Raw genomic sequence first — 98,134 nt, 5'->3', positions numbered from 1 at the left:
GCCAGCCCGTCCCCGGCCAGGTACAACTCCCCCACAACCCCCACCGGGGCCGGCCGCAACCGCCCGTCGAGCACCAGGGAGGTCACTCCGCGCACGGCCGATCCGATCGTCACCGCCCGTCCCGGCGCCAGCGGTCCCGCCGACGCCCAGATCGTCGCCTCCGTCGGCCCGTACAGATTCAGCATCGTCCGGCCCCCGGCGAACCGCTCGACCAGCTCCGCACCGACCGCCTCACCGGCCACCGCGAGCGTCCGTACCGACGCCGATCCCGACGGATCCAGCGTCGAGAGCACCGACGGCGTGAGGACCATGTGCGTCACCTGCTCGGCATCGAGCAGCGTGGCGAGTTCCGCGCCGCCGACGACGCCGGCCGGAACCGACACCAGGCAGCCCCCGGAGCCGAAGGCGGCCAGTTGTTCGAAGATCGCCGCGTCGAAGCTCGGCGAGGCGAAGCCGAGGACCCGTGCGTCCGGTCCGACCGCCAGCGAATCATCCTGGGCGCGAACGATGTTCGCCAACCCGCGGTGGGTGACCGTGACGGCCTTCGGGGTGCCGGTCGAGCCGGAGGTGTAGATCAGGTAGGCGGCGTGGTCGGGATGCAGCGGCCGGGTCCGGTCCGCTTCGGTCAACGGCGCGGCCGATTCGGCGGCGTATGCCGCCCGCAGCGCCGGGTCGTCGAGCTCGAGCCAGGTGAGCGCGCCGGGCAGCGCGGACCGGTGCGCGGTCGTGGTCAGCCCGAGCGTGGCACCACAGTCGCCGAGCATGTGCGCGATGCGCTCGGCCGGATACGCCGGGTCGACGGGCACGAAGGCGCCGCCGGCCTTGGCGACCGCCCACACGGCGAGCACCGACTCCGCCGAGCGGGGCAGCGCGAGGGCCACGCGCACGTCCGGGCCCACCCCGGCGGCGACGAGCAGGCGGGCGAGCCGGCCGGCGGCGGCGTCGAGTTCCCGGTAGGTCCAGGTGGTGCCGTCGGCACGCACGGCCGGGCGCTGGGGGTGCGCCGCGGCGGCGGCCCCGAGCAGCGTGGGCAGCAGCCACGGCCCGACACCGGCCGGACCCGCCGTCGCGTGCAGGGCGGCGGACTCGGCGGCGTCGAGCAGATCCACGTCCCCGACGGGAACGGCCGGGTCGGTGGTGACGGCGGTGAGGAGCCGCACAAACCGCGCGGCGATCGTGCGCGCGGTGGCGTCGTCGAACAGGTCGGTGGCGTAGGTGAGGGTGGCGTCCAGTCCGGCGGGCCGGCCGTCGTCGCCGGTGTGTTCGCGCAGCTCGAGCCCGAGGTCGAACTGCGAGGAGCCACGCTCGACGTCCTCGACGGCGATCTCGAGCCCGTCGATCTCGAGGGTCGGTGCCGCGAAGTCGGCGAGCGCGAGCGAGACCTGGAACAGCGGGTGGTGCGCGGCGGACCGGGCGGGGCGCACCGCCTCGACCACCTGGTCGAACGGCAGGTCGGCGTGGGCGAAGGCGGCCAGGTCGGCCTCGCGCACCTGCGCCACCAGGTCGGCGAACGTGGCCTCGGGCCGCACCGCGGTGCGCAGCACCACGGTGTTGACGAACATCCCGACCAGGTCGTCGAGTTCGGCGGCGCCGCGGCCGGCCACCGCGCTGCCCACCGCGATGTCGTCGCCGGCGCCGAGGCGGGACAGCAGCGCGACGAGCCCGGCGTGCAGGGCCATGAACACGGTGGCGTTCTCGGCGCGGGCGAGGCGACGCAGCGCAGCGTGGACGCCGGCGTCGACGGTGAAGGCGACGTCGGCGCTCGCGCCGGACTGCACCGCGGGTCCGGGCCGGTCGGTGGGCAGGACGATCCGATCCGGCAGGCCGGCCAGGGTGCGGGTCCAGAAGTCCAGTTGCCGGGCGGTGGTCGAGTCGGGGTCGCCGGGCTCGCCGAGCGCCTCGCGCTGCCACAGCGTGTAGTCGGCGTACTGCACCGGCAACGGCGCCCACGCCGGGGCCGCACCCGCGGTGCGGGCGGCGTACGCGGCGATCAGGTCCCGGGCCAGCGGCGCCACCGACACCCCGTCCGCGGCGATGTGGTGCAACACCAGCACCAGCACGTGCTCCTCCGCACCCAGACGCAGCACCCGGGCCCGCACCGGCAGGTCCACGGTCAGGTCGAAGCCGGCCCCGGCGAAGTCCGCCACGGCGGCATGCACGGCGTCCGCGGGGACGTCGACGACGTCCGGACCGGTGGGCGCCGCGTCGACGATCACCTGGCGGGGACCTTCCGCGTCGGCGGGGAACACGGTGCGCAGGCTCTCGTGCCGGGCGATCAGGTCGCCGAACGCGGCGGCGAGCGGGGCGACGTCGAGCCGGCCCCGCAGGCGCAGCGCCACCGGGATGTTGTAGACGCCGGACGCGGGGTCGAGCTGGTTGAGCACCCACATCCGGTGCTGCGCCGGGCCGAGGGGCAGGCGGGCCGGCCGCTCCCGTCGCCCGAGCGCGACGGCGGCACCGGTGCGGCCCGCGGCGCGGGCGGCCAGCGCCGCGGGGGTGGGCGCCTCGAACAGGTCGCGCACCGCCAGGGCGGTGCCGGCGGTAGCGTTGATGCGGGCGATCACCCGGGTCGCGTCGAGGGAGTTGCCGCCCAGGTCGAAGAACGAGTCGGCGGCGCCGAGCCCGTCCAGGCCGAGGACGTCGGCGAAGGCGGCGGCGGCGGCGGTCTCGACGGGTCCGCGCGGCGCGCGGGCCGGGCGCCGGCTGCGGCCGAAGTCCGGCTCCGGCAGCGCCGTCCGGTCCAGCTTGCCGACCGGGGTCAGCGGCACCTCGTCGAGGACGACGACCGCGGCGGGCACGAGATGGGCGGGCAGCTGTTCGCCGAGCCGGTCCCGCAGCCGGTCCGGGTCCAGCCCGCGGCCCGGCACGGGCCGCACGTAGGAGACGAGGACGGCCGAGCCGGTGGGACCGGGACGGCCGAGCGTGGCCGCGAAGTCCACGTCGGCGACGGCGGCGAGGGCGGCGTCGACCTCCCCGAGCTCGACGCGGATGCCGCGCACCTTGACCTGGAAGTCGGTGCGGCCCAGGTATTCCAGCACCGGGCCGCCGTCGGCGTCGCGGGTCCAGCGCACGAGGTCGCCGGTGCGGTACATGCGCTCCCCGGGCCGTCCGGGATGCGCGACGAACCGGCTCGCGGTCAGCTGCGGACGGCCGTGGTAGCCGCGCGCCAGCCCGGGACCGGCCAGGTACAGCTCACCGGCCGTGCCGAGCGGCACCGGCCGCAGCCAGCCGTCGAGGACTTCGGTTTCGGTGCCGGGCACACCGGCGCCGAGGGTGACGGACGCGTCGGCGGTGAGGGGGGCGACGGTGGCCCAGATGGTGGCCTCGGTGGGACCGTAGAGATTGAACATCGTGCGGCCGGGCGCCCAGCGGCGCACCAGGTCGGTGGGGACGGCCTCACCGCAGACACCGACCACCCGCACGGTGTGCGCCGCGGCCGGGTCGAGGGTGGCCAGCACCGCGGGGGTGAGGACGAGGTGGGTGACGCCCGCGTCGGCGAGCCGGTCGGTCAGTTCGTCGCCGCCGACGACCGTCGGGGGCACGACGACGAGCCGGGCGCCGGCGGCGAACGCGGCGAGCTGTTCGAACAAGGACGCGTCGAAGCTCGGCGACGCCACGTGCGCGACCCGCGCCGACGGGGTCGGCTCCAGCACGGCGAGCAGCGCGTCGACCAGGTTGCCGAGGCCCCGGTGGGTGACCGTGACAGCCTTCGGCGTCCCGGTCGAGCCGGAGGTGTAGATCAGGTAGGCCGGGTCGTCGAGCCGGGCCGGCGACGGCACCGCGGGGCCGGCCGGGGTGTGGCGGGCGGTCCCGGGATCGTCGAGCACCAGCCACGCCGTCGCGGAGCCGGGCAGCCGGTCGCGGTGGGCGGTGACGGTGACGCCGAGCCGGGCGCCGGAATCGGTGAGCATGTGCTCGATCCGGTCCAGCGGGTGGCGCGGGTCGACGGGGACGAACGCGGCGCCGGTCTTCGCGACCGCCCACACGGCGAGGACCGATTCGAGCGAGCGGGTCAACGCGAGCGCGACCAGCGTGCCGGGTCCGGCGCCGTGCGCGGCAAGCAGCCCCGCCAGGGCGGTGGCCCGGTCGTCGAGTTCGCGGTAGGTGAGCTCGGCGGTGCCGGCGACGACGGCGACCGCATCCGGGTGACGGGTGGCGGTGCCGGCGAGGATGTCGGCGAGGGTGACGGCCCGGTCGCGGGCCGGTACGAACGGGGCGTCGACGCCGGGGGCGCCGAGCGCGGCGATGCGGCGGTCCGGGGTCCGGGCGAGCGCACCGAGCAGCTCCGCGCACCGTTCGAGGATGCGGCGCGCGACGGCGTCGCCGACCGAGGCGGGGCGGTAGCGCACGCTCAGCTCCGGCCGGGCGCCCGGTACGACGATCAGGCTCACCGGGTACGGGGTGGCTTCGGCGCCGGTGACGCCGAGGACCCGCATTCCGGCGCCGTCGGCGGTCGCGGACAGGGCGTCGCGGTCGAGCGGGTAGGACTCGACGACGGCGAGGGTGTCGAACAGTTCGGTGACGCCGGCCGCCCGGTGGATCTCGGCGAGGCCGAGGTGCTGGTGCTCGAGCAGCGCCGCCTGTTCGGCCTGGAGGCGGCGCAGCAGGTCGGCGCCGGTGTCGGTGGGCTGCAGGCGCACCCGCACCGGCACGGTGTTGACGAACAGGCCGAGCACGGCGTCCACGCCGGGCAGCTCGGGAGGGCGGCCGGAGACGGTGGAGCCGAACACCACGTCGGTGCGGCCGGTGAGCTCGGCCAGCGTCAGCGCCCACGCCGCCTGCACGACGGTGGCGAGGGTGACGTCGTGGGCGCGGGTGGCAGCGTCGAGGGCGGCGGCGGTCTCGGCGCTCAGCGCGAGGGTGTGGGCGGCGCCGCCAGTGTCGGCGGGGTCGTCGTGCGGGGCGACGAGGGTGGGGGCGTCGATGCCGTCCAGGGCGTGGGCCCACGCGGTCCGCGCGGCGACGGCGTCCCGGCCGGCGAGCCAGGCCAGGTGGTCCCGGAACGACGGCGCCGGTCCGGGCACCGCCGCGCCCGCCGCGTAGGCGGTGAGCAGTTCGGCGACGAGCAGCGGGGTGGACCAGCCGTCGAGGACGAGGTGGTGGTTGGTCAGCAGCAGCCGGTACCGGTCGGCGGCGGTGCGGACCAGGTGGACGCGCAGCAGCGGCGCGGCGGCGAGGTCGAACCGGTCCGCGCGGTCCGCGTCGAGGATGCGCGCCAGCTCGCCGTCGGTGTCGGCGCGGCCGCGCAGATCGGTTTCCCGCCAGGTCACGTCGGCCGTGCGGAGCACCACCTGGAGCGGGCCGGCGGCCGTGTCGCGGAAGGCGGCCCGCAGGCTGTCGTGCCGGTCGACCACGGACTGCGCCGCGGCGCGCAGCCGGGCGGCGTCCACGGTGCCGGCGAGTTCGAGCACGGTCTGCACGGTGTAGTCGTCGGGGGCGTCGGTGGCGGCGTACCCGGTGTGGAACAGCAGCCCGGCCTGCAGCGGGGACAGCGGCCACACGTCGGCCAGGCCTCCGCGTTCGCGCTCCCACGCGTCGATCCGGTCCTGGCCGACGGCGACCAGCGGGAAGTCGGAGGGGCTGTGACCGCCGGCGGCCGGGTCGCCGACGTGCCAGGCGAGCGCGGCGAGCGCGGCCACCCACAGCTGCGCGAACTCGTCGACGGCGTCCTCGTCGAGCAGGCCGGTCGCGTAGGTGAAGGTGGCGGCGAGGCCGTCGGCCTCGACGGCGGCGTCGATGTCGAGCACCGCGGGCAGCGGCATCTGCGGTTCGTGGGTGGCGGCGGTGCCGACCGGCAGCCACGGTCCCTCGACCGTGGTGTCGATGCGGCCGAGGAAGTTGAACGCGATCTGCGGCGCCGGATGTGCGGGCAGGGCCCCGGCGACGTACCGGAGCAGGCCGTAGCCGATGCCGTGGTCGGGAACGGCGGCGAGCCGTTCCTTGACCGACCGGATCGCCGCGCCCGCCGCGGCACCGCCACCGAAGGCGTCGTCGACGTCGATCCCGGTGAGGTCCACGTCGAGTGGGTACACGGTGGTGAACCATCCGACGGTGCGGGACAGGTCGGCGCCGGGGACCGCCGCCTCCTCGCGGCCGTGGCCCTCGACGCCGACGAGCGTCGCGGGGGCGGTGCGGCCGCGGTTGCGGCGCCACCGCTCGGCCGCCAGGCCGAGCGCGGCGAGCAACGCCTCGGCGGTGCCGCAGTGGAAGCGCTGGGGCACGGCGGTCAGCACGGCGTCGGTGACCTCGGCAGGCACGTGCACGCGCAGCCGGGCGGAGGTGGCGACGGTGTCGCGCGCCGGATCGAACGGCCGCTCCCCCAGCGCCGGGTCGGGCGTCGCGAGAATCCGCTCCCACAACGGCAGTTCGTCGCTGCGATCGGCCTCGGTCAGGCCGTGCGCCCACCGGCGCAGCGACGTGCCGACCGGGGCGAGGGCGGGCGCGGCACCGCCGGCGATGTTGATGTAGGCGGCGGCGAGGTCGGGCAGCAGGATGCGCCAGGACACCGCGTCCACGGCGAGGTGGTGGACGACGGCCACGAGCAGGTCGTCGCGGCCGTCGGGCGAGGCCAGCCACTCGAACTGCGCGACGATCCCGGCGGCCGGATCGAGCCGGTCCGCCGCGGCCTCCAGCGCGGCCGCGGCGGCGCCGCGTGGCTCGTCGACGGCGGCGCGGCGCAGCACCTCGTCGGCGGCGACCGCGCCGACGGGGAGCACCTCGAGCGTGCGGGGCGCGGTCAGCCGCATCCGCAGCGCGTCGTGCCGATCGAGCAGCGACTGCACGGCCCCGGCCAGGTGCGCCGGGTCGGGATGCTCGGGCAGCCGGATCAGCACGGCCTGCCCGTACCGGTCGACGGGCCCGCCGCCGGCCAGCAGTTCGGCGACGATCGGGGTGGTGTCGACCGGACCGGTGCCGCCGCCGGGGAGTTCGGCAAGAACGGCGCCGGCCCCGATGTCCGCCACCGCGACGGCGGCCAGAGCGGCGACGGTGCGGCGTTCGAAGACGTCACGCGCGGTGAACCGCAGTCCGGCGGCCCGGGCGCGGGAGACGAGGGTGATCGCGACGATGCTGTCGCCGCCGAGGGCGAAGAAGCTGTCGTCGGCGCCGACTCGTTCCACGCCGAGCACCTGGGTGAACAGGGCGGCGATCAGTTCCTCGCGCGCCCCCTCGGGGGCGCGGCCGGCGGCGGGAGTGCCGAAGTCCGGGGTGGGCAACGCGGCGCGGTCGATCTTGCCGACGGGGGTGAGCGGCAGTTCGAGCAGCACGGTGATCGCCGCGGGCACGAGGTAGGCGGGCAGGGTGTCGGCGAGTTCGCCGTGCAGGGCGTCGACGTCGACGGCGGCACCGGGGTGCGCGACGACGTAGGCGGCGAGGACGGTCGCGCCGGCGGGCGTGGTGGCGCCGACGGTGACGGCCCGGGCAACGGTGTGGTGCCGGAGCAGCGCGGCGTCGACCTCGCCGAGTTCGACACGGAACCCGCGGATCTTGACCTGATGGTCGGTGCGGCCGGCGAACTCGAGCGCGGCGGCTGCGCCGCCGGTGTGTCCTTCGGGTCCCTCCGGCAGCCCAAAGGACGCACCGCGCCAGCGGACCAGGTCACCGGTGCGGTACATGCGTTCTCCGGGCGCGTACGGGTCGGCCACGAAGCGGGCGGCGGTCAGGTCGGGGCGGCCGAGGTAGCCGCGGGCGATCCCGGCGCCGGCCAGGTACAACTCGCCGGTCACCCCTGCCGGCACGGGCTGCAGCCGGCGGTCCAGGACGAGGGCGCGCATGCCGCGGATCGGGGTGCCGACCCCGACCCGGTCGCCGCGGTGGTGCGGGGCCGCGAAGGTGGCGGTGACGGTGGCCTCGGTGGGGCCGTACGCGTTGAGGAACGCCCGGCCCACCGACCACCGATCGGCCAGGTCGGGCGGGCAGGCGTCGCCGCCGACGACGACCGTGCCGATCTCGGGGTGGTCGTCGGGGTCGAGGGTGGCGAGCACGGCCGGGGTCGCGTCGAGGTGGGTGACTCGTCCGGCGCGGAGCACCTCGGCGAGCTCGGTGCCGCCGTAGGCCTGCGGCGGTACCACCACCAGGGTGGCGCCGGCGGTGAAGGTCACCAGCAGCTCCTCGATCGAGGAGTCGAAGGCCGGCGAGTACAGGTGGGTGGCGCGCGAGCCGGCGGCGACGGCCAGACGCGCGCGGGCGTCGTCGGCGAGGTTCGCCAGGCCGGCATGGGTGACGACGACCCCCTTGGGGGTGCCGGTGGAACCGGAGGTGTAGACGACGTAGGCGGCGTGCTCGGGCCGCAGCGGGGTTTCCCGGTCCGCGTCGGTGACCGGGCCGGCGTCCGCCGCCGTGACCGCGGCGACGGTCGCGGGGTCGTCCATGGCGATCCAGTCGGTGTCGTCGGGCAGGCCGTCCCGGTGCGCGGCGACGGTCAGGCCGATGCGGGCGCCGCTGTCGCGCAGGACGTGCTCGAGCCGGGCCCGGGGATGGCCGGGGTCGACGGGCACGAACGCGGCTCCCGTCTTGGCGACGGCCCACACGGCCTGCACCGATTCGACGGACCGCGACAGCGCCAGCGCCACCGTGGTCTCCGGGCCGGCGCCGCGGGCGAGCAGCAGCCGGGCGAGCCGGTCGGTGGCGGCGTCCAGGTCGGAGTAGGTCACGGTGCGCGGACCGTCGATCACCGCGACGGTGCCGGGGTCGAGGGCCGCCCCGGCGGTGAGCAGGTCGGCGAGGGTGCGGGCCGGCACCGGATCGGCGCCGCGGGCCGGGACGAGGGCGGCGCGCTCGTCGTCGCCGAGCAGGTCCAGGTCGGCGAGGCGCCGGTCGGGTGCGGCGGTGGCGAAACCGTGCAGGAACGCGAGGAATCGCCGGTGGTGCGCGGCGAGCTCGTCCCGGTCGTACAGGTTGGGGTTGGCCTGGAAGTCGAGGTGCGTGCTGTGGCCGCCCGGATAGAGGTTGACGAACAGGTCCTCGATGAGCCCGGAGGTGAGCACGTGGACCCGCCCGGTGAGCGCGCCGAGCCGGACCCGGTGGTCGAACAGCATGAGGTTGACCGACGGGCCGAACCCGGCGGCGTGGTCGCCGGTGAGACCGAGGTCGCGGGCGATGTCCTCCTGCCGGTACCGCTGGCGCCGCAGTGCCCCGGTCAGCTCGAGTTCCGCCGCGGCGATCACGGAGGCGACGGTGGCGGCGTCGGTGCGCAACCGCAGCGGCACCACGTTGGCGAGCATGCCCCCGGAGCGGCGCAGCGTGGCGGTGGTGCGGGCCGAGACGGGCAGGCTGAGCATCACCTCGTCGTGGCCGGTCATCCGGGCGAGGTAGGTGCCGAACGCGGCGACCACCAGCGGTGCGAGGCTCGACCCGCGCCGGGCCGCGGCGTCGCGCAGGGCCTGCTCGGTGTCGGCGGGCAGTTCCGCGCCGACCAGCAGCGGGTGCGCGTCGGCGGGGGCGGCCCGGCCGGCCAGCGACACGGGATCGCTCAGCCCGGCCAGGTGCTCGGTCCAGTACGCACGGTCGGCCTCGAACCGCGGGGAGCGGCGGTAGGTCTCGTCCGCGGCGACGATGTCGGGCAGCGCCGCGGTGCGCGGCGTGTGCACCGGGGTCCCGGTGACGGTCGCGGTGTAGAGCTCGGCGGTGCGCGCGACGAGGGTCATCGCGCCGACGCCGTCGAGGGCGATGTGGTGGATCCGGGCGTACCAGAACCAGCGGTCCTCGGCGATGCGGAGCACGGCGGTGACGGCGAGCCTGTCGGTGCACATATCGACCGGGGCGGTGTAGTCGCGCTCCATCCATTCGCGGGCCGCGGCCACGGGATCGGCCTCGCCCCGCAGATCGACCACCGTCAGCCGCTCGCCGGTGTGCACGACGGTCTGGAACGGGTGGCCGTCCTCCTCGACGATGCGCAGGAAGCCGGTGCCGAACTCGCGTCCGACGGTACGGGCGGCACCTTCGAGGGCGTCGAGGTCGAGGTCCCCGGCGATGTCGACGTACTGGGCGATGTTGACGGGCGTGGCGCCGGCCAGGTGCTGTGCGAACCAGATCCCGCGCTGGGCCGCCGAGAGCGGGAACGCGCCGGCGGGCTGCGGGGCAGCGAAATGGTGTTGGGCGACCGGGCTTTCGTGCAACACGGGGGTACTCCTGACGACCGGTGGACTGTGCTGCTTCCACGGTCGTCCGCAGACCCCGGTGCCGATACCGACCCCAGCGGTGGGCGCGGCACCCGCAGGGGTGGTCGAGAATCACCCTCGGGTGCGAGAACTCCTCAGCCGGTCCAGCCCGCGGTGGGATCGCGCCGCCACAACAGGTCGTGGATGGCTTCGACGGCATCCCCGGCGGAGGTCACGGCGAGCACCCCGGCGGCGGGCAGCGGCCACCCCCCGATCGAGATCACCGGGACCCCGGTGCGGACGGCGAGCGCGATCTCGCTGAGCGTGCCCCAGCTGCCGCCGACCGCGATCAGCGCCTCGCAGGTGCGTACCAGCAGGGCGTTGCGCATCTCGCCGAGACCGGTCGGGATCGACACGGTCAGGTACGGGTTGGCCTCCGCGCGGTCGTCGCCGGGCAGCAGGCCGAGGGTGGTGCCGCCGGCCTCCGCCGCTCCGCGCGATGCCGCGGCCATCACCCCGCCCAGTCCCCCGGTCACGACGACGGCGCGTCGCGCCGCGAGCAGCCCGCCGACCTGACGGGCGATCCGGCGTTGTTCGGCCGTGGCCTCCGCGGGCCCGACCACGCCGACATACCGCTGCGCATCCATGACGCGATTGTCCACCACCCAGGGTGCAGAAGTGGCCCCCTGAGGTGAAATCCACCACCACCGGGGCTGCTCGCCCGGCACCGGCACCCGGCGGATCCTTGTCCGCATGTCCACCCTCCGCACCGAGCGTCTCGTACGCCGCCACACGGTGATCGCCGACGACGGCGTGCCGCTCGCGGTCCACGAGATCGGCGCGGCCGGCGCACCGCTCACCGCCGTGTTCGTCCACGGCCACTGCGGCCGCACGGAAACCTGGGCGCCTCTTCGGGATTCGCTGCTCCGACACCGCGGAGCGACGCTGCGGATGGTGTTCTTCGACCACCGTGGTCACGGCGCGTCCGGCACCGCCGGGCCGGAGACGTACACCGTCGAGCAGCTCGGGCGCGATCTCGCGGCGGTGCTGCGCGCGGTCTCCGCCGGGCCGGTGGTGCTGGTCGGCCACTCGATGGGCGGCATGACGATCCTGTCCTACGCCCGTCAACATCCGCACGAGATCGGCACCCGCGTCGCCGGGATCTGCCTGATCGGCACCGCCGCCGGTGATCTCGGCCGGTCGGGGCTCGGGCGGTACCTCGACAGTCCCGCGGTCGAGTTGTTCCACCGCGCGGTGCAGCACGCGCCCGGCGCCGTGCAGCACGCGCTGCACCTCGGTGGACGGGCGGTGCGGCCGCTGAGACGGGCGGCGCAGCGACGCGCCCCCGGCTCCCGGTGGGCGGCCCTGCTGGCGGTGCTCGCGAACGAGACGCCGGTGGTGACGATGGCGGCGTTCCTGCGATCGTTCGCCCTGCTCGACGAGTCCGCCGCGTTGGCGGTGCTCGCCGCGGTCCCCGCGCTCGTGCTGTGCGGGTCGGCGGACGAGTGGACCCCGTTCGAGCTGTCCGCCGGTCTCGCGGCGCGGCTGCCGCGCGCCGAACTGGTGCGGGTCGACGGAGCCGGACACTCGGTGATCGCAGACCGCCCCGCGGAGGTCGCGCGGGCACTCGCCAGGTTGCTGCAGCGAGTGGGGTGAGCCGCAGTTCAGAGGTCGCGTTCGGTGATGACGCCGCTGTGCAATGCGAGCTCGGCGAGCCGGACCCGCTTCTGGTTCTGCGGCAGATCCTCGACACCGAACTTCGCGAACAGCGCCCGCAGATGCGTCTTGACCGCGTCGACGCTGAGGAACAGCTCGGTGGCGATGTCCTGGTTGGAGGCAGGGGTGGCGAACGCGGCGCCGTGCTTGTAGGGCCGGCACAGCGCGAGCAGGATTCCGCGTTGCGTCTCCGTGAGCGAACGCACCGTCGGCAGCTCCGACGCGACGCGGGTCGCCTCGTCCGGTCCGGCACCGATCTCCTGGAAGGTCAGGCGGATCGAGCCGACCCGGATGCTGTCGCCCTCCCGCAGGCGCCGGCGGCCGGTGATGCGTTCCCCGTTGAGGAAGGTGCCGTTGCGGGAGAGCCCGTCGTCGAGGATGGTCCAGTGGGTGCCGATCCACTCCACGACGGCGTGCAGGCGGGAGACCTCGTTGTCGCCGGTGAACGCCACGTCCGAGCTCGGAGCACGGCCGATGGTGACGCGCGGCGACTCCGGCGACAGCTCGAACCGATGCTGCCGCCCCTGCTTGTCGACATACGACAGACGCGATTCGGTGACGACGCTCATCACAACCTCCAGGGCGCGGACTCAATCCTGCCCGTAGGTTGCAGCGTCGGCAAGGGGGGCGCGTCCCAACCGCAGCAGCGTCGTCGCCAGCGCCGAACCGTCCCGCCCCAGTGCCGCGGTGAACCGCGCGAGCACCGCCATCTCGCGACGCGTGTGCACCGGCACCGTTCCGTGACCGGCGCGGCGCAGCCGGCCGGCGCGGTGCGCGAGACCGGTCCGGTGCCGGATCGCGGCGACGATCTCGGCGTCGACCCGGTCGATCTCGTCGAACACGTGATCCAGTTCGGCCGCGCCGGTGAGAGCGGTGGGGTTCGGGGTGAACGTCTCCGACGTTACGGTCACGGGGCCTCCACGGGGTTGGCGGTCGGTCGCCCCATCGTGGCTCGGGAACGCCTTGTCCCCCAAGGAACCCTGGGGTGGGGATCACCCCACCCCTCAGCCGAGCAGGAGCGTCACCGCCACGAAGTAGATGACGATGGAGAGCAGGTCCTGGATCACCGTGGCGAGCGGGCCGGACCCGAACGCCGGGTCCTGGCCCAGCCGCTGCAGCGCCCACGGCAGGACCATCGCGACGGTCGTCGCGATGGTGCTGGCGGCCAGCACAGCCGACGCCACGGCGACCGCGAGCTCCCGGTTCCCCGTCATGAGCAGCACCGCCGGCAGCATGGTCGCACCCAGCAGCGCCCCCACCGACAGGCCGGTCAGCACCTCGCGGCGCACGATCCGCCGGATCCCCACACCCACCGAGAACCCGCGAATGACCAGCGTCTCGGTCTGCGTACCGACCGCATCCGCCAGGTACACGATGCCCGGCACGAAGTAGGCGACGGCGAGGTCGGCGTCGAGTTCGGTCTCGAACACCTGCATCAGGCCGGCCGAGACCATGGCCCCGATCAGACCGACGACGAGCCACGGCAGCCGGTGCCACAGGCGGCGACGGACCCCCTCGACGCTCGAGGCCCGTGCCGCGTCCGCCGAGTGCACGAAGCCGCCGAGCCGGGCCATGTCCTGGTCGTGCTCGTGCAGCAGCACGGCGAGCAACTGCTGGGGCGCGATGAGACCGCGGAACCGGCCGCGTTCGTCCACGACGGCGAGGCCGGGTTCGCCGTGCTGAACCGCCTTCCACGCGGCCCGTTCCTGCGCGGTGTCCGGGCGCACCACCGGCGGATCCGGGTCCAGCACGTCGCTCATCCGGGTGGTGCCGGGGGCCGCCAGCAGCCGTTCGATCGTGACGAGACCGGCGAGCGACTCACCGGCGAGCACGGCGACGACGGCGGCGCTGTCGAAGCTGTGCTCCCGCATCCGGTCGAGCACCTCGGCGACCGTGTCGTCCGGCCCGGCGACCGGGACGGCCGCGAAGCTGTGCCGCAGCGCGGTGCCGGGACTGCCCTGCTCCCGTGTATGTGTGTCGGCAGATTCGACCATGCTCCACCGTTCCTCCGGCCGCGCTCGTCCCGAGGTTCGATCGTGCCACGACCGGTACGACCGCCCGATCCCGCCCGTGGCGATAATGTGCCGGTGAGTCCACGCGAGCGCACACCCCGCCCCGGTCCCACCGCACCCTGCCCGTGCGGCCGAGGCCTTCCGTACGGCGAATGCTGCGGTCCGTTCCTCACCGGCGGGGACGCGCCCACGGCCGAACAGTTGATGCGTTCGCGGTACACCGCGTTCGCGGTGGGCGACGAGGCGCATCTGCGCCGCACGTGGCACCCCGGCACCCGCCCGGTGCGGCTGGACCTCGATCCGGCGCAGCGGTGGACCGGACTCGAGGTGCTGCGCACGAGTGGCGGCGGGTTCCTGCACACGGAGGGCACGGTCGAGTTCCGCGCCCACTACACGTTCGGCGGCCACCCGGACGTGCTGCACGAACACAGCCGGTTCGTCCGCGAGGACGGCCGCTGGGTCTACGTCGACGCTCTCGGCTGACCCTGCCGGGCGCGGCCGGGGTTCGGTCGTTCGGCGTCCTCAGTCGAAGAGGGCGAACGCGCGCGCCACGAAGAACGCCGCCACTCCGAGCACGATCAACGCGATGAGCAGGATCGCGAAGACGGGCATCACCCGGCTCGGGTTGGGTTGGGGATGCGACAGGCCGGAGGTCTGTCCGGCGTCGGGCGGCGTGTCCCCGGGTTGTACTCCCCCGCCGGCGTCGAGGCCGGGGGCGTCTTCCGGCTGAGGTCCGGGGTTCTGGGTGCTCACGTGCGCTCCTGGTGTCGGCGGTGCGGGAACGGTGCCGAGAGCAGCGCCTCGACCCCGACGACATACCCGGTTTCCGGCCGCGTAATCCTCGGGCGCGAGCGTCAGCCGAACGGTCCGGGCAGATGACGCGAGAACCAGACGGCCTCGCCGAGCGGCTCCGTCGCCGCGTCGAGGTGCCCGCTCACGTCGGTGAGAGCGTCGACGAGCCCGGTCACGGCGATCTCGTCGGCGAGCGGCAGGGACTCCCGGTCGAGTGCCTCGGCGGCCTCCACGATCGCGGCGATCTCGCGGGCCAGGTCGAACAGCTTGTCGCGAGCGGCACCGACCCGGGACGCGAAACTGGCGTGACTCATGTGGTCCTCTCGGGCAACGTCGTGGGTTCGCCGCCCCCCTCGCCGTCGAGGCGACGTGTGTCACCGTCCGCCCCCCAACGGGGTGCGGACGGCGAGGCCCTGTCTCAGCTCAACCAGCCGAACAGGTCGCGGAACAGATGCATGAACCAGTTGAACTCAGGTCGGAAGTTCCACATGACCGATTTCCTCCTTCACCGCCTCGACGTCCCGACCCACTGTCTCGGATATCCGGCGGAATGTGATCCGAAACACACTCGAGCGCCCCATCGCCGGGAACCCTCACGATTCCGCCGGCCCGGTGGCCTCGGGGTCGTGCAGGGGCCGGCCGTGGCCGCTCGCGACGACCCGGGGCGCGAGCCGCGCGATCCGGGTCATCGATTCGCGCGCCAGGGCCCGGTTCCACGTGGTGAGGCGGGGCGGACCGAACATCCCGCGCCTGCGGCGCAGCAGGTCGGGCAGCGAGTTCACGTTGACCGTCAGCACGGCGTCGCCGGTGAGCGCCACCCGGTCGGACCTGCGGAACAACGCGAGGTGCCCCGGAGTGTGCCCCGGCGTGGGGACACACTCCCAGTCGGGCAGGCCCGGCACCCCGGCGGCCGGATCGAACGCGACCGCCGCGCCTTCGAGAGAATCCCGCTCCTGCAGGGCCCGCAGGGTGCGCCGAGGCACCAACCTCAGCAGCGGGGCGACCACCCACCGGTCGAGCGGATGAGCGAACGCCGGGTCGTAACCGCCCCGCGCGAACGGCAGCTCGTCGGGATGCACGTGGACCGGTAACCGCCACAGGCGAGCCAGCTCACGTGCCGAACCCGAATGGTCGGGGTGGAAGTGCGTGAGAAGGATCGCGGCCGGCCGTGTGTCCGCGCCGAACAACTCCTCGGCCGCCGCCCGGATCATCGCCGCCCGCTTCGGCCAGGCGGTGTCCACGAGGACCCACGCCGCCCCCGACCGCACGAGGTAGACGTTGGCCTCGGTCAGGCCGCGGCCGGTCTCGAGCCGGTACACGCCCGCTGCGACCTCTTCCGGATGCGGCCCGTTCCGCACGGTCGGCTCCTTCCCCGAGCCCCTGCCCGCCGTGATGCGCCCGCGCCGGGAGGGTACCCCCGTCTTCGGTGCAGTTTTCGGGCGTGAGAATTCGCGAGGACCTGGTTCGGTAAATTTTTGTTCCGTAGGCCGTGGATTCCACAGACCCCGGCGTGCCGGTGCCGGTCCCCGCGGCGCGCGCTGCGGTGCCACCCCGGCTGCCACAGCGCGGCCTCACCCGCCGGCCCGGTCCCGCTCGGCCGGGGCGAAGTGCTCCGAGAGGTGCCTCGCGACCTCGTCGGGCTGTTCCAGCGCCACGGAGTGCCCCGCGGCGTCGACCGTGACGTGCCGGCCTCCCGCGGCCTCGGCGATGTTCACCGACGAGATCGGCGGCGGGTAGGCATGGTCCTCGCGGCCGGCGACGGCGAGGACCGGCACGCGGCAGCCGGCCAGCTCCTCGACGATCCGTCCGCGGTGGATGACGCCGTGGGCAGCGTCCCCGATGCGCGGCCCGAGCCGGGCGATCGCCGCGCGCCAGGTGCTCGTCATCGAGCTCTCCTGAGCGAGGCTCGAATCACCGAACATGATGTACATGACCGTGTCGACGACGTCGGCCGTGCCGTGCTCGGTGAGGTGGCCGACCAGCGGGGCGAAGTCGTCGAGCTTGTACTCCTCCTCCGCCGACGAGCCGAGGGCGGCGGCCGTGCGGAGCAGTTCGGGCCGTCGCGCGGCGAGCCGCAGCGCGACGAACCCGCCGAGGGAGTTCCCGACGACGTGGCAGGGTGCGAGATCGAGGTGCTCGATCAGGGCCGCGGCGTCCTCGGCGAGGATGTCGACCGCCAGTTCGTCCCGCGCCGCCGGGGCGCTCTCCCCCTGCCCGCGATGGTCGTAGGCGACCACCCGGTACCCGTCGTCCGCGAACTTCTGCACGAGCGCGTCGAACATCGTGTGATCGAAGAAGAGCGAATGGCTGAACACGATCGGCACCCCGTCGCGCGGACCGACGTCGACGAAGGCGAGTTCCGTCCCGTTGACCGATGCTCGCTGCATGAGAAACCTCCTGGATCCGGGCCACCGCACCGCGCTGTGGCGTTCGTCACTACACTGCCGACGAGCGTAGGGAGCGGTCCGGTCGCAGCACTCGTCGATCCGCGCAGAGCACTGCCCGTCCCGCGCACGGCCGGCGAGGAGGTCACGGTGACAGCGGACTACCAGGTGCAGTTCACGACGACCCGCCGCGTGCCGCAACGCGACCGCGCCGAGTTCTGGACCGACCACGTGCGGTTCAACCACGGCGCCCTGGACTACTCCTTCCCGGCTCCGGGCGAACGGTCGCCGGCCGACTTCGCCGGCGCCACGCACGTGCAGCGCTGCGGCGGTCACCAGCTCGTCGAGTTCTGGTCCGATCGGATCACCTACGCGCGGACCGCCCGGCACGTCCGGGCGGACGACGACCGGAGCATGCGCCTGTTCGTGCCGAAGTCCGGCACCCTCACCGTCGCGCACGACGGGGTCTCGCTGCCGGTGCCGGTCGGCCGCGCGGCCCTCGTGTCGATGGCCCACCCCTTCGAGCTCCTCCATCGCGCGCAGGCCCGGGCGTGGGTGCTCACCGTGCCCGAAGGGTGCCTGCCCGACCGTGCCGTCGCCGACGGGCCGAGCGTGCTCGACTTGCGCCGCGGCGTCGCGTCGGTGGCGGAGACGATGACGCGCGCGCTGGCCCGCGAACGGAAGTCGTTGTCCGGTCCCGCATTCGTCGCGATCAGCGCGCGGGTGATCGAGCTCGTGGCCGTCGCGCTGGCCGACCTGCGCGACGGCATCCGCCCGGGCGGCCTGGCGGCGGTGGCCGAGGCCGCCCGGTCCTACGTCGACGAACGTTCGGACGACCCGGACCTGACACCGGCGTCGATGGCGCGCGACCTGGGCTGGTCGCTGCGGCAGCTCCAGCTCGCGCTGCGGACGGCCGGCACCACGCCCGCCGAACTGCTCCGCAACCGGCGGCTGGACCGCGCCCGCAGCCGCCTCGAGGACCCGCGCTGGAGCGCGGTCGCTGTGGGCGACATCGCGTTCGCCTCCGGCTTCGGATCGCTCAGCGCGTTCGGGACGGCGTTCCGTGCCCGCTTCGGGACCACCCCGCGGGCCGTGCGCGTCCCGGGCCCGGCGGCCTGGCCGTGAGGAGGCGGCACTGGCTCAGCGCAGCAGCGTCGCCCGCAGTGTCGCCGTGAGCCACGCCCGGTACTCGTCCACGTCCCAGCCGCAGTCGCGGCGCAGCAGCGCATGCACCTGCGGGGAACCCAGCGTGTAGAGCACGTGCGCCGCGTGATCGACGCTCACGTCGTCGCGCAGCAGTCCGTGCCGGTGCAGCCCGACCGCGATCGTGCGCGCGTTGTCCGCGGTGGCACGAGCGTCCTCGTCGGCGAACCGGCGCATGTCCGGGTCCGCGCCCGACGACTCGACCGAGGTCATCAGCAGCCCACCGGCCCGCTCGAGCAGATCCGCACCGTAACGGACCACCTGCTCGACGATGCGTTCGGCGTCCGAGCCCGCCGTGCCGGAGGCGACCCGCCCCGGACGCGAACGCTCGGCCGGAGCGGGACCGTCGCCGGCCGAGTCCGCGGACCCGCCCGCGACCGCGGCGTCGAGCGCCTCCCGAAACAGTTCGGACTTGCCGCCGGGGAACGCCGTGAAGACGGTACGCACGGCAACCCCGGCCGTCTCCGCGATCTGCCTGACCGTGGTGCTGACGTACCCGCGATCGACGAAGAGCCGGGCGGCAGCGTCGACGACGGTCGCCCGGGTACGGCGCGCGGCCTCCTCGCGCAGCGGCGAACTGTAGGTCCTCTTGGCATGCTGGGACATCGATCTCAGCGTATCAGCATCGGTTGCATCGAAACTGCAACAGATTTCGGAGGCCTGCAGGCGCGACGGCGACCGGGCATGCTGGTCGGGTGCATACCTTCGAGGTCTGGGCTCCGACCCCGCAATCCGTCCGGCTCCGCGTCGACGGCACGGACCACCCCATGCGCCGGGACGACGGCGGCTGGTGGCGCGCCGAGGTCGACGCCTCCCCCGGCGCCCGCTACGGGTACGTCCTCGACGACGACGAGACCGTGCTGCCCGACCCGCGCTCGCCGCGGCAACCCGACGGCGTGCACGGCCTGTCCCAGCTGCACTCGCTCGACGAGAGCGCCTGGACCGACGCGTCCTGGACCGGCCGGCAACTCGCGGGCGGAGTGATCTACGAGCTGCACGTGGGCACCTTCACCGACGAGGGCACGTTCGACGCGGCCGTCGACCGCCTCGACGACCTCGTCGAGCTCGGGGTGGACCTCGTCGAGCTGATGCCGGTCAACGCCTACAACGGCACCCGCGGCTGGGGCTACGACGGGGTGCTCTGGTATGCGGTGCACGAGCCGTACGGCGGCCCGGACGGCCTGCAGCGCTTCGTGGACGCCGCCCACGCCCGCGGCCTCGGGGTGATCCTGGACGTGGTGTACAACCATCTCGGACCGTCCGGCAACTACCTGGACCGCTACGGCCCGTACCTGTCCGGCGGGCAGGGCACGTGGGGCGCGTCGGTCAACCTCGACGGGCCGGACTCCGGCGAGGTGCGCCGCTACATCCTCGACAACGCCCTGCGGTGGATGCGGGACTTCCATATCGACGGGCTGCGCCTGGACGCGGTGCACGCGCTCGTCGACCACACCGCCGTGCACCTGCTCGAGGAACTGGCCGTCGCGACGTACCGGATGTCCGCGCACCTCGGCCGGCCGCTGAGCCTGATCGCCGAGAGCGACCTGAACGATCCGAAGACGATCTCGCCCCGCGCCGCGGGCGGCTACGGCTTGCAGGCGCAGTGGGACGACGACATCCACCACGCCGTGCACGCCGCCGTCTCCGGCGAACGACAGGGCTACTACGGCGATTTCGGTTCGCTCGACTGCCTCGCCCGCACCCTGCGGCACGGGTTCTTCCACGCCGGCACCTATTCGAGCTTCCGCGGGCGCACGCACGGGCGGCCGCTCGACGTCGGGCGCATCCCGGCGAGCTCCCTGCTCGCCTACACGTGCACCCACGACCAGGTGGGCAACCGGGCGATCGGCGACCGGCCCGGTCACTACCTCGACCACGGTCAGCTCGCCGTCAAGGCCGCGCTGGTGCTCACCTCCCCCTTCACGCCGATGTTGTTCATGGGCGAGGAGTGGGACGCGAGTTCACCGTTCCAGTACTTCACCTCCCACCCGGAACCCGAGCTGGCCCGGGCCACCGCCGAGGGACGCCGGCGCGAGTTCTCCGAGCACGGGTGGGACGCCGAGGACGTGCCCGACCCTCAGGATCCGGAGACGTTCCGGCGGTCGACGCTGAACTGGGCCGAGCGCACCGAGCCCGGGCACGCGCGGGTGCTCGACTGCTACCGGCAGCTGCTGGCGCTGCGCCGCGAACGCGCCGAGCTGACCGATCCGTGGCTCGAACACCTGCACGTCGACTACGACGAGGACGAGCGCTGGATCGTGATGCACCGCGGCAGTCTTCGCGTGGCGTGCAACCTCGGGCCCGACCCGGTGACCGTGCCCTTCGGTGGTGCTCCCCTGGTGTGGTGGGAGCCGGTTGTGGTCAACCGGACCGGGTCCGCGACGCTCGTGCCGGGGCACTCGTTCGTCGTGCTCGACTCTGCCGTCGCACCGCAGGCCTAGGCCGCGCAGTGTCACCGCAGGCCGGAGGCCGCGCAGTGTCACCGCAGGCCGGAGGCCGCGCAGTGTCACCGCAGGCCTAGGCCGCGCAGTGTCACCGCCGACGGAGCATGCGCAGGGTCAGCGCGGCCGTGGCCGCCAGGATCACCGCCGTGGCGGCCGCGGCCCCGTGCGTGCCGGCGACGAACGCGTCCCGCGCCGACGCGAGCAGGGCCTCGGCCTCCGCCGCCGGGAGCCGTCCGGCCGCGGCCACCGCGCCGCCGAGGGTGTCGAACTCGTGGCCGGAGCCCGGAACCCCGAGCCGGGAACGGTAGACGGCCGTGACGACACTGCCGAGCACCGCCACCCCCAGCGCGACACCGAGTTCGTACGCCGTCTCCGACACCGCCGACGCGGCGCCGGCCCGGTCGGCCGGGGCGGCCCCGACCACCAGGTCGGTGGTGAGGGTCAGCGCGACGCCGACCCCCACGCCGATGAGGGTGAAGCCGACGACGAACAGCCCCGCGCCGTGGGTGGTGCCGAGAGCCAGCAACATCGCCGCACCCACGGCCGCGATGGCCAGAGCACCCGACAGGACGGTCCCGACCGGCAGGCGCCGCACGAGCCATGCCGCTCCGAGCGAGGACAGAGCGCTGGTCGCGGTCCCGGGGAGCATCAGCAGACCCGCCTGTAGAGGTCCGATCCCGAGCACCAGCTGTAGATACTGCGAACCGAAGAACAGCACCCCGGCGAGGGCGAAGATCGCCAGCAGATTCGTCAGGACGGCCGCGGAGAACTCGCGCCGCCGGAACAGAGTGAGATCGAGCAGCGGGTTCTTCGCGACCCGCTGACGGTGCACGAACGCCGCGGCGGCCGTCAGACCGCCACCCAGCGCGACCAGGGCGGCGGCATGCGGGCCGTGCAGCGCCGTTTCCTTGACCGCGTAGACGATCGGAACCACGGCCAGCAGCGACAGCGCGGCCCCCGGCAGGTCGAAGCGGCCCGGGTGCGGATCCCGCGATTCCGGGACGAGGAACGGCCCGGCGAGGACGAGCACCGCCATGATCGGCAGGTTGATCAGGAACACCGACCCCCACCAGAAGTGTTCGAGCAGCCAGCCGCCCACGAGCGGGCCGAGCGCAGCGCCGCCGCCGGCCATCGCGCCCCACACGCCGATGGCGACGGTCCGCTCCCGCGGATCGGTGAACATGTGCCGGATGAGCCCCAGGGTCGCGGGCATGAGGGTGGCGCCGGAGATTCCCTGCAGTGCACGCGCCAGGATCAGCATCTCCGGGCTCGCCGCCCACGCCGCGACGGCCGAGGCCGCGGCGAAGCCGACGGCACCGACCAGCAGGAGCCGGCGACGGCCGACGCGGTCGCCGAGCACGCCCATCGTCACGAGCAGGCCGGCGACGGCGAACGAGTACACGTCGATGATCCACAGCAGCTGCACTCCGCTCGGGGCCAGATCGGCACTGAGGAAAGGCAGGGCGAGGTCGAGAACGGTCGCGTCGACCGCGATCAGCAACACGGCACAGGCGAGTACCACCAGCCCCGCCCAGGTGCGCACACCCGCGGCCGCAGGCACGGTCCCCGCGTCCGCCGGGCGGACCCCCGGCATCTGCCCGGTGTTCGTCATCCGTCTTCCCTCCACACTGAACCGTCCAGCCGGTACAGAAATACCGTAGCACCGACCGTCCGGACGGTACAAAGACAATCGGTAGAATCGGCCCATGGCCTCCGACACACGCGACCGCATCCTCGACGCCCTCGAACGCACCCTCGTCGACGTGGGGGTCGCCCAGGTGACGCTCGAGGGCGTCGCGGCCGCCGCGGGCGTGTCGAAAGGCGGCCTGCTGTACCACTTTCCGACCAAGGAGTCGATGCTCGCCGCGATGGTGCGGCGCCTCGGCGAACGGGGCGACGCCCGGCTCGCCGATGCCGTCGCCGGCGGCACCCCGGTCGCGGAGTGGTATCTCGCCGATCCGGACGAGACCGGCGACGCCGCGGAGATGGCCCTGTTCCGCTCCACGGTGGCCGCGCTGCGCAGTGCCGACGGCCAGCACGACGACGTGCAGCGCGCGGTGGTCGAGGTGATGCGCTCATGGGACGAGGGCCTGCGCGCCGAGATCGACGATCCCGTCACCGCGGAGATCGTGCGCCTCGTGGGCGACGGCATCTACCTCGGTGCGATGCTCGGCCTCCCGAAGCCCGATCCGGAACTGCACCGACAGGTGGTCGCCCGCCTGCTCGGCTCCGCACACCCCTGATCGCCGGAACCGCCGCCGCACCCGCACCGATCGGGATCGGCCGGGGACAGACGGGTCGTGGGCGCCGGCACACACCGGACGGGCGGGCCCGGCGGGGACACACCTCCCCCACTGGGAATCCCGTGCGGCTCAGGTGAGATAGCGGTAGGCCGGCGAGCCCGGCTCGAGCCGCTGCGCCTCGATCGGCGAGGCCGACATGCGCGCCAGCAGCGACGACAGCCCGTCCGCCGCCCCGAGTTCGATGCCGACCAGCGCCGCCCCGAATTCCCGGTTGTTGCGCTTGACGTACTCGAACAGCGTGATGTCGTCGTCGGGTCCGAGCACCTCGTCGAGGAACCGCCGCAACGCACCCGGCTCCTGGGGGAAGTCCACCAGGAAGTAGTGCTTGAGGCCGCGGTGCACGAGGGAGCGCTCGATGATCTCCCCGTAGCGGGAGACGTCGTTGTTGCCCCCCGAGATCAGGCACACCACCGTCGAGCCCGGCGCGATGGTCAACCCTTCGAGAGCAGCGACGGACAGCGCGCCCGCAGGCTCGGCGATGATGCCCTCGTTCTGGTACAGATCGAGCATCGCGGTGCACACTGCACCCTCGTCGACCTGGGTCATCCCGAACGGCCCGGTGCCCAGACCGTCGTTGCGGAGCGCCGCGACCAGCGGCAGGTTCGCGTGGGAGACGATCTCGGCGCCGAGCCGGGAGACCACCGCGTACGGCACGTCGCCGACCCGCTTGACGGCGGCACCGTCGACGAACGGATCCACCTCGGGCAGGGTCACCGGTCCGCCCGCGACGAGGGCCGCGGTCATCGATGCTGCGCCGGCCGGTTCCACCCCGACGATGGAGGTGGACGGCGACTTCTCGTGCAGGTACGCCGCGATGCCGGCCAGACAGCCGCCACCGCCGACCGGAACCAGCACCAGGTCCGGCGCCGCGGGCAGCTGGTCGAGCATCTCGCGGGCGATGGTCCCCTGCCCCGCCGCGGTGCGGGCGTCGTCGAACGGCGCGACCATCGTCGCGCCGGTGCGCGCGACGTCCGCGGCGGCGGCGGCCGCCGCCGCGTCGAACGTGTCCCCCGTCGGGATGAGCTCGACGAAGGCACCGCCATGCGCGCGGATGCGGTCCCGCTTCTGCTTCGGGGTCCGGGTGGGCACGTAGATCCGGCCCATCACCCCCATCGCCCGGCAGGCGTAGGCCACACCCTGCGCGTGGTTGCCGGCGCTGGCCGTCACCACACCCGCCTCGCGTTCGGCGGGAGAGAGCTGCGCCATGACGTTGTAGGCGCCGCGCAGCTTGTAGGAGCGGACGCGGGTGAGGTCCTCGCGCTTGAGATAGACGTTCGCGCCGGTGAGGACGGAGAGCCGCTCGCTGTGCTCGAGCGGCGTGGGGGCGACCACCGCCGAAATTCGCTCCGCCGCGGCCTCGATGTCGGCCACGCTCAGGGCGGGCAGGTGCATCGGATCGGCGGCTCGCGAAGTAGTGGTCACCTACCTATGCTGCCACTGTCCGCCCGGAACCCCCAACGCGGGTTTCGTCACCCCGCTCGCCACACCCGGCTCCCGCGCTCGCGCGCTCGCGCGCTACCGAGGTTCCAGGATCAGGAGCGGAATCTCCCGGTCCGTCTTCTTCTGGTACTCCGCGTAATCGGGGAAGGCCTCGACCGCGCGCCGCCACCACAGATCCTTCTCCTCGCCGTGGACCTCGCGGGCGGTCATGTCCCGGACCGTCGGCCCATCGCGCAATTCGACGTGCGGGTCCGCCAGGACGTTGTAGTACCAGACCGGATGCTTCGGGGCACCGCCGAGGGAGGCGACCACCGCGTAGACGCCGTCGTGCTCGACCCGCATCAGCGGGGTCTTGCGCAGCTTGCCGGTCCTCGCTCCGCGGCTGGTCAGCACGATGACGGGCCGGCCGTTCAGGGTCGTACCCTCGGTACCGCCGGAACTCTCGTACAGCGCCACCTGGTCGGCGGCCCACTGGGACGGACTCGGTTCGTATTCTCCGGTGAGAGGCATGGCCCCGATTCGACCACGCCCGGCCGCCCATCGCTGCCAAAACACGGCTCATCTGTCAAACCACCAGCGAAAAAGGGGCGCCAGGCAACCGACGTGCGTTCAACGTCTCGACCAGCCGCCGGATCACTGGCTTCGGCTCGGACTCCCGATACAGCCGCGACGCGCGTTCACGCAGCGGGCTGGGCACTCCACGTTCTCACGTGTATGGGTGCCAGAATATGATTAGCGTGGCTAATTATCGGTTACATAGGTAGTTCGGGGCGTGGACACTCGAGAAGGACCGGTCTTGCTGTACTCGCCGAAGCGCGTCTGCTGGCCAGTCGGCCGCGACGATCGCGCCGACGGCAAGACGAAAGGATGCTGGTCCGAGTCCGTCACAACGGTGGCAACGTACTGATCGCGTGGAAGCCCAACGGTTCATTCCGGGGTGTCCGCGCACCGCGGCGCCTACCTGCGCAAAGGATGCAGGTGCGGCCCTCGACCGCACCGACCACGCGGTTGACCGGCGCCGGGGTGGGGCGACAGTCAACCAGGTCGAACCAGTCCGAGAGAGACTCGAGCAGCCAGGGGTGTCGAGCAGACCGCCAACCAGCAGGACGGGCAGTCCTCCCGCCTCCAACGGTGAGGCCGCAACTCCTCGGACCAGGTTGTGTGCCTGCTGCCGCCACCGAAGGGCACGTGCCTCCTCGTACAGGGGCACGTGCAGCGCGGTGGCGAACCGGTCGGCCGCACGCAACAGATCAACAGCCATGTGATCACTCTTGCGTGGATGACCTCGGTCACTCGACGGGGAAATCCCTCAAACTCGCCGTCCACCCGCTCCGATCGGGGACAACCCGGCGCGTCCGGTCCAGGGTTTTCCCCGTCGCCGGTCACCGTGCCCGTGCCCGTGCCCGTGCCCGTGCCGAATGCTCTTCTACGTCAACCATTCGTGCCGGCGGCTCATCACCCGCCCGGCGCACACTGCGAGGGAGAACACCTTGACCAAGAACGTGTGTCGTGCAGCGGTGGCCGCCCCCAAGGCGATCCGTCCCGTCAGGCTCGGCCCGCTTGCTCCCGCATCCGCGTCGATGTTCAGGGTACCGGTCGTGGGCGGGTCGTGGGCGCGGCACTGTCACGTCGAGCGCCCACCTATCGGGAATCGTCAGGTCAGGTAGTCGACTACTCGTTACCGCCGCAGGACGAAGTGCGAGGCTTTCTGCACGGATGCTCTCCCCATACCCGATATGGGACTTGCGAGTGCGTCGCAGGATGTGCCGATGAAGTGAGGGCGTCATGACCGAAGACGCAGCGATCGCTGAAGCCACGGGACGGTTCACCTCCGCCCGGCGCCGAAGCGGCTCGCCCGGCGGCGTGTCCGCCGTCGTCCGGTCCGGCCGCTGACTGCACGGTTCGTCCTGTCCCCACCCGTGGCATTTCCTCTCCTCTCGGGGTAGAGATTTGCCACCTGGGGTGCCTACTGCGGGCAGCGGCGCCGGCACATTGTGGTAGGTGATCAGCTGCGCACCAGGCGGAGCGCAACGATGCAGAGATTCCGGGTAGGCCCGGCGCTCCCGAACCTGACCCCAGCCCCTACGTGTGGGGTCGCCCAAGGACACCCGCGACGGTGACCCGATCGGACCAGACCTCACCACATCGGGAAGCGACAAGAAGAGCAGGGACCGAAGTCCCGAGAGGAGCACGGCATGGTAACGAGCGGTCGAAGTCATGGACGCGAACAGCGGCGGGTCGTCGACTACCTGGTCGATGCGGTGGCCGCGCTGGGCGTGAGGAACATCTTCGGGGTGGACGGCGCCAACATCGAGGACCTCTACGACGCGGTCTTCGATGCCGACGTGGATGTGACCGGGGTGGTTGCCAAGCACGAGTTCTCCGCGGCCACCATGGCCGACGGGTACGCACGCTCGTCGAGTGGGCTCGGTGTTGTCGCCGCCACCTCGGGGGGTGGCGCGATGAACCTGGTCGCCGGACTGGCCGAGTCCTACACCTCGCGGGTGCCGGTGCTGGCCCTGGTCGGTCAGCCACCGACCGCGTTGGAGGGCGGCGGGGCGTTCCAGGATTCCAGCGGCCGGGCGGGTTCGATCGACGCTGCGCGGTTGTTCTCCGAGATCTCCCGCTACTGCGCGCGGGTCGAGCGGCCCGAGGACATCGCCGAGCACCTGGAGCGGGCGGTGTCCGCGGCGCTGTGCGGTGGGCCTGCGGTATTGCTGTTGCCCAAGGATGTTCAGCAGGCCACCGTTACGGGGCCCCGGTTCACCCCGCCGACCCGCCGGGTGGTTCGCGATCACATCGGGCTGGCCCGCGTCGCCGAGATGATCGCCGCGGCCCGGCGGACCGGCAAGATCGTGCTCATCGTCGGCGATCAGGTGGCGCGCAACGATGCCCGCGCGCAGGTGCGGGCGTTGGCCGTCGCGTTGGACGCGGCGGTCGGGGTGACACCGGATGCGAAGGATTGCTACGCCGCCGAAGAGCATGGATTCTGCGGTGTGGCAGGCATAATGGGCCACGCCGAACTCGTCGACGCCGTGCAGCAGGCGGCGTTGTGCCTGCTGGTGGGCACCCGGATGCCGATGACCGCACGAGCCGGGCTCGACGGTGCGCTGGCCGGAGTGCCGGTGGCCAGCATCGGCGCCGAACCACCCTATGCGCCCACGGTGCACGCGGTGAGCATGGACCTCGGGTCGACACTGGACGAGCTCACGGCGCTGTTCGACGTCGACGGCGTACCGGAACCGGCAGGCCCGCAGGCCCTGACGACGCTGGAGGTACCCGACTCCTCGGGTCCGGGGCTGCGCTACCGCGAGGCCGTGGAGGCGATCACGGCGATGCTGCCGGCGGGAGCGGACGTGTTCGCCGACGCCGGGAACACGGGCGCATCGGTGGTGCATCATCTTTCGGTGCCCCGCGGCGGGCGGTTCGTGGTCGCCCTCGGGATGGGCGGCATGGGCTACAGCTTCGGCGCGGGGATCGGCTCGGCGTTCGCGCGGAACAGAAGGACCTTCGTGATCGCCGGGGACGGCGCGTTCTTCATGCACGGCCTGGAGATGCACACCGCGATCGAGCACGACCTGCCGGTGACATTCATCGTGTTCAACAACAACGCGCACGCGATGTGCGTGACCCGCGAGCAACTGTTCTACCGCGATCGATACAGCTTCAACCGATTCCGGCCGACCCTGCTCGGCGAGGGGATCGCGGCGATGTTCCCGACGCTGCCGGCATTCGCCGCGCGAAGTGTCGGCGAGCTGACCGACGCGCTGGCACGCAGCGCGCACACCGAAGGCCCGTCGTTCGTAGCGGTGGACTGCGATCCCGACGAGATACCACCGTTCCTGCCGTTCCTGACCAGCCCCCGATAAAGAATCGAAGGAGAGAAATCGTGACCATCAGCCTTCCCGCTCTGAGCGACATCGCCGAGGATCTGATCCCGGGTGTGTTGCGGATCGAAAATTCCGACAAGGAGGCCACCACACCGATCATCGTGGACATGCTTCGGTCGGTGTACCCGCACGACCAGGTGTTCGGTCAGTTCTGCCCGGTCAACGCCTACATCGCGGCGCCGCCGCGTGAGGTGTACGAGTACCTTGCGGACACCCGGTGTCTGGAGGAGTGGACCTACAGCCTGCGCGGGTTCACCGAGACCGACGAGCCCGGGCTCTGGCTCTCCTACGACCGGCTCGGCGACCAGACGAAATGCTATGTGCGCACCTTCGCGAACCCCGACGCGATGACGGTGGACTACCACTGCGCGTGGGACCAGGGCCGACACCTGTGGATGATCTATCTGATGCGGGTGGTCGACGCGCAGGTGGTGCTCAACAAGCCCGGATCGGTGGTGCTGTGGACCAACTGCCGCCACCCGTTCTACGACGAGAACCCTTACCCGGAGACGGCACCGGCGAACCGCCCGGTGTGGGTCGGCGACTTCTGGGACATGTTCTCCGCCGGACATCAGTTGGAGATGGACAACCTCAAGGCCATCTGCGAGTACCGCGCCACCCACGGTCTGCCGATCAAGCCGGAATGGATGAAATGAGCATGACAGTGCACGCACCTATGACAGCGCCCCGGCCCACGGTCAGCCTGGTCGACGTCGCCAGCTATCTGCCGGAGAATCGGGTTCCCACCGAATATTTCACTCAGTTCTCCCGCTCGGACCGGATGGCGAAGAACGTCATGTTCCGCTCGCCGCAGTATCGGCACCACGTGGCCCGTGACGAGACTGCGGTGGACATGGTGGAGCGGGCGGTGGCCCCGCTGATCGACAGACACGGCGCGGACACGATTTCGAACGTGGATGTGCTGCTCACCCACACCCAGCTGCCCGACAACCCGGTGCTCGGCTGCGGCCCGGAGGTGGCCCGCCGGTTGGGATTGCGCCCGGACTGGGTGATCGACGTGCACAACGGCGGCTGCGCGTCGTTCGTGCACATGATGGCGCTGGCCCAGACCATCCTGCAGAGCTCCGATGCGACCACGGCGTTGATCGCCACGACCCAGAACAGTGCAGGACAGGTCTTCACCCAGAGCGAGATCCGAGGGTTGGCGCATGCTCCGGTGCCCGGCGACGGCTGCGGGGTCGGCCTGTTGACCAAATCCGACGACGCCCCGATCCTGGGCATCGAATGCCGCACCTATCCGGAGTTCGGTGGGGACATGACCTTCGAGGGAGTTCCGGTCTCCGATCGCAAGTACTGGGAGCCGGGCCTCGGGCAGGTCTGCGTGGGGTTCACCGAGTCCAAGATCACCAAGGTGTTCGCCCGCGGCAACCGGCTGGTGCCGGAGGTGGCGCTGGCGGTCTGCGATCGGATCGGCGTGCAATCCGCCGAGGTCGACACCTTCGTCACCAACCAACCCAACCGGCTGTTCCTGCGGAACTGGCGCGAGGCCATGCAGCTGACCCCGGAGCAGCACCCGGACACCTTCGACGAGTGCGGAAACCTTTTCGGCGCCGGCATTCCGGTGACGCTGGATACCGCCAACCGGGACGGGCGCATCGGCAACGGGTCACTGGTGGTGCTGGCCGGATTCGCCCACGCCGGCGACTTCGCCGGTGCGGCCGCCGTCCGATGGGGAGCGGGGCCGACGCCATGACCGGCGAGATCGCGGAGGCGACGACACCGTCGGCGGTGAGCGGCGTGACCAGGCCGGTGCCCCACTTCGAGCTCGGGCTGAGCGAGAACCCGTTCCCGCCGTTGCCGTCGGTGCTGGCGGCGCTGTACGAACAGATGGCCCAGGCGAATCGATATCCGGAGTTTCTGCCGCAGCGTCTTCCCCGGATCATCGCCGACCGGGTCGGTGTGGACCCGGAGCAGGTGGTGGTCGGTTCGGGCGCGACGGGGGTGGCGATGCAGATCATGCAGGCCGTGCTGGGAAGCGGCGAAACCATGGTGTTCGCGAACCCGACGTTCGACGGTTATCCGATCATGGCCGACATGTTGGGCGTGGAAGCGGTGGCTGTTCCGCTCGATCATGGTGGTCGCCAGGATCTGTGTGCGATGGGCGAGGCGGTCGACGACCGGACCGGGCTGGTGGTGGTGTGCCGGCCGCACAACCCCACCGGCACCCTGGTCTCCGCGGCCGACCTGGAGGTGTTCCTGTCCTCGATTCCGCCGCAGGTGGTGGTGATCCTCGACGAGGCCTACGTCGAGTTCATCGACGCCGCCGACGCGGTCGATGTGCTCGGCCTCATTCGCCGCTACCCCAATGTGCTGGTGCTGCGGACGTTTTCGAAGGCATTCGGGCTGGCCGGGCTGCGCATCGGGTACGCATTCGGAGGGCGGGAGCTGGTGGCGCGGGTGCGGCGCCGGCAGCTGCCGTTCGGGATGAGTTGCGCGGCGGTGGCGGCGGTGACCGCCTCCTATGCGGCGGAGGACGAACTGCGGGACCGGGTCGCGCAGATCACCGCCGAACGCGAACTCTTGTGGGTTGCGTTGCGGCAGAACGGGGTGCATGTTCCCCGCAGCCACGCCAATTTCCTCTACCTGAACGGGTCGCGCATCGCACCGGCGCTGCAGCGCGCCGGCATCGTGGCAAAACCCTACGCCGACGGCAGCGCCCGCATCGCGGTGGGCGATCCCGCCGCCGGCCGCGCGGTGCTGCGGGCACTGCAGGCGATCTGAGGGCCGCGGTATGTCGACGATGTTGCCGCGTGCCTCGCAGTTACGTACGGCCGGGCGCGGTGCTGTTCGCACGCTCACCGCCGGGGCCGATCCCGATCGCTATTTTCGGTGGCGGCGCGACCGCGACGGTGACCCGTTCGAGGTCCGGTTTCCCGGATTCACGCCGATCCTGTTCACCGGACATCCCGAGGGTGCCCGAGATATCTTCCGTGCGCCCGTCGATCTGGTCGAGCCCCCGACACCGAATCCGATCGCGCCGCTGGTCGGGGACGCGTCGCTGATCTTGATATCCGGAGAGCGGCACCGCCGGGAACGGAAATTGTTGACACCACCGTTCCACGGGGAGCGGATGCGGGCATACGGCGAGATCATCCGCGATTCGACACTCGATGAGATCGCCGACTGGACTCCGGGACGCATCGTCGACTCGCGGTCTGCCCTTCGGGCCATCACCCTGCGCGTGATCCTGGAGGCGGTGTTCGGGCTCACCGGCGCGGAACGCCCGGCCGAGTACATCCGGGTGGTCGCCGATTTCCTCGCCGCCTACACCGGCCCGCTGATGTTGGTTCCGCCGCTGCGCCGCGGTGTGTTCGGACACGCGCCCTGGGATCGGTTCGTCCGCGCCCGCGACGATTTCGATGCGTTGCTGACCGAGGACATCGAGCGCCGGCGCGCGGACCCCGAGGACGGCCGGGTGGACATCCTGAGCATGCTGCTCGCCGCGACCTACGAAGACGGGTCGCGGATCGACGACGGCGAGCTGCGCGAGGAACTCCGCACATTGCTGGTGGCCGGGCACGAGACCACCGCGACCTCGGTGTGCTGGGCGTTGTTCCATCTGCACCGCCACCCTGAGGTCCGCGAGCGGGTGATGGCCGAGGTGCGGGACCTGGGCGCGACGGCGGCGCCCGAGGACCTCGCTCGGTTGCCGTACCTGGACGCGGTGTGCAAAGAGACGCTGCGGTTACACCCGCCGGTGCCGATCGTGCTGCGCCGGCTGACCGGGCCGCTGCACGTGCGCGGCGTCCCGGTAGCCGCGGGCGCAACGGTCGGTATCGCCCTGCCTCTCCTGCATTCGCATCCGGATGTCTGGGAACGACCCGACCAGTTCGATCCGGAGCGTTTCGTCGGGCGGCGCTACAGTCCGTTCGAATTCGCGCCGTTCGGCGGCGCGCATCGACGGTGCATCGGGTTCGCCCTGGCGGAGTACGAGATGCCGATCGTGCTGGCGACCATCCTGTCGCGGGTCCGGCTGGCTCTGCCGGAGCGGACCCTACGCCGGCCGCCGCCGGTGTCGGTCCCACACAACATCGCGACCGGGCCGCGAAGGCCGATCATGTTCGAAGTGTTGGGCCCGCGGCACCGGGAAGACCGTTCGGGCGGGTCGTCGGTCCCGTACGGTCCGGGGTGATGTCGAGCGCGGCGGCGCTCGGCGTTCCGGGCGGAGATGAATCCGATTGCCGACGATCGAGAGCAGGATCGAGATGAGCACCACCACCGACGGCTACCCGGCCGGGCCCGGGTCGCAACGCCCTCGCCATGGTGCAGACTGCGGCGCTCACGGCGACGCCGGTGAACACGACGACGAGACGCGACACGCGGCATCGGAGGAACAACAGCTCACCACCGCGCACGGCAAACGATCGCGAAGGAGCGACGACGTCATGCTGACACGGCTCGCCACCCTCATCGTCGACCGTCCCCGCCGGGTTCTCGCCGGCGCCCTGGCCTTCCTGGTGCTCGCCGGTGTGCTCGGCACGGGTGTCTCCGCCGAGCTGAAGGTCGGCGGTTTCGACGACCCCGGCTCGGAATCTTCTCTGGCCGAGGCCTTCCTCGACGAGCGCTTCGGCGGCTCCACACCCAACCTGGTGCTGCAGGTCACCGCCCGCGCCGGCGATGTGAACAGCCCCGAGGTGACGGCCGCGGCGCAGCGGCTCGAGCGGCGGATCGCGGCGGAGCCGGAGGTGACCGAGGTCGGCTCCTACTGGACCACGCGGCTGCCGGATCTGCGCAGCACCGACGGCCGGTCCGGGCTGGTGCTGCTGCACGTCGGCGGCAGCGCGGAACAGGCCGCCCGGCACACCACCACGATCCTCGCGGAGCTGCCCGAGGACCCGGCGGTGCGGGTGGCGGCCGGGGGCAAGCTGGGGCTGACCGACGCCCTCGAGACCCACGTGGCGCAGGACCTGAAGCTGGCCGAATCGATCGCGCTGCCCGCGACGCTGCTGCTGCTGATCATCGTGTTCGGCAGCGTGGTGGCCGCGCTGCTGCCGCTGAGCCTGGGCGTGGCCTCGATTCTGGCGACGATGCTGGTGCTGTTCGTGCTGGCCAAGGTCACCGACGTATCCGTCTACGCGCTGACCGTGGCCACGGCATTCGGGCTCGGCCTGGCCATCGACTTCGGGCTGCTGCTGGTGTCCCGGTTCCGCGAGGAGCGGGCCGCCGGGCATCCACCACGGGAAGCGGTGATCGAGTCGGTCGCGACGGCCGGCCGCACCATCTTGTTCAGCGCGGCCACCGTGACGGTGGCGATGGGCGGGATGCTCGTGTTCCCCATCTACTTCCTGCGGTCAGTCGGGTTCGCGGCGATGGCGGTGGTGGTGACGGCGGCGGTGAGCGCAGTGGTGGTGCTGCCTGCGATTCTGGCACTGCTCGGTGGGCGAATCGACTCGTTGGCGGTGCGGCGCCGACGCGACCGGCTGGCGGCGGATTCGCCGTTCTGGCGTCGCACCGCGGCAGCGGTGACGCGCCGACCGGTGCGCGCCGCGCTGCCGGTGCTGATGCTGTTGCTGCTGATGGGCATTCCGGTCCTGCACGCCCGGTTCGCGACCCCGGACGAGCGAGCGCTGCCGGTCGATTCGGCCGCGCGTGAGGTCACCACCGCGATCCGGGACGACTATGCCGCCGACAGCTCGGACGCGGCGATCTTGGTGGCGCGCAACGACGCGGCGGCGCTCGATCGGGTGGCCCGCGAGGTGTCCGCGCTCGACGAGGTGGCCCGGGTGGACGGCGCCTTCGGCCGCTACCAACACGGGATGCTGGTGGCCGGTCCGGGACCGCAGAGCGCGCGCTTCACCGCCGACGATGCCGGGTACGTGCTGGTCGAACCGACGGTGGACGCGCAATCGGAGCCGGCCCAGGACCTGGTGCACGAGATCCGGGCGCTGCCGGCGGTGGCCGAGAACCGCGTCGCCGTCGGCGGCCCGACGGCAACGCTGATCGACAGCAATTCCGCGATCGCCGGCCGTCTGCCGTCGGCGCTCGCACTGCTGGCCGTGTCGACCTTCGTGCTGTTGTTCCTATTCACCGGAAGCATGATCGTGCCGATCAAGGCGCTGCTGCTCAACGTGTTCGTGCTCATCGCGGTGATCGGCGCGATGGTGTGGCTGTTCCAGGACGGGCACCTGGCCGCGATCACCGGCGTGACGCCCGCACCGCTGAACATCGGCATGGTGGTGCTGCTGTGCTGCATCGCGTTCAGCCTGTCGGTGGACTACGAGATCTTCCTGCTCAGCCGGATCAAGGAGGCGCGCGACGGCGGGGCGGGCACCACCGAGGCGACCATCGAGGGCCTGGGTCGCGTCGGGCGGATCGTGAGCAGCGCCGCCGCCCTGCTCACCGTGACCCTGCTGTCCTTCTCGACCGGGCTGTCGTTCATGCAGATGTTCGGGATCGGCACCGCGCTCGCCGTGCTGTTGGACGCCACACTGGTGCGCGGCGTGCTGGTGCCGGCGTTCATGCGGGTGGCCGGCGAGTTCAATTGGTGGGCACCGGGACCGCTGCGCCGACTGCACGCGCGAATCGGGGTGCGCGAGTCCCCGAGGTCGTCCGCTCCCGCAGGGTCGCGGCCAGTCGGCTGAACGTTCGGGTCGGCTGCGGCGTGCACGGGCTGTGCCACCAGCGGGGACTGTCCAGCGGCAGCGTGCCGAACTGCGTCCCCATCACGATGGTCCAGGCTGTCCTTGTGCCGCCGCGGGATTTCGCAGTCCGGGCACGCGAGCTGGGAGGACAGCGCGGCGGCGACCTGGTGTTCGACCACGGTGTCCTGCACCGCGGCGAACAGGTGCTCGGCCCAAACATCGCGGTCGAGGGTTTTCCCCGTCGCCGGTCACCGTGCCCATGCCGAATGATGTTTTCCACGTCAACCACTCGTGCCGGGTGCAACACCCGCCGAAACACACTACGAGAAGAACACCTTGGACAAGAAAGTGTTTCGCGCAGCGATGGCCGTTCCCGAGGCGGTCCATCCCGTCAGGCTCGGCCCGCCTGCTCCCGCATCCGCGCCGTTGTTCAGCGTGCCGGTCGTGGGCGCCGTCCCGCCCGACGTGGCGAGGTTGCCGCGGAAACAAGAAGTCGACTACTCGTTACCGCCACGCGGTGAAGTGCGACGGCTTCGTCAAGGATGCTCTCCCCATACCCGATATGAGACCGGCAAGTGCGTCGCAGAATGCGCCGATGAAGCGAGGCTGTCATGATCGAGGACGCAGCGATCACCGAAGCCACGAGACGGTTCACCCCCGGCTCGTCGCCGAACAGGCTCGCCCGGCAACGTGCCCGCCATCGCCCGGTCCGGCCGCCGACTGCACGATCCGTCCCGTCCCCACCCGTGACCCTTTCCCTCGGTGTGGAGATTCGCACACGTCGGTATTTCGTGGAATCCATAGTGTCGGTCTCGCTTCCACGGTGAACCGCCGACAACCACGGACCTGATACGCGATAGTTGCCAGGAGCTGGAGATGAACCCACGTGCGTTCCCCGAATCGGACGAGCGATCGATCACAATCGAGTTCGACGAGCTGCACCACGAGATCGACCACATCGACGCGGAAATCCTCGCGGCGGTCGTCCGGCGCACGGAACTCTCTCGGAGAGTTGCCGCGGTCGAGCGGGCCTGCGGCGTCACCGGCACCCCGTACAAGCGCGACCTCGCGGTGATCCACCGCTTCGGAGTGCTCGGTAAGGAAGGCCACTCGCTCGGCAGCCTGCTGATCCGGCTGGCGCATCCGCGCAACCACCGCTGAACTTGCCACCCCAAACCCGACAAAGGGAGGACTTCCGATGAGAAACATCCGACTCAGAAACATCCGACGTGCCGGGGCGGTGGCAGCGGCAGCGGCGCTCGGTCTGCTGGCAGTCGGCACTGCGTCCGCGACCCCGCCGGTCGCCACACCCGAACCCGGCGGGGTCATCCGCATGGACCTGGCACCAGGGGAAACGTGGGAGTGCGAGGGATGGAGTCTCGAGCCGCCGTACCTACAAGTGGTACCGGACTTCTACAAATTCGAGACCGGACCGAACCCGATCTTCTTCCGATACACACCCGGTACCCGAGCGTTCATCCAGTGCATCGGCACGGGTGCACCGTACTACTACGTCGGCCCAATCGTGACCGCCATCCCATAGTTCGCGCAAGCACTGTCAGCTTCGCTGATGGCCGGCTGGAGGGCACTATCGCGGGGTCGGTCGTAGGGTCGCGGAGGGTCTGGTTGTGGACGTCAGCGGCCACGGTCCCGATATTTCCCACGCGTGGGATGGTTCCCGGCCCGGTCCCGGGCGCACACTGGCGGTAATCACAAGTCGTGCCGTCGGGCGCAACTCCGCGCTGAGGCAGGTCGGCAATCGGCTCGTCGGCATCCTCCATGGCTGCCTCAAAACCCACACCACCTACGACCAGACAACCGCGTGGTCACACCGCCGGGCCGGTGTTGCTGCTCGACACCGGAGATCCAGGGATGTCCGATCCGTCGACTTTCGCCGCGGAGGTGGAGCGGTCGGGATCAACTCGAGTCCGCTGCTGTCGAGGGTGCTCGGGTCGAGGTAGATGTACACGGGCTCCCATACAGTGCGGGCCGCGACGGTGCTGGCGTGCCGGAACGCTTGCTCGGGCCGGCCTCATCATCGTCCCGTGTCGACCAGTCGACGGTACTGTTTCGCCATCTGGACCCAGGTCACCGACTTGCCCGCAGCGACCCGACCCACCGGCACGGCCGAACGGCGTCGACCCCGCCCGGCCCCGCGGTTCCACACCAAGTTGACCACGCCGTGCCCGCCAAGGCCGGCGTGCTGATCCCGGTCACGGACCTGTTTGCTGGCAGCGGCCGTGGGGCGCCTGGCCCAGGTGCCACTCGGTGAACCATGTGCGCAGCGGATGATCTCGCCGCTCGTGCTCATCGATGTCCTCGATGCGCACGAGGCCCGGTTCTTCGGCCAGGTCGCTGCCGCGCCCTCGCGACCTACCAGCCCGGTACCGCAGGAACGGTGAGAGCGGCGCCCCTGCCCGAGGTGGCTGACGAGCTGACCCAGTGGGGTGTCTCGAGAAGGACGAGGTCCGTGCAGGTCGAAGGGCCGGAGCCGGTAGCGCGGAGCCGGGGCCGCCCCCCGCCTGGAATCGGGTGCTGTCCCGGCAACCGCGTCGCCAGGGGAGGCCGTCGAAGCGCCCTTGACGACGACCACGGGCGGGGTGGATCGTGTACAGCGCCCGGCGGTGATCACACGCAGTCCTTCACGCTGTCCCGGAAGGAGTTGGCGAGCTGCGTCCGGGAGCGGACACCAACCTTGCGATAAACCCTTCCCAGGTGCATCTCGATCGTCTTGACACTGAGGAACAGCTGCGCGGCGATCTCACGGTTCGTGCCACCGTTTGCAGCAAGCTGGGCCACCTCCAACTCCTGTGCGGTGAGCGCGTCGGCAACGCTTCCACTCCGCGCCTGGGCTGTTGGCGGTGGTGGTCACCGCCGCGGGTATCCAGGACCGGGACGGCGCCCGCCGACTGCTGGCCGTGCTGCGGGACCGGTTCTCGACGATCGAGTTCGTGTGGGCCGACGGCGGCTATGCGGGACAGCTCGTGCGGTGGGCGAAAAACGTGCTGGCCCTTGGCGTCCAGATCGTCGAACGCAACGACGATGTGCCCGTCAACGCCGCCGGGCCGTGGTTCCGCAGCGGCCCGGCCGGATCCGCCCGCCCCGACTGCCGGGGCCCGGCGTCACCGCACCGATCGGCGATGTTCGGTGGACCGAAAACAAGTCTGCGAGTAGCCTGGCGGACGGGTTCCCCGAGGCGCACGGAGGTCGAGATGACGACGATGGATTCGCCCACCCCCACCCGCCGCCGGCCCGCGTCCGTCGACGTGGCCGGAACCGCATGGCCGCTGTACAAGCTCGAGGCACTCGTCGCGGCCGTCCTGGTCCTGCTGGCGCTGTTCGCGATCACCGCGGACGCGCAGACCGCCGTGCTCGCCGCCGCCGCGACCGCCACCGTCGTCTGGTGGGCCCGCATGCTGCACTACCGCCGCGACACCTGACCGCAGCGACATCTGACCGCAGCACACCGTGGGCGGGTCAGGTCGCCAGGCAGGCCGGCCCGAGCAGAGCCTTGAGGTCCCCCATCAGCGCCGACGACGGCTCCACCCGCAGGCTGTCGTCCACCTTGAGCACGGTGACCTTGCTGCCGGAGATCAGCCGGACGTGCACGTCCGAGGTGCCGGGGTGGCGGGTGAGCACGCTCTTGAGCGCCCCGACCTTGTCGGGGGTGCACAGCCGGGTCGGCATCGACACCGACAACGGCTTGGCCACCCCGACCTGCGACAAGTCGGGCACGGCGAGATCATTGGCGATCAACGAGATCCGGTCGTCGCGGATCGACACGCGCGCCTTGACCAGCACCACCGAGTCCTCGACCACGTCCATGCCGTACACCGAGTAGGACTGCGGGAAGAAGAGCACCTCGATGCCGCCGGCGAGATCCTCGAGCTGCGCCGACGCCCAGGTCAGACCGTTCTTGTTGATGCGGCGGTTCACCGACGCGAGGATGCCGCCCACGGTGACCTGGGTGCCGTCCTTGATCGCGCCCTCGAGGATGGTCGGGATCGCGGTGTCCGACTGCTGGGCGAGCACGTGCTCGACGCCGTTGAGCGGATGCCCGGACACGTACAGGCCCAGCATCTCCCGTTCGAGGGCGAGCTTGTGCTTGGTGTCCCATTCCTCCTCGGGGATCTTCACGTTGAACACCGAGGTGACCGACTCGTCGGCGTCCGCGCCGCCGAACAGGTCGAACTGCCCGATCGCCTCGGCCTTCTTGGTGCCCATGACCGCGTCGATCGCGTCGGCGTGAACCAGCATCAGGCCCTTGCGGGGATGGCCGAGCGAATCGAACCCGCCGGCCTTGATCAGCGACTCGGTGACCTTCTTCGAGCACGCGAGCGCATCGATCTTGTTGAGGTAGTCGGAGAAGTCGGTGAACCGGCCCTTCTCCTCCCGCGCCCGGATGATGGACGCCACGACGTTGGTACCGACGTTGCGCACCGCGCCGAGGCCGAACCGGATGTCCTCCCCCACCGACGCGAAGTCGACCCGCGACTCGTTGACGTCGGGCGGCAGCACGGTGATGCCCATCTTTCGGCAGTCCGACAGGTAGACCGCTGCCTTGTCCTTGTCGTCGCCGACGGACGTGAGCAGGCCCGCCATGTACTCGGCGGGGTAGTTGGCCTTGAGGTACGCCGTCCAGAACGAGACGAGGCCGTACCCGGCGGCGTGCGACTTGTTGAACGCGTATCCGGCGAACGGAAGCACCGTGTCCCACAATGCGGTGATTGCGGGCTGGGAGAAGCCGTTGTCGAGCATGCCCTTCTGGAAGCCGCCGTACGCCTCCTCGAGGATCTCCTTCTTCTTCTTGCCCATGGCTCGCCGTAGCAGGTCTGCCTGTCCGAGCGAGTAACCGGCCACCTTCTGAGCGATCTGCATGATCTGCTCCTGGTAGACGATCAGGCCGTAGGTGTCGGCCAGGATGTCCTTCAGCGGCTCCTCGAGCTCGGGGTGGATGGGCTTGACCTCTTGCCGGCCGTTCTTGCGGTCGGCGTAGTCGTTGTGGGCGTTCATGCCCATCGGGCCGGGCCGGTACAGGGCGAGCACGGCGACGATGTCCTCGAACCCGGTCGGCTGCATGCGGCGCAGCAGATCGCGCATGGCGCTGCCGTCGAGCTGGAACACACCCAGGGTGTCGCCCCGGGCCAGCAACTCGTAGGTGGGCGGATCCTCGAGTGGCAGCGTGTCCAGGTCGAGGTCGATGCCGCGGTTGTTCTTGATGTTCTCGATCGCGTCGCCGATGACGGTGAGGTTCCGCAGACCGAGGAAGTCCATCTTCAGCAGGCCGATGGCCTCGCACGACGGGTAGTCCCACCCGGTGATGATCGCGCCGTCCTGCGCCCGCTTCCACAGCGGGATGGCGTCCATCAGCGGCTCGGAGGACATGATCACCGCGCAGGCATGCACGCCGGCGTTGCGGATCAGGCCCTCGAGGCCGAGCGCGGTGTCGTAGATCTTCTTCACGTCCGGGTTGGATTCGATCAGGGCCCGGACCTCGGCGGCCTCCTTGTACCGCTCGTGGTTCGGGTCGGTGATGCCCGACACCGGAATGTCCTTCGCCATGATCGGCGGCGGCAGCGCCTTGGTGATCTGGTCGGCGATCGCGAACCCCGGCTGGCCGAACTGCACGCGCGCCGAGTCCTTGATCGCGGCCTTCGTCTTGATGGTGCCGAACGTGATCACCTGGGCGACCTTGTCGTTGCCCCACTTCTCGGTCGCGTACCGGACCATCTCGCCGCGGCGGCGATCGTCGAAGTCGATGTCGATATCGGGCATCGACACGCGCTCGGGGTTGAGGAACCGCTCGAACAGCAGGCCGTGCGGGAGCGGGTCGATGTTCGTGATGCCCATGGCGTAGGCGACGAGCGAACCGGCGGCCGAGCCTCGGCCCGGACCGACCCGGATACCCACCTCGCGGGCGTGGTTGATCAGGTCGCCGACCACGAGGAAATAGGCCGGGAAACCCATCTCGCAGATCACGTCGATCTCGTAGTCGGCGCGGCGCAGGTATTCGTCGGGCGCGCCGTTCGGGAAGCGGCGGTCGAGGCCGCGCATGACCTCCTCGCGCAGCCACGTCGCCTGCGTGTGCCCCTCGGGTACGGGGAAGATCGGCATCCGGTCGCGGTGGGTCCACACCTCCTCGTAGGACTGCACCCGCTCGGCGATGAGCAGCGTGTTGTCGCACGCGCCGGGCACCTCGCCGTCCCACAGCGCCCGCATCTCCGCGGCGGACTTCAGGTAGTAGCCGTCGCCGTCGAACTTGAAGCGGGTCGGATCCGAAAGCGTCTTGCCGGTCTGGATGCACAGCAGCGCCTCGTGGTTCTCGGCGGCATCCTTGGTGACGTAGTGGCAGTCGTTGGTGGCTAGCGGCGGGATGCCGAGCGTGCGGCCGATCTCGAGCAGGCCCTCCCGGACGCGACGCTCGATGGACAGGCCGTGATCCATCAGCTCGAGGAAAAAGTTGTCCTTGCCCCAGATCTCCTGCCACTTCGCGGCCGCCTCGAGCGCCTCGCGGTCGTGGCCGAGACGCAGCCGGGTCTGGATCTCCCCCGACGGGCAGCCGGTGGTCGCGATGATGCCCTCGGCGTGGTGGGCGATGAGGTCCTCGTCCATCCGGGCCCACTTGCCGAGCTGGCCCTCGATGGAGGCGAGCGAGGACAGCTTGAACAGGTTCCGCAGTCCGGTGGCGTTCTCGGCCACCATCGTCATGTGCGTGTACGAGCCGGAACCGGAGATGTCGTCGGACTTCTGGCTCGGATCCCCCCAGTGCACGCGCTTGGTGCTGAACCGCGACTCCGGGGCGATGTAGGCCTCGATGCCGATGATCGGCTTGATCCCGAACTTCGTCGCGGCGTTGTAGAACTCGCTGGCGCCGTACATGTTCCCGTGGTCGGTCATTCCGACCGCCGTCATCCCCAGCCGCTCGGCCTCCTTGAACAGGGGACCGACCTTCGCGGCGCCGTCGAGCATCGAGTACTCGGTGTGGTTGTGCAGATGAACGAACGAGTCAGCCACGCGTGCCTCTCCCGGAAGGTCTGTGAGCATCACGAGTGTAGGCCTCCCCGGCGACGGGATCGGACCGCCACACCGGCGCCGGTGGCGAGTCGTGACCGGTGTTACTCCGGTGTACTCGAGGTGACCGGTGCGAGGCGTCCGCGTGCCGTGCGGGCCCGCAGGACGGCGTCGACGGTGAACACCGCCAGCGCGGTCCAGATCAGCCCGAATCCGATCCACCGCGAGGCCGGCATGTCCTCGTGCAGCACCAGCACGCCCCACGCCATCTGCAGGCCGGGGGTCAGGTACTGCAGCATGCCGAGGGTCACCAGCGGCACCCGCTGGGCGGCAGCCCCGAACAGCAGCAGCGGCAGCGCCGTGACGAGCCCGGCCGACACGAGCAGCAGCGAGTGCCCGGCCCCGTGGCCGGTGAAGGTGCCGGTGCCGGTGACGGCGAGGAAGACCAGGTAGCCCGCCGCGAAGGGCACGGCGACGATGCCCTCCCCCGTCAGCGACGTCCGCGGATCGAGCGGCACGATCTTCTTGACCACCCCGTACAGCGCGAACGAGAACGCCAGGGTCAGCGCGATCAGCGGCGGCCGGCCGTAGTCCACGGTGATCACCGCCACCGCGGCGGTCGCCACGAACAGGGCCGCGACCTGGGCGCGGCGCAGCCGCTCCCGGAAGAACAACACCCCGAACAGCACGCTGACCAGCGGGTTGATGAAGTAGCCCAGCGCGGTCTCGACCACCCGGCCCGACACGACGCCGTAGATGTACGTACCCCAGTTGACGGCGATGGCCACCGACGCCGCCGCGACCAGGGCCCACACCCGCACGCCCAGTCCCCGCAGCGAGCCGAGCCGGCCGAGCACGGCGAGCAGCAGCAGCATCGCCAGCAGCGTCCACAGCACCCGGTGGGCGAGGATCTCGACGGGTCCGGCGGGCTCGAGCAGCCCGAAGAACGCCGGGAAGAGTCCCCACGTCAGATAGGCGCCGAGCCCGCACACTATGCCGGCGTCGAAACGCGATGCGGTGCTGCTCACCGCTCAACGGTAGGGCCCGGTGGCGCGACCGCGCGCGCCGGGTGGATCAGAACGACACCGTCGGCGGCAGTTCCGTGCCCGCCGGAGCGGTGTAGAACTCGCGCTCGCGCACGCCCGCCGGTCCCGCGAAGAACATCCACGGGATCGTCTTCAGCGACGTGTTGAGCCGGCCCGCGGCGTCGTTGTAGTACTGGCGGGCGAAGGCGAGCTGGTCCTCGGTCTCGCCGAGCTGGCGCTGCAGATCCAGGAAGTTGGCCGAGGCCTTCAGGTCCGGGTAGTTCTCGGCGACGGCGAGCACGTCGAACACCGCCTTCTCGAGCCGGGCGTCGGCCTGGGCCTTCTCCGCGACCGTGCCACCGGAAGCCGCCCGCGACGCGGCGGTGCGGGCGGCGGTGACCTCCTCGAACACGCTCTTCTCGTGCGCCGCGTAGCCGCGCACCGTCGCCACGAGGTTCGGCACCAGGTCCGCGCGCCGGCTCAGTTGCACGTCGATGCCGCCGAGGGCCTCCTGGGCCAGCACGTCGGCGCGGCGCAGCCGGTTGAAACCGACCACGAACACGGCACCGAGCACCACCACCAGCACGACGACGATCACGATTGCGGTCACCATGGAGCCGCCCTCCTTCCGTAGCCCGGCACCGGTGCGGACGCGCCGGTGCCTCGTTCACCGCGGCGATCGGTCACCACGAGCCGCCGCCACCACCGCCGCCACCACCGCCCCCGCCCCCCGACGACGAGGACTGCGACGCGGTGTACGCGCCGATCGACGACGACAGGGCCGACTCGAAGCTGTCGAATCCCCCGGCCCCCGAGGCGAATCCGTGCACTCCGACCGGATACGGGTACCACGCCGGCGCCGGCGGCTCGGACCCGGTGACCGTGCGGTACTTCTCCGCCCACCGGTCGGCCACGCCGAACGCGACCGCGTGCGGAATGTAGCGGGTGTAGAGATCGCGTTCCGCCGAGAACCGATAGCGGTCCTCGCTCGACGGGGTCACGAGCATGCGCCGGAACCCACCGGCACGCGACCACATCTCGCGGCCCTTCGCGGTGCGCCGCGTCCCCGCCTCCGGCCGCAACAGCTCCCATCCGCCGAACACGAACGCCGCCGCCGGCAGGCCCCACATGCTCGGCCACACCGGCACGGCGAACCCGACCACCGCGAGGACCAGCGCCAGCACCACCGCCGCCTTGCCGAGACGCTCGCGGGTCGACGGGGCCACCAGTCCCTCGTTGCGGGCCCAGATCCGGCACTGCGACGCGAGCTCCGTCGTCGCCTTCGACAACCGTTCCCCCGCCGACTTCGAGCCGTCGGCCCGCAGCACCGCGCCCGGGTACGAGATCTGCAACGCGTCGCCGACCGCCCGCGTCACCGGGTCCGTCGCCGCCCACCGCTCGTCGGTGGCCACGCCGCGGACCTCCCACACGTCGGACTTCTTGCCGCTGCCGGCGGGGCGCAGCTCGACCAGTTCCTCCTCGGCGGCGTACAGCAGCGTCGCCGCGAGCGGCGCGGGCCCGGGCCGCTCGGAGGCGAGGTAGACGGTCTGCACCGGCCCGAAGCCGTCGGGCGGCGAGTACAGCACCGGCAGGCCCGGCTCGGGTTCGCGGGCTGTCCACGCCCACCGGGCCGCAACGGCGAACCCGAGCAGGCTCAGCATCGCGACCACCGCCACGATCGGCGCCGAGCGCCCGAGGATCGGATCCCAGGCGACCGGCCAGGGCACCGTGGCCCGGGCCGGGGCGTCGAGCCCGAGTCCGATGCGCACGTTCACCGCCGTGCGGGGTTCGAGCCCGGTCACGCCGACGGAGACGGTGTCGGTACCGGCCCCGCCGAGGGTGCAGTTCGCGCCCGACGCCGCACACTCGACCAGGCCGGACGCCGTGGGCAGGCGCACCGTGATGTCGGCCCGGTCGATGGCCATCTCCCACCCGCCGGGAACCACGCTCCAGTGGAACACCGAGCCGATCGGGGCGGCCGTCCCTGCGGCCGTGTCGAACGTCGCGGCGGCGCCGCCCGGCGGGTCGAGGACCCCCTCGGTCGTGTACTCGATGCGATAGGTGTGGGTGCCCGGCTCCAGGTACACGTCGGGATCCCCGATCTTCGCCACGACGAATCGGCGTCCCTGCCGCCAGCTCGTCTCGAACGGCTCGGGCGCGCCGTCCCGTTCGACAGAGACGATCTCGGGGATGTGGCGCACGTGCGGACCGGCGCCCGTGGTGACGTCCCAGTACCGGAAGATGCCGTGCCGGCCGGCCGGGAAGGCGACCGTGACGGTTTCGGTGGCGGTGAGCCCGCCGTCGGCGTCGACGGTGTAGTCGGCGGTGTAGTTCGTGATCCGCGCCGGATCCGACGCGGCGGATGCGTCGCCGGTGTCGAGTCCGGCGAGCAGCGGCCACAGCAGACCGGTCGCAGCGAGCAGCGCAACCAGGAGGTACCCCAGAACCCGTGCCACCGCGCCACCGTACCCACCGGCGAGGCGTCTGTCCCGCCGATACTGCGCGACCGGACCTCAGGGCTCGCCGTCGTCCGGTCCCGGAGCGACGACGTCGACGTGCTCGGGCAGCAGCGGGTTCACCGAGAACGCGCCGGCGACCGCGTCCGCGGGCAGCAGTTCGACGGCGCGGACGCCGGGGGCCGCGGCGAGCTCGGACGCCGCCGCCGGCGCGACGCGCACCACGACGCCGACGACGCAGGCGCACCCGTCCGCGAGGCGATCGGCCGAGACCGCGGCGACGCGCGCGGCCCGGTCGGTGCCGCCCGCCTGCCGTAGCCGGCCCGCCGCGACGGCGGGCGCACGCAGCAGCGCCTCCCGATGGGCGGGCACGGCGACCGCGACCAGCGGGGTCTGCACCCGCTCGATCGGGACGCGGAACAGCACCTGCGCGATGCGGGGGTCTCCCGGCAGCGCCGCCGCCTGCTCGACCGGCACCGGCGTCGCGTACGACACCAGGCCCCACCGCGGTTCGCCGGTGGCGGACTCGACGCTCGCCTGGGCGCGCGCGAGGTAGCCGGCGACCGCCTCGCCGTGGTCGGGGCCGAGGGTGTCGGTGCGCACGGTCGCCGTCCGGGCCGGCGCCAGCAGCCCGGCCGCGAGCACCGCCAGCAGCAGGGCCGCCGTCGCCGCCCAGGGCAGGGACACGCGCCGCACGGTCAGGCGCTGCGCAGCACGGCGAGCGCGTGCTCGAGGTCGGCCGGGTACTTGCTGGTGATCTCGATCCAGCGCCCGTCGGCGGGATGCGCGAAACCGAGCGACCGGGCGTGCAGCCACTGACGCTCGAGGCCGAGCCGCTCGGCCAGGCGCGGGTCGGCACCGTAGGTCAGGTCACCGCAGCAGGGGTGCCGCAGCGCGGAGAAGTGCACGCGGATCTGATGGGTGCGGCCGGTCTCGAGGTGGATGTCGAGCAGGCTCGCGGCCTGGAACGCCTCGATGGTGTCGTAGTGGGTGATGCTGGGCTTGCCGTCGGCGGTGACGGCGAACTTCCAGTCGCTGCTGCGATGCCGGCCGATCGGCGCGTCGATCGTGCCGCTGCTCGGATCGGGGTGCCCCTGCACGAGGGCGTGGTAGCGCTTGTCGATGGTGCGCTGCTTGAAGGCCCGCTTGAGCACCGTGTAGGCGCGCTCGGACGTCGCGACGACCATGACCCCGGACGTGCCGACGTCGAGGCGGTGGACGATGCCCTGCCGCTCGTGGGCGCCGGAGGTGGAGATGCGGAATCCGGCGGCCGCCAGTCCGCCGATCACGGTCGGCCCGGTCCAGCCGACGCTCGCGTGCGCCGCGACGCCTACGGGCTTGTCGACGGCGACGATGTCGTCGTCCGCATAGAGGATCTCCATGCCCTCCACGGGCGTCGCCTCGATGGTGAGGGGCCGGGGCGGCTCGGGCAGTTCCACCTCGAGCCAGGAACCGGCGGACAGGCGATCGGACTTGCCGGCGGCGGCACCGTCGACCAGGACGGCTCCCTCCTCGGTCAGGGCGGCGATCGCCGTGCGCGACAGGCCGAGCAGCCGTGCCAGGCCCGCGTCGACCCGCATCCCGTCGAGCCCGTCGGGGACGGGCATCGCCCGGGTTTCTCTCACTTGTGTGCTTCCTTTCTGCTGTCGGAGGAGCCGGTCTTCCGCGAGCCGTCCGGTTCGACGCCGAAGACGGTCAGCGCCACGAGCAGGATCGCGCCGCAGACGATGGCGGAATCGGCGACGTTGAATACCGGCCACCAGCCGACCGACACGAAGTCGACGACGTGTCCCTGCAGCGGACCCGGGGAACGGAAGATCCGGTCGACGAGATTACCCAGCGCGCCCCCGAGGACGAGCCCGAGTCCCAGGGCCCACCAGCCCGACCGCAGCGTGCGGCCGATCCTGATCACGCCCACCACGACGGCGACCGCGACCAGGGTCAGCAGCCACGTCATGCCGGTGGCCATCGAGAAGGCGGCGCCCGGGTTGCGCACCAACGTGAGCGTCACCGTGTCCCCGACGATCGAGACGGGATCGGCCGGATCGATGTAGTGGACGGCCAGCACCTTGGTGAGCAGGTCGAACCCGAAGATCACCGCGGCGAGGGCGAGCAGCTCGCGCAGCCGCCGGGCCGGCGCGGGCGCGTCCTTCGCCGGGGTTGCGGCCGACGACGACGCAACCGGGGGTTCCGCGACGGCGTCGGGGTGGGCATCGTGCTCGGTGGGGTCGTCGGTCACCCTGCCATCATCCCCCATCCGAGGAGCGCGACGGCCACCCCGCCCGCCGTGGCTACCCTGGGGTGCGTGCCTGTGCTGCCCAGATTCGCCCGCCCGAGGGCCCGCTCCCTCGGTGTGGCCCTGTCCCTGACCACCCTCCTCGCCGGGTGCGGCAACTCCGCCGACGGTGCCGCCCCCACGTCGACGGCGACCTCGACGGAGGTCACGGTGCCCGTCGCCGCGGTCACCGCGGTGGTCCTGGATCCGGGGGCCGCGCCGCGCAGCCGGATCCGCCTCACCCCACCCGTCGACACGAGCCAGCAGGTGGCGCTGACGACCGCCTCGCAGGTCTTCCAGTCGATCGGCGATCAGCCGGAACAGGACTTCTCCACTCCCGAACTGACATTGCCGCTCACCGCGAGGGTGAGCGAAGCCGTGTCGGACACCTCGCCGAGCAGCCTCGTGGACCTGCGGATCGACGACGCCACGTCGCCGGATGCGGCCCTCGCCGCGGCGCTCGGGCCCGCTCGGGGATCCGAGGCGGGACTGACGATGTCCCCGTCCGGCGCGGTGAGTGCGCTGCGACTCGATCCCACGTCGGACTCCGCGGACATCGCCCGATCGGCCATCGAGCAGGCCTTCTACCAGGCCGTGTACCGGATGGTGTCGTTCCCCGAGGAGGAGATCGGCGTGGGTGGGGTGTGGGAGATCCACCAACAGGTGATGAGCGGGATGGCGCTCGATCAGGTCGCCACCGCGAGCCTGCTCGAGCGGGACGGCGACCTGCTGACCGTGCACCTGCGCATCACCCAGACCCCGCGCGAGGCCACCTGGGCGCTGCCGAACGGGTCCGGTCGGCTGAACATCGACCGGTACGAGATGACCGGCGAAGGCACGATGACCATCGACCTCGGCCGGCCGCTCCCGATCGCCGGGGACCTCACGGTCGGCGGGGAGCAGGCGTACAGCGATCCCGCGGGCACCACCCGTCTGGCGCAGACCCTGGTGGACCGGGTGCGCTGGCAGTCCTGAGCGGACGGCGGACGGGCGGACGCAGCGGCGGCCGGGGCGGATCTCCGCCCCGGCCGCCGTGTCGGTCTACGTCAGGCGCAGGCCGGGGACTGCAGCTGAGCCGTCGCGACGATGGCGCAAGCGTTGTTCTTCGACAGCTTCCACACGCCGTTCTCGGCGACGAAGTCGACGGTGCCGACGGCGGGCTGCTGCGCACCGGCCAGCAGGGTCTCGATGCCGGCGGTGACCGTGCCGTTCTGGTTGTCGTTGACGTCCAGGACGGTGATCTGCGCGCCGGCCTGCTTGGCCGCGGCGGCGACCTGGTCGATCAGGGCCGGATCCTGCTCGGCGCCCTGCACGAGGTTCACCTTCTCCTCGGCCGGGACGGTCTCGTCGAACGCCTTGGCCAGCATGGCGTTGAGGTCCTCGACGGTCGGCACCGGCGGGTACTGCGCGGCGGCGGTCGTGGTGCTGGTGGTGGTCTTCGCCGAGGTCGAGGTCGAGCTACCTCCGTCGTCCGAGCTGCAGGCGGACATCGTGAGGGCGGCGGCCAGAGCCACCGTGGCGACAGTGATCTTGCGAAGCTTCAACTTCTCGTCCTTCTCGTTCTCGATCGTGCACGGGTATACCGTGCTCGGTTCATCCAGCAGCGGATGCTCCACCGGGACAGCGGATCGCCCGTAAGCGTACCCGGCGGTAGTAAGAAGACCGTGAGAGCGGCGGGGGCCCGCGCGCTCACCCGAGGCCGGCGAGCGGATCGCCCTCGGAGAGGGCGGGATCGTTCTCGTCGAGGGTGCGGGCCGGCCCCGGGCCGGTCGAGCGCGTCTCGAAGCGGATCGTCACCACGCCGTGCCCGGCGCCCTGCACCCAGCCGTGTCCGAACTCCGGATGCCGCACGTCCGTGCCGGGACGCCACCGCTGTCCCGCCACCGTCGTGACGTGCTCCGGCCCGGCCTCCGGCGACGACTCCACCGGGTCCTCCGGGGGCTGCTCGAGCTCGGGGAACAGCGAGTCCTGCCGGATGCTGGACAGGCCGGCGAGGCCGACGCCGACGAGGCGGATCGGGCCGATCTCGAGCGGATCGAGCGCCAGCCGCTGCGCCGCCGCCGTGAGCGTCGCCACATCCTCGGTGGCGTACGGCAGCGTCGACGAGCGGGTGAGGATGCTCATGTCGGACTTGCGCAGCTTGAGCACGACGGTCCGGGCGGCCCGGCCGTCGCGCCGCAACCGGCGATGCGCTGCGGCGGCGCTGCCGGTGACGGCACGTCGCAGCTCGGCGAGGGTGACGATGTCCGTCGGGAACGTCGTCTCGGCGCTGACCTGCTTGGCGTCGGCGCGTTCGACGACCGGTCGATCGTCGCGCCCGTTGGCGAGCCGGTGCAGCGCCGGGCCCACCGTGGCGCCCAGGATCGAGGCCGCCTCCGGGACCGGCAGCGCCGCGAGGTCACCGATCGTGTCGATGCCCAGACGCCGCAGGCGCTCCTCCGACACCGGTCCGATCCCCCACAGCTTGCGCACCGGCAGGCCGTGCAGCAGCGCCAGCTCCTCCTCGGGCCGCACGACGAGCGCTCCGTCGGGCTTGGCGAGGCCGGAGGCGATCTTGGCGATCTGCTTGCCGGAGCCGGCGCCGATGGACGCGACGAGGCCGGTTCGGGCCCGCACCTCGTCGCGCAGCCGCGCACAGAACCCTTCCACGTCGTGGTGGGCGGCGCCGGCGAGCTCGGCGGGTTCGGCGAACGCCTCGTCGAGCGACAGCGTCTCGAGCACGGGGATCCGCTCGCGCAGCACGTCGAACACGGTCTGGCTGAGCGCCTGGTACAGCACCCCGCGCGGCGGCAGCACCACCGCCGCGGGCCCGACCAGCCGGCGGGCCCGGCTCATCGGCATCGCCGACCGGGCCCCGAAGACGCGGGCTTCGTAGCTGGCCCCGGCGACGACGCCGCGCGCACCGAGGCCGCCGACGAGCACCGGCCGACCCCGGAGGGTCGGCCGGGTCAGTTGTTCGGCGGAGGCGAAGAAGGCGTCCAGGTCCAGGTGCAGCACCCAGCGCCGACCGCTCGGATTCACCACGGCGGGCACCCGGGCATCCTCGCCCCTGGCACCGACATCACGCCCGCACCGGCGTCACCGCCGTCGTGGCCGCGCCGCGCGCCCCGGTCACCGGGACGCTCATGCCTTGACGATCGCCGCGCGCACTCCTTCACCGAGCTCGAGCGCCCCGTCCCCGGCGGGCGCGAGTTCGAAGCTGGTGGCCAGCACCTCCGAGGCGATGAGCTCGCGGTGCCGCAGTGCCCAGTCGGCGCGGTCGGCCGGCACCTCGAACACGACGGAGATGCGGTCCGAGACATCCAGGCCCAGGTTGCGGCGCGCGTCCTGCAACTCGCGGATCCGGTCCTTCGCCCAGCCCTCGGCCTCGAGCTCCTCGGTGACCGTGGAGTCCAGCACCACCAGGCCGGCGCCGCCGGGCAGCGCGGCCGTCGACTCCGGCTCCGCCGCGACCAGGCGGGTGGTGTACTCCTCCGGCAGCAGCGCGATACCGGCGGCCGTGACGGTGCCGTCGCCCGCCTCGGACCAGTCCCCGGCCTTGACGGCCCTGATCACCGTCTGCACGTCCTTGCCGAGGCGCGGTCCCGCCGCCCGGGCGTTGACGACCAGCTCGAAGCGGCCGTGCGCATCGACGTCCTCGGTCAGCTCGACCGACTTGACGTTGACCTCGTCCTGGACGAGCTCGGCGAACGGCTGCAGCCGGTGCGCCTCGGGGGCGGCGACGGTGACCTGCGGGAGCGGCAGCCGCACGCGCAGCTTCTGGGCCTTGCGCAGCGAGAGCACCGTCGAGCACACCGAGCGGACCTCGTCCATCGACTCGACCAGGGCCGGGTCGGCCGGCAGGTCCCCGGCGGCCGGCCAGTCCGCCAGATGCACGGAGCGGCCGCCGGTCAGGCCGCGCCAGATCACCTCGGTGACCAGCGGCAGCATGGGGGCGGCGAGGCGGCTGACGACCTCGAGCACGGTGTGCAGGGTGTCGATCGCGTCGGCGTCCTCGTCCCAGAACCGGCTGCGGGAGCGGCGCACGTACCAGTTGGTGAGGGCGTCGCTGAAGGTACGCAGCTCGTCGCATGCTCCGGCGATGTCGATCACCTCGAGCGCGTCGGTGATGGCGTCGCGGGTGGCGGCGAGCTTGGCCAGGATGTACCGGTCGAGCACGTGCGGCGAGTCGGTGCGCCACGTGCCGGGCTTGGACGCGTACAGCTGCAGGAAGCTCCACGCGTTCCACAGCGGCAGCAGCGCCTGCCGGACGCCCTCGCGGATGCCCTGCTCGGTGACGACGAGGTTGCCGCCGCGCAGGATGGGCGAGGACATCAGGAACCAGCGCATGGCGTCGGAGCCGTCGCGGGCGAACACCTCGTTGACGTCGGGGTAGTTGCCCTTGGACTTGCTCATCTTCAGCCCGTCGTCGCCCAGCACGATGCCGTGGGCCGCGACGGTCTTGAAGGCGGGGCGGTCGAACAGCGCGGTGGCGAGCACGTGCAGGGTGTAGAACCAGCCGCGGGTCTGCCCGTTGTACTCGACGATGAAGTCGCCGGGATAGTGCGAGTCGAACCATTCGGTGTTCTCGAACGGATAGTGCACCTGGGCGAACGGCATCGACCCCGACTCGAACCAGCAGTCGAGCACCTCGGGGACGCGGCGCATCGTCGACTTCCCGGTCGGGTCGTCCGGGTTGGGGCGGGTCAGCTCGTCGATCATCGGCCGGTGCAGGTCGCTCGGCCGCACCCCGAAGTCGCGTTCGAGGTCGTCGAGGGAGCCGTACACGTCGACGCGCGGGTAGGCCGGATCGTCCGAGACCCACACGGGGATGGGGCTGCCCCAGTAGCGGTTCCGGCTGATGTTCCAGTCGCGGGCACCCTCGAGCCACTTGCCGAACTGGCCGTCGCGGATATGCTCGGGCACCCAGGTGATCTGCTGGTTCAGCTCCACCATGCGGTCCCGGAACCGGGTCACGGCGACGAACCACGACGGGACCGCCATGTAGATCAGCGGCCGGCCGGACCGCCACGAGTGCGGGTAGGAGTGCTCGATCGTCTCGTGCCGCAACAGTTTTCCGGCGGCCTTGAGGTCCTTGATGATCACCGGGTTGGCGTCGAAGACCTGCAGGCCCTCGTAGGGCGGAACGAGGGCGGTGAACTTTCCGCCCGGATCGAGCGGCTGCACCAGCTCGATGCCGTTGCGCTGGCAGTACTCCATGTCCTCTTCACCGAAGGCCGGTGCCAGGTGGACGATTCCGGTGCCGGAGTCGGTGGTGACGTAGTCGGCCGCGATGACCCGGTGGGCGTTCTCCCGGCCCACGAAGAAGTCGAACGGCGGCTCGTAGGCCAGGCCGACGAGGTCCGCGCCGGTGTACCGGCCCAGCACCTCGGGTTCGTCGCCGAACTCGCGGGCGTAGTGGCCGAGGCGGTCCTCCGCGAGCACGTACGTCTTCGCGTCGGCACCCTCGCCCACGCGGACAGCGACGTAGGTGATGTCGGGGTGCACCGCGATCGCGAGGTTGGACGGCAGCGTCCACGGCGTCGTGGTCCAGATCAGGGCGTTGGCGCCGTCGAGTTCGCTGTCCGGTGCGCGCACCACCATGTCGACGGTGACGGCCGGGTCCTGACGCATCTTGTAGGCGTCGTCGAGCCGGGTCTCCTGGTTCGACAGCGGGGTCTGCTCGTACCACGAGTACGGCAGCACCCGGAAGCCCTGGTAGATCAGGCCCTTGTCGTAGAGCTGCTTGAAGGCCCACATGACCGACTCCATGAAGTCGAGGTCCAGGGTCTTGTAGTCGTTGTCGAAGTCCACCCAGCGGGCCTGCCGGGTGACGTAGTCGCGCCATTCCCCGGTGTACCGCAGCACCGACGTCTTGCAGTAGGCGTTGAACTCGGCCAGCCCCATCGTGTCGATCTCGGACTTGTCCTTGATCCCGAGCTGCTTCTCCGCCTCGAGCTCGGCGGGCAGGCCGTGACAGTCCCAGCCGAAGCGCCGCTCGACCTTCTTGCCACGCATCGTCTGGAAGCGCGGGATGAGGTCCTTGACGTAGCCGGTGAGCAGGTGCCCGTAGTGGGGCAGGCCGTTCGCGAAGGGCGGGCCGTCGTAGAAGACGAACTCGTCGGCGCCGTCGCGATTGGCGACCGAGGCGCGGAAGGTGTCGTCCTTCGCCCACCCGTCGAGGACCTTCACCTCGAGCTCGGGGAAGTCGACGCCCGAGTCCTTGGCGACCCCGTAGTCGACGCGCGGGTATCCGCCGGTCGGTGCGTCGGGGGCCTGCGGGCGGTCGGGGGTGCTCTTCGTCACAGCGTGACTCCTCGTGCCTAGACGTGTCCGGCACGGGGACGATCGCCGCGCCCTGTGCGCCGGCAACCGCGGTACCACCCCGCTTGCACCGTCCCCCCGGGCTCTGCCGGCCGGACGGGCCTCTCGTTCGGGCTGTGACGGGCCCACCCGTTCGGTTCTACTGAGTCGTGCCGGTCGGCACGGCCGTTCTTCCGAAGGCTCCCCGGTGATGGCCGGATCGACGCCGTCCCCGGCGGCTGCCGGGGGAAAGCACTGCAGACTCTCCTCGAACTATTCTATGCCGCCGCGCTCACTCGCTTGCATCGCGTCCCTCGCGGCGCCGTCTCGGCTCGGATCCCGTCGTCGTCGGGGGCGCGGTCCGCTTGCCACTCAATGCGCTGACCAGCAACAGGACCGCGCCCACCACACACACGACGATGCAACCCCAGGCCCACAGCACGGACCCCGTCATGAGGGCCACGACGAGCATGCCGAAGCCGACGGCTGCAAGGACGAGAGTCACCACCAGCACGGCGCACCCTCATCGGAACCCGGCCATCGGACCGCCGCCTCGATCAGCTGTTGCCCTTGGCGAAGGACGTGGAACCGAACGAGGAGTTCGACTGGTTGAACGCCTCCTGGCCACCGTCGACCGGCACGGCGGAACCGCGCTGTTCGAGTTCCTCGAGCTGAGATTCGAGGTAGGACTTCAGGCGCACCCGGTACTCGCGCTCGAAGGTCTTGAGCTGCTCGATGCGGCCCTCGAGCACCGAACGCTGCTGGTTGATCGTCGCCATGATTTCGGTGTGCTTCTTCTCGGCGTCCGCCTGCAGCGCGTCGGCCTTCTCCTTGGCCTGGCGCAGCTGCGTCTCGGAGCGGGTGCGGGCGTCGGCGAGCATCGCCTCGGACTTCTGCCGCGCGTCGGCGATCATCGCCTCGCTGCGGGTGCGCGCATCGGAGATGAGCTGCTCGGAATTGGTGCGGGCGTTGCGCAGCAGCTCCTCGGCCTCGGCCTTGGCGTCGCCGGTGAGACGGTCCGCCATCTCCTGGGCCAGGCCCAGAACCTTGGCGGCCTGCATGCTCGCGTCTCCGGAGGCCGGTGCGGCCGCAACCGGTGCGGGGGCCGGCGCGGGAGCCGGCGCCGGAGCGGGTTCCGGCGGCTTCGGCGCCTCGACGACGCGAGCGGGTTCCGGTTTGGCCGGCTGGGCCGGTGCCGCCGCCGCGCCGGGACGGGCACCCTTCTTGGCCTCGGCGAGTTCCTGATCGAGCTCGGCCACCCGCTGCCGCAGGTCGGCGTTCTCCTCGATCAGGTGGGTCAGTTCCTGCTCGACGAGATCCAGGAACGCGTCGACCTCGTCCTCGTTGTAGCCACGCTTTCCGATCGGCGGCTTGCTGAACGCGACATTGTGCACATCAGCTGGGGTCAGCGGCATGGAAGGATCCCTTCACGCGTCGTGTGAGCGGTCAAGCAAGCATTCAGTTATATCCACAGTGCGTCACGCGTATCAAACTCACTGTAACTGGCACCCCATTCTGGCACAGGGCGGCTTTCGCGCGGATCGTCCGAGCAGGTGTCGGCTGTCAGAGCGTCCCACCTCGGGGAATGAACGCCATCAGGAAGTAGACGATGAACAGCAGCACCATGATGGACAGATCCAGTCGCACTCCCCCGAGATTCAGCGGAGGAATGAGCCGGCGCAGTAGTTTCACCGGCGGATCGGTGACCGTGAAGATTGCTTCGAGAACGACGACGACGAATCCCGTCGGCTTCCAGTCCCGCGCGAACGTCCGGATGAACTCGACAATGATCCGGCCGATCAGCAGCAGCCAGAAAATGAACAGCAGGAACCAGAGCACCTCGAATACGGCCACCCGCCCACTCTGCCCGACGACGGCGGATCGAGCCAAACCGAAACGCCCGGCGTCCGGTGTTGTACACCGGGCACCGGGCGTCGACCGTGCCGGAACCGCCGCTGCGGGTTCAGGTCACTGCTGGTTGTAGAACCCCGTCTCCGCGATCCGGCGGCGCTCCTCGGCGGAGACGTCGATGTCCGCCGGGGAGAGCAGGAACACCTTGGTGGCGACCTTGTCGAACGAGCCGCGCAGCGCGAAGGCCAGCCCGGCGGCGAAGTCGACGAGCCGTTTGGCGTCGGCGTTGCTCATCTCCACCAGGTCCATGATCACCGGGGTGCCGTCGCGGAACCGCTCGCCGATGGTGCGGGCCTCGCCGTAGTCCCGGGGACGCAGCGTGGTGATCTTCGACAACGGGCCTCCCTCGTCGAACAGTGCGCCGCGACGGGCCTCGGACCGTTCGAGCCGGCCCTCGGAACCGAGCGACGACCGCGCGGCGGCGCGGGCCGGCGGCGGGGTCGGGCGCGGCGCGCGGGCCGTGATCGGCTCCACGCGGGCCGCCCGTACGGGGGGCTCGTAGCGATCGAAGCCGTCCGGTTCGAAGTCGCGGCCGGCGTCCTCCCGGCGGGCCGCCTTGTACTCGTCGCGGTGCGACGGGCCGTAACCACCGCCGGCGTACGGCGGCTCGTCGTACTCCCGGTCGCGCTCACGGCGGGCGCTCGCGGGGTCGTCGAGGTAGTCGTCCTCGTATTCCTCGAGCGGCACCATCCCGAAGTACGCCTTGAACTTGTGGAGTGAGCTCATGGATCAACCTTCCTCGCGCGGCGGTCGACACTCAGGCTAACGGCCGCGAGCCCAACACCGCGGTTCCGACACGCACGCATGTCGAACCCCATCGCACCGCCGCCTCGAGGTCGCCGGACATCCCGGCCGACAGTTCGGTGGCCTCGGGATGATCGGAGCGCAGCCCGCTGTGGAGCCCGGCGAGCCGTTCGAATGCGGCGTCCGGGTCCCACCCCAGCGGCGGCACCGCCATCAGGCCCCGCAACTCGAGTCCGCCGGCCCCGGCGACCTCGTCCGCGAGTGCGGGCAGGTCCACGGCGCTCACCCCGCCCCGCTGCGGATCGTCGTCGAGGCTGACCTGCAGCAGCACCCGTACGGGCGTCTCGCGGTCGCCGGAGTCCTGCGCGGCCTGCGCACCGGCGTCCAGTGCGTGCGCCAACCGGACGCTGTCGACCGAGTGCACGGTGTGGGCCCAGCGGGCGACGGCACGCGCCTTGTTGCGCTGCAGCCGGCCGATCATGTGCCATGCGACAGCGGGATCGGTTGTACGCGAACGGAATTCGGAAACCTTCGCGGCAGCCTCCTGTTCGCGGGATTCGCCGAAGGCCCGGCACCCGAGCCCGTAGAGGATCTCCACGTCGGAGACCGGGAAGAACTTCGTCACCGGCAGCAGTGCGATCTCCGCCGGGTCGCGGCCGGCGGCCCGGGCCGCGGCGTCGAGCCGCTCGCGTGCCCGCTGCAGCCCGTCCGCGATCTCGGCGCGCCGTGCGCCGGGATCCGGTGCGCTCACCGGCCACCTCCGGCACCGGTGGCCGATACGGCCTCGAGCCAGATCACCGCCGCCAACCGCCCGGTCGGCGCCTGACGGCGATGACTGAACAACGTCGGATCCTCGATGGTGCACCGGGGATCCTCCGCGACCGCCACGACGCCGTGCGCGAGCAGTTGCCGTCGCAGCCCCGCGCGCAGGTCCAGCCCGGGCGTGCCCCGCACGGTGCGGGTGGCGCTGCCGGGCAGGTGCGCCTCCACGTCGGCCTGCATCGCGGCGGGCACCTCGTACCGGCGTCCGCTCGCGGCGGGCCCGAGGAACGCGCCGATGTGCTCACGGTGCGCACCGAGCTCGACCATCGTGTCCAGGACGCGGGGAACGATGCCCACGCGGGCGCCGATCCGGCCCGCGTGCACCGCGGCGATCACGCCCGCTTCCTCGTCCGACAGCAGCACCGGCACACAGTCCGCGCTCAGCGTGACGAGCGCGAGGCCGGGCTCGCGCGTGACCAGGGCGTCGGTCGCGGGCACCGGGCCGTCGACCGGGCCGTCCACGACGGTGACGTTGCGGCCGTGGATCTGCTCCATCCACACCAGCCGCTCGTAGGGCTGCCCGATCGCCGCGGCGAGGCGGCGCCGGTTCGCCTCGACCGCCACCGGGTCGTCACCGACGTGGTCACCGAGATTGAACGAGTCGTAGGGCGGGGCGGAGACGCCGCCGGCGCGGGTGGTGACGACCCGCCGCGCCCGGAGAACCGACTGTGCCACCGTCACCGGCGCATGAAGATCGGCACGTCGACGTCGTCGTCGCCGTCCTCGTCGACCTCCACCGGCCGGGCCGGCTGCGCAGACCCGATCGGCGGCAGCGAACTGCCCGCGACGGGCTGCTGCTCGCGCGCCGGCATCTCCTCGGCCCGCTCCCGCTCCGGGCGGCCGACGTCGCCGGCACGTCCCGCGCCGATGCTGCCGCCGCGCGTTGCGGTGGTCGGCGGGGCCGATTCGACGGGACGCCGCGCCGGGGTGCCGCCGTCGAACCCGGCCGCGATGACGGTGACGCGCACCTCGTCGCCCAGGGAATCGTCGATGACGGTGCCGAAGATGATGTTCGCGTCGATGTGGGCGGCCTCCTGCACCAGCGAAGCCGCCTCGTTGATCTCGAACAGGCCGAGGTCGGAGCCGCCGGCGATGGACAGCAGCACGCCGCGCGCGCCTTCCATCGACGCCTCGAGCAGCGGCGAGTTGATCGCCGCCTCGGCGGCCTTGATGGCCCTGCCCTCACCGCGGGAGGAACCGATGCCCATCAGCGCGCTGCCGGCGCCGGACATCACGCCCTTGACGTCGGCGAAGTCGACGTTGATCAGGCCGGGGGTGGTGATGAGGTCGGTGATGCCCTGCACACCGTTGAGCAGCACCTCGTCGGCGGAGCGGAACGCGTCCATGAGGCTGACGGCGGCGTCGCCGAGCTGCAGCAGCCGGTCGTTGGGGATGACGATGAGGGTGTCGCAGGACTCGCGCAGGGTCTGGATGCCCGTGTCGGCCTGGCCGCCGCGGCGCTTGCCCTCGAACGAGAACGGCCGTGTGACGACGCCGACGGTCAGCGCACCGAGCTTGCGGGCGATGCTCGCGACCACGGGCGCGCCGCCGGTGCCGGTCCCGCCGCCCTCACCGGCGGTGACGAAGACCATGTCGGCGCCCTTGAGCACCTCTTCGATCTCGTCCTTGTGGTCCTCGGCGGCCTTGCGGCCGACCTCGGGATCCGCGCCGGCGCCGAGCCCCCGGGTGAGTTCACGGCCGACGTCGAGCTTGACGTCGGCGTCGGACATGAGCAGGGCCTGTGCGTCGGTGTTCACCGCGATGAACTCGACTCCCTTGAGTCCCTGTTCGATCATGCGGTTGACCGCGTTCACGCCGCCACCGCCGATACCGACGACCTTGATTACGGCGAGGTAGTTGTGCGGGGGCGTCATGGGCTCTCGCCTTCCTGAGAAATCGGTCACGCTTCGATCATCATCGGGTGAGGTACGGACAAACCCTCAACCACAGGTCGATGGTTATGTCAAGTATCTCGACTGCTGCGAAACGCTATGGCACGGTGGCGGCGATCCGCCAGCAGGCGCGCCGACGGCGGTCACGATTTTCGTCCCCGTGCCTCGATCGCCGTCCGCGCCGTCATCGCACCGTCGGCAGGTCGGGGCCCGCCACATCATAGGTCTGGCCGGGTTGGGTGAGCAGCGGCAGCACCACCTGAGCCTTGCGCTCCGAGCGCTCCACCCCACCCCACACCACGACCCGGCCGTCGTGCAGCGTGAGCGAGACCTCGGACGCCGACGGAGCGGCCACCTCGCCCACCTGGACGCGCAGCTCGGGCGGCAGCGCCTCGAGCACCTCGATCGCCGCGGCCGTCGCGGGATCGCCGGGACCGGGGTCGGGGGTGACGAGGCGCGGGGTCAGCATGGGCGGCGGCTCGACCGCGAAGTCCACCCCGTCCGCGTCGAGCGAGTGGGTGCCGTCGGGCGTGTCTACGAAGAACACCGCCTCCCGCTCGGTCACCGTGACCCGCACGGTGGACGGGTAGACGCGCTGTACCCGCACCGACGCGGCCCGCGGCAACGTGGCGACCCGCTGTGCCGCCGCCGCCGTGTCGACCTGCAGCAGCGGCGTGCCCTCCGCCAGCTCGAGGCGGGCCAGCACCTCGTCCTGCGGGATCGCCGTCGCGCCGACGACCTCCACGTTGCGCACCGACAGCAACGGCGACAGCCAGGCGGCCGCGATCAGTCCGAGCACGGCCGCCACCACCGCCGCGCCGATCAGCACGGTCCGCACCCGCACGGACCGGCCCGACGGCCGTCGCGCGGGCCGCGCCGCCCGGCGGGGCCGGGTGCGGGTGGCGGAGGCGGGCGTCACGACCCGACCGGCCCCGGTCCGGCAGGAGCCCCCGGCCGCAGCCGGCCCGGCTTGCTGCGCAATGCGTCGAGGATCTGGCGGCCGAGCATGGTCACGTCGCCGGCGCCCATGGTGATCACGACGTCGCCGGGACGGCTCAGCCGCGCGACCTGCCGCGGCACGAGGGACAGATCCGGCTGGTAGTGCACGGGCTTGGACACCGATCGCGCGACGAGGGCACCGCTCACGCCCGGGCGCGGCTCCTCCCGCGCGCCGTAGACGTCCAGCACCACGACCTCGTCGGCGAGGTCGAGGGCCGCACCGAACTCGGTGGCGAAGGTCTCGGTGCGCGAGTACAGATGCGGCTGGAAGACGACGATCACGCGGGGCCGTTCGGTGCCGGTCTCGGTGTAGCGGACCGGTTCGCCGGCGACCAGTTCCGCGGCCGCGGCGAGGACGGCGCGGACCTCGGTGGGATGGTGGGCGTAGTCGTCGAACACCCGCACACCGTGCTCGCGGCCGCTGTACTGGAATCGCCGGTGCACGCCCCCGAAGCCGGCCAGGCCCTCGACGGCCTCCTCGACCGGGGCGCCCGCCTCGAGGGAGGCGAGCAGTGCGGCGAGCGCGTTGAGGGCCATGTGCCGGCCGGGGACGGAGAGCCGCACCGTGCGCGGCGCCGCCTCGTCGGCGAGGTGGAACTCGGCGACTCCCCCGACGTCCTTGGCCTCCCAGTTGAGCAGCCGCACGCCGACCGGCACGCCGTCCACCTCGGCGCGGTCGCCCACCACTGCCGCCGTGCCGTATCCGGTGATCCGCAGGTCGTCGGGGCGACGGGCCGTCGCCCGCCGCGCCAGGGCGGCCGAGCCGGGGTCGTCGAGGCACGCCACGAGCAGCCCGCCGGGGGCGATGCGGTCGACGAACTCGTCGAACACCCGCACGTATGCCTCTTCCGTGCCGAAGAAGTCGAGGTGGTCCGCCTCGATGTTGGTCACGATCACCACGTCGGGGTCGTACTGCAGCAGCGAGCCGTCGCTCTCGTCGGCCTCGGCGACGAACACGTCGCCGCTGCCGTGGTGCGCGTTGGTGCCGGACTCGTTGAGCTCGCCGCCCACCGCGAAGGACGGGTCGAAGCCGCAGTGCTGCAGCGTCACCACCAGCATCGACGTCGTCGACGTCTTGCCGTGCGTGCCGGCGACCAGGAAGGTGCGGTGCCCGCGCATCAGGGCCGCCAGCACCGCCGGGCGCAGCAGGACGGGAACGCCGCGTTCCCGGGCGGCGACCAGCTCGGGGTTGTCCTGGGGGATCGCGGCGTGCGTCGTCACCACGGCGGTGGGACCGCCCTCGAGCAGATCCAGCGCGCTCGCGTCGTGTCCGATGCGCACCGAGGCCCCCCGCGCGCGCAGCGCCAGCACACCGCGGCTCTCCTTGGCGTCCGATCCGGAGACCTTCCCGCCGCGAGCGAGCAGGATCCGGGCGATGCCGGACATCCCGGCCCCGCCGATACCCACCATGTGCACCCGCTCGAGCTGCGGGGGCAGCTGCTCGCTCATCGATCACTCCTGTTCGCTTCCACGCCTGCGACGTCCAGCACGATCCGCGCCACCTCGGCGGCGGCGCTGCGGTGGCCTGCCGCTGCCGCACGCCGTCCCATCTCGGTCAGGCGGGCCGCGTCGCGCAGCAGGGGGATCACCGCATCGGCCACGAACGCCGGCGTCAGTTCCTCGTCCGCCACGATCATTCCACCTCCCGCCGCCACCACCGGCCGGGCATTGAGTTCCTGCTCCCCGTTGCCGTGCGGCAGCGGCACGTACACCGCCGGCAGGCCGACCGCGGACACCTCGGCGACGGTCATCGCCCCGGAGCGGCAGATCACCGCGTCGGCGGCGGAGTACGCCAGGTCCATCCGGGTCAGGTAGGGCACGGCGACGTAGGGATACCGGTCGTGCTCGGGACGTGCGGGCACGTCGACGGTGTTCTTCGGGCCGTGGGCGTGCAGCACGGCGATGCCCGCCGCGGCGAGCGGCCCGGCGGCTCCCGAGACGGCCTCGTTGAGCGAACGGGCGCCCTGCGAGCCGCCGAACACCAGCAGCACCGGCCCCTCCGGGGGGAGTCCGAAGTGCGCCCGCGCCTCCGCCCGCAGCGCAGCCCGGTCCAGCCCGGTGATCGACGACCGGACCGGGATGCCGACGATTTCGGCGTCGCCGCGGCGCACGATGCCCGAACCCGGGACGGCGGCCAGGACACGCTCGGCGCGCAGGGCCCCGATCTTGTTGGCGATGCCGGCGCGGGCGTTGGCCTCGTGCACGACGACAGGGATGCGGCGCCGGCGGCGCAGCGGTCCGGCACCGGTGGCCAGGTAGGCGGGCAGCGCCACGTAGCCGCCGAATCCGACGACGACGTCGGCGTGGGTGTGGTCGAGCACCTCGCGGGTCCGGCGGACCGAGGCGAGGACCCGCGCCGGCAGCTTGGCCAGGTCGGCGGTGAGCTTGCGGGGCAGCGGCACCGGCGGGATCAGCTCGAGTGGATAGCCGCGCTGCGGCACGAGGGTGGTCTCGAGCCCCCGCTCGGTGCCCAGCGCGGTGATCGTCGCCGTCGGCACCAGCCGGCGGATCGCGTCGGCGACCGCGAGGGCCGGTTCGATGTGCCCGGCGGTGCCACCCCCGGCCACCACCACGGACAGGGCAATCTGCTCGCCGCTCACCTACGGTTTCCTCGCTCTCCGGTTCGTCCGTCTCTGCTGTTCGTCGTCGTGCCCGCGACGCCTCGGCTGCCGTGGGGATTGATCCCGCGGAGCGACGGGCTGCGCCGCGCGGCCCTGACCGCGGGCGCGTTCCTGCGGCGTGCGACCCCGTGGGGTCTGCCGCTCCCGGGTCGCCGTGCCGCCGCTCCGGTCGGCGGTGCCGGCCCGGCGTGCCTCGATCCGGCCGGGGTCGGCACGCCGGGAGGCGTCGAGCCGCACGGGTTCACCGCGCGACGGCGTGTACTGCTCCGGCTTGGGCAGCCGCAGCAGCCGCCCGAAGCGGCCGTCCTGCCCGGCGTGCAGGGCGGCGACGGCCTCGGGTTCGTGCCGCGCCGCGTTGGCGATCAGGCCGAACATCAGCAGCGTCGTCGCGGTGGAGGTGCCGCCGGCCGAGACCAGCGGAAGCTGCAGGCCGGTGACGGGCAGCAACCCGACGACATAGCCGATGTTGATGAAGGCCTGCCCGATGATCCAGGTGGTGGCGGTGGCGGTGAGCAGCCGCAGGAACGGATCCACCGAACGCAGCGAGATCCGCAGGCCGGCGTAGGCGAACAGACCGAACAGGCCGATCACCGCCAGGCCGCCGAGGAAGCCGAGCTCCTCGCCGATGATGGCGAAGATGAAGTCGTTGTGTGCGTTGGGCAGGTAGCTCCACTTGGCGCGGCTCTGCCCGAGCCCACGGCCCCAGAACCCGCCGTCGGCCAGGGAGAACTTCGCCTGGCGGGCCTGATAGCCGATGCCCTGCGGGTCCGCGCCGGGGTTGAAGAAGGCACGCACCCGCGCGGACCGGTACCCGGCGGTCAGCGCGAGGAGCACCGCCAGGCCGGCGGCGGTACCGACGATCGTCAGGAACACCCGCAGCCGCAGACCCGCGAACCAGAGCAGCGCGAGGACGATGATGGCGAGCGAGACGGTGGTGCCCAGGTCGGGCTGGAGGATGATCAGCAAGGTGACCACCAGGGTCGCCGGAACCAGCGGAACCATCATCTCGCGGGCGCTGGAGCGGTCGCCGCGGCGCGACGCCAGCAGGTGCGCGCCCCACACGGCGATGGCGATCTTGGCCAGCTCCGACGGCTGCAGCGACACGCCGGCGATGACGAACCACCCCCGGGTGCCCTGGGACAGCGTGCCGATGCCGGGGATGAGCACCAGCACCAGCAGCACGACGGTGACCGCGAAGGCCGGGAACGAGAACCGGCGCAGCACCCGCACCGGAACGATCAGGGCGAAATAGAAGATGACCAGGCCGAGAGCGGCGAAGATCGCCTGCGAGGTGAACAGTCCGTAGGCCGAGCCGTTGGTGGCGACGGCCTCGACGCTCGACGACGACAGGACCATCACCAGGCCCAGCACGGTGAGCAGCACCGCGATCGTGACGATCAGGTGGAACGAGGCCAGCGGCCGGGCCAGCCACAGCCCGACCCGGTTCCGCGCCGCCCCGTCGGCGGGCTGCGGGGCATTCACTGCCCCGTCCCGCCCCCGCGCAGCTCCTCGACCGCGGCAGCGAACGCGCGACCACGCTGCGCGTAGTCGGCGAACATGTCCAGCGACGCGGCGGCCGGCGCCAGCAGCACGGTGTCCCCCGCCGTCGCCAGCGACGCCGCCTCACGCACCGCGACCCGCATGGCCGCGGGTCCGTCCGCCCCCGGCAGCGCCACCCGGCGCGCCGCAGCCGGGGCCGTCCTCGGTTCGCTCGTGCTCATCTGCCCATCGTCGCGCGTGTCGAGGAGGACCACGGGGACCTCGGGGGCGTGTCGCGCCAGCGCGTCGGCGATGCGGTCGGCGTCGCGGCCGAGCAGCACCACCCCGGCGAGGCGGGGGGCGACCTCCGCCACCAGGTCGTCGACGTGGGCGCCCTTGAGCAGACCCCCGGCCACCCACACCACCCGGTCGTGGGCGAACAGCGACGTGCGGGCCGCGTGCGGATTGGTGGCCTTCGAATCGTCGACGTACGCCACGCCGCCGACGGTGCCGACCGGGGCGGCGCGGTGCGGACCGACCCGGTGCCGGCGCAGACCGTCGTGCACCGCGGAGGCGGGTACGTCGATCGCGCGGGCCAGCGCCGCGGCGGCGAGCGCGTCGGACAGGCCGGCCGGCCCGGCAGGGGTCACGTCGACAACCGACGCGAGCACCGCCGAGTCGGCGAAGGCCCGGTCGACCAGGACGTCGCCACTGATGCCGAGCTCACCGGGCTGCGGGTAGCCGAGCGTGAAGCCGACGGTGACGACGGCACGGGACCGGTCGCGCAGGCCCCCGGCGATCGGATCGTCGAGGCCGAGCACCCCCACGGTGCCGGACAGCGCCCGTGCCTTGGCGTCGATGTAGCCCGCCATCCCGCCGTGCCAGTCCAGGTGGTCCTCGGCGATGTTGAGGATCACGCCGGCCTCGGGCCGCACGGACGGCGCCCAGTGCAGCTGGAACGACGACAGTTCCACGGCGAGGACGTCGGCGCGGGGTTCCGCGCGGCGCAGTGCGTCGAGGACCGGCAGGCCGATGTTGCCGCAGGCCACGGACGCGAGCCCGGCGGCCTCGAGGATCGACTGCAGCATCGTCGTCGTCGTGGTCTTGCCGTTGGTGCCGGTGACGACGAGCCAGCGCCGCGGCGGGCCGTAGATCTCGGCGCGGTCGATGCGCCAGGACAGCTCGATATCGCCCCAGATCGGCACGGCGGCGCCGGCGGCGTGCGAGAGCAGCGGCGCGTCGGGCGCGAAGCCGGGGCTCGTCACGACCAGCGCATACTCGTGCAGCGACGACGCGTCCGCGACGAGGTCGTCGAGATCGACGGTGTCGGCGCCGAGCTCGCGGCAGCGCGCGAGGGCCTGCGGGTCGCGGTCGGTGACGGTCACCGTCGCGCCGAGGTCGCTGAGGGGAGCGAGGGTGGCACGGCCGGACATCCCGCCGCCGGCGACGAGCACGCGGGCGCCGCGGAGTCGGTCCAGGTCTTGGCGGCGCAGTTCGTCTGTCACGGTGTCAGTCCCCGATCGCCGCTAGGTATTCGCTGTAGAACAGGGCCATGCCGATGGCCGACGCGATGGCGGCGAGCAACCAGAACCGGATGATCACCGTCGTCTCCGCCCAGCCGCCGAGCTCGAAGTGGTGATGGAACGGCGCCATCCGGAACACGCGACGCCGGCTGGACCGGAACACCGCCACCTGGATGACGACGGACGCCGCCTCGGCGACGAACAGCGCGCCGATGACCACCATGAGCAGCTCGGTGCGCGTGGTGACGGACAGGCCCGCGAGCATGCCGCCGAGGGCGAGCGAGCCGGTGTCGCCCATGAAGATCTTCGCGGGGGCGGCGTTCCACCACAGGAAGCCGATGCACGCGGCGGCGCCGGCGGCGCACAGCAGCGCCAGGTCGAGCGGGTCCCGCACGTCGTAGCAGCCCTTGCCGGGGTCGGCGACGCACGAGTTGCGGTACTGCCAGAACGTGATGATCACGTAGGCGCCGAGCACGAGGCTCATCGACCCGGCGGCGAGCCCGTCGAGGCCGTCGGTGAGGTTGACCGCGTTGGACCACGCGCTGACGAGCAGGTACACGAAGAGGATGAACACCACCGCGCCCATCGAGACGGTAGCGATGTCGCGCACGTAGGACAGGTGGGTGCTGCCCGGGGTGAGTCCGTCGCCGTTGCGGAACTGCAGGGCGAGGATGCCGAACGCGACCGCGGCGACGAGCTGGCCGACCAGTTTGGCGGTCTTGTTCAGGCCCAGATTGCGCTGCTTGCGGATCTTGATGAAGTCGTCGAGGAAGCCGACGCCGCCGAGGGCGGTGGTCAGGCCCAGCACGAGCAGACCCGAGGCCGACGGTCCCTCCGCCCCCTCGTAGGCCAGGCCGATCGCGTGAGCACCGAAGTAGCCGGCCCACAGGCCGGCGAGGATCGCGACGCCGCCCATGGTGGGTGTGCCGCGCTTGGACTGGTGGCTCTGCGGTCCTTCGACGCGGATCTCCTGACCGAATCCCTGCCGCGAGAATGCCTTGATCAGCACCGGTGTCAGCAGGATCGACACCGCCAGTGCGATTCCCGCGGCGAAAAGGATCTGTCTCACCGTGCAGCCTCCGTTTCCGTTCCTGCCGTACCCGCCGTTCCTGCGAGGATCGCCTCCGCCACCGTCCACAACCGGACGGACTGCGAGGCCTTGACCAGTACCAGGTCGCCGGGCCGCAGCTCGCGCTCGAGGAGCTCGATCGCGGCGGCGGCGTCGGGGACGTGGCTCGCCTCGTCGCCCCAGGATCCTTCCATCACCGCACCCTGGTAGAGACCGCGGACCGGGCGGGTCGCGCCGACCGCGACGATGCGGGTGACGTCCAGGCGCACCGCGAGCCGGCCGATGGCGTCGTGCTCGACGACGGACTCGTCACCGAGTTCGCCCATCTCCCCCAGCACCGCCCAGGTCCGCCGCGGGCTGTCGCCGGCGCGGGCCATGGTCACCAGCGCCTTGAGCGCCGCCCGCATCGAGTCCGGGTTGGCGTTGTACGCGTCGTCGACGACGGTGACGCCGTCGGCACGGCTGCGCACGTCCATTCGGTGCGCCGACACCGCACCGGCACCGCCGAGCGCGGTCGCGACCTGCTCGGGCGTGGCGCCGCACTCGAGCGCGACGGCCGCGGCCGCGAGGGCGTTGCCGATGTGGTGCTCGCCGTGCACCGCGAGGGTGACCGCGGTGCGGCGCTCGGTGCCGTCGTCGCGCACGACGAGGGTGAACGTGGGACGGGCGTGCTCGTCGAGGTGGACGTCGGTGGCCCGGACATGCGCGGCCGGGTCGCTGCCGACGAGCACCACGCGGGCGCGGGTGCGCGGTGCCATCGCGGCGACCAGGGGGTCGTCGGCGTTGAGGATCGCCACGCCGCCCTCCTCGGCGGCCGGCAGGGCCTCGACGAGCTCCCCCTTCGTCCGGGCGATGACCTCCTGGGAACCGAATTCCCCCAGGTGGGCGGTGCCGACGTTGAGCACCACCCCGATGCGGGGCGGCGCGACGGTGGCGAGGGCGGCGATGTGCCCGGGTCCGCGGGCCGACATCTCCAGCACCAGGAATCGGGTGTCGGTGGTGGCGCGCAGCGCCGTCCACGGATGTCCGAGCTCGTTGTTGAAGGAGCCGGGAGGGGCGACGACCGGGCCGAGCGGCGCGAGCACCGCGGCGAGCAGGTCCTTCGTGGAGGTCTTGCCCGCGGATCCGGTGACGCCGACGACGGTCAGTCCGGAGGCGGTGAGCTCGTCGACCACGGCGCGGGCGAGGGCACCCAGCGCGGCGAGGACGGCGGCACCCGAGCCGTCGGTGTCGTGTTCGAAGGCCAGCGAGTTGGTCTCGACCGGCGGCACCGGCGGCACCACGACGGCGGGCACACCCACCGGTCGGGCGGCGAGCACCGCGGCGGCGCCGGCGGCGATGGCGTCGGCGGCGTGGTCGTGCCCGTCGGAGCGGGCCCCCGGCAACGCCAGGAACAGCCCGCGCGGGGTGACCTTGCGGGAGTCGAATTCGACGGTGCCCGTCACCTCGACGGCCGGGTCGTCGACGTCGTGCAGTGTCCCGCCGACCACCTCCGCGATGCGGGCGAGTGTCATCGGGATCATTCGGTGCCTCCGTACTGCTCGCTACCTGCGCCGGCGAACCGGTCGATGGCCGCGGCGAGCACTTCGCGGTCGTCGAAGGGGTGCTTGACCCCGCGGATCTCCTGGCCGGTCTCGTGGCCCTTGCCTGCCACGAGGACGATGTCGCCCGGACGTGCCCAGCGCACGGCGGCTTCGACGGCGGCGGCCCGGTCGCCGATCTCGCGGATCTCCCCCCGCTGCTGTTCGGGGACGGCGCGGGCACCGGCGAGCAGCGCGGCCCGGATGACCGCCGGATCCTCGGTGCGGGGATTGTCGTCGGTGACGACGAGCAGGTCCGCCCCACGGGCTCCGACGTCGCCCATGAGCGGCCGCTTGCCGTGGTCGCGGTCGCCGCCCGCACCGACGACGACGGCGAGCCGGCCGCCGGCTGCCCGTCCGCGCAACGTCGCGATGACGGCCTCGAGCGCGGCCGGCTTGTGCGCATAGTCGACGACGGCGAGGAAACCCTGCCCGCGGTCGACCCGCTCCACCCGTCCGGGTACGTCGACGTCGGCGATGCCGGCGGCCGCGGCGTCGACGTCGACCCCGACCGCCGCGCACACCGCGACGGCGAGGGCGGCGTTGGCGACGTTGTAGTGGCCGGGCAGGCGGACCGCGACGCGCCGTGCGGTGCCGTCGGGCCCGGCGAGGGTGAACACCTGGGAGCCGGACGGCTCGGTGCGGACCGCCGTCGCCGTCCAGTCGGCGGTTCCGGTGGTGGCGACGGTGCGCACCGCCTCGGGCTCCGTGGGGTGGGCGGCCCGGGCGATCCCGGCCATCCGCACGCCCCACTCGTCGTCGATGCACACGACGGCACGGTGGGCCCGCACGGGCGAGTCCGCCGCGAACAGCCGGGCCTTCGCCCCGAAGTAGTCGTCGAGGTCGCGATGGAAGTCGAGGTGGTCCTGGGACAGGTTCGTGAAGGCACCGACCGCGAAGCGGACCCCGGCGACCCGCCCCAGGGACAGGGCGTGGCTCGAGACCTCCATCACCACGGTGTCGATGCCCTGCTCGCGCATGGCCGCGAACAGGGCGTGCAGCTGCGGGGCCTCGGGGGTGGTGAGCGCGCTGGGGACCCGCCGGCCCGCGAGCCGGGTCTCGATGGTGCCGACCAGGCCCGTGACCCGCCCGGCGGCGGCGAGCCCCGCCTCGACCAGATAGGCGCTGGTGGTCTTGCCGGAGGTGCCGGTGATGCCGACGACCTGCATGTGCTGCGACGGGTCGCCGTAGATGGCGGCGGAGACGACACCGAGGACCGACCGCGGATCCGGGTGGACCAGCACCGGCACGGTGCGGGTGACGACGGCGGCGAGATGCTCGCATCCGGCGGCGTCGGTGAGGACGGCGACAGCACCGCGTTCCAGGGCCTCCGCGGCGTATTCGGCGCCGTGCGCGCGGGCGCCCGGGAGTGCGGCGAACAGGTCGCCGGGCTGCACCCCCTGGGCCCGCAGGTCGACGCCGGTCACGGACACCGGGGCGCCCGCGGCGGAGGTCGTGGCGTCCGCTGCGCCCGGTGCGACGGTGCCGACGGTGGCGCCCACGGCGGCAGCGAGGTCGCGGAGCTGCGTCACCGGTGGATGCTCGGGTCTCAGGCCGCCTCCCGGCGGGGACGGGTCCGGACTCGACGGCACAGGCACCAGGCTCCTCTCGCTCCGCGGCAGTGTCTCCTGCCGTTCCTCTACTCCCGCGGCCGCGCTGTTCCCGAGCACCGGGGCTCGACCGCGGTGTCACGGTACCGACGTGTCAGGTTACCGACGGGCGGCGGTGCCGCCGACACGTGCTCGGCGATCGTCCGCACCCACGCGGCTCAGTCCACCTGCAGGATCAGCTTGCTGCCCGGGTCCGCCGACAGCGGCACGCCCTCGCGCTGCAGCAACCACGAGGCGATCGTGTGGAACAGCGGTGCGGCGGACTGTCCGCCGCTGCCGTCGGCGCTGCGGGTGGGCGCGTCGAGCATGATGCCGATCACGTAGCGGGGGCGGTCGGCGGGCGCGATCCCGGCGAAGGTGATCCAGTAGTTCGAGTTCGAGTAGCACTTGCATGCGGGGTCGACCTGCTGGGCGGTGCCGGTCTTGCCGGAGACCTGGTATCCCTCGATCGCGGCCGGGGTGCCGGTGCCGCGCTGGTTACCGGTGTCGTCCTGCACCACAGCGCGGAACATGTCGCGCACGGTGGCGGCGGTCTGCGGGCTGACCACGCGTACCGGGTCCGGCCGGGGTGTCTCGGTGCGGGTGCCGTCGGGTGCGACGACCGCCCGGACGACGCGCGGCGGGATCCGCTCGCCGTCGTTGGCGATGGCCTGGTAGATCCCTGCCATCTGGAGCAGCGTCATCGACAGGCCCTGCCCGATCGGCAGGTTGGCGAAGGTACCGCCGGACCACTGCTCGCGGCTCGGCACGCTGCCGGCGGACTCGCCGGGCAGGCCCACGTCGGTGCGTTGCCCGAGGCCGAACAGGTCGAGCATCTGCGCGAACCGGTCCTCGCCGACCCGCTCCGCGAGCATCAGGGTCCCCACATTGGAGGACTTTCCGAACACGCCGGTGGCGGTGTAGGGCACGACGCCGTGGTCCCACGCGTCCTTGACGGTGACGCCGGCCATGCGGATCGTGCCGGGCACCTGCAGGACCTCGTCGGGGGTGGTGAGGCCGTCCTCGATCGCGGCGGCCGCGGTGACGATCTTGTTCACCGACCCCGGCTCGAAGGGGGTGCTGACGGCGGGATTCCCGAGTTCGGCGTCCTTCGGGTTGTTGCCGACCCCGATCGACGGGTCGAACGTGCCGTCGTTGGCCATGGCGACGACCTCGCCGGTCCGGGCGTCCAGCACGACGGCGGACGCGTTCTTCGCCCCGGACAGGTCCTTGGCGCGCTGCACCTGCTGCTGCACGTAGTACTGGATGTCGGAGTCGATGGTCAGTTCCACCGCGGAACCGTCGACGGCAGGTTGCTGATCGCGCCAGCTGCCGGGGATCACCGCGCCGTCGGAGCCCCGATCGTACGTCGAGGAGCCGTCGGTGCCGGCGAGCACGGAGTCCATGGAATCCTCGAGCCCGAGGAGGCCGTGCCCGTCCCAGCCCGTCGCGCCGACGAGGTTGGCGGCGAGCGAGCCGCCGGGATACAGCCGGATGTCCTGACGCTCGAGACCCACCTTGTCGTACTCGTCGACGAGCGAGGTCGCAACGGCCGGATCGACGCCGCGCGCCAGATAGACGAATGTCTCGTCGCTGCGCAGCTTGTCGAGGATCTCGTCCTCGGGGGCGGCCGCTCCGAGCGCCTCGTGGATCGCCTTCGCGAGGCCCTCCAGATACGCGCCGGTCTCCGGCTGCGTCGGGTCCTCGGCGCGCGCCTCGTCCAGCTCTCGCCGGACGCGGACGGGCTGGAAGGTGAGCGCCTTCGCCTCCATCGTGTAGGCCAGCGGGCTGCCGTTCCGGTCGGCGATGGTGCCGCGGGTGGCAGGCTCGACGAGCCGCGTCGTGCGCTGGCTGGCCGACTCGGCGGTCAGCTGCGGCGCCTGGACGACCTGAACCCACAGCAGTTGCACGGCCGCGACACCGAGGGCCAGGAACATGACTGCGCGCCCGTACCGGTAGCGGAACCGGAACCCGGTGGTGTCCGCTCCGCCGGTGACCGGGCGCGAGCGGGTGCGCCGGGCGGGCGCCGGCCGGCGGGAAGGAGCAGGGCGGCCGCGGACCGGCCGGGAAGACGGTGGGGTCCCTCGCCTCACCGGCGCCCGTCCTCGGCGTGCGTCGCAGGGGTCACGGGCACCAATTGTTCCGGCTGACCGGGCGCGGCCCCGGCATTGCCGGGCGACGGCGTGGCGTCCCGGGGTGCCGCGGCAGGCTCCCCGGGCGGCACCGCCGCCGTAGCCCCGGGCGGCACCGCCGCCGTAGCCGACGGCGCGGCGCTCGGGGTCGTCGCGGTGGGGGCCTCACCCGTGGCGCCGGCCGACGGCGCGGCGGCCCGGTCGGTGCCGGCGGACTGGGTCAGCGGCCGCGGATTCTCGCTACCCGCGCTACCCGCGAGCGGCGGGAGCTGGGCCCGGCTCCGGTCATCGGCTGCCGGGGGGTTCAGCGGCGCGGCCGGCGCCCCCTCGGCGGGGGCCGGAGTTCCCACCACGCGCACACCGCCGTCGTCGCCGACGACCAGGCGCGCGACCTCGCCGGTGGGGATCATGCCGAGCTTTGCGGCCTGCATCGCCAGCACCGGCGCCGAGTTGCCGGTTTCGACGTCGCGCTGCAGCACAGCGCGCTCCTGGATCAGCCGCTGGTTGTATTCGCGTGCGGCGCTGAGCTGGTAGGAGTCCTCCGCGGCGCGGGTGGTCAGCAGCAGGGTTACGGCCATGCCGACGCCGAGGAGACCGATAATGGTGGCCACGAACGGAATTCGCGCCGCCACACTACCGGCACGGCGAGCGGGTGCGGGAGTCGCCGTGTCCGGGGTCAGGTGCGCCGTGCGACGGCTGCGCCGCTGGTACGCGCGCTGCGCAGCCGTGGATCGAGCCGGACGGCGAGCAGGTGCTGCCACCTGTACGGTCATCGGTTACCTCCTGGCGATTCGTTCGGCGGCACGCAGGCGCACGGGCGCCGAACGCGGATTGGCGTCGATCTCCTGCTCCGTCGCCCGTTCCGCCCCGCGGGTGAGCATCCGCAATTCGGGCCCGGTACCCGGAAGTTCCACCGGGAGCCCCTCCGGGCTCTTCGACTTCGTCAGCGGCGTGAGAATCTGCTTGACCACGCGATCCTCGAGGGACTGGTACGACATGAACACCACCCGTCCCCCGACGGCGAGAGCGTCCAGGGCGTCCGGGATCGCGGCGCGCAGCGAGTCGAGCTCCCCGTTGACCTCGACCCGCAGCGCCTGGAACGTGCGCTTGGCGGGATGGCCGCCGGTGCGGCGGGACGCGGCCGGAATCGCCCGGTACAGCAGCTCCACCAGCTCCCCGCTCGTGCGCAGCGGCGTCTTCGCCCGCTGCCGCACGATCTCCGAGGCGATCTTCCCGGCGAACCGCTCCTCCCCGTAGGTGCTGAGGATGCGGGCGAGGTCGCCGTGGCTGTAGGTGTTGAGCACGTCGGCCGCGGTGACGCCCGTGGTGGGGTCCATTCGCATGTCCAGGGGTGCGTCGCGGGAGTAGGCGAAGCCGCGCTCGGCCTCGTCGAGCTGCATCGAGGACACGCCGAGGTCGAACAGGATCGCATGCACGGATCCGACCCGATCCAGTCCGCACGAGGCGAGGGCGTCGGCGATGCCGTCGTAGCGGGTGTGCACGAACTGGGTGCGGTCGGCGAACGACGCGAGCCGCCGGCGGGCGACGGCCAGGGCGTCGGGGTCGCGATCGAGCCCGATCAGGCGCATACCCGGGTAGGTACGCAGGAAGTGCTCGGAGTGTCCGCCGAGACCGAGGGTGGCGTCCACATAGATCGCACCCGGGCCGGCGGCATCGATGGCGGGGCCGAGCAGTTCGTCGGCGCGGTCGAGCAGGACGGGGATGTGACCGAAGCTCTCCGGACTCTCGGCCTCCGGAACTGCCGCCGCGTCCTGACCCTCCGCCATTCTTCCTCCGGTTGTCCTGCTCGGTTCGTGGGCGATCGGATCGTGGCTTCGGTCGGGGGGTTCGCAGTCACGCCTCCGGATACGACCGCGGCGAATGCATCGAGGTCTCTGTCCGAACTGGGAAACCTGGCGTTGGGGAAGTACGTCAGGGTTCCGTTTCACGAACCTGGCACTGGGGAAGTGTGTCAGGGTCGCTGTCGGGCAGAGGCCTCGCGGCACTCGCCGCGGTGGCACTGCGGTCGCTGCTGCGGTTCCGGTCACAGAATGTCGTGCAGGGCCTCGTCTCTCGCTTCCGAAAACTCTTCCTCGTGCTCGGCGAGGTAGTGCTCCCACGCCGCCGCGTCCCAGATCTCCAGATGCTTGACGGCACCGATCACGGCGCAGTCCTTGGTGAGCCCCGCGTACTTGCGGTGGGCGGCGGACAGGGTGATCCGGCCCTGTGCATCGGGACGCTGCTCGTCGGTTCCCGCCGCCAGACTCCGGAGGAACGCCCGGGCCTGCGGATTGCTCCGCGAGGCGGCGGCGGCGCGCTCGGCCAGGGCGGCGAACTCGTCGCGCGGAAAGACGGAAAGGCTGTGGTCCTGACCCTTCGTGATCATCAACCCTCCCGCCAGTTCGTCTCGGTACTTCGCGGGCAGCGTGAGCCGCCCCTTGTCGTCCAGCTTGGGCGTGTGGGTACCGAGGAACACTCGACACCCCCCGCCACGCCCCGGCCGGACCCTGCCTCCTACCCGACGGAGGAACCCCTCCGCCGCGACCCACACTACCCCACTTTCCCCCACGTTCAACCGCTTACGCGCCCACGCGCGGCGCCGTTTTTCGACTGTGCGCAGTTCACGGCGGGTGGGGCGGAGTGGGCGACGACGAACGGCGCGGGCAGCGCCGCGGCGCGTGGACTGGGACGCGGGCGCAGGACAGCGAACCCGGAGGCGGGAAACACGCTGGTCGGCTCCGTCGCGTCCGCTGCTCGCCGGTCCCGAGAGCCGAAGTGGGCGGAAGTGGGGCACGAGCGTGGGGGACGGTGGGGCGCCCGATACCGCGGCCGACGCACGTCCGGGAACGCCGAACGGCGCGTCCCGTGGCGGGACGCGCCGTTCGTGAGAACTCGCGTGGAAGTACTGTCGCGCTACTCCTGCTCGAAACGCCGGCGGAAGCGGTCCTCCATCCTCTTGCTGAACCCTCCACCGGACTTGCGGCCGCCGCGGGACCTACCATCCCCGGCACCGCGGCTTGCCCCGCGGGGACCGTCACCGACGCCTGGACCGCGCTTGCCTCCGAGGAGGAGCAGGACCCCCGCGCCGAACATGACGATGAATCCGACGAGACTGATGATCGGGAACCCACCCGGCTTCACCGGGAGGGCGACGCCCGCGATCAACAACGCCAAACCCAGTGCGAACAACGCGCCGGCCTGGAGCCGACGCCGACTGGACGCCATCCCCATCCGGCTTCCCCGGACGGTAGAGGCGAACTTGGGATCCTCAGCATAGAGCGCGCTCTCGATCTGTTCGAGCATGCGCTGCTCGTGCTCGGAGAGTGGCACGGTACCTCCCCCGGCACTAAAACGGTGGCCGCCGGATCTGCGGTCCAGATCGACGGGGGGCCGACTTTGACGGCCGCCTGGCTCAATAATACGAGTACATCCCGGCGGGGACCACCAACTGGGGATTCGAGTTCGATCACGGTTCCGAAGGTCCTGCGTATGACGGACCGACGACCCTGGCCCGGGCCGTCGAACGACCCGGGCTGCCCCCTGCACCGATCATGCGCTGCGCCGGTCGCCCCCCGACCCCGAATTCCCGGACGCCGACCGGTCGTCCGCGCCCGTCAGGTAGTCCTCCACCTCGTGGAGAAAGCGGCCCACCTCGTCGTAGAAGCGGCTCGCCTCGTCGGCGGGCACGGAGCGCGTGACCCCCGCCTCGATCGCCGCGCGGGTATCCGAACGATCGGCGAAGAAGTCCGCCCAGGCGGCGAACTCCGGCTCCGCGCGGGCCATGAGCACCCAGGCGTTGCGGGTGCGGGGACGCCGCGCCGGCCGCACCGCCCGCAACTCGGCGCCCGCGAGCACGGCGCCGGCACCGCGCAGGGCGGCGAGATAGGCCAGGTGGAATCGCTCGGACGGTTCCGGAGTGCCGGCGGCCGCCGACAGCAGCTCGTCGGCACGGTCGAGCAATGTCGCGGCGCGCGACGACACCGGGCGGGCGGCGCAGTCCGATCGGCCGACGGCCCGCGGGCCGGTCGCACCCGACTGTGCGGTTCGTGACGTGATCATCACTCCGAACACCTCCTGCACCCCGCCGGGGCACCGGCCGGGTCACGGCCCCGGCGATCCGGCGATGTTCGCTTCCCTCGAACATCGCCGGATCCCCGGTATCGAACATCCGTTCGACGTATTCAATATAGCTGCACCTACCGACACGTCGTCAAGGGAAGGCGGTCCAGTCCCCGTCATGAGTACGGATGCGACCCCGCGGGGCGCGGCGCCGATCCTCGTCGATCTGTCCGCTGCCGAGTTCCGCGCGCGACTGCCCGAGGTGCTGCCCATCTACGTGGCCGCCATGCGATACCCGCGCGGCACCGAGTACCACCGCGCGCCCATGTGGTCCGAGCACTCCGCCCGGCCGGGATGGAAAGCCGTCGCGGCGGCACTGCCGGACGAACCGTCGACGCTCGTCGCGATCGCCTACGGCTATCGCGGGTCGCCGCACCAGTGGTGGAATCAGCAGGTGCGGACCGGGATGCGCCACGCCGGCTACCCCCCGGAGACGATCGACGCAGTCCTCGGCGACTACTTCGAGCTGACCGAACTCCACGTGCGACCGGACGCCCAGGGTCACCGCATCGGGGAGGCGCTCCTGCGCCGGTTGCTGAGCGACCGCCCCGAGCGCACGGTCCTGCTGTCCACTCCCGAGATAGCCGGCGAGGACAACCGGGCCTGGCGGCTGTACCGGCGATTCGGGTTCCGCGACGTCGTCCGGCAGTTCCGGTTCACCGGGGACGCCCGCCCCTTCGCCGTCCTGGGACGGGACCTTCCGCTCGAAGGTCCGTAGCGTGGGCGGGGTGATCGATGCCGTCGTCGTGGGTTCCGGGCACAACGCCCTGGTGAGCGCGTGCTATCTGGCCCGTGCCGGCTGGTCGGTGGAGGTGCTCGAGAAGGACACCGTGCTCGGCGGCGCCGTGTCGACCGTGGAGCGCTTCCCGGGGCACGCCGTCGACCGCGGCTCGTCGGCCCACGTCATGATCCGGCACACCGGCATCGTCGAGGAACTCGACCTCGCCGCCCACGGCCTGCGCTACGTCGACTGCGACCCGTGGGCGTTCGCGCCCGCCCCCGTGGGCAGCGACCGTCCGGGCATCGTCTTCCATCGTGATCTCGACCGCACCTGCCGATCCGTCGAGGCCGCATGCGGAGCGCGCGAGGCCGACGCCTACCGCCGCTTCGTGTCGGTGTGGGGTCCGCGCAGCGCCCGGGTGATGCGCTCGTTCTCGGTGCCGCCGACCGGCCGGCACCTGCTTTCGTCCTTCTGGGGCCTCGACACCGGCAGTGGCGGCAGCGACCTCTCCCGGCAGTTCCTCACCACCGGCGACGCCCTGCTCGACGAGCACTTCGACGACGAGCCGCTCAAGGCCGCCCTCGCCTGGTTCGGTGCCCAGTCCGGCCCCCCGATGTCCGAACCCGGCACCGCCCCCATGGTCGGCTTCGCCGCGCTGATGCACACGCTGCCGCCCGGCCGGGCCGTCGGCGGAAGCGGCGCGCTGACCCGGGCCCTGGCCGCCCGCCTCGCGGTCGACGGCGGCGTCGTCACCCTCGGCGACGCCGCCGCAGAGATCCGCCGGGCCGGGGACGGCTGGGCGGTACGTACCGACTCGGGACGCACCGTCACCGCACGCACCGTGATCGCCGGCTGCCACGTGCTGACCACGTTCGACCTGCTCGAACGCGGCGGATTCGACCGCGCCCGCCTGAACGCATGGCGGCGCCGGATCCGCGTCGGCCCCGGCATCGGCATGGTGCTGCGCCTGGCGACCGACGCGCTGCCGCGGTACCCCAGCGGTCCCGCCGACGAGTCCGACGCCGTGCGGGGCCTGCAACTGCTCGTCGAGGACCGCGCCCGGCTCCGGCTCGCGCACGGCGCGGCACTGGCGGGGGAACTACCGCCGCGGCCGGCTGTGCTGGCCATGAGTTTCACGGCGCTCGATCCGTCGATCGCACCGCCCGGCGAACACCAGGTGACCCTGTGGTCGCAGTGGCACCCGTACCGGCTCTCCGGTGGCCGGCAGTGGCCCGCACTGGCCGAGTCGGAGGCGGATCGGATCATCGCCGAGATGGAACGGTTCGCCCCCGGCTTCGCCGGTTCCGTCCGGCACCGGCACATCCAGACCCCGCACGAGATCGAACGCGAACTGGGCCTGATCGGCGGCAACGTCATGCACGTGGAGATGTCGCTGGACCAGATGTTCATGTGGCGGCCGCTGCCGGAGCTGTCCGGGCACCGGGTGCCGGGCGCCGACGGGCTCTATCTGACCGGCGCGTCCACCCACCCCGGGGGCGGGGTCTCCGGCGCGAGCGGGCGCAACGCCGCGCAGCGCGCGCTCGCCGACTCCGGGGGTGGCCCCCTGCGCCGGGTGCTGGGGCGGTGGCGGCGATGAATCGCCTGCCCGCCGTTCTCGCCGGCGGCGCGATCGCCGCACAGATCGCCTATCCGCTGACCACCGGCCAGGCCCGCGACGTCGTCACCGTCGCCGTGGTCACTCTCCTCGCGGCCGCCGGGCTCGCGCACGCGGCGGCGCGGCGCGGCCTCGCCTGGACCGCCGGGTTCTTCGTGATCACGGCGGGTGTCGGCTTCGCCTCCGAGGTTGTGGGGACCGCCACCGGGTACCCGTACGGCTGCTACGCGTACGCCACCGACCGGCTGGGTCCCGCACTGTTCGACGTGCCCCTCGTGGTGCCGCTCGCCTGGACGGCGGGGATGTACCCGGTCTGGTACGTGGCCTCGCTGCTCGCCCGGCGCGGCGGGATGTCGTGGCCGGGCGGGAACCGCGAGCGGGTGACCCGGATCGCGCTCACCACGGTGGGAATGGTCGGCTGGGACCTGTACCTCGACCCGCAGATGGTGTCCGACGGCCAGTGGAGCTGGTGCAACGGCGGCGGCCTGCCGGGCATCGAGCAGATCCCGCTCACCAACTATCTCGGCTGGGTCGTCGTCGCCACGCTGATGGCGGTGGGGCTGGACCTGCTCGACCGGACCGGCCGGGTACAACCGGGCAACGACACCGTGCCGCTGGTGCTGTTCCTGTGGACGTGGCTCGGGTCTGCGCTCGCCCACGGCGCGCTCCTGAGCGCCCCGGAGCTGCGGTACTCGGCCGTCTACGGCTTCGCGGTCATGAGCGTGCTCGGCGTCCCGCTGCTGTGGTCGCTGCGGCGACGCGCCGGGGCAGGGGCTCGCGTCTGACACGTCCCCGCGCTCCTGGCACGATGGCGCTGTGCAGCTGCCCACCTCGCCCCGCTCCCGCCGACGGACCCTCTCGGCGGCGCTCCTGCTCCTGCTCGTCCCCGTGCTCGCCGGCTGCCTGCGGGTGCAGGCGACGATGGGGGTGTCGGCCGACGACCGCGTCTCCGGGCAGATCGTCGCCGCGACCATCCCCGCCGACGAGAACGACAAGGGACCGCAGCTGGTGGCCCCGGACTCGCTCGCCGACAGGGTCCGCGTGCAGGAGTACGACCAGGACGGGTACGTCGGCAGCCAGGTGTTCTTCAGCGATCTGAGCTTCGGCGACGTGCAACAGCTCGGGTCGATGTCCGACCAGACCTCGGGCACCTTCCAGCTCGCGCTGCAGCGCGCCGGCGACCTGGTGAGCGTCAACGGCAAGGTCGATCTCGAGTCGGTGCCCGTGCAGGGCACCGACGTGCAGATCACGATCGCGTTTCCGGCGCGGGTGGCCACGACCAACGGCACCCGCGAATCCGACTCGATCGTCACGTGGAAGCTGCCGGCCGGTGAGGTGAGCACGTTGCGCGCCGAGGTCCGCTACGCCGACCCGAATACCCGGGGATTCGCCGGCTGGGCGGGTATCGTCGCCGGCGTCACGATGGGCGTCGCCGCGATCATCGGAGCCCTCGCCTGGATGAACCGCAACCCCGCTCTCCCGCGGCAGCGCACCCGCGACGACGCGACGGCGTCCTAGGGCGATGCGGGCGCTGGTCGGGGTCGTCCGCGCCGGGGCCGCCGCCGCGACGCTGGGAGCTGCCGTCGCCGTCGCCAATCGCCTCACCCTGCCCCGGCTCGCCCCCGGCGGTGTGGTCGACGAACCGGTGACCGTGATCGTCCCGGCCCGCGATGAGGCCCGGCGCCTGCCGGACCTCGTCGCGGATCTGCGGGCCCAGCGGGGTCTGCGCCGGCTACGGGTGGTGATCTTCGACGACGACTCGGCCGACGGCACCGCGGAGGCGGCCCGGCTGGCAGCCGGGGACGATCCCCACGTCACGGTGATCCGCTCGACGGCGCCGCCGCCGCCCGGCTGGACGGGCAAGGCCGCGGCATGCGCCCGCGCGTACGCGGCCACCGATCCGTCCGGCGTGGTCGTCTTCGTCGACGCGGACGTGCGGTTGGAGCCGGGCGCGGTGGCGGCAGCGGTGACGCTGCTGCGGGACCGGCGGGCCGACCTGCTCACCCCGTGGCCCTTCCAGCGGGCCGGCTCCGCCGCCGAACAGCTCGTGCAGCCGCTGCTGTTCTGGTCCTGGTTCGCGACGGTGCCGGTCGCGGTGTCCCACCGCTCGAGCCGGCCGTCGACCGCGGTCTCGTGCGGCCAGTTCCTGGTGTTCGACGCGCCGGCGTATGCCTCTGTCGGCGGGCACGTCGCGGTCGCGTCCAGTCCCACCGAGGACCTCGACCTCGCCCGGGCACTGCGCCGGGCCGGGCGGCGCACGATGGTGGCCGCGGCCGGCAACGTCGCGTCCTGCCGGATGTACGAGGGCGCTGCGCCGCTGCGGGCCGGGTACACGCGCTGGCTGTGGTCGGCGTTCGGCCCGCCCGTCGGATCCGCTGTGGTGCTCGTCGCCGCGGCGGCGACCTACGTGCTGCCTCCCGCGGCGGCCCTCCTCGGCCGCGGACCGGTCCGCCGCTGGGGGGTGGCCGGCACCGCCGCGGCTGTCGTCTCCCGGACCCTGGCCCGTGCGACCGAACGCGGCGGTGACCCCGGACCGTCCGACGTGGCGGCCGCACTCACCCACCCGTTCGCGGTGTGCGGGTTCGCGGCGCTGACGATCGACTCGCTCCGCGCGCGGCGCGCCGGCCGGCTCGGTTGGAAGGACAGGCCTCTGCCCTGACCGCTCGGTCAGACCGCCGTGGGCACCGCGATGCCCAGCCGGGCCAGCACTTCGCGGGTGGCCCGGGCGAAATTCAGGGTGATGAAGTGCAGGCAGGGCGCACCCTCGGCGATGAGCCGCTCGGCCATCTCGGTGGCGACGTCGATGCCCACCTCGCGCACGGCGGCGCGGTCCTCCTCCGGGCCGTTCCCGGCGGCCCGGACGAGGCGCTCCTCGAGCGCGGCCGGCAGCCTCGACCCGGAGAGTTCGAGGCTGCGCCGCGCGGTACGCAGCGACGTGATCGGCATGATCTCCGGAATGATCGGCTTGGCGCCCTGCTCCGGGTCGTAGGCCACGACCCGGTCCCGCAGCCGCAGATAGTCCTCGACGTCGAAGAACATCTGGGTGATCGAGTACTCGGCGCCGGCGCGCAGCTTGTGGACCAGGTACCGCGTGTCGTGCTCGAGGTCCGGGGAGCGGTGGTGCCCCTCGGGGAACGACGCCACCCCGACGTGGAAGTCACCGAGGTCGCGGACCAGCCGAACGAGTTCCTCGGCGTACTCGAGGCCCTCCGGATGCCTGGTCCATTCGCCCAGCGGGTTGCCCGGCGGGTCGCCGCGCAACGCCAGGATGTTGGTGATGCCGCGATCGGCGTATGCGCCGACCATGGCGCGCAGTTCGTCGATGCTGTGCCCGACGGCGGTCAGGTGTGCCACCGGCAGGAGCGTGGTTTCCTGCGCCAGCTGACCGGTGACCCGGACGGTGCGGTCGCGGGTGGAACCGCCCGCTCCGTACGTCATCGACACGAAGGCCGGGCCGAGGCGCTCGAACTCGCGCACGGCGCGCCACAGGCGCGCCTCCGCGTCGGCGTCGCGCGGCGGGGAGAACTCCACCGAGAACGGGATCCGTGCGCCTCGGGGCGCACGGAGTCGGTCCACCACCGACGGCGTACGGGATTCTCCGCCGCCGTCCGGCCCGCTGTCGGAATCGAAAGTCACCCGACCAGCATAGGGGCACGTCGGAGCGGGCCGAACCGGGGCAAGCCCCGCGACCGCCGGATAGGGTGGGCTCGGGTGTGCCCGGCGCCTTTCGGGCTCGATCCGTGGCCGCACCCACCGTCGCCCGACGGGCCCGTCCACACACGACCAGGAGGACGCCCTGTTCACCGGATCCGAACCCGTGCCCGCCGCCTTGTTCCCCGATCTCGTCGAGGGCGCCCTGCGCGACTTCTTCGTCTCCCGGATCGAACTCGTGGAGCCGATCGGCGGCGGCTACCCCGAGGCCGTCACGGCACTCGAATCGTTCGTGCTGCGAGGCGGCAAGCGGGTACGCCCGGCGTTCGCGTGGAACGGCTGGCTCGGGGCCGGCGGCGACCCGTCGGGGCTCGACGCGCCCGCGGTGCTGCGGGTCTGCTCCGCACTCGAACTGGTGCAGGCCTGCGCCCTGGTGCACGACGACATCATCGACGCGTCCACCACCCGGCGCGGCTTCCCGACCGTGCACGTCGAGTTCGCCGACCGGCACCGCGCATCGGGCTGGCGCGGCCGGCCCGAGCAGTTCGGTGCCGCCGTGGCGATCCTCCTCGGCGATCTCGCTCTGGCCTGGGCCGACGACATGGTGCGGGAGGCGGGACTGGACCCGGCCGCGACCGCGCGGATCGCACCGGTGTGGTCGGCGATGCGCACGGAGGTCCTCGGCGGGCAGTTCCTCGACATCGCCGGAGAGGTGTCGGCCGACGAGTCCGTCCCCGCGGCGATGCGGGTCAACCGGTACAAGACCGCCGCGTACACGATCGAACGGCCGCTGCACCTCGGCGCGGCCCTCGCCGGTGCCGACGACGCGCTGATCACCGCCTACCGGGAATTCGGCACCGACATCGGGCTCGCCTTCCAGCTTCGCGACGATCTGCTCGGGGTGTTCGGGGATCCGGAGGTCACCGGCAAGCCGTCCGGCGACGACCTGCGCTCGGGCAAACGGACGGTGCTGTATGCGCTGGCCCTGGAATCCGCCGACGCCCGTGACCCCGGCGCCGCGCGGTTGCTGCGCGAGAGTATCGGCTCGGACCTGTCCGACGCGGACGTGGAGAGGCTGCGGACGGTCATCACCGAGCTCGGGGCCGTGGACCGGGTGGAACGCCGCATCGCCGCGCTCACCGACGCCGCGCTGGCGACCCTGGACGGCTCGGGCGCGACGGACGAAGGCAAAGCCCGCCTGCGGGCGGCGGCGCTCGACGCGACGCGGCGGGCCGCCTGATGCGCACCGTGACCGGCGCGGAGCGGGTCGTCGTGGTCGGGGCCGGACTGGCCGGGCTCTCGACCGCGCTGTACCTGCTCGGCGCGGGCCGGAAGGTGACCGTCCTCGAGCGCGAGGCGACCGTGGGCGGGCGGGTGGGTGTGCACGCCGGGCCCGGATACGAGATCGACAACGGGGCCACGGTGCTCACCATGCCGGAGCTCATCGCGGATGCCCTGGCGGCGGTCGGCGCCGACTTCGAGTCCGTCACCCCGGCGGTGCGGCTGCGGCGGCTCGCCCCCGCGTACCACGCCCGGTTCGCCGACGGCACGACCCTGGACGTGCACACCGATCCGGACGCGATGGTCGCCGAGGTCACCCGGGTGTGCGGAGCCGAGGAGGCACAGCGCTACCTCCGGCTGCGCTCCTGGCTCGCCGAGATCTTCGACGCCGAATTCGACCGGTTCATGGCCGCGAACTTCGACTCCCCCCTCGACCTGGTCGCCTCCCCCGCGGCGGCGCGTGACCTGGCGACGCTGCTCCGCCTGGGCGGGTTCGGCCGGCTCGGGGCGCAGGTGAACCGCCGGATCACCGACCCGCGGCTGCGCCGGGTGTTCACCTTCCAGGCCCTGTACGCGGGCGTCGCGCCCGCGCGGGCCCTGGCGGTGTACGGCGCCATCGCCCACATGGACACCTCCCTCGGCGTGTACGCGGTGGAGGGCGGCATGCGGGTGCTGGCCCGCGCCATGGCCGACGCGATCGTCTCTGCAGGCGGCGACCTGCGCCTCGGCACCGAGGTCACGGGCCTCGACTTCGACGGTCGGACGGCCACCGCCGTCCGCACCGCCTCGGGCGAACGCGTCCCGTGCGACGCCGTGGTGCTGAGCCCGGACCTTCCCGTCGTGGACACGCTGCTGCCCCCACGCCGGCGGCGACGCGTGCTCGCGTCGCCGTCGGCCGTGGTGCTGCACGGAAGCGTGCCGTCCGCCGTCGCCGCGCAGTGGCCCGCCACGCACCACCACACCATCGACTTCGGTGCGTCGTGGGAGGAGACGTTCGCCGAGATCAGCGCGGGCCGGGGCCGCGGCCGGCTGATGAGCGACCCCTCGCTGCTGATCACCCGGCCGGCGCTGAGCGACCCGGGTCAGAGGTTCCTCCGCGACGGTGTGCCGCACGAGCCGCTGTCGGTGCTCGCGCCCTGCCCCAATCTGGACAGCGCCCCGTACGACTGGTCCGCTCTGGCCGACCCCTACGCGGCCGAGCTCCTCACCGTCCTCGGCCGGCGTGGATACGGCGCCGTCGCCGACGAGTTCCGCATCGACCACATCGACACCCCGGCCACCTGGCAGGCCAGGGGCATGCTTGCGGGCAGCCCGTTCTCCGGGGCACACGTCTTCCGGCAGACCGGACCCTTCCGGCGACGGAACCTGGACCCGCGCCACCCCAACGTCGTGCTCGCGGGATCCGGAACCGTGCCGGGCGTGGGCGTGCCGACGGTCGTGCTGTCGGGCCGGCTCGCCGCCGAGCGGCTCGGCGTACGCGCCTCGCGGTGAGCGGTGGACCGCCGGCGGCCGCGGCTGAACTAAACTGTCACCTCGTTCACCTGTCCGCCCGCGCCGCGCCCGGGCCCCGCACCGTCCACGACTTCCCGGGGGAGGAACTCGCAACCATGTCGTCCCCTGCCCCTTCCGACGCTGCACCACAGCATCCGTCGGAACCGCAGCCTCCCGCCTCGCCGCCCGCGCGGAGCAGACCCGGCGACTTCCTGCGAAGCCCGGCCGGCAACGCCGGCCTGCTGGGTGCGCTCGGCGCCGCATTCGTCACGTTCGGTGGCTTCGGTGCGGGCAGCGTCCGGCGGGAGGACCCGCTGCTCGAGGACCTGTACCTGTCCTGGTTGCGGTTCGGGCACGGCCTGCTGCTCTCGACGATCTTGATCTGGGCCGGCGTCCTGTTGATGATCGCCGCCTGGGTACGGCTGGGCCGGAGCACCCTCGCCGGGCATGTGACGCTGCGCGAGCTGTGGACGGTGCTGCCCATGTGGGTGGCACCGCTGCTGGTGGCCTCGCCGATGTTCAGCCGCGACGCCTACTCCTACCTCGCCCAGGGGGCGATGCTGCGCGACGGCTTCGACCCCTACCTCGACGGTCCGGTCGTCAACCCGGGCGTCCTGCTGGACAACGTGAGCAACGTGTGGAAGACGACCACCACCCCGTACGGTCCGGTGCATCTGCTGCTCGGTGCCGGCATCACGTCGCTGACGGGGGACGACGTCGTCACCGGCACCTGGTTGCTGCGGCTGACGATGCTGCCGGGTCTGGTGCTCACCGCGTGGGCGGTGCCGAAGCTGGCGCGCCGGCTCGGCGGCAACCCCCGCATCGCCCTCTGGCTGGCAGTGCTCAACCCGCTGATCCTGATTCATCTCATCGGCGGTGTCCACAACGAGATGCTGATGGTCGGTTTCATGATCGCCGGCATCGTGCTCGTGCTGGAGGGCCGGCACGTCGGAGGCATCGCACTCGTGTCCGTCGGTGCGGCCGTCAAGGCGTCGGCGGGCATCGCCCTGCCGTTCCTGGTGTGGATCTGGATTCTGCACGAACGTGACCGGGCCCGGGCGCAGGGCCGCGAACCGGCCGCGCCGATCGTGCTGTTCATGAAGACCGCAGGTGCGGGGCTGCTGGTGTTCGCGGCCGTGTTCGGAGCGGCCTCGGCGCTCGCAGGCGTCGGTATCGGCTGGCTGACGGCCCTGTCCGGCTCCTCGAAGATCATCAACTGGCTGTCGCTGCCGACGATCATGGCGCACGCGGTCACGTGGTTCACGCCCTGGCAGCTGGGGTCCATCCTCGACGTCACCCGCATGCTCTGCGCCGTGGCCCTGGTGGTGATCATGGTGGTGACGTGGTGGCGGTTCCGGCACACCGAGCGCGACGCCGTGCTCGGGATCGTGATCACGCTGACCGCGATCACGGTGCTCTCGCCGGCCGCCCTGCCGTGGTACTACTCGTGGCCGCTCGCGGTGGCCGCGGGCTTCGCCCTGTCGACGACCACGTTGGCAGTGCTCGTCGGTCTGTCCAGCTGGCTGATGCTGATCTTCAATCCCGACGGCTCGATCGGCATGTACAACCTTGCCCATGTGATCCTGGCGATCGTCGTCTCGGTGATCGCCGCCGTGTCGCTGCGCACCGTCGACCCGCTGCGGCTGCGCGCGCGGCGCGAGCCGCCGATCACCGCCGTCTCCCCGGATCCGAGGTGACCGTGACCGAGACCGACGCGGGATTCCGCTACTGCGAGGAGCTGGCGGCCACGCACGGCCGGACGTACTACCTCGCCACCCGCCTGCTGCCCCGCCCGCGACGGTCGGCGGTCCACGCCCTCTACGGGTTCGCCCGCCTCGTCGACGACATCGTCGACGTGACCGCGGTCGACGACCCGGCCGGCGCGGCGCTGCAGGTGACCGCGACGGAGCGCCGGCTGCACGCCGCGCTCGCCGGGGATCCCGGACCGGCGGACGCCACCGGGTTGGTGGTCGGGGCGCTGGCCGAGACGATCCGGCGCTACGAGCTGCCGCTGGATTACTTCGAGGCGTTCGTCCGGTCGATGCGGATGGACATTCCCGGCACGCCCGAGTTCCGGGCCCGCTACGACGACATGCCGCAACTGCGGGAGTACATGTACGGCTCGGCGGCGGTCATCGGGCTGCAGTTGCTGCCGGTGTTCGACGTGGCCGACATCGACGCGGCCGCACCCTACGCCGCGGCGCTCGGGGAAGCCTTCCAGCTCACGAACTTCATCCGCGACGTGGGTGAGGACCTCGACCGGGGGCGCACCTACCTGCCGGCCGACACGTGGGCCGCGTTCGGGGTGGACGTCGCGCTGCTCGAGCACGGCCGGCGCACCGGCGGGATCCCGGACCCGCGGGTGCGCCGCGCACTGGCCCACTTCGTGGCGCTGACGCGCGCGGAGTACCGCCGCGCCGAGCCCGGTCTGGCGCTGCTGCCGGACCGGATCCGGCCCGGCATCCGCACCGCCTTCGAGCTGTACGGAGGAATCCTCGACGAGGTCGAGCGCAGCGGGTACCGCGTCCTCGACGTGCGCGCCGTGGTCCCCACGCGGCGCCGAGCGCGGGTCGCGCTGACACAGCTGGCCCGCCTGCGCTGAGCCGCCGGAGTCAGTAACCGAGCGCCTGCGCCCGGCGCATGACCTCCCGCCTCGCGTGGGTGTGCATCGCCGCCGCCGGGGAGCCGCCCGCGAGCGTGTCGTCCTCCCGGAACATCCAGGTCAGGATCTCGTCGTCCCGGAATCGCCCGTCGTGCAGCACTGCGATGAGTCCGGGGATCCCCGTGAGGATCTGGCCGTCGTCGTCGAAGAACGCCGCCGGCACGGCCAGCACGCCGTCCCGCTTGATCGCCAGCAGCTGGCGGTCGCGCAGCAGCTGGTGGACCCGGGTGATCACCAGGCCGAGCTGCTTCGCCACGTCGACCAGTTGCAGCACGGGTACGGAGCGGTCGAGGACGTCTTCGCTGTAAGGGATGGCACTCACGCCGCTAACGTTATCGGGTTCGCGGCGGCGGCCACGACGGGCCGTCGGGTGATCCCCGCGGCGGGCCGCGCAGTGTCACCGCGGCGGGCCGCGCAGTGTCACCGCGGCGGGCCGCGCAGGTGTCACCGCGGCGGGCCGCGCAGGTGTCACCGCGGCGGGCCGCGCAGTGTCACCGCGGCGGGCCGCGCAGGTGTCACCGGGTGGTTCGTGCGCTGGCTACGATCGACAGAGGCGAACCCGGCGGCCCGACCCGTCGCACGCCGCACCTACGCAGGAATCGACGGCATGAACACGGGGGTACACCGGGTGAGCTCTGGAGGCGACCGCCTGATCGGCACGGTGCTCGAACGGCGCTACCGCGTCGAGGCACCGATCGCCCGTGGCGGCATGTCCACCGTGTACCGAGGCACGGACCTGCGGCTCGACCGTCCGGTCGCGGTGAAGGTCATGGATCCGCAGTTCGCGGCCGATCCTCAGTTCCTTGCGCGGTTCGAGTTCGAGGCGCGGTCGGTGGCCCGGTTGACCCATCCGGGTCTGGTGGCGGTGTACGACCAGGGGCAGGACGGGGACCATGTCTTCCTGGTAATGGAACTCGTCGAGGGCGGCACGCTGCGCGAACTGCTGCGCGAGCGGGGCCCGATGCCGCCGCACGCGGCGGCCGCCGTCGCGGCGCCGGTGCTGGGGGCGCTGGCGGTGGCGCACCGCGCCGGCCTGGTGCACCGCGACGTCAAGCCGGAGAATGTGCTGATCTCCGACGCCGGGGAGGTGAAGATCGCCGACTTCGGACTCGTGCGCGCGGTCGCCGCGGCGACGACGACGTCGCGCAGCGTCATCCTGGGTACCGCCGCCTATCTGTCGCCGGAGCAGGTGACCACGGGCACCGCCGACGCACGCAGCGACGTGTATGCGACCGGGATCCTGCTGTTCGAGATGCTCACCGGGCGCACCCCGTTCACCGGCGACACGTCGCTCTCGGTGGCCTATCAGCGGGTCGACAGGGATGTCCCGGACCCCGGTTCCCTCATCGACGGGGTCCCGGAGCAGTTCGACGAGCTGGTCCGGCACGCCACCGAGCGGGAGCCGGGTGAGCGGTTCCCGGACGCCGCGGCGATGGCCGCCGCGCTGAGCGACGTCTGCGACGTCCTGGCGCTGCCCCGCTACCGGGTGCCCGCACCGCGGCGGTCCGCGCAGCATCTTTCGGCCGTCGCGGAACCGGCGACGGCCGCGGTGGATCCGGCGCCGCCGACCGTGGCGGTGCGCGCCGCGGCTCCACCCTCGCGGCCGCTCCCCCCGCCCGCGATGCCGTCGCCGGGACCGGCCGCCCAGCTCGCCCCTGTGGCCCCGCAGCACACGAAGGTCGTCACCCAGCAGCATCCGCGTGCCGAGCTGTCCGGGTCGCAGGCCGAGCCTGCCCAGGTCCCGGTAGCCGATTTCGCCGCCGAGCGCCGACGTAACCGGCGGACGACGCTGCTGTGGCTGCTGGCGATCCTGGTGCTGGCCCTGGCCGTCGGTTTCGGCGGATGGTGGCTCGGGTCCGGGCGGATGACCACCGTGCCCAGCGTGCTCGGGGCCGATCGGGACACCGCGCTCGCGGCGCTGCAGGCGGCCGAGGTGACTCCCGAGGTGCGAGGCGAGTACTCCGACGACGACTCCGTCGACACCGTGCTCGGTACCGACCCGGAGGCGGGCAGCCGGGTCGCCCGGGGTGACGAGGTGGTGCTGCTCGTCTCGCTGGGCCGGCCGACCGTGCCCACCATCGTCGGTGGCGGCGACCGCGACGTCGTGGAGCAGGAACTGCGCAACCGGACCCTTGTCCCCGTGGACGGCGGCACCGCCTACAGCACGGCCGTCGAGGAGGGCGGGGTCGCGGCCCTCGATCCGGCACCCGGCACGGTCCTGCCGGTGGGAGCGGAGGTCGCGGTGATCGTCAGCAAGGGGTCACCGCCGGTGGATGTGCCCGACGTCGCGGGCCGCACGGTCGACGAGGCCCGGCGGGCCCTGGACACGGTCGGCCTCACGGTGCGCGAGACGCGGGAGGTGTTCGACGCGGAGGTCGACGCGGGACGGGTGGCGGGCACCGACCCGGCGGTCGGGAACCGGGTCAACGCCGGCGGCAGCGTCACGCTGCTGGTGTCGAACGCGGTGAAGGTGCCCTCGCTGCTGGGCCGCACGGTCGCCGCGGCACGCGACGAACTCGGTCGGCTGGGGCTGAACGTGGAGGTGCGCCAGTTTGCGGGCTCCGACCGTTCGGTGGTGATCGGTCAGAGCCCGGGTGCGGGCGACCGGGTCGAGCCGGGCGGCACGGTGACTCTCACCGCACTGCCCTGAGACCCCGAGACCCGGCCGCTCCGTGAGGGTCAGCCGCGGAGCATCTCCGCGACCAGGAACGCCAGCTCGAGCGACTGCTGGGTGTTCAGGCGCGGGTCGCACGCGGTCTCGTAACGGCCGTGCAGGTCGATGTCGGAGATGTCCTGTGCGCCGCCGAGGCATTCGGTGACGTTCTCACCGGTGAGTTCGATGTGGATGCCGCCCGGATGGGTGCCCAAGGCGTTGTGCACCTCGAAGAAGCCCTGCACCTCGTCGACGATCCGGTCGAAGTGCCGGGTCTTGTAACCCGTGGACGCCTCGTGGGTATTGCCGTGCATCGGGTCGCACTGCCAGATGACCTGGTGACCGGTCGCCTGCACCTTGGCGATGATCGGGGGCAGCAGATCGCGCACCTTCGCGTGCCCCATCCGGGAGATGAGGGTCAGCCGGCCCGGCTTGTTGGTGGGATCGAGCCGCTCGACGTACTCGGCCGCCATCTCGGGCGTGGTGCTGGGGCCGATTTTCAGGCCGATCGGGTTGGCCAGCAGCTCGGCGAAGGCGATGTGGGCGCCGTCGAGCTGGCGGGTGCGGTCACCGATCCACAGGAAGTGCGCCGACAGGTCGTACAGCCGGGGGTGCCCGTCGGTGTTGTCGAGCCGGAGCATGGCCCGCTCGTAGTCGAGGACCAGCGCCTCGTGGCTGGCGTAGATGGTGGCGGCCTTCAGGTTGGGATCGACGACGCCGCACGCGTCCATGAAGCGCAGGCCGCGGTCGATCTCGGAGGCGAGGGCCTCGTACCGCGCGCCGGCCGGGGAGGATGCGACGAACTCCCGGTTCCAGTCGTGCACCCGGTGCAGGTCCGCCTCGCCGGCGGCGGTGATGGCCCGGACCAGGTTCATCGCGGCGCTGGCGTTGGCGTAGGCGCGGATGAGCCGGGACGGATCGTGCGCACGCACGGCGGCATCGGCGACCAGCGAGTTGATCATGTCGCCCCGGTACGACTGCAGCCCGAGCGCGTCGATGTCCGACGACCGCGGCTTGGCGTACTGTCCGGCGATCCGCGCGACCTTCACGACCGGCAGCGACGCGCCGTAGGTCAGCACGACGGCCATCTGCAGCAGCGTGCGGATGTTGGCCTTGATGTGCGGCTCGGTGTTGTCGGCGAAGGTCTCGGCGCAGTCACCGCCCTGGAGCAGGAAGGCTTCGCCCCGCGCGACCGCGGCGAGGTGGTTCTGCAGCTCCTCGACCTCGCGGGCCACGGTGATCGGCGGCACGCTCTCGAGCACGGTACGCATCGCCGATGCCTGGTCCTCGGGCCAGCTCGGCTGCTGCAGGGCGGGCTTGGCCAGGGCCGCGTCCAGCCTTTCGCGCAGCTCGGCGGGGAGCGGCGGAAGGGTCGGCAAGCGGTCGATCGGCACATCGACAGTCCAGTTCACACCACCAGGATATGGCCCCGGCGAGACGAGGGACACGCACCCCCGGGTGGGTCGATGCCACACCCCGTCCCGCCGACCCCGTCCGGCGGCCGCGGCGCCCGGTTCAGCGGTACAGCCGTGCGGCCTCGATCGCCTCGAACTTGGCGAGGTTGTGACGGGCGTCGGCGAGGGCGTCGTGGTTGTCGTCCGGCACCGGCGGCAGAGGAGGCTTGCCGTGCTGCTCCCAGTGCTGGCGCAGCTCACGGGTGAATTTGGGCAGCGCGTCGGGCAGTTCCGGCATGGTCCCCCAGAGCTGGACGAGCGCGACGTGGTCGTAGGCCCCGAGCCAGGCCCACAGCTCGGGCTGGATGCCCGGCCGCGGGATCAGGAAGGACATCAGGTCGTCGCGGATGCGGGTCCGGGACTTCCAGGCGGGATGCGCCGGGGGCGGCAGCTTCGGCAGCACGTGCCGCCGCACCCAGGTCCCGGCCCGCTCGGGGTCGAACTCCGTCGACACCGCATAGAATTCGCGCCCGTCCTCGCAGGCGACACCGATCGACACGAGCTCGATGGTGCGACCATCCTCGATGAACTCGCAGTCGTAGAAATAACGCACGTGCGCACATTATGCCCGGCCGCGGCCGGGCGGGTGTCGCCGGTATCCGGCGTCAGCCGGCCTGCGTGTCGGGCAGGCGATCGGCGTCGGCGGCCGTGGCGGCCGCATCCTCTTCGGCGGGCCGGTTCTTCAGGGAGGCCGCGTAGATGTCGACGTATTGCTGGCCCGACAGGCGCATCAGCGCGTACATCACCTCGTCGGTGACGGTGCGCTCGACGAAACGGTTGCCGCCCATGCCCTCGAAGCGGGCGAAGTCGATCGGTTCACCGATCCGGACCGTCACCTTGGCCGGCTTCCACATCTTCGACCCGATGGGGTTCATCTCGTCGGTGCCGATCATCGCGACCGGGATGACCTTGACGCCCGTCTGCAGGGCCAGCCGGGCGATGCCGGTCTTGCCCTTGTAGAGGCGGCCGTCCGGCGACCGGGTGCCCTCCGGGTAGATGCCGAGCAGCTTTCCCTGGGAGAGGACGCGGACGCCGGCGTTGAGGGCGTCCTGCGCGGCGTCGGCCCCGGTGCGGTCGATCGGGACCTGCCCAGCCGCGGAGAAGAACCAGCGCTGGAACCGGCCCTTGAGTCCGGGGCCGGTGAAGTACTCGCTCTTCGCGAGGAAGGTGATGCGCCGCCGTACCACCAGGGGAAGGAAGAAGGAGTCGAGGACGGCCTTGTGATTACTGGCGAGGATCGCGGGGCCATCGGTCGGGATGTTCTCCGCACCTTCGATTTTCGGCCGCCCCATGGCCCAGAGCAGCGGCCCCAGCAGGACGTACTTGAAAAGCCAATACCACATGGCGTCCTTCCCCGTCTCCGAAACGCACAGGCAGATCGTGCCTGCCGGTCGACTCTACGACGGCGGGGTGTCGCCGTGCACACCGTGGCACGCCGCAGTCCCGCCTCACATCAGTGGACGTGACGAGCATCTCAGCCGCCTGGTCCGTTTCGTCCGGACCCGGACGATTCGCGGGCGATATCGGCCGCGCCCACCAGGCCGGCGGCGTCGCCGAGGTGCGCCGCGCGGACCCGGGCGAGCGGCCGGTGACCACGTCCGGTCAGGGCCGCCGCGTAGTGACCGCGGGCGTCGTCGAGGAACAGAGACGCCGACCCCGACACACCGCCCGCGATCACGACCAGTTCCGGGTCGTAGAGGTCGGCGACCATCGCCAGGCCCAGCCCGAGCCAGCGGGCGAACTCGGCCATCGCCGCGACGGCGAGCGGGTCGCCGTCCTGCGCGGCCCCGGCGATCCGCCGTCCGGTCAGTGCCCCGGGATCCGCCGCGACGTCGCGGGTGAGCTGGGAGGACCGGTCCGGGCCTGCCGCGAGCAATTCGATCGCCGTGTCGACCAGGGCGGTGCCACTGCAGTACCGCTCCCAGCAGCCCCGCTTCCCGCACGCGCAGGGCCGCCCGTCGGGAACCACCTGCAGGTGCCCGAGTTCGGGGGCGATGCCGTGCGCGCCCCGGAACAGCACACCGTCCAGGAGCAGGGCGGCGCCGATGCCGGTGCCGACGGCCACCAGCACGGTCGTGCGGACACCGGCGGCCGCGCCGAACCGGTACTCGGCCCACGCCGCGGCGTTGGCGTCGTGCTCGAGGACCACCGGCAGGCCGAGCCGCGCGCTCATCCGCTCGGCCACGGGCACGTCCGCCCACGGCAGGTGCGGGGCGAAGCGGACCACACGACGGTCGGCGGTGAGGAATCCGGCGACGGCGAGCCCGACGGCGGCGACCTCGTTGCGTCCCGCCAGGAGGGCGACGGTGCGGTCGAGGGCATCCTCGAGGGCGCGGCCCGAGTGCGGGGTCGGCGCCCGGACGGTGTCGACGACGGAACCGGTACCGTCGACCACGGCCGCGCGGATGCTGGTGCCGCCCACGTCGATTCCGATCGTGAGTAGATCCGTGCTCACGGTGTGGGCCCCGATCAGCGCCGGATCGTGACCGAGATCGGCACGAACGCTCCGCTGCGGTCGGGAGTCGGGGGCGGGGTCTGGGGCCCCGGGCCGTCGGGGCCGGCCCCTGGGGGCGGAAGGTACCGGGCGAGCAGGTCCCGCAGCAGGGCGATCAGGGCCGCGATCTGGGTGGCGAGGCGGGTGAGGAGCTCGTGCGGCTCGCCCCGCACCGCGGCCGCGACGGCGCACAGCGGGCACCAGCTGCATCCGCTCGCCGCCGAGGCGGGCGCGGCGGCCGCGTCCTCGGTCGCCGTGTCGGGCGCGGGCCGGGTGGGCGGTGCCGGTTCGGCGAATCGCTGCACCGTCTGCTCGAGCCGGTCGAGGACGGCGTCGGCCAGCGCCCGCAGTTCGGCGACGAGGACGTCGTGATCGGCGCTCACTGCGGCCACACCGCGGGATCGGGACGGAACCGCACCAGCAGGTCGGATCCCTCGAACTCGGCGCCGGAGACGGTGCAGCGCCGCAGACCGGACGCGAGCCGCACCCGGCGACGCATCCCGTCGGCGCCGATCACCAGGTCGTCGTCCACCCGGCCGAGCGTCAGCGATGCCGCGTCCGCCAGCGGCAGATGCATCCGCATCGTGTACACCGCATCCACCCCTGTCCCCGATTCGCGCTGTACCCGTACCGGCCCCCCGCCGGAATCCTCCGGCGTATGCGGCGCCACGCCGTCCGGGTACAGCGACTCCGCAAGCGCCGCCAGAGAGGCCAACCCTACCGGTTCGCTGCACCGCTGCTCGCACTCGACCACGGCGACGTCGCCGAGGGTCGTCGCGATCTCCGCCACGATCCGGCGCTGTCCCCCGCGCTGCCCGGCGAGCCAGGCCGCGGCGGGCCCGGCCTCGTCCGCCGGGAAGTCCGGGACGGTCCGATTGACGAGCACCCGCGCCAGCCGCAGACCGGACAGGGCCGTCCAGGACCGCAGCCGCCGCGCCTCGGCGACGCCGAGTCGATCGGCGGTGGCGACGAGGTGGACCGAGGTGCGGGTGTGGTCGGCGAGCAGGTCCCGCACGGTCGCGGTGTGGTCGACGACGCGGTCGACGAGCGCCACGACCAGGGCCAGACGCGGGTCGGCCCCCGTCGCCGCGACGATGCGGCTGTGCCGGGGCCAGATCCGCTCGATGTACTCCGACACCGTCGCCGGCGCGGCGAGCGTGCGGAAGGCGTCCGCGGACGCGGGGAGGTCGACGATCACCGCGCCCCAGCGTCCCGTGTCGGCCAGGCGGGCGACCTCGCCGAGGGCGAGGATCTCCTGCACGCCGGGCAGCCCGGTGACTTCCTCGGGTGCCGGGATGCCGAACCGGTCGCCGTGCTCGTGGGCGCCGCCGGCGGCGGCGAGGGCGGCCAGGAGTGCGAAGCGCTGCTCGAGCAGGGCGAGCGAATCGATCTCCAGCGCGTCGAGGCCGTCCGTGACCGTCACGACGCGCGCGTCGACGGATCCCGTCGTCGCCGGGTCGACGGCGAACACCTCCGTCAGCGAGTGCGCCTGATCGAGCGAGACCACGAGCGTGCGAATTCCGGAACGGGCCGACGCGAGGGCGGTCGCCGCCGCGAGGGTCGTCTTCCCGGCGCCCCCCTTGCCGACGAACAGCTGCACGGCGGCGGGCCCGGGCCGCCCGGCGGGCCCGCTCAGCCTTCCACCCGCTTCTTGAGTTCCTTCAGCGCGGTGTCGGTGATTACCTTCTCGGCCTTGCGCTTGAACAGTCCGATCATCGGGATGGTCAGGTCCACCGTCAGCTCGTAGTACACGGTGGTGCCGCCCTCCGGCCCTTCGGTCAGGATGTAGGAGCCGAACTGTGCCTTCTGGATCTCGCCCACGACGAGCTCCCAGCTGACCGACCGGCCGTCCGGGGCCCACTGGTAGACCAGCTCGTACGTGTCGCGCACCACCCCTGCGTCGAGCACGAACCGGACCCGCTCCGCGCGTCCCCCGGACTCGACGGCGAGCACTTCCACGGACTTCGCCGCCGAAACCCAGGCGGGGTACGCGTCGAAGTCGGCGATCACGGCCATCACCCGATCGGACGGAGCATCGATGGTGATCGACCTCTTGGTCTTCTCGGCCATGCGACGAACGCTTCCTTTCCCTCTGTCCCCGCCGTCCGTCCCACCGGTCGGCACACGCGGGAACCGTTGTCTATCACACCGTAGTAGTTCCGGGGAGGGCTCGTCGCCTGCAGGTGCACGGCCGTCGGATCAGGGATTTCCGTCCCGGGGCGGTTCACCGGCGGCGCGGCCCGCGTCCAGTCGCCGTTTGACGTCGAAGGTCATGGCCTTCCCTGCGACGCGACGCCGGTGGTTCATCGTGGCGAGGTCGAGTTCGCCCACCCGCTCCGGCGGTACCCCGGTCGGTTCGCAGTGCAGGAAGTAGTGCACGATCGCGCCGTCGAGCATCGGCTCGAGCCAGACCTCCATCGTGCCGTTCAGCGCGCCGGCGACCGACCACCGGATGCCCTTGTCGGCCCGGTCCTCGCGGACCGTCAGAGCCAGGTCGGGCCACCACGAACGCCAGCGGCGGGGCTCGGCGATCTCGGCCGCGATCCGCCGCGGCGCCGCGGCGACGAAGGTCTGATCGGCCACCTGAATGCTGCTCACGGGGAAAGCTTCACACACCGCCGGTTCCGGCTCGTCCAGGGGGCCGGGTCGGTCGGGCGCGAGGGCCGGTCGGGGCGTCAGGCCAGCAGGCGCCGCAGTTTCGCACCGAGCACGTCCCACCGCCATTCGGCGCCGACCCAGGCGCGTCCCGCCGCGCCCATCGCCGCCGCCCGGTCGCGGTCGGCGAGGATGTCGGCGACCGCGCCCGCGACCGCCGCGACCGACGTGCCGTCGACGACGACCCCGGTCTCCCCTTCGCGTACGGTCTCCGGCGCACCGCCGGACCGGCCCGCCACCACGGGCACCCCGGTGGCGGACGCCTCGAGGTAGACGATCCCGAGACCCTCGACGTCGAGGCCGGCGCCGCGCGTACGGCACGGCATCGCGAACACGTCCGCGATGGTGTGGTGGGCGGGGAGTTCGGCAGCCGGCACCCCGCCGGTGATCACGACGTGGTCTTCGACCCCGACCGCGCGGACCAGTTCCCGGAGGCGGTCCTGGTACGGGCCGCCGCCGACGATCACGAGCACCGCCCCGTCGATGCGACGGCGGATCTCCGGCAGCGCACGGATGAGCATGTCCTGGCCCTTGCGGGGCACGAGCCGGGACAGGCACAGCACGGTGGGCCGGTCGCCCAGCCCGTACCGGGCGCGCAGTTCCGCGCGAGCGGCGGGGTCCGGCCGGAACACCTCGGTGTCCACGCCGGACGGCAGATGCTCGAGACCCGCGCCGGGCCCGAACGCCGAGGCGAATCGACCGCGGGTGTATCGGCTGACGTACGTGACGGCGTCGGTGTGGTCACCGATGCGGCGCAGCGCGTGCCGTCCGGCGGGCACCATCGACCAGCCCACCTCGTGCCCGTGAGTGCTGGCCAGGACCCGGCGGGCACCGGCACGGCGCAGCACGGGCGCGAGCAGGGCGAGCGGCGCTGCGGCGCCGAACCACACGTTCTCGCAGGCTCGGTCGGTCATCAGCCGGGTGGCCCGCCGTGCCACTGCGGGGGTCGGCAGCATCAGGGTGGTGGGGTGGCGGACAATTTCGAAGGGTTGCCGGGCGTCGAACTTCACGTGGCTGTCGCCGCGCCATCGCGGGGCGTACACGA

The 98,134-nt window shown here is 72.1% G+C and carries 79 protein-coding genes and 2 pseudogenes (1 of these 81 only partly in view); 25 read left to right on the top strand and 56 right to left on the bottom strand.

Annotated elements, in window-relative coordinates; genetic code table 11:
• Both ACWPOB_RS05885 and ACWPOB_RS05880 read right to left on the bottom strand, forming a co-directional pair.
• Positions 1-10,118 (bottom strand): amino acid adenylation domain-containing protein (locus ACWPOB_RS05885; protein ID WP_455400197.1); only part of this gene is annotated, 10,118 nt, incomplete at its 3' end.
• 134 nt (positions 10,119-10,252) lie between these two features.
• Positions 10,253-10,744: a TIGR00725 family protein gene (locus ACWPOB_RS05880; RefSeq protein WP_003938253.1), complete on the bottom strand. Its 492-nt coding sequence runs from the start codon at positions 10,742-10,744 to the stop codon at positions 10,253-10,255.
• A 106-nt stretch (positions 10,745-10,850) separates the two neighbouring features.
• Here ACWPOB_RS05880 and ACWPOB_RS05875 point away from each other — a divergent pair, with 106 nt between their 5' ends.
• The gene (locus ACWPOB_RS05875; RefSeq protein WP_455400196.1) at positions 10,851-11,753 is read left to right on the top strand and encodes an alpha/beta fold hydrolase; all 903 of its coding nucleotides are present in this window, start codon (positions 10,851-10,853) and stop codon (positions 11,751-11,753) included.
• Positions 11,754-11,761: 8 nt separating this feature from the next.
• Here ACWPOB_RS05875 and ACWPOB_RS05870 read toward each other — a convergent pair whose 3' ends face one another.
• The 3 genes from ACWPOB_RS05870 to ACWPOB_RS05860 all read right to left on the bottom strand — a co-directional run bounded on the left by ACWPOB_RS05870 (position 11,762) and on the right by ACWPOB_RS05860 (position 13,807).
• Complete coding sequence (locus tag ACWPOB_RS05870; RefSeq protein WP_165039411.1) at positions 11,762-12,382, bottom strand: FHA domain-containing protein; 621 nt, start codon at positions 12,380-12,382, stop codon at positions 11,762-11,764.
• 21 nt (positions 12,383-12,403) lie between these two features.
• The gene (locus ACWPOB_RS05865) at positions 12,404-12,724 is read right to left on the bottom strand and encodes a chorismate mutase (protein WP_455400195.1); all 321 of its coding nucleotides are present in this window, start codon (positions 12,722-12,724) and stop codon (positions 12,404-12,406) included.
• A 93-nt stretch (positions 12,725-12,817) separates the two neighbouring features.
• The gene (locus ACWPOB_RS05860; RefSeq protein WP_100058109.1) at positions 12,818-13,807 is read right to left on the bottom strand and encodes a magnesium transporter; all 990 of its coding nucleotides are present in this window, start codon (positions 13,805-13,807) and stop codon (positions 12,818-12,820) included.
• 93 nt (positions 13,808-13,900) lie between these two features.
• Here ACWPOB_RS05860 and ACWPOB_RS05855 point away from each other — a divergent pair, with 93 nt between their 5' ends.
• Positions 13,901-14,308, top strand: a complete 408-nt coding sequence (locus ACWPOB_RS05855) for a YchJ family protein (RefSeq protein ID WP_455400194.1) — start codon at positions 13,901-13,903, stop codon at positions 14,306-14,308.
• 39 nt (positions 14,309-14,347) lie between these two features.
• Here ACWPOB_RS05855 and ACWPOB_RS05850 read toward each other — a convergent pair whose 3' ends face one another.
• The 4 genes from ACWPOB_RS05850 to ACWPOB_RS05835 all read right to left on the bottom strand — a co-directional run bounded on the left by ACWPOB_RS05850 (position 14,348) and on the right by ACWPOB_RS05835 (position 17,004).
• The gene (locus ACWPOB_RS05850; RefSeq protein WP_100058111.1) at positions 14,348-14,578 is read right to left on the bottom strand and encodes a DUF6480 family protein; all 231 of its coding nucleotides are present in this window, start codon (positions 14,576-14,578) and stop codon (positions 14,348-14,350) included.
• Between the two features lie 101 nt (positions 14,579-14,679).
• On the bottom strand, positions 14,680-14,931 hold the full coding sequence (locus tag ACWPOB_RS05845) for a hypothetical protein (RefSeq protein WP_100058112.1): 252 nt from the start codon (positions 14,929-14,931) through the stop codon (positions 14,680-14,682).
• Between the two features lie 279 nt (positions 14,932-15,210).
• A complete protein-coding gene (locus ACWPOB_RS05840) occupies positions 15,211-15,975 on the bottom strand; it encodes an MBL fold metallo-hydrolase (RefSeq protein WP_455400193.1) in 765 nt (254 codons plus the stop codon).
• A gap of 213 nt (positions 15,976-16,188) precedes the next feature.
• Entirely contained in the window at positions 16,189-17,004 is an 816-nt protein-coding gene (locus ACWPOB_RS05835; RefSeq protein ID WP_455400192.1) for an alpha/beta fold hydrolase, read from the bottom strand.
• 147 nt (positions 17,005-17,151) lie between these two features.
• Here ACWPOB_RS05835 and ACWPOB_RS05830 point away from each other — a divergent pair, with 147 nt between their 5' ends.
• Positions 17,152-18,126: an AraC family transcriptional regulator gene (locus ACWPOB_RS05830; RefSeq protein ID WP_455400191.1), complete on the top strand. Its 975-nt coding sequence runs from the start codon at positions 17,152-17,154 to the stop codon at positions 18,124-18,126.
• A gap of 15 nt (positions 18,127-18,141) precedes the next feature.
• On the opposite strand, the gene ACWPOB_RS05825 is transcribed toward ACWPOB_RS05830, so the two are convergent.
• Positions 18,142-18,810: a TetR/AcrR family transcriptional regulator gene (locus tag ACWPOB_RS05825; protein ID WP_100058772.1), complete on the bottom strand. Its 669-nt coding sequence runs from the start codon at positions 18,808-18,810 to the stop codon at positions 18,142-18,144.
• A 23-nt stretch (positions 18,811-18,833) separates the two neighbouring features.
• On the opposite strand from ACWPOB_RS05825, the gene treZ reads away from it, so the two are divergent.
• Positions 18,834-20,645: a malto-oligosyltrehalose trehalohydrolase gene (treZ, locus tag ACWPOB_RS05820; protein WP_100058771.1), complete on the top strand. Its 1,812-nt coding sequence runs from the start codon at positions 18,834-18,836 to the stop codon at positions 20,643-20,645.
• 91 nt (positions 20,646-20,736) lie between these two features.
• On the opposite strand, the gene ACWPOB_RS05815 is transcribed toward treZ, so the two are convergent.
• Positions 20,737-22,260, bottom strand: coding sequence for an MFS transporter (locus ACWPOB_RS05815; RefSeq protein WP_455400190.1), 1,524 nt, complete (start codon positions 22,258-22,260; stop codon positions 20,737-20,739).
• 94 nt (positions 22,261-22,354) lie between these two features.
• On the opposite strand from ACWPOB_RS05815, the gene ACWPOB_RS05810 reads away from it, so the two are divergent.
• Positions 22,355-22,891 carry a TetR/AcrR family transcriptional regulator gene (locus ACWPOB_RS05810; RefSeq protein ID WP_006943765.1) on the top strand — a complete coding sequence of 179 codons (537 nt, stop codon included), beginning with the start codon at positions 22,355-22,357 and terminating at the stop codon, positions 22,889-22,891.
• Between the two features lie 129 nt (positions 22,892-23,020).
• Here ACWPOB_RS05810 and ilvA read toward each other — a convergent pair whose 3' ends face one another.
• Together ilvA and ACWPOB_RS05800 are read right to left on the bottom strand one after the other, a co-directional pair.
• On the bottom strand, positions 23,021-24,343 hold the full coding sequence (ilvA, locus tag ACWPOB_RS05805) for a threonine ammonia-lyase IlvA (RefSeq protein ID WP_455400206.1): 1,323 nt from the start codon (positions 24,341-24,343) through the stop codon (positions 23,021-23,023).
• Between the two features lie 123 nt (positions 24,344-24,466).
• A complete protein-coding gene (locus tag ACWPOB_RS05800; protein ID WP_100058893.1) occupies positions 24,467-24,901 on the bottom strand; it encodes a nitroreductase family deazaflavin-dependent oxidoreductase in 435 nt (144 codons plus the stop codon).
• A 1,685-nt stretch (positions 24,902-26,586) separates the two neighbouring features.
• Here ACWPOB_RS05800 and ACWPOB_RS05795 point away from each other — a divergent pair.
• From ACWPOB_RS05795 to ACWPOB_RS05760, 8 genes and pseudogenes are all read left to right on the top strand, one after another.
• Entirely contained in the window at positions 26,587-28,260 is a 1,674-nt protein-coding gene (locus ACWPOB_RS05795; protein WP_455400189.1) for a thiamine pyrophosphate-binding protein, read from the top strand.
• A gap of 20 nt (positions 28,261-28,280) precedes the next feature.
• On the top strand, positions 28,281-28,937 hold the full coding sequence (locus tag ACWPOB_RS05790; RefSeq protein ID WP_100056251.1) for an SRPBCC family protein: 657 nt from the start codon (positions 28,281-28,283) through the stop codon (positions 28,935-28,937).
• 20 nt (positions 28,938-28,957) lie between these two features.
• Positions 28,958-29,995 carry a 3-oxoacyl-ACP synthase III family protein gene (locus tag ACWPOB_RS05785; RefSeq protein ID WP_455400188.1) on the top strand — a complete coding sequence of 346 codons (1,038 nt, stop codon included), beginning with the start codon at positions 28,958-28,960 and terminating at the stop codon, positions 29,993-29,995.
• Entirely contained in the window at positions 29,992-31,023 is a 1,032-nt protein-coding gene (locus ACWPOB_RS05780) for an aminotransferase class I/II-fold pyridoxal phosphate-dependent enzyme (protein WP_455400187.1), read from the top strand. The genes ACWPOB_RS05785 and ACWPOB_RS05780 overlap by 4 nt, the downstream gene beginning before the upstream one ends.
• Before the next feature lie 10 nt (positions 31,024-31,033).
• Entirely contained in the window at positions 31,034-32,434 is a 1,401-nt protein-coding gene (locus ACWPOB_RS05775) for a cytochrome P450 (protein ID WP_455400186.1), read from the top strand.
• A 73-nt stretch (positions 32,435-32,507) separates the two neighbouring features.
• A complete protein-coding gene (locus ACWPOB_RS05770; RefSeq protein ID WP_455400185.1) occupies positions 32,508-34,883 on the top strand; it encodes an MMPL family transporter in 2,376 nt (791 codons plus the stop codon).
• Positions 34,884-35,759: 876 nt separating this feature from the next.
• On the top strand, positions 35,760-36,044 hold the full coding sequence (locus ACWPOB_RS05765; RefSeq protein WP_100056247.1) for a chorismate mutase: 285 nt from the start codon (positions 35,760-35,762) through the stop codon (positions 36,042-36,044).
• Positions 36,045-37,059: 1,015 nt separating this feature from the next.
• Positions 37,060-37,240, top strand: a pseudogene (locus tag ACWPOB_RS05760) (IS110 family transposase); the annotation flags it as partial.
• Positions 37,241-37,511: 271 nt separating this feature from the next.
• On the opposite strand, the pseudogene ACWPOB_RS05755 reads toward ACWPOB_RS05760, so the two are convergent.
• Positions 37,512-37,694, bottom strand: a pseudogene (locus tag ACWPOB_RS05755) (helix-turn-helix domain-containing protein); the annotation flags it as partial.
• Between the two features lie 401 nt (positions 37,695-38,095).
• Here ACWPOB_RS05755 and ACWPOB_RS05750 point away from each other — a divergent pair.
• Positions 38,096-38,323: a hypothetical protein gene (locus ACWPOB_RS05750; protein WP_100056253.1), complete on the top strand. Its 228-nt coding sequence runs from the start codon at positions 38,096-38,098 to the stop codon at positions 38,321-38,323.
• A gap of 37 nt (positions 38,324-38,360) precedes the next feature.
• Here the strand turns inward: ACWPOB_RS05750 and dnaE are convergent, their stop codons facing one another.
• From dnaE to lspA, 7 genes are all read right to left on the bottom strand, one after another.
• Positions 38,361-41,897 carry a DNA polymerase III subunit alpha gene (dnaE, locus tag ACWPOB_RS05745; protein WP_455400184.1) on the bottom strand — a complete coding sequence of 1,179 codons (3,537 nt, stop codon included), beginning with the start codon at positions 41,895-41,897 and terminating at the stop codon, positions 38,361-38,363.
• Between the two features lie 101 nt (positions 41,898-41,998).
• A complete protein-coding gene (gene rarD / locus ACWPOB_RS05740; RefSeq protein ID WP_100056244.1) occupies positions 41,999-42,922 on the bottom strand; it encodes an EamA family transporter RarD in 924 nt (307 codons plus the stop codon).
• Positions 42,923-42,968: 46 nt separating this feature from the next.
• Positions 42,969-43,532: a LemA family protein gene (locus ACWPOB_RS05735; RefSeq protein ID WP_100056243.1), complete on the bottom strand. Its 564-nt coding sequence runs from the start codon at positions 43,530-43,532 to the stop codon at positions 42,969-42,971.
• A gap of 70 nt (positions 43,533-43,602) precedes the next feature.
• On the bottom strand, positions 43,603-45,375 hold the full coding sequence (locus tag ACWPOB_RS05730) for a DUF2207 domain-containing protein (protein WP_455400183.1): 1,773 nt from the start codon (positions 45,373-45,375) through the stop codon (positions 43,603-43,605).
• A 57-nt stretch (positions 45,376-45,432) separates the two neighbouring features.
• The gene (locus ACWPOB_RS05725; RefSeq protein ID WP_455400182.1) at positions 45,433-46,062 is read right to left on the bottom strand and encodes a hypothetical protein; all 630 of its coding nucleotides are present in this window, start codon (positions 46,060-46,062) and stop codon (positions 45,433-45,435) included.
• 11 nt (positions 46,063-46,073) lie between these two features.
• Positions 46,074-46,982, bottom strand: a complete 909-nt coding sequence (locus tag ACWPOB_RS05720) for an RluA family pseudouridine synthase (protein ID WP_174824791.1) — start codon at positions 46,980-46,982, stop codon at positions 46,074-46,076.
• Between the two features lie 14 nt (positions 46,983-46,996).
• Positions 46,997-47,614 (bottom strand): signal peptidase II, encoded by a 618-nt coding sequence (gene lspA, locus ACWPOB_RS05715; RefSeq protein WP_455400181.1) that lies wholly within the window; start codon positions 47,612-47,614, stop codon positions 46,997-46,999.
• Positions 47,615-47,680: 66 nt separating this feature from the next.
• On the opposite strand from lspA, the gene ACWPOB_RS05710 reads away from it, so the two are divergent.
• Positions 47,681-48,625 (top strand): hypothetical protein, encoded by a 945-nt coding sequence (locus ACWPOB_RS05710; protein WP_455400180.1) that lies wholly within the window; start codon positions 47,681-47,683, stop codon positions 48,623-48,625.
• Between the two features lie 71 nt (positions 48,626-48,696).
• Here the strand turns inward: ACWPOB_RS05710 and ACWPOB_RS05705 are convergent, their stop codons facing one another.
• The 24 genes from ACWPOB_RS05705 to ACWPOB_RS05590 all read right to left on the bottom strand — a co-directional run bounded on the left by ACWPOB_RS05705 (position 48,697) and on the right by ACWPOB_RS05590 (position 76,352).
• Complete coding sequence (locus ACWPOB_RS05705; RefSeq protein ID WP_029544171.1) at positions 48,697-49,194, bottom strand: hypothetical protein; 498 nt, start codon at positions 49,192-49,194, stop codon at positions 48,697-48,699.
• 145 nt (positions 49,195-49,339) lie between these two features.
• Positions 49,340-50,647, bottom strand: coding sequence for a DNA polymerase IV (locus ACWPOB_RS05700; protein WP_455400205.1), 1,308 nt, complete (start codon positions 50,645-50,647; stop codon positions 49,340-49,342).
• A gap of 126 nt (positions 50,648-50,773) precedes the next feature.
• The gene (ileS, locus tag ACWPOB_RS05695) at positions 50,774-53,935 is read right to left on the bottom strand and encodes an isoleucine--tRNA ligase (protein ID WP_455400179.1); all 3,162 of its coding nucleotides are present in this window, start codon (positions 53,933-53,935) and stop codon (positions 50,774-50,776) included.
• Positions 53,936-54,224: 289 nt separating this feature from the next.
• Positions 54,225-54,446: a hypothetical protein gene (locus ACWPOB_RS05690; protein WP_100058382.1), complete on the bottom strand. Its 222-nt coding sequence runs from the start codon at positions 54,444-54,446 to the stop codon at positions 54,225-54,227.
• A gap of 43 nt (positions 54,447-54,489) precedes the next feature.
• Positions 54,490-55,347 carry a DivIVA-like cell division protein Wag31 gene (gene wag31 / locus ACWPOB_RS05685; RefSeq protein WP_455400178.1) on the bottom strand — a complete coding sequence of 286 codons (858 nt, stop codon included), beginning with the start codon at positions 55,345-55,347 and terminating at the stop codon, positions 54,490-54,492.
• Positions 55,348-55,495: 148 nt separating this feature from the next.
• Positions 55,496-55,786, bottom strand: coding sequence for a YggT family protein (locus ACWPOB_RS05680; protein WP_003938221.1), 291 nt, complete (start codon positions 55,784-55,786; stop codon positions 55,496-55,498).
• Positions 55,787-55,900: 114 nt separating this feature from the next.
• Positions 55,901-56,569 (bottom strand): cell division protein SepF, encoded by a 669-nt coding sequence (locus ACWPOB_RS05675; RefSeq protein ID WP_006933414.1) that lies wholly within the window; start codon positions 56,567-56,569, stop codon positions 55,901-55,903.
• A gap of 31 nt (positions 56,570-56,600) precedes the next feature.
• Positions 56,601-57,338 carry a YggS family pyridoxal phosphate-dependent enzyme gene (locus ACWPOB_RS05670; RefSeq protein WP_455400177.1) on the bottom strand — a complete coding sequence of 246 codons (738 nt, stop codon included), beginning with the start codon at positions 57,336-57,338 and terminating at the stop codon, positions 56,601-56,603.
• Complete coding sequence (gene pgeF, locus ACWPOB_RS05665; protein WP_455400176.1) at positions 57,335-58,090, bottom strand: peptidoglycan editing factor PgeF; 756 nt, start codon at positions 58,088-58,090, stop codon at positions 57,335-57,337. Before pgeF ends, ACWPOB_RS05670 begins: the two co-directional genes overlap by 4 nt.
• Positions 58,087-59,283: a cell division protein FtsZ gene (gene ftsZ / locus ACWPOB_RS05660; protein ID WP_455400175.1), complete on the bottom strand. Its 1,197-nt coding sequence runs from the start codon at positions 59,281-59,283 to the stop codon at positions 58,087-58,089. The genes pgeF and ftsZ overlap by 4 nt, the downstream gene beginning before the upstream one ends.
• A gap of 202 nt (positions 59,284-59,485) precedes the next feature.
• A complete protein-coding gene (locus ACWPOB_RS05655; protein WP_455400174.1) occupies positions 59,486-60,220 on the bottom strand; it encodes a cell division protein FtsQ/DivIB in 735 nt (244 codons plus the stop codon).
• Positions 60,217-61,749 carry a UDP-N-acetylmuramate--L-alanine ligase gene (gene murC / locus ACWPOB_RS05650; protein WP_455400173.1) on the bottom strand — a complete coding sequence of 511 codons (1,533 nt, stop codon included), beginning with the start codon at positions 61,747-61,749 and terminating at the stop codon, positions 60,217-60,219. Before murC ends, ACWPOB_RS05655 begins: the two co-directional genes overlap by 4 nt.
• The gene (gene murG, locus ACWPOB_RS05645; RefSeq protein WP_455400172.1) at positions 61,746-62,900 is read right to left on the bottom strand and encodes an undecaprenyldiphospho-muramoylpentapeptide beta-N-acetylglucosaminyltransferase; all 1,155 of its coding nucleotides are present in this window, start codon (positions 62,898-62,900) and stop codon (positions 61,746-61,748) included. Before murG ends, murC begins: the two co-directional genes overlap by 4 nt.
• Positions 62,901-64,403, bottom strand: a complete 1,503-nt coding sequence (gene ftsW, locus ACWPOB_RS05640) for a putative lipid II flippase FtsW (RefSeq protein WP_455400171.1) — start codon at positions 64,401-64,403, stop codon at positions 62,901-62,903. It abuts the gene before it with no gap.
• Positions 64,400-65,905: a UDP-N-acetylmuramoyl-L-alanine--D-glutamate ligase gene (gene murD, locus ACWPOB_RS05635; RefSeq protein ID WP_455400170.1), complete on the bottom strand. Its 1,506-nt coding sequence runs from the start codon at positions 65,903-65,905 to the stop codon at positions 64,400-64,402. Before murD ends, ftsW begins: the two co-directional genes overlap by 4 nt.
• A 4-nt stretch (positions 65,906-65,909) precedes the next feature.
• Positions 65,910-66,992 (bottom strand): phospho-N-acetylmuramoyl-pentapeptide-transferase, encoded by a 1,083-nt coding sequence (gene mraY / locus ACWPOB_RS05630; protein ID WP_003934158.1) that lies wholly within the window; start codon positions 66,990-66,992, stop codon positions 65,910-65,912.
• Positions 66,989-68,515: a UDP-N-acetylmuramoyl-tripeptide--D-alanyl-D-alanine ligase gene (locus tag ACWPOB_RS05625; RefSeq protein ID WP_455400169.1), complete on the bottom strand. Its 1,527-nt coding sequence runs from the start codon at positions 68,513-68,515 to the stop codon at positions 66,989-66,991. Before ACWPOB_RS05625 ends, mraY begins: the two co-directional genes overlap by 4 nt.
• Positions 68,512-70,164: a UDP-N-acetylmuramoyl-L-alanyl-D-glutamate--2,6-diaminopimelate ligase gene (locus tag ACWPOB_RS05620; protein ID WP_455400204.1), complete on the bottom strand. Its 1,653-nt coding sequence runs from the start codon at positions 70,162-70,164 to the stop codon at positions 68,512-68,514. Before ACWPOB_RS05620 ends, ACWPOB_RS05625 begins: the two co-directional genes overlap by 4 nt.
• Before the next feature lie 176 nt (positions 70,165-70,340).
• Positions 70,341-72,254 (bottom strand): peptidoglycan D,D-transpeptidase FtsI family protein, encoded by a 1,914-nt coding sequence (locus tag ACWPOB_RS05615; protein WP_455400168.1) that lies wholly within the window; start codon positions 72,252-72,254, stop codon positions 70,341-70,343.
• Positions 72,251-72,925 (bottom strand): hypothetical protein, encoded by a 675-nt coding sequence (locus ACWPOB_RS05610; RefSeq protein ID WP_455400203.1) that lies wholly within the window; start codon positions 72,923-72,925, stop codon positions 72,251-72,253. Before ACWPOB_RS05610 ends, ACWPOB_RS05615 begins: the two co-directional genes overlap by 4 nt.
• Before the next feature lie 144 nt (positions 72,926-73,069).
• Positions 73,070-74,080 (bottom strand): 16S rRNA (cytosine(1402)-N(4))-methyltransferase RsmH, encoded by a 1,011-nt coding sequence (gene rsmH / locus ACWPOB_RS05605; RefSeq protein ID WP_100058622.1) that lies wholly within the window; start codon positions 74,078-74,080, stop codon positions 73,070-73,072.
• A gap of 257 nt (positions 74,081-74,337) precedes the next feature.
• Positions 74,338-74,769, bottom strand: a complete 432-nt coding sequence (gene mraZ, locus ACWPOB_RS05600; RefSeq protein ID WP_100058621.1) for a division/cell wall cluster transcriptional repressor MraZ — start codon at positions 74,767-74,769, stop codon at positions 74,338-74,340.
• A gap of 437 nt (positions 74,770-75,206) precedes the next feature.
• Positions 75,207-75,623 carry a DUF3040 domain-containing protein gene (locus ACWPOB_RS05595; protein WP_006933389.1) on the bottom strand — a complete coding sequence of 139 codons (417 nt, stop codon included), beginning with the start codon at positions 75,621-75,623 and terminating at the stop codon, positions 75,207-75,209.
• Between the two features lie 219 nt (positions 75,624-75,842).
• Complete coding sequence (locus tag ACWPOB_RS05590) at positions 75,843-76,352, bottom strand: SAV_6107 family HEPN domain-containing protein (RefSeq protein ID WP_455400167.1); 510 nt, start codon at positions 76,350-76,352, stop codon at positions 75,843-75,845.
• A gap of 178 nt (positions 76,353-76,530) precedes the next feature.
• Between ACWPOB_RS05590 and ACWPOB_RS05585 the strand changes: the two genes are divergently transcribed.
• From ACWPOB_RS05585 to ACWPOB_RS05565, 5 genes are read left to right on the top strand one after another with little or no spacing between them, the layout of a single operon-like run.
• Positions 76,531-77,130 (top strand): GNAT family N-acetyltransferase, encoded by a 600-nt coding sequence (locus tag ACWPOB_RS05585; protein WP_100059085.1) that lies wholly within the window; start codon positions 76,531-76,533, stop codon positions 77,128-77,130.
• Between the two features lie 10 nt (positions 77,131-77,140).
• Entirely contained in the window at positions 77,141-78,730 is a 1,590-nt protein-coding gene (locus tag ACWPOB_RS05580; RefSeq protein WP_455400166.1) for a phytoene desaturase family protein, read from the top strand.
• Positions 78,727-79,533 carry a carotenoid biosynthesis protein gene (locus tag ACWPOB_RS05575; RefSeq protein ID WP_455400165.1) on the top strand — a complete coding sequence of 269 codons (807 nt, stop codon included), beginning with the start codon at positions 78,727-78,729 and terminating at the stop codon, positions 79,531-79,533. The genes ACWPOB_RS05580 and ACWPOB_RS05575 overlap by 4 nt, the downstream gene beginning before the upstream one ends.
• 31 nt (positions 79,534-79,564) lie before the next feature.
• Positions 79,565-80,266 carry an LppM family (lipo)protein gene (locus ACWPOB_RS05570; protein ID WP_100059110.1) on the top strand — a complete coding sequence of 234 codons (702 nt, stop codon included), beginning with the start codon at positions 79,565-79,567 and terminating at the stop codon, positions 80,264-80,266.
• 4 nt (positions 80,267-80,270) lie between these two features.
• The gene (locus ACWPOB_RS05565) at positions 80,271-81,407 is read left to right on the top strand and encodes a glycosyltransferase family 2 protein (RefSeq protein ID WP_455400164.1); all 1,137 of its coding nucleotides are present in this window, start codon (positions 80,271-80,273) and stop codon (positions 81,405-81,407) included.
• Positions 81,408-81,415: 8 nt separating this feature from the next.
• Here the strand turns inward: ACWPOB_RS05565 and metF are convergent, their stop codons facing one another.
• Positions 81,416-82,384: a methylenetetrahydrofolate reductase [NAD(P)H] gene (metF, locus tag ACWPOB_RS05560; protein WP_170914097.1), complete on the bottom strand. Its 969-nt coding sequence runs from the start codon at positions 82,382-82,384 to the stop codon at positions 81,416-81,418.
• Positions 82,385-82,565: 181 nt separating this feature from the next.
• Here metF and ACWPOB_RS05555 point away from each other — a divergent pair, with 181 nt between their 5' ends.
• The 4 genes from ACWPOB_RS05555 (at position 82,566) to ACWPOB_RS05540 (ending at position 87,773) form a co-directional block, all read left to right on the top strand.
• On the top strand, positions 82,566-83,639 hold the full coding sequence (locus ACWPOB_RS05555; RefSeq protein ID WP_455400163.1) for a polyprenyl synthetase family protein: 1,074 nt from the start codon (positions 82,566-82,568) through the stop codon (positions 83,637-83,639).
• A complete protein-coding gene (gene crtI / locus ACWPOB_RS05550) occupies positions 83,639-85,171 on the top strand; it encodes a phytoene desaturase family protein (protein ID WP_455400162.1) in 1,533 nt (510 codons plus the stop codon). Before ACWPOB_RS05555 ends, crtI begins: the two co-directional genes overlap by 1 nt.
• A 116-nt stretch (positions 85,172-85,287) precedes the next feature.
• Positions 85,288-86,868: an alpha-(1->6)-mannopyranosyltransferase A gene (locus ACWPOB_RS05545; RefSeq protein WP_455400161.1), complete on the top strand. Its 1,581-nt coding sequence runs from the start codon at positions 85,288-85,290 to the stop codon at positions 86,866-86,868.
• Positions 86,865-87,773 (top strand): phytoene/squalene synthase family protein, encoded by a 909-nt coding sequence (locus tag ACWPOB_RS05540; protein ID WP_455400160.1) that lies wholly within the window; start codon positions 86,865-86,867, stop codon positions 87,771-87,773. The genes ACWPOB_RS05545 and ACWPOB_RS05540 overlap by 4 nt, the downstream gene beginning before the upstream one ends.
• 10 nt (positions 87,774-87,783) lie before the next feature.
• On the opposite strand, the gene ACWPOB_RS05535 is transcribed toward ACWPOB_RS05540, so the two are convergent.
• The gene (locus tag ACWPOB_RS05535) at positions 87,784-88,155 is read right to left on the bottom strand and encodes an Rv2175c family DNA-binding protein (RefSeq protein ID WP_455400159.1); all 372 of its coding nucleotides are present in this window, start codon (positions 88,153-88,155) and stop codon (positions 87,784-87,786) included.
• Between the two features lie 306 nt (positions 88,156-88,461).
• On the opposite strand from ACWPOB_RS05535, the gene pknB reads away from it, so the two are divergent.
• Complete coding sequence (gene pknB / locus ACWPOB_RS05530; protein WP_455400158.1) at positions 88,462-90,483, top strand: Stk1 family PASTA domain-containing Ser/Thr kinase; 2,022 nt, start codon at positions 88,462-88,464, stop codon at positions 90,481-90,483.
• Between the two features lie 29 nt (positions 90,484-90,512).
• Here the strand turns inward: pknB and ACWPOB_RS05525 are convergent, their stop codons facing one another.
• From ACWPOB_RS05525 to ACWPOB_RS05485, 9 genes are all read right to left on the bottom strand, one after another.
• Entirely contained in the window at positions 90,513-91,898 is a 1,386-nt protein-coding gene (locus ACWPOB_RS05525) for a class II 3-deoxy-7-phosphoheptulonate synthase (protein ID WP_100058227.1), read from the bottom strand.
• Between the two features lie 103 nt (positions 91,899-92,001).
• Positions 92,002-92,493 (bottom strand): polyadenylate-specific 3'-exoribonuclease AS, encoded by a 492-nt coding sequence (locus ACWPOB_RS05520; RefSeq protein WP_100058226.1) that lies wholly within the window; start codon positions 92,491-92,493, stop codon positions 92,002-92,004.
• Positions 92,494-92,545: 52 nt separating this feature from the next.
• Positions 92,546-93,283 (bottom strand): lysophospholipid acyltransferase family protein, encoded by a 738-nt coding sequence (locus tag ACWPOB_RS05515; RefSeq protein ID WP_100058225.1) that lies wholly within the window; start codon positions 93,281-93,283, stop codon positions 92,546-92,548.
• A gap of 131 nt (positions 93,284-93,414) precedes the next feature.
• The gene (locus ACWPOB_RS05510) at positions 93,415-94,395 is read right to left on the bottom strand and encodes an ROK family protein (RefSeq protein ID WP_455400157.1); all 981 of its coding nucleotides are present in this window, start codon (positions 94,393-94,395) and stop codon (positions 93,415-93,417) included.
• A 14-nt stretch (positions 94,396-94,409) separates the two neighbouring features.
• Entirely contained in the window at positions 94,410-94,817 is a 408-nt protein-coding gene (locus tag ACWPOB_RS05505; protein ID WP_455400156.1) for a hypothetical protein, read from the bottom strand.
• Positions 94,814-96,034 (bottom strand): ArsA family ATPase, encoded by a 1,221-nt coding sequence (locus ACWPOB_RS05500; RefSeq protein ID WP_100058876.1) that lies wholly within the window; start codon positions 96,032-96,034, stop codon positions 94,814-94,816. The genes ACWPOB_RS05505 and ACWPOB_RS05500 overlap by 4 nt, the downstream gene beginning before the upstream one ends.
• Positions 96,035-96,066: 32 nt before the next feature.
• Positions 96,067-96,504, bottom strand: a complete 438-nt coding sequence (locus tag ACWPOB_RS05495; protein WP_100058875.1) for an SRPBCC family protein — start codon at positions 96,502-96,504, stop codon at positions 96,067-96,069.
• A 129-nt stretch (positions 96,505-96,633) separates the two neighbouring features.
• Positions 96,634-97,032, bottom strand: coding sequence for a polyketide cyclase / dehydrase and lipid transport (locus ACWPOB_RS05490; protein WP_455400155.1), 399 nt, complete (start codon positions 97,030-97,032; stop codon positions 96,634-96,636).
• A gap of 77 nt (positions 97,033-97,109) precedes the next feature.
• Positions 97,110-98,134, bottom strand: the 3' portion of a protein-coding gene (locus tag ACWPOB_RS05485; RefSeq protein WP_455400154.1) for a glycosyltransferase family 4 protein. It continues 103 nt past the right edge of the window; 1,025 of the gene's 1,128 nt are visible here — the last part of the coding sequence; its start codon lies beyond the right edge, outside the window; it ends in the stop codon at positions 97,110-97,112.

The sequence above is a fragment of the Rhodococcus sp. 2H158 genome (genome assembly GCF_053764755.1).
Note: the sequence above shows the minus strand (reverse complement) of the source record. Positions and strands in the feature narration are given on the sequence as shown.

What these genes read in the sequence shown, in the direction of transcription:
- ACWPOB_RS05515 (WP_100058225.1), bottom strand. Translation starts at nt 93,283, where the DNA reads ATGTGGTATTGGCTTTTCAAGTACGTCCTGCTGGGGCCGCTGCTCTGG.
- rsmH (WP_100058622.1), bottom strand. Translation starts at nt 74,080, where the DNA reads ATGGCGGAGGGTCAGGACGCGGCGGCAGTTCCGGAGGCCGAGAGTCCG.
- wag31 (WP_455400178.1), bottom strand. Translation starts at nt 55,347, where the DNA reads ATGCCGCTGACCCCAGCTGATGTGCACAATGTCGCGTTCAGCAAGCCG.
- crtI (WP_455400162.1), top strand. Translation starts at nt 83,639, where the DNA reads ATGCGCACCGTGACCGGCGCGGAGCGGGTCGTCGTGGTCGGGGCCGGA.
- ACWPOB_RS05880 (WP_003938253.1), bottom strand. Translation starts at nt 10,744, where the DNA reads ATGGATGCGCAGCGGTATGTCGGCGTGGTCGGGCCCGCGGAGGCCACG.
- ACWPOB_RS05780 (WP_455400187.1), top strand. Translation starts at nt 29,992, where the DNA reads ATGACCGGCGAGATCGCGGAGGCGACGACACCGTCGGCGGTGAGCGGC.
- ACWPOB_RS05860 (WP_100058109.1), bottom strand. Translation starts at nt 13,807, where the DNA reads ATGGTCGAATCTGCCGACACACATACACGGGAGCAGGGCAGTCCCGGC.
- ACWPOB_RS05590 (WP_455400167.1), bottom strand. Translation starts at nt 76,352, where the DNA reads ATGATCACGTCACGAACCGCACAGTCGGGTGCGACCGGCCCGCGGGCC.
- ACWPOB_RS05765 (WP_100056247.1), top strand. Translation starts at nt 35,760, where the DNA reads ATGAACCCACGTGCGTTCCCCGAATCGGACGAGCGATCGATCACAATC.
- ACWPOB_RS05775 (WP_455400186.1), top strand. Translation starts at nt 31,034, where the DNA reads ATGTCGACGATGTTGCCGCGTGCCTCGCAGTTACGTACGGCCGGGCGC.
- ACWPOB_RS05845 (WP_100058112.1), bottom strand. Translation starts at nt 14,931, where the DNA reads ATGAGTCACGCCAGTTTCGCGTCCCGGGTCGGTGCCGCTCGCGACAAG.
- ilvA (WP_455400206.1), bottom strand. Translation starts at nt 24,343, where the DNA reads ATGCACCTGCCCGCCCTGAGCGTGGCCGACATCGAGGCCGCGGCGGAG.
- ACWPOB_RS05720 (WP_174824791.1), bottom strand. Translation starts at nt 46,982, where the DNA reads ATGCCCGTCCCCGACGGGCTCGACGGGATGCGGGTCGACGCGGGCCTG.
- ACWPOB_RS05495 (WP_100058875.1), bottom strand. Translation starts at nt 96,504, where the DNA reads ATGGCCGAGAAGACCAAGAGGTCGATCACCATCGATGCTCCGTCCGAT.
- ACWPOB_RS05875 (WP_455400196.1), top strand. Translation starts at nt 10,851, where the DNA reads ATGTCCACCCTCCGCACCGAGCGTCTCGTACGCCGCCACACGGTGATC.
- ACWPOB_RS05750 (WP_100056253.1), top strand. Translation starts at nt 38,096, where the DNA reads ATGACGACGATGGATTCGCCCACCCCCACCCGCCGCCGGCCCGCGTCC.
- ACWPOB_RS05870 (WP_165039411.1), bottom strand. Translation starts at nt 12,382, where the DNA reads ATGAGCGTCGTCACCGAATCGCGTCTGTCGTATGTCGACAAGCAGGGG.
- ftsZ (WP_455400175.1), bottom strand. Translation starts at nt 59,283, where the DNA reads ATGACGCCCCCGCACAACTACCTCGCCGTAATCAAGGTCGTCGGTATC.
- ACWPOB_RS05575 (WP_455400165.1), top strand. Translation starts at nt 78,727, where the DNA reads ATGAATCGCCTGCCCGCCGTTCTCGCCGGCGGCGCGATCGCCGCACAG.
- ACWPOB_RS05795 (WP_455400189.1), top strand. Translation starts at nt 26,587, where the DNA reads ATGGTAACGAGCGGTCGAAGTCATGGACGCGAACAGCGGCGGGTCGTC.
- ACWPOB_RS05545 (WP_455400161.1), top strand. Translation starts at nt 85,288, where the DNA reads ATGTCGTCCCCTGCCCCTTCCGACGCTGCACCACAGCATCCGTCGGAA.
- ACWPOB_RS05585 (WP_100059085.1), top strand. Translation starts at nt 76,531, where the DNA reads ATGAGTACGGATGCGACCCCGCGGGGCGCGGCGCCGATCCTCGTCGAT.
- ACWPOB_RS05625 (WP_455400169.1), bottom strand. Translation starts at nt 68,515, where the DNA reads ATGATCCCGATGACACTCGCCCGCATCGCGGAGGTGGTCGGCGGGACA.
- ACWPOB_RS05565 (WP_455400164.1), top strand. Translation starts at nt 80,271, where the DNA reads ATGCGGGCGCTGGTCGGGGTCGTCCGCGCCGGGGCCGCCGCCGCGACG.
- ACWPOB_RS05800 (WP_100058893.1), bottom strand. Translation starts at nt 24,901, where the DNA reads ATGCCTCTCACCGGAGAATACGAACCGAGTCCGTCCCAGTGGGCCGCC.
- ACWPOB_RS05735 (WP_100056243.1), bottom strand. Translation starts at nt 43,532, where the DNA reads ATGGTGACCGCAATCGTGATCGTCGTCGTGCTGGTGGTGGTGCTCGGT.
- ACWPOB_RS05770 (WP_455400185.1), top strand. Translation starts at nt 32,508, where the DNA reads ATGAGCACCACCACCGACGGCTACCCGGCCGGGCCCGGGTCGCAACGC.
- ACWPOB_RS05810 (WP_006943765.1), top strand. Translation starts at nt 22,355, where the DNA reads ATGGCCTCCGACACACGCGACCGCATCCTCGACGCCCTCGAACGCACC.
- ACWPOB_RS05785 (WP_455400188.1), top strand. Translation starts at nt 28,958, where the DNA reads ATGACAGCGCCCCGGCCCACGGTCAGCCTGGTCGACGTCGCCAGCTAT.
- ACWPOB_RS05825 (WP_100058772.1), bottom strand. Translation starts at nt 18,810, where the DNA reads ATGTCCCAGCATGCCAAGAGGACCTACAGTTCGCCGCTGCGCGAGGAG.
- ACWPOB_RS05835 (WP_455400192.1), bottom strand. Translation starts at nt 17,004, where the DNA reads ATGCAGCGAGCATCGGTCAACGGGACGGAACTCGCCTTCGTCGACGTC.
- murC (WP_455400173.1), bottom strand. Translation starts at nt 61,749, where the DNA reads ATGAGCGAGCAGCTGCCCCCGCAGCTCGAGCGGGTGCACATGGTGGGT.
- ACWPOB_RS05675 (WP_006933414.1), bottom strand. Translation starts at nt 56,569, where the DNA reads ATGAGCTCACTCCACAAGTTCAAGGCGTACTTCGGGATGGTGCCGCTC.
- ACWPOB_RS05815 (WP_455400190.1), bottom strand. Translation starts at nt 22,260, where the DNA reads ATGACGAACACCGGGCAGATGCCGGGGGTCCGCCCGGCGGACGCGGGG.